The sequence below is a fragment of the Fontimonas sp. SYSU GA230001 genome, assembly GCF_040066175.1.
GTDB lineage: Bacteria > Pseudomonadota > Gammaproteobacteria > Nevskiales > Nevskiaceae > Solimonas.
In genome coordinates this window covers 1-114696 of the sequence record NZ_JBEAAM010000010.1, presented here as the reverse complement: position 1 = coordinate 114696, position 114696 = coordinate 1, and the positions used below count along the sequence as shown (strand labels likewise).

Annotated in this window: 102 protein-coding genes and 1 tRNA gene (1 of these 103 only partly in view); 61 read left to right on the top strand and 42 right to left on the bottom strand. The window is 68.4% G+C overall.

Annotated features, from left to right (window positions below):
* A protein-coding gene (locus AAG565_RS06735) for an alpha/beta hydrolase (RefSeq protein WP_348818794.1) crosses the window boundary here: on the top strand, positions 1-810 show its 3' portion. The gene continues 147 nt to the left of window position 1, outside the view; 810 of the gene's 957 nt are visible here — the last part of the coding sequence; the start codon falls outside the window, past its left edge; its stop codon occupies positions 808-810.
* On the opposite strand, the gene AAG565_RS06730 is transcribed toward AAG565_RS06735, so the two are convergent.
* The 3 genes from AAG565_RS06730 to AAG565_RS06720 are packed head-to-tail and all read right to left on the bottom strand — an operon-like array spanning position 804 to position 8781.
* Positions 804-3629, bottom strand: a complete 2826-nt coding sequence (locus AAG565_RS06730) for a DEAD/DEAH box helicase family protein (RefSeq protein WP_348818793.1) — start codon at positions 3627-3629, stop codon at positions 804-806. The two genes, AAG565_RS06735 and AAG565_RS06730, sit on opposite strands and share 7 nt — an antisense overlap.
* A complete protein-coding gene (locus AAG565_RS06725; protein WP_348818792.1) occupies positions 3626-5566 on the bottom strand; it encodes an ATP-binding protein in 1941 nt (646 codons plus the stop codon). Before AAG565_RS06725 ends, AAG565_RS06730 begins: the two co-directional genes overlap by 4 nt.
* Positions 5563-8781, bottom strand: coding sequence for a site-specific DNA-methyltransferase (locus AAG565_RS06720; protein ID WP_348818791.1), 3219 nt, complete (start codon positions 8779-8781; stop codon positions 5563-5565). The genes AAG565_RS06725 and AAG565_RS06720 overlap by 4 nt, the downstream gene beginning before the upstream one ends.
* Positions 8782-8964: 183 nt before the next feature.
* Here AAG565_RS06720 and AAG565_RS06715 point away from each other — a divergent pair, with 183 nt between their 5' ends.
* From AAG565_RS06715 to AAG565_RS06690, 6 genes are all read left to right on the top strand, one after another.
* Positions 8965-10941 (top strand): DUF3604 domain-containing protein, encoded by a 1977-nt coding sequence (locus AAG565_RS06715; RefSeq protein WP_348818790.1) that lies wholly within the window; start codon positions 8965-8967, stop codon positions 10939-10941.
* Positions 10942-10949: 8 nt separating this feature from the next.
* Positions 10950-11894, top strand: a complete 945-nt coding sequence (locus AAG565_RS06710) for a peptidylprolyl isomerase (RefSeq protein WP_348818789.1) — start codon at positions 10950-10952, stop codon at positions 11892-11894.
* A complete protein-coding gene (locus AAG565_RS06705; RefSeq protein ID WP_348818788.1) occupies positions 11891-12898 on the top strand; it encodes a HupE/UreJ family protein in 1008 nt (335 codons plus the stop codon). Before AAG565_RS06710 ends, AAG565_RS06705 begins: the two co-directional genes overlap by 4 nt.
* 42 nt (positions 12899-12940) lie before the next feature.
* Positions 12941-13759, top strand: a complete 819-nt coding sequence (locus AAG565_RS06700; protein ID WP_348818787.1) for an outer membrane lipoprotein-sorting protein — start codon at positions 12941-12943, stop codon at positions 13757-13759.
* 92 nt (positions 13760-13851) lie between these two features.
* Positions 13852-14619: an SDR family oxidoreductase gene (locus AAG565_RS06695; RefSeq protein WP_348818786.1), complete on the top strand. Its 768-nt coding sequence runs from the start codon at positions 13852-13854 to the stop codon at positions 14617-14619.
* A 107-nt stretch (positions 14620-14726) separates the two neighbouring features.
* The gene (locus AAG565_RS06690) at positions 14727-15209 is read left to right on the top strand and encodes a nuclear transport factor 2 family protein (RefSeq protein WP_348818785.1); all 483 of its coding nucleotides are present in this window, start codon (positions 14727-14729) and stop codon (positions 15207-15209) included.
* Positions 15210-15251: 42 nt separating this feature from the next.
* Here AAG565_RS06690 and AAG565_RS06685 read toward each other — a convergent pair whose 3' ends face one another.
* Positions 15252-16421 carry a helix-turn-helix transcriptional regulator gene (locus tag AAG565_RS06685; RefSeq protein WP_348818784.1) on the bottom strand — a complete coding sequence of 390 codons (1170 nt, stop codon included), beginning with the start codon at positions 16419-16421 and terminating at the stop codon, positions 15252-15254.
* Between the two features lie 390 nt (positions 16422-16811).
* Here AAG565_RS06685 and AAG565_RS06680 point away from each other — a divergent pair, with 390 nt between their 5' ends.
* The 8 genes from AAG565_RS06680 to AAG565_RS06645 all read left to right on the top strand — a co-directional run bounded on the left by AAG565_RS06680 (position 16812) and on the right by AAG565_RS06645 (position 25273).
* Positions 16812-17192 carry a steroid Delta-isomerase gene (locus AAG565_RS06680; RefSeq protein WP_348818783.1) on the top strand — a complete coding sequence of 127 codons (381 nt, stop codon included), beginning with the start codon at positions 16812-16814 and terminating at the stop codon, positions 17190-17192.
* Positions 17189-17650 (top strand): nuclear transport factor 2 family protein, encoded by a 462-nt coding sequence (locus AAG565_RS06675; RefSeq protein ID WP_348818782.1) that lies wholly within the window; start codon positions 17189-17191, stop codon positions 17648-17650. The genes AAG565_RS06680 and AAG565_RS06675 overlap by 4 nt, the downstream gene beginning before the upstream one ends.
* Before the next feature lie 164 nt (positions 17651-17814).
* Complete coding sequence (locus AAG565_RS06670) at positions 17815-19941, top strand: EAL domain-containing protein (RefSeq protein WP_348818781.1); 2127 nt, start codon at positions 17815-17817, stop codon at positions 19939-19941.
* A 74-nt stretch (positions 19942-20015) separates the two neighbouring features.
* Positions 20016-20651, top strand: a complete 636-nt coding sequence (locus tag AAG565_RS06665; RefSeq protein WP_348818780.1) for a DUF1326 domain-containing protein — start codon at positions 20016-20018, stop codon at positions 20649-20651.
* Positions 20651-21421, top strand: coding sequence for a DUF2182 domain-containing protein (locus AAG565_RS06660; RefSeq protein ID WP_348818821.1), 771 nt, complete (start codon positions 20651-20653; stop codon positions 21419-21421). Before AAG565_RS06665 ends, AAG565_RS06660 begins: the two co-directional genes overlap by 1 nt.
* A gap of 69 nt (positions 21422-21490) precedes the next feature.
* Positions 21491-22084: a TetR/AcrR family transcriptional regulator gene (locus AAG565_RS06655; RefSeq protein ID WP_348818779.1), complete on the top strand. Its 594-nt coding sequence runs from the start codon at positions 21491-21493 to the stop codon at positions 22082-22084.
* Between the two features lie 112 nt (positions 22085-22196).
* The gene (locus AAG565_RS06650; RefSeq protein WP_348818778.1) at positions 22197-24782 is read left to right on the top strand and encodes a TonB-dependent receptor; all 2586 of its coding nucleotides are present in this window, start codon (positions 22197-22199) and stop codon (positions 24780-24782) included.
* Positions 24782-25273, top strand: a complete 492-nt coding sequence (locus AAG565_RS06645) for a DUF2147 domain-containing protein (RefSeq protein WP_348818777.1) — start codon at positions 24782-24784, stop codon at positions 25271-25273. Before AAG565_RS06650 ends, AAG565_RS06645 begins: the two co-directional genes overlap by 1 nt.
* 3 nt (positions 25274-25276) lie before the next feature.
* Here the strand turns inward: AAG565_RS06645 and AAG565_RS06640 are convergent, their stop codons facing one another.
* Positions 25277-27841 (bottom strand): TonB-dependent receptor, encoded by a 2565-nt coding sequence (locus AAG565_RS06640; RefSeq protein WP_348818776.1) that lies wholly within the window; start codon positions 27839-27841, stop codon positions 25277-25279.
* A gap of 127 nt (positions 27842-27968) precedes the next feature.
* Between AAG565_RS06640 and AAG565_RS06635 the strand changes: the two genes are divergently transcribed.
* A complete protein-coding gene (locus AAG565_RS06635; RefSeq protein WP_348818775.1) occupies positions 27969-28820 on the top strand; it encodes an SDR family NAD(P)-dependent oxidoreductase in 852 nt (283 codons plus the stop codon).
* 58 nt (positions 28821-28878) lie between these two features.
* Here the strand turns inward: AAG565_RS06635 and AAG565_RS06630 are convergent, their stop codons facing one another.
* The gene (locus AAG565_RS06630) at positions 28879-29958 is read right to left on the bottom strand and encodes a Rieske 2Fe-2S domain-containing protein (protein WP_348818774.1); all 1080 of its coding nucleotides are present in this window, start codon (positions 29956-29958) and stop codon (positions 28879-28881) included.
* Between the two features lie 190 nt (positions 29959-30148).
* Here AAG565_RS06630 and AAG565_RS06625 point away from each other — a divergent pair, with 190 nt between their 5' ends.
* Positions 30149-31669 carry a cellulase family glycosylhydrolase gene (locus AAG565_RS06625; RefSeq protein WP_348818773.1) on the top strand — a complete coding sequence of 507 codons (1521 nt, stop codon included), beginning with the start codon at positions 30149-30151 and terminating at the stop codon, positions 31667-31669.
* On the opposite strand, the gene AAG565_RS06620 is transcribed toward AAG565_RS06625, so the two are convergent.
* Entirely contained in the window at positions 31641-33203 is a 1563-nt protein-coding gene (locus AAG565_RS06620) for a hypothetical protein (protein ID WP_348818772.1), read from the bottom strand. The two genes, AAG565_RS06625 and AAG565_RS06620, sit on opposite strands and share 29 nt — an antisense overlap.
* Positions 33204-33324: 121 nt before the next feature.
* On the opposite strand from AAG565_RS06620, the gene AAG565_RS06615 reads away from it, so the two are divergent.
* The 4 genes from AAG565_RS06615 to AAG565_RS06600 all read left to right on the top strand — a co-directional run bounded on the left by AAG565_RS06615 (position 33325) and on the right by AAG565_RS06600 (position 39114).
* Positions 33325-34521 carry a flavin-dependent monooxygenase gene (locus tag AAG565_RS06615; RefSeq protein WP_348818771.1) on the top strand — a complete coding sequence of 399 codons (1197 nt, stop codon included), beginning with the start codon at positions 33325-33327 and terminating at the stop codon, positions 34519-34521.
* Positions 34522-34594: 73 nt separating this feature from the next.
* On the top strand, positions 34595-36325 hold the full coding sequence (locus AAG565_RS06610) for an FAD-dependent oxidoreductase (RefSeq protein ID WP_348818770.1): 1731 nt from the start codon (positions 34595-34597) through the stop codon (positions 36323-36325).
* A gap of 10 nt (positions 36326-36335) precedes the next feature.
* Positions 36336-37277, top strand: coding sequence for a DUF1295 domain-containing protein (locus AAG565_RS06605; protein WP_348818769.1), 942 nt, complete (start codon positions 36336-36338; stop codon positions 37275-37277).
* 103 nt (positions 37278-37380) lie between these two features.
* On the top strand, positions 37381-39114 hold the full coding sequence (locus AAG565_RS06600; protein WP_348818768.1) for a thiamine pyrophosphate-binding protein: 1734 nt from the start codon (positions 37381-37383) through the stop codon (positions 39112-39114).
* A 25-nt stretch (positions 39115-39139) separates the two neighbouring features.
* Here AAG565_RS06600 and AAG565_RS06595 read toward each other — a convergent pair whose 3' ends face one another.
* The 3 genes from AAG565_RS06595 to AAG565_RS06585 form a co-directional block, all read right to left on the bottom strand.
* Positions 39140-39502, bottom strand: coding sequence for a four-helix bundle copper-binding protein (locus tag AAG565_RS06595; protein WP_348818767.1), 363 nt, complete (start codon positions 39500-39502; stop codon positions 39140-39142).
* Positions 39503-39581: 79 nt separating this feature from the next.
* Positions 39582-40112 (bottom strand): peptide deformylase, encoded by a 531-nt coding sequence (def, locus tag AAG565_RS06590; protein WP_348818820.1) that lies wholly within the window; start codon positions 40110-40112, stop codon positions 39582-39584.
* 23 nt (positions 40113-40135) lie between these two features.
* Positions 40136-40939: an SDR family oxidoreductase gene (locus AAG565_RS06585; RefSeq protein ID WP_348818766.1), complete on the bottom strand. Its 804-nt coding sequence runs from the start codon at positions 40937-40939 to the stop codon at positions 40136-40138.
* A gap of 103 nt (positions 40940-41042) precedes the next feature.
* Between AAG565_RS06585 and AAG565_RS06580 the strand changes: the two genes are divergently transcribed.
* The 11 genes from AAG565_RS06580 to AAG565_RS06530 all read left to right on the top strand — a co-directional run bounded on the left by AAG565_RS06580 (position 41043) and on the right by AAG565_RS06530 (position 51556).
* A complete protein-coding gene (locus AAG565_RS06580) occupies positions 41043-41798 on the top strand; it encodes an SDR family oxidoreductase (RefSeq protein WP_348818765.1) in 756 nt (251 codons plus the stop codon).
* Positions 41799-41948: 150 nt separating this feature from the next.
* Positions 41949-42839 (top strand): AraC family transcriptional regulator, encoded by an 891-nt coding sequence (locus tag AAG565_RS06575; protein WP_348818764.1) that lies wholly within the window; start codon positions 41949-41951, stop codon positions 42837-42839.
* A gap of 114 nt (positions 42840-42953) precedes the next feature.
* Positions 42954-43949, top strand: a complete 996-nt coding sequence (locus tag AAG565_RS06570) for an alpha/beta hydrolase (protein ID WP_348818763.1) — start codon at positions 42954-42956, stop codon at positions 43947-43949.
* Positions 43950-44001: 52 nt separating this feature from the next.
* Entirely contained in the window at positions 44002-45897 is a 1896-nt protein-coding gene (locus AAG565_RS06565; RefSeq protein ID WP_348818762.1) for a propionyl-CoA synthetase, read from the top strand.
* Between the two features lie 36 nt (positions 45898-45933).
* Positions 45934-46623, top strand: coding sequence for an SDR family oxidoreductase (locus AAG565_RS06560; RefSeq protein WP_348818761.1), 690 nt, complete (start codon positions 45934-45936; stop codon positions 46621-46623).
* A complete protein-coding gene (locus tag AAG565_RS06555; protein ID WP_348818760.1) occupies positions 46613-47047 on the top strand; it encodes a 6-carboxytetrahydropterin synthase in 435 nt (144 codons plus the stop codon). The genes AAG565_RS06560 and AAG565_RS06555 overlap by 11 nt, the downstream gene beginning before the upstream one ends.
* Positions 47044-48096 (top strand): alpha/beta fold hydrolase, encoded by a 1053-nt coding sequence (locus AAG565_RS06550; RefSeq protein WP_348818759.1) that lies wholly within the window; start codon positions 47044-47046, stop codon positions 48094-48096. The genes AAG565_RS06555 and AAG565_RS06550 overlap by 4 nt, the downstream gene beginning before the upstream one ends.
* Positions 48097-48214: 118 nt before the next feature.
* Positions 48215-49453, top strand: coding sequence for an FAD-dependent oxidoreductase (locus tag AAG565_RS06545; RefSeq protein ID WP_348818819.1), 1239 nt, complete (start codon positions 48215-48217; stop codon positions 49451-49453).
* A 52-nt stretch (positions 49454-49505) separates the two neighbouring features.
* Positions 49506-49826 (top strand): 2Fe-2S iron-sulfur cluster-binding protein, encoded by a 321-nt coding sequence (locus AAG565_RS06540; RefSeq protein ID WP_348818758.1) that lies wholly within the window; start codon positions 49506-49508, stop codon positions 49824-49826.
* Positions 49823-51103: a serine hydrolase domain-containing protein gene (locus tag AAG565_RS06535; protein WP_348818757.1), complete on the top strand. Its 1281-nt coding sequence runs from the start codon at positions 49823-49825 to the stop codon at positions 51101-51103. Before AAG565_RS06540 ends, AAG565_RS06535 begins: the two co-directional genes overlap by 4 nt.
* 48 nt (positions 51104-51151) lie before the next feature.
* Positions 51152-51556, top strand: coding sequence for a DUF3617 domain-containing protein (locus AAG565_RS06530; protein ID WP_348818756.1), 405 nt, complete (start codon positions 51152-51154; stop codon positions 51554-51556).
* Positions 51557-51601: 45 nt separating this feature from the next.
* Here the strand turns inward: AAG565_RS06530 and AAG565_RS06525 are convergent, their stop codons facing one another.
* Positions 51602-53032, bottom strand: a complete 1431-nt coding sequence (locus tag AAG565_RS06525; RefSeq protein ID WP_348818755.1) for a wax ester/triacylglycerol synthase family O-acyltransferase — start codon at positions 53030-53032, stop codon at positions 51602-51604.
* Between the two features lie 177 nt (positions 53033-53209).
* On the opposite strand from AAG565_RS06525, the gene folB reads away from it, so the two are divergent.
* A complete protein-coding gene (folB, locus tag AAG565_RS06520) occupies positions 53210-53584 on the top strand; it encodes a dihydroneopterin aldolase (protein ID WP_348818754.1) in 375 nt (124 codons plus the stop codon).
* A 52-nt stretch (positions 53585-53636) separates the two neighbouring features.
* Here folB and gmhB read toward each other — a convergent pair whose 3' ends face one another.
* Both gmhB and glyS read right to left on the bottom strand, forming a co-directional pair.
* Complete coding sequence (gene gmhB, locus AAG565_RS06515; RefSeq protein WP_348818753.1) at positions 53637-54203, bottom strand: D-glycero-beta-D-manno-heptose 1,7-bisphosphate 7-phosphatase; 567 nt, start codon at positions 54201-54203, stop codon at positions 53637-53639.
* Positions 54204-54228: 25 nt separating this feature from the next.
* On the bottom strand, positions 54229-56295 hold the full coding sequence (gene glyS / locus AAG565_RS06510) for a glycine--tRNA ligase subunit beta (protein ID WP_348818818.1): 2067 nt from the start codon (positions 56293-56295) through the stop codon (positions 54229-54231).
* Positions 56296-56481: 186 nt separating this feature from the next.
* Here glyS and AAG565_RS06505 point away from each other — a divergent pair, with 186 nt between their 5' ends.
* Positions 56482-56631, top strand: coding sequence for a hypothetical protein (locus AAG565_RS06505; protein ID WP_348818752.1), 150 nt, complete (start codon positions 56482-56484; stop codon positions 56629-56631).
* 47 nt (positions 56632-56678) lie between these two features.
* Positions 56679-58847, top strand: coding sequence for a catalase/peroxidase HPI (gene katG / locus AAG565_RS06500; protein WP_348818751.1), 2169 nt, complete (start codon positions 56679-56681; stop codon positions 58845-58847).
* Positions 58848-58905: 58 nt separating this feature from the next.
* Here the strand turns inward: katG and glyQ are convergent, their stop codons facing one another.
* Complete coding sequence (gene glyQ, locus AAG565_RS06495) at positions 58906-59814, bottom strand: glycine--tRNA ligase subunit alpha (RefSeq protein ID WP_348818750.1); 909 nt, start codon at positions 59812-59814, stop codon at positions 58906-58908.
* A 43-nt stretch (positions 59815-59857) separates the two neighbouring features.
* A complete protein-coding gene (locus AAG565_RS06490) occupies positions 59858-61228 on the bottom strand; it encodes a cation:proton antiporter (protein WP_348818749.1) in 1371 nt (456 codons plus the stop codon).
* Positions 61229-61306: 78 nt separating this feature from the next.
* Here AAG565_RS06490 and can point away from each other — a divergent pair, with 78 nt between their 5' ends.
* The 5 genes from can (at position 61307) to ntrC (ending at position 66762) form a co-directional block, all read left to right on the top strand.
* Positions 61307-61972, top strand: coding sequence for a carbonate dehydratase (gene can, locus AAG565_RS06485; RefSeq protein WP_348818748.1), 666 nt, complete (start codon positions 61307-61309; stop codon positions 61970-61972).
* A 133-nt stretch (positions 61973-62105) separates the two neighbouring features.
* A complete protein-coding gene (gene glnA, locus AAG565_RS06480) occupies positions 62106-63515 on the top strand; it encodes a glutamate--ammonia ligase (RefSeq protein WP_348818747.1) in 1410 nt (469 codons plus the stop codon).
* 79 nt (positions 63516-63594) lie between these two features.
* Positions 63595-64098 carry a DUF4124 domain-containing protein gene (locus tag AAG565_RS06475; protein WP_348818746.1) on the top strand — a complete coding sequence of 168 codons (504 nt, stop codon included), beginning with the start codon at positions 63595-63597 and terminating at the stop codon, positions 64096-64098.
* A 106-nt stretch (positions 64099-64204) separates the two neighbouring features.
* A complete protein-coding gene (glnL, locus tag AAG565_RS06470; RefSeq protein WP_348818745.1) occupies positions 64205-65275 on the top strand; it encodes a nitrogen regulation protein NR(II) in 1071 nt (356 codons plus the stop codon).
* The gene (gene ntrC / locus AAG565_RS06465; protein WP_348818744.1) at positions 65272-66762 is read left to right on the top strand and encodes a nitrogen regulation protein NR(I); all 1491 of its coding nucleotides are present in this window, start codon (positions 65272-65274) and stop codon (positions 66760-66762) included. Before glnL ends, ntrC begins: the two co-directional genes overlap by 4 nt.
* A gap of 79 nt (positions 66763-66841) precedes the next feature.
* Here the strand turns inward: ntrC and AAG565_RS06460 are convergent, their stop codons facing one another.
* On the bottom strand, positions 66842-67657 hold the full coding sequence (locus AAG565_RS06460; RefSeq protein ID WP_348818743.1) for a helix-turn-helix transcriptional regulator: 816 nt from the start codon (positions 67655-67657) through the stop codon (positions 66842-66844).
* A 108-nt stretch (positions 67658-67765) separates the two neighbouring features.
* On the opposite strand from AAG565_RS06460, the gene AAG565_RS06455 reads away from it, so the two are divergent.
* Positions 67766-68086 (top strand): DUF2834 domain-containing protein, encoded by a 321-nt coding sequence (locus AAG565_RS06455; RefSeq protein WP_348818742.1) that lies wholly within the window; start codon positions 67766-67768, stop codon positions 68084-68086.
* 44 nt (positions 68087-68130) lie between these two features.
* On the opposite strand, the gene AAG565_RS06450 is transcribed toward AAG565_RS06455, so the two are convergent.
* From AAG565_RS06450 to AAG565_RS06435, 4 genes are all read right to left on the bottom strand, one after another.
* On the bottom strand, positions 68131-68976 hold the full coding sequence (locus AAG565_RS06450; RefSeq protein WP_348818741.1) for a tetratricopeptide repeat protein: 846 nt from the start codon (positions 68974-68976) through the stop codon (positions 68131-68133).
* A 68-nt stretch (positions 68977-69044) separates the two neighbouring features.
* On the bottom strand, positions 69045-69926 hold the full coding sequence (locus AAG565_RS06445; RefSeq protein WP_348818740.1) for an MBL fold metallo-hydrolase: 882 nt from the start codon (positions 69924-69926) through the stop codon (positions 69045-69047).
* A 23-nt stretch (positions 69927-69949) separates the two neighbouring features.
* Positions 69950-70387 carry a hypothetical protein gene (locus tag AAG565_RS06440; RefSeq protein WP_348818739.1) on the bottom strand — a complete coding sequence of 146 codons (438 nt, stop codon included), beginning with the start codon at positions 70385-70387 and terminating at the stop codon, positions 69950-69952.
* A gap of 20 nt (positions 70388-70407) precedes the next feature.
* On the bottom strand, positions 70408-71688 hold the full coding sequence (locus tag AAG565_RS06435) for an FAD/NAD(P)-binding oxidoreductase (RefSeq protein ID WP_348818738.1): 1281 nt from the start codon (positions 71686-71688) through the stop codon (positions 70408-70410).
* Positions 71689-71874: 186 nt separating this feature from the next.
* Here AAG565_RS06435 and AAG565_RS06430 point away from each other — a divergent pair, with 186 nt between their 5' ends.
* From AAG565_RS06430 to AAG565_RS06405, 6 genes are read left to right on the top strand one after another with little or no spacing between them, the layout of a single operon-like run.
* Positions 71875-72225 carry a metalloregulator ArsR/SmtB family transcription factor gene (locus AAG565_RS06430; protein WP_348818737.1) on the top strand — a complete coding sequence of 117 codons (351 nt, stop codon included), beginning with the start codon at positions 71875-71877 and terminating at the stop codon, positions 72223-72225.
* Positions 72226-72252: 27 nt separating this feature from the next.
* A complete protein-coding gene (locus AAG565_RS06425; RefSeq protein ID WP_348818736.1) occupies positions 72253-72696 on the top strand; it encodes a protein tyrosine phosphatase family protein in 444 nt (147 codons plus the stop codon).
* Between the two features lie 18 nt (positions 72697-72714).
* On the top strand, positions 72715-72939 hold the full coding sequence (locus AAG565_RS06420; protein WP_348818735.1) for a DUF2892 domain-containing protein: 225 nt from the start codon (positions 72715-72717) through the stop codon (positions 72937-72939).
* Between the two features lie 2 nt (positions 72940-72941).
* Positions 72942-74009 (top strand): efflux RND transporter periplasmic adaptor subunit, encoded by a 1068-nt coding sequence (locus AAG565_RS06415; RefSeq protein ID WP_348818734.1) that lies wholly within the window; start codon positions 72942-72944, stop codon positions 74007-74009.
* A complete protein-coding gene (locus tag AAG565_RS06410; RefSeq protein WP_348818733.1) occupies positions 74006-77239 on the top strand; it encodes an efflux RND transporter permease subunit in 3234 nt (1077 codons plus the stop codon). The genes AAG565_RS06415 and AAG565_RS06410 overlap by 4 nt, the downstream gene beginning before the upstream one ends.
* Positions 77240-77275: 36 nt before the next feature.
* Positions 77276-77740: a hypothetical protein gene (locus tag AAG565_RS06405; protein ID WP_348818732.1), complete on the top strand. Its 465-nt coding sequence runs from the start codon at positions 77276-77278 to the stop codon at positions 77738-77740.
* Between the two features lie 25 nt (positions 77741-77765).
* On the opposite strand, the gene AAG565_RS06400 is transcribed toward AAG565_RS06405, so the two are convergent.
* The 4 genes from AAG565_RS06400 to AAG565_RS06385 form a co-directional block, all read right to left on the bottom strand.
* The gene (locus AAG565_RS06400; RefSeq protein ID WP_348818731.1) at positions 77766-78065 is read right to left on the bottom strand and encodes a type II toxin-antitoxin system RelE/ParE family toxin; all 300 of its coding nucleotides are present in this window, start codon (positions 78063-78065) and stop codon (positions 77766-77768) included.
* Positions 78065-78364, bottom strand: a complete 300-nt coding sequence (locus AAG565_RS06395) for a CopG family transcriptional regulator (RefSeq protein WP_348818730.1) — start codon at positions 78362-78364, stop codon at positions 78065-78067. Before AAG565_RS06395 ends, AAG565_RS06400 begins: the two co-directional genes overlap by 1 nt.
* A 150-nt stretch (positions 78365-78514) precedes the next feature.
* Entirely contained in the window at positions 78515-78739 is a 225-nt protein-coding gene (locus AAG565_RS06390; protein ID WP_348818729.1) for a DUF2798 domain-containing protein, read from the bottom strand.
* A 55-nt stretch (positions 78740-78794) separates the two neighbouring features.
* Positions 78795-79301 carry a DUF2938 domain-containing protein gene (locus AAG565_RS06385; protein ID WP_348818728.1) on the bottom strand — a complete coding sequence of 169 codons (507 nt, stop codon included), beginning with the start codon at positions 79299-79301 and terminating at the stop codon, positions 78795-78797.
* 73 nt (positions 79302-79374) lie between these two features.
* Between AAG565_RS06385 and AAG565_RS06380 the strand changes: the two genes are divergently transcribed.
* Positions 79375-79797: a helix-turn-helix domain-containing protein gene (locus AAG565_RS06380; protein ID WP_348818727.1), complete on the top strand. Its 423-nt coding sequence runs from the start codon at positions 79375-79377 to the stop codon at positions 79795-79797.
* A 45-nt stretch (positions 79798-79842) separates the two neighbouring features.
* Here the strand turns inward: AAG565_RS06380 and AAG565_RS06375 are convergent, their stop codons facing one another.
* The 4 genes from AAG565_RS06375 to pyk all read right to left on the bottom strand — a co-directional run bounded on the left by AAG565_RS06375 (position 79843) and on the right by pyk (position 84559).
* On the bottom strand, positions 79843-81846 hold the full coding sequence (locus AAG565_RS06375; RefSeq protein WP_348818726.1) for a TonB-dependent copper receptor: 2004 nt from the start codon (positions 81844-81846) through the stop codon (positions 79843-79845).
* Between the two features lie 76 nt (positions 81847-81922).
* Entirely contained in the window at positions 81923-82300 is a 378-nt protein-coding gene (locus AAG565_RS06370; RefSeq protein WP_348818725.1) for a hypothetical protein, read from the bottom strand.
* A gap of 48 nt (positions 82301-82348) precedes the next feature.
* A complete protein-coding gene (locus tag AAG565_RS06365) occupies positions 82349-83071 on the bottom strand; it encodes a glycerophosphodiester phosphodiesterase family protein (RefSeq protein WP_348818724.1) in 723 nt (240 codons plus the stop codon).
* A 51-nt stretch (positions 83072-83122) separates the two neighbouring features.
* Positions 83123-84559 carry a pyruvate kinase gene (pyk, locus tag AAG565_RS06360; RefSeq protein ID WP_348818723.1) on the bottom strand — a complete coding sequence of 479 codons (1437 nt, stop codon included), beginning with the start codon at positions 84557-84559 and terminating at the stop codon, positions 83123-83125.
* 88 nt (positions 84560-84647) lie between these two features.
* Here pyk and purT point away from each other — a divergent pair, with 88 nt between their 5' ends.
* Positions 84648-85826, top strand: a complete 1179-nt coding sequence (gene purT, locus AAG565_RS06355) for a formate-dependent phosphoribosylglycinamide formyltransferase (protein WP_348818722.1) — start codon at positions 84648-84650, stop codon at positions 85824-85826.
* Between the two features lie 139 nt (positions 85827-85965).
* Complete coding sequence (typA, locus tag AAG565_RS06350) at positions 85966-87804, top strand: translational GTPase TypA (RefSeq protein ID WP_348818721.1); 1839 nt, start codon at positions 85966-85968, stop codon at positions 87802-87804.
* A gap of 24 nt (positions 87805-87828) precedes the next feature.
* Here the strand turns inward: typA and AAG565_RS06345 are convergent, their stop codons facing one another.
* The 3 genes from AAG565_RS06345 to otsB are packed head-to-tail and all read right to left on the bottom strand — an operon-like array spanning position 87829 to position 91780.
* Positions 87829-89223, bottom strand: a complete 1395-nt coding sequence (locus AAG565_RS06345; RefSeq protein ID WP_348818720.1) for a trehalose-6-phosphate synthase — start codon at positions 89221-89223, stop codon at positions 87829-87831.
* Positions 89220-91007 carry a glycoside hydrolase family 15 protein gene (locus AAG565_RS06340; RefSeq protein ID WP_348818718.1) on the bottom strand — a complete coding sequence of 596 codons (1788 nt, stop codon included), beginning with the start codon at positions 91005-91007 and terminating at the stop codon, positions 89220-89222. The genes AAG565_RS06345 and AAG565_RS06340 overlap by 4 nt, the downstream gene beginning before the upstream one ends.
* On the bottom strand, positions 91004-91780 hold the full coding sequence (gene otsB, locus AAG565_RS06335; RefSeq protein ID WP_348818717.1) for a trehalose-phosphatase: 777 nt from the start codon (positions 91778-91780) through the stop codon (positions 91004-91006). Before otsB ends, AAG565_RS06340 begins: the two co-directional genes overlap by 4 nt.
* A gap of 141 nt (positions 91781-91921) precedes the next feature.
* Here otsB and AAG565_RS06330 point away from each other — a divergent pair, with 141 nt between their 5' ends.
* Both AAG565_RS06330 and AAG565_RS06325 read left to right on the top strand, forming a co-directional pair.
* Complete coding sequence (locus AAG565_RS06330) at positions 91922-92458, top strand: SRPBCC domain-containing protein (RefSeq protein ID WP_348818716.1); 537 nt, start codon at positions 91922-91924, stop codon at positions 92456-92458.
* 1 nt (position 92459) lies between these two features.
* The gene (locus AAG565_RS06325; protein ID WP_348818715.1) at positions 92460-93290 is read left to right on the top strand and encodes a uroporphyrinogen-III synthase; all 831 of its coding nucleotides are present in this window, start codon (positions 92460-92462) and stop codon (positions 93288-93290) included.
* A 12-nt stretch (positions 93291-93302) separates the two neighbouring features.
* On the opposite strand, the gene AAG565_RS06320 is transcribed toward AAG565_RS06325, so the two are convergent.
* From AAG565_RS06320 to AAG565_RS06300, 5 genes are all read right to left on the bottom strand, one after another.
* Positions 93303-96392: an error-prone DNA polymerase gene (locus AAG565_RS06320; protein WP_348818714.1), complete on the bottom strand. Its 3090-nt coding sequence runs from the start codon at positions 96390-96392 to the stop codon at positions 93303-93305.
* Positions 96389-97948 carry a DNA polymerase Y family protein gene (locus AAG565_RS06315; RefSeq protein WP_348818713.1) on the bottom strand — a complete coding sequence of 520 codons (1560 nt, stop codon included), beginning with the start codon at positions 97946-97948 and terminating at the stop codon, positions 96389-96391. The genes AAG565_RS06320 and AAG565_RS06315 overlap by 4 nt, the downstream gene beginning before the upstream one ends.
* A 10-nt stretch (positions 97949-97958) precedes the next feature.
* Positions 97959-98570 carry a translesion DNA synthesis-associated protein ImuA gene (gene imuA, locus AAG565_RS06310; RefSeq protein ID WP_348818712.1) on the bottom strand — a complete coding sequence of 204 codons (612 nt, stop codon included), beginning with the start codon at positions 98568-98570 and terminating at the stop codon, positions 97959-97961.
* Positions 98567-99250, bottom strand: a complete 684-nt coding sequence (gene lexA, locus AAG565_RS06305) for a transcriptional repressor LexA (RefSeq protein WP_348818711.1) — start codon at positions 99248-99250, stop codon at positions 98567-98569. The genes imuA and lexA overlap by 4 nt, the downstream gene beginning before the upstream one ends.
* A gap of 180 nt (positions 99251-99430) precedes the next feature.
* Positions 99431-99540: transfer RNA gene (locus AAG565_RS06300), tRNA-Ile, on the bottom strand.
* 191 nt (positions 99541-99731) lie between these two features.
* Here AAG565_RS06300 and AAG565_RS06295 point away from each other — a divergent pair.
* Complete coding sequence (locus AAG565_RS06295) at positions 99732-100355, top strand: pyridoxamine 5'-phosphate oxidase family protein (RefSeq protein ID WP_348818710.1); 624 nt, start codon at positions 99732-99734, stop codon at positions 100353-100355.
* Positions 100356-100445: 90 nt separating this feature from the next.
* Here the strand turns inward: AAG565_RS06295 and AAG565_RS06290 are convergent, their stop codons facing one another.
* The 4 genes from AAG565_RS06290 to AAG565_RS06275 form a co-directional block, all read right to left on the bottom strand.
* Complete coding sequence (locus AAG565_RS06290; protein WP_348818709.1) at positions 100446-100877, bottom strand: PIN domain-containing protein; 432 nt, start codon at positions 100875-100877, stop codon at positions 100446-100448.
* A 3-nt stretch (positions 100878-100880) separates the two neighbouring features.
* A complete protein-coding gene (locus tag AAG565_RS06285; protein ID WP_348818708.1) occupies positions 100881-101117 on the bottom strand; it encodes an AbrB/MazE/SpoVT family DNA-binding domain-containing protein in 237 nt (78 codons plus the stop codon).
* A gap of 53 nt (positions 101118-101170) precedes the next feature.
* On the bottom strand, positions 101171-101389 hold the full coding sequence (locus tag AAG565_RS06280; protein ID WP_348818707.1) for a hypothetical protein: 219 nt from the start codon (positions 101387-101389) through the stop codon (positions 101171-101173).
* A gap of 273 nt (positions 101390-101662) precedes the next feature.
* Entirely contained in the window at positions 101663-102682 is a 1020-nt protein-coding gene (locus AAG565_RS06275) for an AraC family transcriptional regulator (RefSeq protein ID WP_348818706.1), read from the bottom strand.
* A 98-nt stretch (positions 102683-102780) separates the two neighbouring features.
* Here AAG565_RS06275 and AAG565_RS06270 point away from each other — a divergent pair, with 98 nt between their 5' ends.
* From AAG565_RS06270 to AAG565_RS06245, 6 genes are all read left to right on the top strand, one after another.
* Positions 102781-103989, top strand: a complete 1209-nt coding sequence (locus tag AAG565_RS06270; RefSeq protein WP_348818705.1) for an acetyl-CoA C-acetyltransferase — start codon at positions 102781-102783, stop codon at positions 103987-103989.
* 69 nt (positions 103990-104058) lie between these two features.
* Positions 104059-106224 carry a 3-hydroxyacyl-CoA dehydrogenase NAD-binding domain-containing protein gene (locus tag AAG565_RS06265; RefSeq protein ID WP_348818704.1) on the top strand — a complete coding sequence of 722 codons (2166 nt, stop codon included), beginning with the start codon at positions 104059-104061 and terminating at the stop codon, positions 106222-106224.
* Entirely contained in the window at positions 106221-106919 is a 699-nt protein-coding gene (locus AAG565_RS06260) for an acetoacetate decarboxylase family protein (protein WP_348818703.1), read from the top strand. Before AAG565_RS06265 ends, AAG565_RS06260 begins: the two co-directional genes overlap by 4 nt.
* 13 nt (positions 106920-106932) lie before the next feature.
* On the top strand, positions 106933-108072 hold the full coding sequence (locus tag AAG565_RS06255) for an acyl-CoA dehydrogenase family protein (protein ID WP_348818702.1): 1140 nt from the start codon (positions 106933-106935) through the stop codon (positions 108070-108072).
* Between the two features lie 140 nt (positions 108073-108212).
* Complete coding sequence (locus AAG565_RS06250) at positions 108213-109013, top strand: enoyl-CoA hydratase-related protein (protein ID WP_348818701.1); 801 nt, start codon at positions 108213-108215, stop codon at positions 109011-109013.
* Between the two features lie 2 nt (positions 109014-109015).
* Positions 109016-110257 carry a CaiB/BaiF CoA-transferase family protein gene (locus AAG565_RS06245; protein ID WP_348818700.1) on the top strand — a complete coding sequence of 414 codons (1242 nt, stop codon included), beginning with the start codon at positions 109016-109018 and terminating at the stop codon, positions 110255-110257.
* A gap of 93 nt (positions 110258-110350) precedes the next feature.
* Here the strand turns inward: AAG565_RS06245 and AAG565_RS06240 are convergent, their stop codons facing one another.
* Positions 110351-110617, bottom strand: a complete 267-nt coding sequence (locus AAG565_RS06240) for a BrnA antitoxin family protein (RefSeq protein WP_348818817.1) — start codon at positions 110615-110617, stop codon at positions 110351-110353.
* Positions 110618-110621: 4 nt separating this feature from the next.
* On the bottom strand, positions 110622-110918 hold the full coding sequence (locus AAG565_RS06235) for a BrnT family toxin (protein WP_348818699.1): 297 nt from the start codon (positions 110916-110918) through the stop codon (positions 110622-110624).
* A 165-nt stretch (positions 110919-111083) separates the two neighbouring features.
* Between AAG565_RS06235 and AAG565_RS06230 the strand changes: the two genes are divergently transcribed.
* Together AAG565_RS06230 and AAG565_RS06225 are read left to right on the top strand one after the other, a co-directional pair.
* The gene (locus AAG565_RS06230) at positions 111084-111854 is read left to right on the top strand and encodes a type IIL restriction-modification enzyme MmeI (protein WP_348818698.1); all 771 of its coding nucleotides are present in this window, start codon (positions 111084-111086) and stop codon (positions 111852-111854) included.
* Positions 111855-111866: 12 nt separating this feature from the next.
* The gene (locus AAG565_RS06225) at positions 111867-114569 is read left to right on the top strand and encodes a DNA methyltransferase (RefSeq protein WP_348818697.1); all 2703 of its coding nucleotides are present in this window, start codon (positions 111867-111869) and stop codon (positions 114567-114569) included.
* Positions 114570-114696: the final 127 nt, after the last annotated feature.

Here is a 114696-nt window from a genome sequence, read left to right as displayed (position 1 = left end):
GTCGCCGGCCTGAACGTGCACCTGCGCGACGAAGGCCCGCGCGAAGACCCGCTGCCGATCGTGCTGCTGCACGGCACCTCGGCTTCGCTGCACACCTGGGACGGTTGGGCCGAAGGCCTCAAGGCCGAACGCCGCGTGATCCGCTTCGACTTGCCCGGCTTCGGTCTGACCGGGCCGTTCGCCGACGGCGACTACCGCGTCGAGCACTACGTGTCCTTCATCGCCGCGCTGCTCGACCGTCTGGGCGTGAAGCGCGTGATCCTGGTCGGCAATTCCTTCGGCGGCGAACTCGCCTGGGAGACGGCCCTGGCATTTCCGGAGCGCGTGGTCGCGCAGGTTCTGATCGATGCGGCGGGTTACCCCTTCGCCGCGGAATCGATGCCGATAGGGTTTCGTATCGCCCGCATGCCGCTGCTGAGTCCGCTGATGCAGCGCACCCTGCCGCGCTCGGTCATCGAGTCCAGCGTGCGCAATGTCTACGGCGATCCGTCGAAGGTCACGCCAGCGCTGGTGGATCGCTATTACGAACTGACGCTGCGCGCCGGAAACCGCGCCGCCCTGCCGCAGCGCTTCGCACAGATGCGCCCGGGTGCCAACGCCGACCGGATCCCGAAACTGACGACGCCGACGCTGATTCTGTGGGGCGGACAGGACCGGCTGATTCCTCCGGCGATGGGCCAGCGCTTCCAGCGCGAGATTGCGGGCAGCCAATTGATCGTCTTCGACGATCTCGGCCACGTGCCGCACGAGGAAGATCCACAGCGCACGCTGTCCGCCGCGCGAGGATTTCTGGTGGCCGCAGATCAGTGACCCACGTGCCGGGCGATGATGTCCTGGATCTGCGCCGGCTCGAAGGCCACATCCCAGCACCAGACGCCGAATCCGCCCTTGGCATTCACCCCGTCGACCCAGGCTTTGAGCGCATCGCGCTTGGCTTGATTCTGCGGAGAATCCTCGCCCTTGATTTCAAGGATCAAGGTCTTGCCGTTGCCGAGCCGGATCAGGAAGTCCGGCACGAAACGCCTGCGGGCACCGCCCCACAGGTAGTAGATCTGGAACCCCAGATGATCGTTCTTCGCATAGGCCGCCACCTGGCTGGCCGCGGCGGACTCCAGCACGTTGGCCGTATGCGCTTCCCAAGCGCTGTCGACGACCACATGGCTGATCTGCGACCTTGACGTGCCCTGGCAGGGCTTGGTCGTGTACCAGGTCCGCATCTGTCGCGTCGTGCCGATCGGGGATTCTTCGTCGAACACCGGCTCGATGCGCTCCAGATTCTGCTCGACGACAAAACGCAGCAAATGCTGCACGACCAGATCAATGTTCAAGGACACCAGGATGCGCTTGCGCAGCGGGTCCTGATGGAACAGCGAGGGAATCTCCAGGCGCGTAGAAGCAATGAACTGCTCGACGAGCCGGATCAGCTGGACGATCAACACTTCCGGGCGTCCGCTGAAGCGGGATGACAACACCTCGAACGCCTTGCGCGCCGCCTTGAAGGTGAGTCGCTGCAAGCGGAACTCATCCGGCAGCTTTTCCAGATCAATCGCGCTGATCTGGCTCCAGTCGGTCGCGCCGCCCAGAGCCGGCGCGATCTCCACCGCGATCGGTGTCTGTGCCGGGTCCAGCCGCAGAACCGTGACCTGGTCCCAGTCCACCACGAGCGTGGGACGCACGACCGTATCGACACGCAGCACGTTCGGCCAGCGAATCTCGCAGGCGTTGCGTTCGGGCAGCGACTCGATCTGCGTGCTCGGCTTCGGCGGGGGCGGCGGCTCGCCTTCGCCGCCCACATCCTGAAACACCGACAGCGGCACGCCGAAGACGTTGACGTACTCCGGCCGGAACAGCTCGCGGGCAACACCGTCCGGCCCCGTGACCGATTCCGTGTCGTAGCTGACGCGGCGCAGTCCGCGACCGATCACCTGCTCGCACAGCAGCTGGCTCGTGAACGCCCGCAGCCCCATGATGTGGGTGACGTTCTTGGCGTCCCAACCCTCGGACAGCATCGCCACCGAAATCACGTTCTGCAGGTCCTGCCCCGGCTGACCGCGTTTGCCGACGTTGTCGACGATCGCGCGCAGCAGCTCTTCCTTCTTAAGCGCCGTCAGGGCTTGCTTGCGATCTTCGGGGATGCGCGCCTGATCGACGATCTCACGCAGGCGGCTCTCGTAATCCTTGTCTGCTGCGGCCGACTCGCCGAGCTCGGCCTTCTCCAGCACCTTCGAGTCCACACGCAGCGTCCGCGCCGGATTGCGCAGCTCCGGCCAGTGCACATCGACGCTGCTGAAATAGCGCTCGATGCGCGCCGCGGTTTCCGTGCGGTTGCAGACCGTGAGCATCACCGGCGGCGATACGTGCCCGGCGGCCTGCCAGTCGTTCAACGTATTTCGCCAATCGGCGCCCAGCAGCGTGTAGGCCTGCTGCACCAGCGGCGGCAAGGGCTCATGCGGCTGCGCGCCACGCCGGTTCAGATCCTCTGCTACCGATGGATCGCGATAGAGGTGGTAGAGCTTGGGGCGCAGCGTGCGCGTATCCGGCACCACGCCATCGCGGACGACCACACGCGGCGTCTTCACCAGCCCCGCCTCGATGGCATCGTTGAGGCCGAAATCGGAGATCACCCAGTCGAACAGCCCCTGCTCGGTATTGGTGCGCCCCGTCGGTGCAAACGGCGTGGCCGACAGATCGAAGCAGCGCTGGATGCGCAGCTCCTTGTGGATGCGGTCCAGTCCCTCGATCCAGCGCGTGGCCTCGTCCAGATCGATGCCCTGCTCCTCGGCCACCTTCCTGCTGATCTTCACGTCGGCCGGAATGCGGTAGGCGTGATGCGCCTCGTCGTTGATCACGACCACATCCTTGTGCACGGCCAGCTTGCCGAGCACGCGCCGCACGAAGGCCTTGTCACTTTCCGCACCCTTCTTGACGACCGAGCGATCCTGTTCCTTGAGCGGCATCAAGGCATGCCAGTTCTCGATCAGGATCTCGGCCTGGTTGAGCCGCTGCCGCAGGGACTCGGACGGGCACAGCCGGAACTCGTCGTAAGTGTTCGCCGGATGGCCGGGCAACAAGACCTGCAGTCGCTCCTTCACCGTCAGTCCCGGCGCGACGATGAAGATCGCCCGCGAGAAGTCCTTGTTGCGCTTCGGGTAGGCCAGTGCGTTGAGCACCTGCCAGGTGACGATCATCGCCATCACCGTGGTCTTGCCGGCGCCAGTCGCCATCTTGTTGCACAGGCGTTCCCACGGACCACCGTTACCGTGGACGAAAATGCCCTGCTTGTGTTCGGCGGTGGCTTCCACCCACCAGATCAGCGTCTCGATCGCCTCGATCTGGCAGAAGTAAAACGGATGCTGGCGCGCGGTCGGATCGTTCCAGTGCTCCAGCAGGCTGCGCGTCACCGTCGTCACGCCCGGATACGAAGCTGCGCGCCAGGCGTCGATGCGCTCGCGGATGCGGTTCACCAGCTCCAGCGGCTCCGTGCGGCGCGTGTTGTTGCGCGTATCGAAGATCTCGTAGCCCGCCGGCCTCCGGCCCTGCATCAGCGTGAGTTGCCCACGCTCGTCCAGCCAGTGGTAGCGCGGCGCCTCGAAGGGCGAGTTGATGATGAGGGACTTGGGCGCGGTCATGTCGATGTCCCGCCCGGCGATCCGGATCGAGTTCTGTAAGCCTGATCGCGGTGTGTCCGCTTGTCGGGGTAACGCAGCTCCAGCAGTTGATCCCTGAGCATGGGGGAAACATAGCTGTCTCTGACCAGGCCTTCACTGCGATCCAGCAGGCGGGCAAGCTCGCGCAGTGTCAGGTAGCGCTGTCGACAGAGGTCGAGGATCACCCGGCGGACATCTTCTGGCGATGAACGCCCCGTTTGCCGGACGGGCGCTGCGATGGCCAACAGCTCTGGATCCGCTGCCGCGCCGATGGTGTCTGCTGTCCGCTCATCCGGCACGTCGTTACCAGGGGGGATCGGAGCCTTATCAGGGGAGACCAGGGCCTTATCAGGGGAGACCGGAGCCTTATCAGGGGAGACCGGAGCCTTATCAGGGGAGATGTCCCCTTCTGATCTCGGAAAGTACCGGGTCCATCGTCCATGCCCGTCCTGAATCAGAAATCCATCGCGGACCAGCCCCCCGAGCAGGCGGGTGATGTCGACCCGATGCAGCGTCAGCATGTTCTGCAGCCGCTGGTTGGTGATCTCCCCTTCGACCTCGGCTGCGACCAGGGCCTGGATCTCATCCGCGGACCTCTGCCGAAACGCCGGACCAAAGCGCGCACTCAGGCGATCCATGATCGCCTCCGGCAAGGTGCTGATCATCGGCAGCACGAGCGTGACGCGATCGGGGCGGAACTGCTCGATCAGACTCGGAGACTGCCAATGCTCCGCCGCCCAGCTTCGTCGAATCTTGTCGATGCCGGACCCTGCCTTGTCGCCGGCACCCAGCATCTGAAACATCAACTGCAGCGACTTGTTGCGGCATTCGCTGATGCCGCCACGCAGAAGCTGCTCGCGGGAAACCAGCAGAGTGCCGGGATTCGAGAACTCCAGCCGGTCGGAATAGCGGTCGATCACGATGCCGCCCTGTCCCGAGTAATCGGCGTGGATCAACGCATTGACCAAGGCCTCCTGCAGCGCCTCGTGCACCGGCGTTGTGGCCTTGCGATAACCGTGCTCATCGGTCCGGAACGGGGTCTTGATGCCCGGCCCGGTACTCAGCTTGGCCGTCACCAGTTGGTGAAACTGAAAGACATTGCCTTCCCAGGTGCCATCCAGCGTCAGGCGATCGGTCCAGCGGACGGCCGGATCATCCGAGTAACGCTCGCGGTAATCGAGATGGAAGCCCGACACCGCGGCCGGGTCGCGAATCGCCGACTCACGCCCGAACATCAGTAGACCGGCAAGCGTCAGCCCTTCACGGCCGCTGGACCGGTCCTGCCGCCAGCCCCCCAGACGCGACAGCAAGCCCCGATCATCCTCCGCAAGCCAGGCATGGCCCGGCCGCAGGGAGGCCATCCGATTGCGAAACTGGCGCAGGGACTCCGCATGCAGATCGTCCCAGCCGAAACCATCGAGGATGCGGCTGTCCGCGGGCTCGTCCGACTGGTCGGAAAACATCCGGCGCACCTCGACATCGCTGCACCGGTAATCGCCTTCGTAGTTCCGCCGGAAGCTGCCCGCGAACGGATCCTTGCCGACATAGACCGGTCGCTCCCGGCGCGACGCACGCGGCACGCGAATGACGATCAGCGATGTTCGCGCATCCCCAACGGGAACCACTTCCACGTCCCGCTCCGAGAGCAGATTGCGGCTCACCTTCTCTCGGTTATTCAGCAGGTTCCACAGATCGGCGCGCAGCTTCTCGGGTTGTTCGATGCCTTGAACCTCCAAGCGCCCGTCGTCCCGCTGCACCACGCCGAGCCAGATCGTGCCGCCCGCCGTGTTGGCAAAGGCGCTGTAGGTCTCCCACAGGCTGGCCGGCAACCCGCCCCGTGCCGACTTGTACTCCACGTCCGCGCCCTCGTAGTACGAGAGCTGCTCGAACAGGTCCATCTGTTGATTCACCGGGCTCATGCCAGCGGTATCACCTTCAGCGACTCGATCCCGCGATCGTCCACGATCTTCACCGCGATCTTGCGGTTCTCGCCGGCCGCGAAGGGCAGGCTCACGGTGCCGTGGAGCTTGTCGAGCAGGGCTTCGTTGAGTTCGGCCTTGATGTCGCGCTTGAGCTTGTTCCAGCCGTCCTTGGCGCCGGCCATCGGGAAGAACACCTGGCGCGGGAACAGGCTGCGTTCGTCATAGTCCGTGTCCAGCGACCACGCGGCGATCTTGCTCTTGCCGCCGGACACCAGCTCGCCCTTGGCGGTGTCGAAGTAGTCGAAGCCGTGCACCTCGACTTCGTACCGGCCGTCCTTGCGCTCGCGCACTTCGACATCCGGCTGGCCCATCAGCCAGAAGCTCTGGTTGCTGGCGCGGGCCTTCTTCAGATCGTCGGTGAGCAGGTCGGTGTTCATCTGCGCCTTGAGCGCGACGATACCCTTGGTGTTGTCGATGTCCTTGGCCGCTTCCGGATCGAAGGTGAAGGCGCAGAACACGATCATCTTCGGCCGCGGGAACAGCTCGCCGGCCTCGCGCATCGCCATCTCCACCTGGCGCTGCTCCAACGCCGCGTGCTCGGGGCCGAAGCTGACGACCACGCGTTCGCCGGTGTCCTTGAGCGTGCCGGTGCAATGCAGATGCCGCAGCGCCGGCAAGGTCTCCAGCTCGGCGAACTTCAGCATCTGCCCGTTCTTGCCGCGGATGCCGGTCTTCATCAGCTCATCGCGCCATCCATGCTGGCGCGCGGATTCGCCCGAGCGGGCAATGCTGGCATCCGCCTCCCAATGACCTGATTGCGGCTGTGCCGACTCATCCAGCGCGAGCACGGTCGGGAACGGCACCGCCTCCACCGTGAACGGGCCGGTGATGCGCAGCTTGTCGCGGCTCACCTGCGGCTGGTCGTACAGCGTCTCCTGATCCGCATGCGCGGCGATGGACTGATCCATGCGCTTCTGCATCGCCTGTCGCGCGGCATGGAAAGCCTCGAACGGCGCCTTCGCCGCTTGCGGCCAGTCCTCCGGAAAATCGAACGGGACTTCCCACTCGCGCAAACCGTCATGCCCGCGCAGGCGGGCATCCAGCCTCTTGTTCAACTCGCCCAGCGCCTGCTCGATCGCCGGATGCATGCGCGCATAAATCTCGTCGATCTCCGGGTTGTTGGCGATGGACTTGAGCGTGACATGCGGCACGGTCTTGTAGATGAAGCCGCCCTTCAGGCCCTCGTGCGGATACTTCAGCTCGTAGTAGTCGTAGCTCGCCGTCATCAACCGCTGCTTGGCCAAGGTGACCGCCACGCGCGAGGTGTCGCAGCTGATCCAGCGCCGGCCCCATTTCTCGGCGACAAAGGCGGTGGTGCCGGAACCGCAGGTCGGGTCCAGCACCAAGTCGCCGGGGTCGGTGGTCATGAGGAGGCAGCGCTCGATTATTCTCTCCGGTGTTTGCACCACATACATTAGTTCCTTTCCGATCTGCATCGATTCCCAACGGTCATCAACCGGGACCACGGGAAAATCATCCAAGTAACGCTTGAAACGGATCGTGGTCGCCGCGTCTTCGACACGGCCGCACTTTGCTAAACGCCCCAAGCCCTCGACCGTCGTTTTCCAGTGCGAGGTCGCCTTGGGACGAAACTCGCGCCCACGAAACCTGAACGTCGGGTCACCGGAAGATTGCCCGTCGGAGATCAGGCTTGTGTGCCGGAACTGTCGCCCGTCAGGCATTGGCTGCTCACCATAAAGCTCGCTGCGCGACAGCCGGCACTCTGCTCCCGACGGCAACTCGACGAAGTCGTAACGAGTGAACGACTTGTCCCCCGGCGTGCGAGGGAGGTAGAGCTGGTGATACTTCACGCACTTTTTGTCCTTCGCGTACCAGACAAGGAAATCGACAGTCGTAGCAAGCAACGTGGCTTCCTGGCTGCCCGTCTTTTGCACCTGAATCACCGAGCAGAAATTCTCCGCCCCCAATACCTCATCCAAGATCTCCCGCACATGATGCAGGTTCTCATCCGAGATCTGCACAAACACGCTCCCCGACTCGTGTAAAAGCTCCTTCGCCAGCAGCAGCCGGTCGCGCAGGTAGGTGAGGTAGGAGTGGATGCCCAGCTCCCAGGTGTCGCGGAAGGCGCGGATTTGTTCCGGTTCCTGGGTCAGGTCTTCGTCCTTGCGGTCTTTCACGTCGCGCTTGTTGACGAAGGGCTGGAAGTTGGAGCCGTACTTGATGCCGTAGGGCGGGTCGATGTAGATCATCTGCACCTGCCCGGCCATGCCCTCCTTCTGCAGCAGGGAGTTCATCACCAGCAATGAGTCGCCGCTGATGAGGCGATTGCTCCAGCCGCGGTCGTGCTTGTAGAACTCGATGGCCTCGCGCAGCGGCAGCGGCTTTTCGAACCAGGCCTGGAAGAAGTCGCCCTGGCCGGCGGCGCCGCTGGCCTTGCCTTGCTTCAACTGCTTCTGCACGGCGGACAGGATCGTCGCCGGGTCGATGCGCTCGTGGACGTGCAGCGAGACGGTATCGACCTCGAAGCTGGTGCGCTCAGCCTTGCCGGTCCAGTTCAGATAGGGGGCGGCCTGGCGCTTGAGCTGTTCGAGCGCGGCGCGCATCACTTCCTGATCGCCGCTGGCGAGTGCGTCATCGATGAGCTTCTCGATCTGGGCGCGGCCAATGTCGAATTGCAGCGCCGGGTCGATGTGCGGGTCGTAGGCCCAGGTGGTCTTCGGCTGCTCGGGATCGGTCTCCGGCGTGACGACGCCGACATCGGGGTTGTTCTTGCGCGTCTGGTCGTGCCGGTAGCTGATGACCTTGGCACCGTCCGCGGGCTTGGCCGCGGCGCGCGTCGGCTGGCCGGGCTGGCGCGGCGGCAGGCTCATCATGGTCTGCCGCTCTTTGGGCCGCTTGGCTTCCTCGGGAATCTCCTGCGCCTGCAGTTCCAGCGGCGCCGGTGCGTTCGCCGAAGATTCACTCTGGGCGCGGCGCACCGAACCGCCGCGGCCCTTGCCGCGCACCAGCGTGCCGGCATCGACCAGCGCGGCTACGGCGTTCTGCACCTCGGATTCTCCGGCCCGCTGCTTGCGGGACGCAGCGGCGGCGATCACCGCCTTGGCGAGGCTCTGGTTGCCGATGCCGCTGCCATCCTTCGGCACGGCATCGAGCACCCACTCTTGCAGTTCGGCCGCAGTCGGCTTGCTCATGATCTCCCGTGCCCCTGGCGTTTATTGACTTGTCGGCCGGTACTGTACCGAAGGCGAGACGATCGTCCCAAGGGACGAGGCCGCTGGCGTGTCCGAACGCCAGAATCGCGTCACGCCAGCCGCTGAGGGGAGCGGAACATGGGTATAGCAGGCAGGAATCGTCTCATCGCCCGGATCGCGGCGGTGGGTGTGGTGCTACTGGCCGGCTGCGGCGCCAGCCGCGCGCCGGAGTCGGTCGCTCCGCCGATCGACGCGCGCTGTCACAACGCCAATGCGCTGCGCCAGCCGTTCTTCGGCGACCTGCACGTGCACACCAAGTACTCGCTCGACGCCAACACGCAGGGCACGATCATCGGGCCGCACGACGCCTACCGTTTCGCGCTGGGCGAGCGCATCGGCATCCAGCCCTACGACGACAACGGCGAGCCGACGCGCCACACGCAGATCGCGCGGCCGCTCGACTTCGCTGCGGTCACCGATCATGCCGAGCTGTTCGGCGAGACCGAGATCTGCACGAACCCGGACTATCTCGAATACAACGCTCCGGAGTGCATCCTCTACCGCAACTTCCCGGACCAGTCCTTCATCGCCTTCAATCTCGCCGCAGTCGGCCTGCCGGAGCTGCCGCAGTTCCCGGTGCCGGCCGGCATCCCGCTGGTGTCCGATGCGCCGATCATCGGCAGCAACGGCAGCGTGCCGCGCATGGCCTATTGCGGGCCGGGCGGGCAGACCTGCCTGGAGGCGGCGAAGACGCCGTGGCAGGACGTGCAGCTCGCGGCCGAGGCGTACTACGACCGCAGCGACGACTGCCGCTTCACCACCTTCGTCGGTTACGAGTGGACCGGCGCGCCGCTGTCGAACAACCTGCACCGCAACGTCATCTTCCGCACCGGCGTCGTGCCGCCGATCCCGCCGGCCTACCAGGAGTATCCGCGCCCGGAGCTGCTGTGGCAGGCGCTCGATGCGCAGTGCCGCGCGCAGGACGGCTGCGACGTGCTGACGATTCCGCACAACTCGAACCTGTCGGCCGGCACGATGTTCGAGACCAAGGACCGCTTCGGCAACGACTACACGCAGGCCTTCGCGCAGAAGCGCCAGGATCACGAGCCGCTGGCCGAGATCTACCAGCACAAGGGCCAGTCCGAGTGCCTGGGCACCCAGGGCGCGGGCGCGCAGGACGAGCTGTGCGGCTTCGAGCTGCTGCCGTACAACAACCTCACCGGCAACCGCTTCGGCGGTGCCAACACCGGGCCGCCGATGGAGCAGGACTTCCTGCGCGAGGCGCTCAAGGAAGGTCTGCGCCAGGAGCAGCTGCTCGGCGCCAATCCATTCAAGTATGGCTTCATCGGCAGCTCGGACACGCACATCGGTACGCCCGGCAACGTCGTCGAGAGCACGTTCATGGGCCATGCCGGCGCCGGCCAGAATCCGCGCGACAGCGTGCCCGGCATGACCGACGTGATCGAGGTCAGCCCCGGCGGTCTGGCCGTGCTGTGGGCGGAGGAGAACACGCGCGATGCGCTGTTCGCGGCGATGCGCCGGCGCGAGGCCTACGCGACCAGCGGCACGCGCCCGGTGGTGCGTTTCTTCGGCGGCTGGGATCTGCCGGCGGACCAGTGCGGGCGCAACGACTTCGCCGCCGTCGGCTATGCGCGCGGCGTGCCGATGGGCGGCGATCTGTCTTCGGTGCCGTCCGCGGCCGCGCGGCCGCGCTTCGCGGTGTCCGCGCTGCGCGATCCGGGCGCGCCCGGCGAGCCGGTCGAGCCGCTGCAGCGCATCCAGATCATCAAGGGCTGGTACGTCAACGGCGAGAAGAAGGAACGGGTGTTCGAGGTCGCCGGCGATCCCGCCAATGGCGCGAGCGTCGATCTGACGACCTGCCAGACTTCGGGTTCCGGCTTCGCCAGCCTGTGCACGGTCTGGGAAGACCCCGACTTCGATCCGGCGGTGCCGGCGTTCTGGTACGCGCGCGTCGTCGAGAATCCGAGCTGCCGCTGGTCCACGCGCCAATGCCTCGCGGCCGGCATCGACTGCAGCAACCCGGACGCCGTGCCGGCCGAATGGGCCGACTGCTGCAACGCCGACTATCCGAAGACGATCCAGGAGCGTGCCTGGACCTCGCCGATCTGGTACCGGCCGGCCTCCGCACCGACCCGCTGAACATGCGCATGCTGCGCTGGCCCCTGCTGCATTTCGCGCTGATCGGCAGTGCGCTGTTCGCGCTGGATCGCCTGCGAACGGTGCCGGATACGCCGATCGAGGCCGCGCCGATCGAGCTGTCCGCCGAACGGGTCGAGGCGCTGCGCGCGGCCTGGGTGCGCGACTCGGGCCGTCTGCCCACCGAGGCCGAGCTGCGCGCCAGCATCCGCCATTATCTCGACGACGAGATCCTGCTGCGCGAGGCGCTTGCGCGCGGGCTCGACCGCAGCGATCCGGTCGTGCGCGAACGGTTGCTGCGCAACATGCGCTTCCTGTTTCCGCAGCGGCGTGCCAGCGACGACGCGCTGCTGCACGAGGCCGCGGCGCTCGGCATGAACCGCAGCGACCCGGTGGTACGCCGGCGCCTCGTGCAGGCGATGGAACGCCGCCTGGTCCGCGCCGTTCCCGTGGACCCGCAGGCGCTGGCCGCGTACCGCGAGCGCCATCCGGCGCGCTATCGTGCGCCGGCGCGCCTCAGCTTCCGCCACGTGTTCTTCAGCGACGACGGCGCGCGCGCCGATGCACGCGCGGAGCTCGAGGCGCTGCGAGCGCGCCTGCTGCGCGGCGAGGTCGATGCGGCGCGCAGCGGCGATGCCTTCCTGCTCGGTGCCGAGTTCCGCGCGTGGAGCGCGGCGCAGGTGGGTGCGCGCTTCGGACGTGACTTTGCCGATGCGCTCGTGCAGGCGCCGGAGCAGACCTGGACCGGCCCGCTGCGTTCCGCGTTCGGCTGGCATCTGGTGCAGGTGACGGCGCGCGTGGCCGAGGGCGGGGATCCGCCGCCGCAGCAGCAGGCGCAGCTGCTGCGCGCCTGGCAGGACGAGGCGCGTGCGCAGCAGCTGCGCGAGGCGCTGCAACGGCTGCGCGCGCGCTACCCGGTCGTCGGCCTGCCGGCCGCGGACGCAGGTGGCGCATGAGCGTGCGGCCGCGCATGCTCGCGTTCGCGCTGCTGCTGGCCGCAACGGCGGTGCAGGGCCATCCGCTGGCGCCGGCATTGCTGGACCTGCGCGAGTCGGCGCCCGGCGTCTATGACGTCAGCTGGCGCACGTCGGTCGTCAGCGTGCGCGGCACGCCGGTTGCGCCGCAGTGGCCGCCCGGGTGCGCTGCCGAAGTCCAGGGCGTGGCGCGGATCGACGGCGAAGATGCGCTGCTGCATCGCTGGCGTCTGTCGTGTCCGGGCGGTATCGAAGGCCGCAGACTGGCGATCGACGGACTCGCCGCCGGCGGGATCAATGCCATCCTGCGCTACGAATCGCTCGACGGCGGCGTCGCGCAGACCCTGCTCGATGCCGCGCAGCCGCAGTGGACCGTGCCGGCGGCCGGCGCGGCGAAGCCGGTGTTCGTCGAGTACCTGCGTCTGGGCTTCACCCACCTGCTCGCCGGCCCCGATCACGTGCTGCTGATCCTCGGACTGGTGGCGCTGGTGCGCAGGCCGCGTGCGCTGGTCGGCACGGTGACGGCGTTCACGCTCGGCCACAGCCTGACGCTGTCGGCCGCGGCGCTGGGATTGCTGCGCCTGCCGTCGGCGCTCGCCGAAGTGCTGATCGCGGCGACGCTGGTCGTGCTGGCGCTGCAGCTGCTGCGGCCGGGAGGCGCCGGGGCGCTGGAACGGCGGCCGTGGTGGATCGCCGCGGTCTTCGGCCTGATCCATGGCCTCGGTTTTGCAGGTGCTCTGGCGGAAGTCGGGCTGCCGCAGCGCGAGATCGCGCTGGCGCTGCTGGCCTTCAACCTGGGCATCGAGTGCGGGCAGCTGCTGCTGGTCCTGGTGTTTCTCGCCGGCATCCACGCCGCGCGGCGGTCCGTATCCGTGCCGGCCGCGGCGCCGCTGCACGGTGCGCTGGCCTATGTGATCGGCTCGCTGGCCGCATACTGGGTCATCGGCCGGGCGGCGGTGCTCGTCGCCGGCGTTGGCACGACGTGATTCGGCGCGCGATCGCCAAACAACCGTAAAAGGGGAAGGGTCATGCTGAGCAATGGGAAGAAGCGGACGATCCGTCCGGCGTTGTGGCTGGCGCTGGCGCTGGCGCTGGCGGGACCGCCGGCGGGCGCGGCGCAGACGGTCGAGAGCCTGCACGCCTGCATGCTGGCCAATGTACCGGCCAGTCTGCGCATCCAGACCGTGGAACTGGTCGCCACCGATGTCGGCGGCACGGTGCGCACGCTGCGCGGGCGGGTCTATGCGCTGCGCGAGACGCAGGGCGATCAGTCGCTGGTGCGCGCCACGCTGCGCATCGAGTCGCCGGAGTATCTGGCCGGCGCGGCTTACCTGGTGCGCCAGGGTGAGGGCGAGCGCGTGGACGGCATGTACGTGTACCTGCCGTCGGTGCGGCGGGTGCGCCGCATCAGCGGCGATTTCGCCGACGGTGCGCTGCTCGGCACCAACTTCAGCTATTACGACTTCAAGCAGATGCAGTACGCGGTCAGCGACGCGACGGCGACGGTCGCCGGAGAAGAGGACGTCGGCGGCCGCAGGACGGCGATTCTCGATTACGTGCCGGCGCCGACGTCGGGTTCGAAATACACGCGGGTGCGCAGCTGGGTCGATCAGCAGACCTGTGTCCCGATCCAGACCGAGTTTCACCAGGCCGACGGCGCGCGCAAGCGCATCACGGTTCCTGCGGCCGCGCTGCGCAAGGCGGACGGGCGCTGGTATGCCTCGGAGGTCGAGATGGTCGATCTGATCGACGGCAGCAAGACCGTGCTGCGCGTGCTGGGTCTCGACACGCAGCAGGTGCCGCCGAGCCGGTTGTTCAACCCGGCGACGTTCTATCTGGGCAACTGAGCGGTCGCCCGGCAGCCGTCGTCCCAACGGATGAGGCTGCGGCGGTGGCCACGGCGAAGAATCGGCGGCGCAGACCACGAGAGGAGAGCGGCATGATCCAGGCATCGTTCCCGGCCGGCGCGACGCTGGTGTTCGGCGGTAGCGGCGGCATCGGCCAGGAGGTCGCCAAGAGCTTCGGCCGCGCCGGCAGCGACGTCGCCATCGTCTATCGCTCCAAGCAGGCGGTCGCCGAAAAGGTCGTCGGCGAGATCGCCGGCTACGGTCGCAAGGCGACGCTGCACGCGGCCGACGTGCGCGAGCGCGCGCAGGTCGATGCCGCGGTGCAGGCAGCGGTCGCCGCGCACGGCCGCGTGCACACCGTGATCTGGGCGGCCGGCCCGGTCGTCGAGCAGGTGCCGATCGCCGAGACCAGCGAGGCGCTGTGGCGCAAGTCGATCGACATCGAAGTGCACGGCTTCTTCAACGCGGTGCAGGCGACGCTGCCGCATCTGCGCGCGAAAGGCGGCGGATCGTATGTCCATCTGGGTTCGGCCGGCCATGTCTGGTGGCCGCCCAGGGACGGCTTGTCGGTCGCGCCCAAGGCGGCCAACGAGGCGCTGATCCAGGGCATCGCCAAGGAGGAAGGCCGGCACAACATCCGCGCCAACTCGGTGTTGGTCGGCGTGATCGAGGCCGGCATGTTCCTCGAACTGCTGCGGCGCGGCGTGTTCGACGACAAGTGGACCGAGGAGACCCAGAAGCTGCTGTGCATCAAGCGCTGGGGCAAGCCCGAGGAGATCGGCAGCGCCGCGGTGTTCCTCGCCACCAACGGCTACGTCACCGGCCAGCAGATCAACGTGTCCGGCGGCTTCGGCATCTGAGCGGACAGTCATCAACAACCGTCCTGCCCGCGCAGGCGGGTATCCAGTGCTTTCGACCGCGGCTGGATTCCCGCTTCCGCGGGAATGACGAACAACGGAGCAAGGGCATGTCCTCACCTCTCGAAGACCTCGAACAGATCCGCCGGCTCAAGTACCGCTACTGCCGCTGCATCGACACCGCGAACATCGCCGAACTGCGCGAGCTGTTCACCGAGGACGCCAGCGTGCGCTACCAGGGCGGCAGCTACCTGTTCGAGGCCGAAGGCCGCGACAAGATCATCGGCGCGCTCGAATACGCCTTCCACGCCGAGGCGATCGCCCGGCACACGGTGAACCATCCGGAGATTGACCTCGTGTCGCCGACCGAGGCCAAGGGGGTGTGGTATCTCACCGACTGGTTTCTCGACCTGCGCCACAAGATCGTCACCGAGGGCAGCGCGCTGTACCGCGACACCTACGTCAAGCGCGACGGCCGGTGGCTGATCCAGCGCGCGACCTACGAGCGCATCTACGAGATCGTCACGCCGTTGACGCAGGCGCCGAACATCACCGCACACTGGCTGGCGCAGCACGGCAAGAAGCAGCCGTGATGAGGGCTCGCGGTTCGGTGTTGCCGTCCATAGCGCGGCCTCTCAGCCCAGCGTCAGCACGCTGTTCAGCAGCAGCCGCACCAGCATCGTCTGGCGCGTGACGCCGGTCTTGCAGAAGATCGAACGCAGATGCGTGCGTGCGGTGTTGCGGCGCACGTTCATCTGCTCGGCGGCTTCGTCCAGGGTCAGACCCTCGGCGAGCAGCAGCGCGAGCTGCGCTTCCATGCGCGTCAGGCCGAACAGGCGGCGCACCAGTTCCTGGGACGGCTGCGCGGCATTCGACTCCGGATCGCGCAGGAACACGACCACGGCCGGGCGCTGCTTGCTCTCGGACCAGGGGCCCAGCGGAATCGTGCGCACCAGCACGCCGAGCTTCGCGCGGCCGGACGGGCGCGACACCGACATCGCCTCGACCACGCCGGGCTCGCCATGATCGCCGCCGCTGGCCGACAGCGAATCGCTCAGGGCCGTGCGGATCATGCGCTGCAGGTCGCGGCTTTCCTGGCTGCTGTCCACGCACAGCGTGTTGCCGGACAGCCAGATGCCGTCCTTCTCGGCGAGGATGCGCCGCGCTTCCTGATTGGTTTCGAGAATCGTGCCGTCCTGCGCGATGCTGATCATGCCCAGCAGCATGCGGTTGACGGTGCCGGCGAACAGCTGGCGCTCGCATTCGAGGAAATCGAGGCGCGCGTGCAGCTGGATCGCGCGCTTCAGATGCGGCAGCAGGAAGCGGACGACGGCCTTGTCGTCGGCGGAGAACGGCTCGGCACTGTGCCCGCGCGTGATGCGCAGCCGGCACTCGATGCCCTCCTTCGTGTAGATGTCGGCGCCGAGCAGGTGGCGGATGTCGAGCGGCTTGAGGTATTCGAGATAGACCGCGCTCTGCAGCCACTGACGGCCGATCAGTTCCTCCGCGGTGACGACCTCGTCCTCCGGCAGGCGCACGAAGGGGTCCATCGCGAAGAAATGCGTTTCATAGGATTCGACGCCCTGCCGCGTGACCGGGCCGGTGTTGATCATGATCCCGGCGCTGTCGGACGACGGCGGGCGCAGCATCAGCGTGACGTGACCGGCGTGCAGGCGCTCGCGCAGCAGCTGCAGCGCCGTATGCCACGGCGGCGTTTCCGTCGGGCCGTCATAGATCGCGCTCAGCAGGCGATCGGCCTGCTCCAGGTCGAGCGCCACCGCCGCGCCCTTCGGGGCCGGACTCATAGCGGTTGTGCTGCCCATACGCCGCGCTTGCGCAAGGGAAATCTCCGTCACCCTGGCTGTGTTCGCCATGACTCTCCTCCGCGCCTGCTCCGCACGGGCGCACGTTCCAACGGTCTGCGGGCTGTCAACCCCCTCGTCGAGATGGGAACGCGACGTATCAATATGCCGCCCCTCTGCCGGCGTCAAGCCGCGAGCGCAACAAACCCACGCCGCCGGTCTCCCGGAGCGCGGTGCCTCGATCCCACTTCGGACCCGGCACGACGCCGTGCCGGGCTGAGTCGAAGCCTAGTCCGGTGCGCGGTGCGCCGTCTCCCCCATCCGGACGAGACAACCGGCACGCGCCCTGTCCGATCATCGCCGCGCGCCCCGTTCGCGCGAACCGACACCGCCATGACCGACGAAACCCGCATGAAGGCCGCGATGCAGGCCTATATCGACCACTTCAACCGCAGTGACGCCGCGGCGATCGCGGACCTCTACGCCGACGACGCGACGGTCGAGGATCCGGTCGGCAGTCCGCTGAAGAAGGGCAAGGCCGAGATCGCCGCGTTCTACAAGATGGCGGTCGCCACCGGCGCGCGCCTGGAGCTCGCCGCACCGGTCCGCGCCTCCCACGGCAACGCCGCGGCGATGGCCTTCAACGTGCGGCTGAACATGCCGGAAGGCAGGGCGCATATCCAGGTGATCGACGTGATGACCTTCAACGACGCCGGCAAGTTCACGTCGATGAAGGCCTACTGGGGCAAGTCCGACATGGTGCTGGAGAAGTGAATCCCGCGGCGCTGCAGCGCCTGGCCGACCGCATCGAGCTCCAAGAGCTGGTCGTGCGCTACGCCAATGCCATCGACCGGCGCGATTTCGACGCGCTCGATGCAGTGTTCACGCCCGATGCTTACATCGACTACCGCGCGATGGGCGGCATCGACGGGCCGTATCCGGCGGTCAAGCAATGGCTGCCGCAGGCGCTGCAGCACTTCCCGGCCTACATGCACTTCGTCGGCAACTGCGAGTTCGCGATCGATGGCGATGCGGCGACCGGGCGGATCGCCTGCTTCAACCCGATGGTGGTGCCCCGGCCGGAGGGCGGCACGGACACCATGTTCCTCGGCCTGTGGTATGTCGATGAATACCGGCGCACCGCCGGCGGCTGGCGCATCGGCCGCCGCGCCGAGGAGAAGTGCTACGACTTCAACATGCCGGCGTGGATGAAGAAGGCGCTGAAGCTGTAGGGTGGGCCCCGCCTGGCGCTGGCCGCGGGGCGCCCCGCGCCGTCCGTGGGTGATCCGGGGCATGTAGAGCATTTCTACGCGCCCTGGCCCGGCCTTCGCCTGGGCGGCGACACGGGCATATAGTGGGGCTGTTCCCGGCCGGGAATGACACGAGTGGGCGCCAGATGAGCGGTAGCGATTCCGACGGGCGGGTCGAGGCGGACGGACTGCACGCCTGGTTCGACGGGCGGTCCGGTATCGTCGCGCGACTCGCCAGCGACGGGACCGTGCTCGACTCCAATCGCGGCGATGCCGCAGCGCCGCGCGATTCACTGGCGGCGCATTTCGCGCTCGAAGCCGTCGAGCCACTGGCGCAGGTGCTGCAGCAGGTCGCGGCGGATGGCCAGCCGCGGCAGGTCGAAGCCTCCGTGCTGGGCGCGGACGGCGTGCGCCGCTGGTACTGGCTCAACATCGGCGCGGTCCGGCGCGACGGCGTCGTCATCGGTTACGGCGTGCACGGCGTGGACATCACCGCCCGCAAGCGCGAGGAGGACCGGCTGCGGCGCAGCGAGTCGATGCTGGTCGATACCCAGGGCGTGGCGCACCTGGGGGTCTGGGAATGGGACATCACCGAGCCGCATGCCGTGTGGAGCCCCGAGCTGTACCGCATCTACGGCGAGACCCCGCAGAGCTACACGCCGACCTACGAGGGCTATCTGGCCAAAGTGCATCCGGACGACCGCCAGCGGGTGATGGACGCCACCAACGAGGTCTTCCACCACCTCAAGCCCTATTCGCACGACGAGCGCATCTATCGCGCGGATGGCGAGCTGCGCTACCTGCACACCTGGGCGTTCCCGGTACTCGACGACGCCGGCAAGCTGATCCGCCTGACCGGCGTCTGCCAGGACATCACCGACCGCAAGCGCGCGGAGCTGGAGCGCGACCGCGCCAACGAGCTGGCGCTGTCGGCGCAGCGCCTCGCGCTGCACCGCGCCCAGTACGACGAGCTGACGCGCCTGCCCAACCGCAGCAAGTTCGGCGAAAGCCTGCACGAGGCGCTCGCCAACGGCGCCGCGCGCCTGCGCCGCTTCGCGCTGGTCACACTCGGCCTGGATCACTTCAGCGAGCTGAACCATGCGCTGGGGCCGCGCATCGGCGACAGCGTGCTCAGCGAGGTCGCAGAACGCCTGCGCCGCGCGCTGCCCGATCCGTCGGCGCTGCTGGCACGCACCGGCCCGGACCTGTTCAGCTGGATCGCCGAGGTCGCCGAGGGCGCCGACGGTGTCGCGCAGTTGCAGAAGCGCTGCGAGGCGCTGCGGTCGCTCGTCGGCGCGCCGCTGGAACTCGGCCAGGGCGTCGCCGTGTCCGCCAGCCTCGGCTGCGCGCTGTATCCGGACCATGCCGACAGCGCCGAGCAGCTGCTGTACGCCAGCGACACCGCGCTGCACTGGGCCAAGAAGCACGCGCGCGGCTTCCTGAAGATCTACGAATCGTCGATGCAGCAGCGCGCGAGCCGCGTGCTCGAACTCAACCGCGAACTGCATCGGGCGATGGCCAGCCAGCAGCTGCGGCTCCATTACCAGCCGATCATGACGATGACCGGCGCGCGCGTGCTCGGCGTCGAGGCGCTGGCGCGCTGGCGGCGCGACGACGGCAGCCAGATACCGCCGGATCACTTCATCCCGGTCGCCGAATCGGGCGACCTGCTGCGGCCCTTCACCGAATGGACGATCGGCACGGTCTGCGCACAGATGGCCGACTGGCTGCAGCGCGGGGTGCCCGTGCCACGGATCTCGTTCAACCTGTCGGCCGCACAGCTGCGCCTCGCCGGCATCGACCAGTACATACTCGACGAAATGCGCCGCCGCGGACTGCAGGGCAGTGCGCTGGCCATCGAGATCACCGAGGAAGCGTTACTGGACAACCTCGACGCGGCCGGTGCCCTGTTGACGCGCCTGCGGCAGGAGGGCCTCGCCGTCGCCGTGGACGATTTCGGCGTCGGCTACTCGTCACCGCACTACCTGCGTAGCCTGCCGATCAACATCCTCAAGATCGACGGATCCTTCCTGAAGGACGTGCCCGGCAATGCCGATGCCACCTCGCTGCTCAACGGCATCATCGAGATCGGCCACAGCCTGCAGATGCAGGTGGTCACCGAGTGCGTCGAGCACGCCGAGCAGGCCGCCTACCTGCGCCGTCTCGGCGGTGTCAGCGGTCAGGGTTTCTGGTTCACGCGCGCGCTGCCGGCCGACGAGCTGGAACAGTGGCTCACGCAGTGGCTGAGCAGCGCGGTGGTCGCGGTCGCCTGAGCGCACGCCGACGCTTGCAAGCCGGCCCGATCCGGCGCAGGCTTCCATTCCCATCCCTTCGCGGGAGAGCGGCCATGGCATACGTGGAATGGCGCTGGCAGGGCGTGCAGGTGTCCAACTGCAACTGCAATCTCGGCTGTCCCTGCCAGTTCAATTCGCTGCCGTCCAACGGCAACTGCCGGGCATACATGTTCGGCCAGATCGACGAGGGTCATTTCGGCGAGATCCCCTTGGACGGGTTGCGCTTCGGCGGGCTGTTCGCCTGGCCGGGGCCGATCCACCTCGGCAACGGCGAGGCGCTGCCGGTGATCGACGAGCGCGCCGACGCCGATCAGCGTGCGGCGATCCTGGCGGTGCTGACCGGCCAGGAAACCGAACCGGGGTCGCTGATCACGCAGGTGTTCAGCACGACCCTGGTCAAGGCGCATCCGACGCAGTACAAGCCGATCGAACTGCGCATCGACGAGCGGGCCGGCACCGCCAGCGTGCGCATTCCCGGCCTGCTCGAAGCCTCGGCGCAGCCGATCCGCAACCCGGTGACCGGCGCGCCGCACCGCGCGCGCCTGCGGCTTCCGGCCGGCTTCGAGTACGACGAGGCCGAGTTCGTGTCGGGCTCCGGCACTGCGCAGGGGCCGATCCCGCTCGACTTCCGCGACACGCATGCGCATATCGCGCGGATGCACTGGAGCACGCACGGCGTCGTCCGGTGATGCCGGTGCTGGAGCGGCTGCTCCTCCGCGAGCGGCCGATCGTGCTCGTCGGCCTGTGCGGCGTCATCGTCCTGTCGTGGCTGTACCTGGTGCCGGCCTCGCTCGACATGTACGGGGCCATGGACGGCCTGTCGGCGTGGATGATGCAGACGCACTGGGATGTGCGTTACTTCGTCCTCGTGTTCCTGATGTGGGCGGTGATGATGGTCGGCATGATGCTGCCCAGCGCCGCGCCGGCGATCCTGCTGTACGCGCGCGTGCAGCGCACCAGTGCGGGCGTCGAGGCACCGACGCTGCGCATCCAGGCGTTCACCGCCGGCTACCTGCTGGCCTGGACCGGCTTCAGTCTCGCGGCGACGCTGCTGCAGTACGCACTGTCGCGCGCGGCCCTGCTGTCGCCGATGTGGGAAAGCGCCAGCCCCGTGCTCGGCGCCGTGCTGCTGGTCAACGCGGGCCTGTACCAGCTCACGCCGTTCAAGCAGTCCTGTCTTTCGCGCTGCCGTTCGCCGGCCGGCTTCTTCATGCAGCACTGGCGGCCCGGCGTCCGCGGTGCGCTGCGGCTGGGCGTTCGCCACGGCCTGTACTGCGTCGGCTGCTGCTGGGCCCTGATGCTGCTGCTGTTCGTCGGCGGCGTGATGAGTCTGCTGTGGATCGGCGCGATCACGGTCTTCGTGCTGATCGAGAAGCTCGCACCGCTGGGCGTGCAGGGCGGCCGGCTCAGCGGTGCGCTGCTGGCGCTGGCGGGCATCGTCCTGCTGGCATCGGCGTGACGCGCGACGTCGTGCAGCGGCGGCGGGCTTGCGCCTAGAATCGCGCGTCCGCCCTCTCGACGCCCAGAGATGCCCGAATCCCGACGGCTGCGCGCGCGCAGCATCGCCGCCGAGCAGGCGATCCTCAAGGCGACCCTCGAAATCCTCGCCACGGGCGGATACTCCGCACTGACGATCGAGCGCGTCGCCGCCACCGCACGGGCCAGCAAGACGACGATCTATCGGCGCTGGAAGACCAAGGAGCACCTGGTGCTCGCCGTCTTCGGCCAGCTGCCGATCCCGGTGCCGGTGGCCGGGCCGAGCCTCGAAGCGGATCTGATCGCGCTGTTCGGCCAGTTTTCCAAGATCATGCGCGACTCGCCGCTGCGCGGCGTGTTGCCGATGCTGGTCGCCGAGTGCATCGACAATCCGTCGCTGTCGGCGGCGCTGGTGAAGGTCAACGACCGGCGCCGTGTGCCGGTGCGCCACGTGCTGCAGAACGCGATCCGGCGCGGCGAACTGTCCGCCGCGACCGACGTCGAGCTGGCGATCGATGTCATTCAGGGTGCGATCGCGATCCGCCAGTACTTCCTGCTCGACGAACTGACCGACGACTGGATCCGCGGACTCGTCGGGCTGCTGCTCCACGGCATCGGCCAGCGCAAGCCGGCGCGCCGCGGCTGAGCCGCTGCCGGCGCTCGTCCGTTTGCGGGATGGATGTGTACGGTACGTACCGTATCGTCAAGCAACGGGCGCGCGCGATGGTCGGCGCGCAGGGTGCACAGGGGAGAGCCGGATGTTCGACAACTGCCGCGGGTGGGCGGTGCTGTTCGCGCTGCATGCGCTCGCCGCATCGGCCCAGGACGCGCTGCCGGACGAGGGTGATGATGGCGTGCCTGCGCTGATGCAGGCCGAATCTCTGGATGTGGTTCCGGTGGAACCGCTGCGCGCGGGTGCGGAACCCGCACCGCCGCCGTCGTCGTCCGGTGCCACCACGGCGCTCGAGGAGATCGTGGTCACCGCGCAGCGGCGCGCCGCTTCGGCGCAGGACACGCCGATCTCGATGGAGGCCTTCAACAGCGACAAGCTGGCGCAGCGCGGCATCCAGGGCGTGCAGGATCTCGCCGCCAACGTGCCGAGCATGGTGATCGAGCCGCACCCGCTGTCCAACACGACGCTGCGCATCACGATCCGCGGCGTCGGCATCACCGACGCTCAGGTCACCCAGGACCCGGCGGTCGGCATCTATCTCGACGGTGTCTATCTGGCGCGGTCCGCCGGTCTTGCCCTGGATCTGGCGGATCTCGAACGCGTCGAGGTCCTGCGCGGCCCGCAGGGCACGCTGTACGGCCGCAACACCACCGGCGGTGCCGTCAACCTGGTCACGCGCCGTCCTTCCGTCGATGCCTTCGCGATGTGGCACCAACTCACCGTCGGCTCGCGCAATCAGCTCACCGGCAAGAGCGTGTTCAACCTGCCGCTCACCGACACCCTCGCCGTGAAGCTGGCCGCGCTCGGCAGCAGCCGCGACGGCTTCGTCGACAACACCGGCCCCGGCCGCGATTTCGGCGACCGTGACGAGCGCGCCTACCGTTTCGACGCGCGCTGGCTCGCCACCGACTGGCTGACCGCGGACTATTCGTACGACTACGCGGATCTGGAGTACGTCAACTACATGTTCCAGTCGATCCTGCCGTCCAACACGCCGCACGGCATGGCCGACCTGTTCAAGCCCTACGCACAGTCCGAATCCGTGTATGCCGAGCGGCGCCTCGACCGCCTCGCCTCCGGCGCGCCGATGGAGGCCTCGTCGTCGAAGATCCAGGGGCACACGCTGGTGCTCGGCGCACCGCTGCCGTCGGGGCTGGAGGCGAAGTACATCGGCGCGTTCCGCAAGCTGATCGACAACCAGTACCCCGACCTCAGCGGCGGCGGCGGTTCCACCGGCTATCGCGTGGACACCAACGCCTACGACGGTCCGGCCGGACTCATGGCCGGCGGCGGCGCGCCGACGCCGCTGGTGATCCCCACCACCTTCCAGGAGCAGTGGTCGCACGAGCTGCAGCTGTCCGGCAAGCTGTTCGACAGCGTGGACTTCATCGTCGGCGCCTATTACTTCAGAGAGGACGGCGGCGAGCACGGCGGGCCGAACCATCACATCTTCAACACCAAGCTCGATCCGTCGCAGTTCGACGCCTTGCTCGACGCGATCCCCGGCCTGCGCGATCCGCTGCGCGAACTGGCCTTTCCGGGCCTGGCCGCGTTCTGGGACTACGACATCGCGATCCAGAACTCGGCGACGGCCGTCTTCGGCCAGTTCACGTGGACGCCGGGCCTGTTCGACGAGCGCCTGCGCCTGACCATGGGCCTGCGCCAGTCCTGGGACGAGCGCGAGGCGCTGAAGAACTTCATCCAGACCCAGTACGTCGAGGGCCAGATCGCGGGCCAGGGCCTGACCGCGGTGCTGATCCCGGGCCAGGTCTATCGCACGGTGGACGACTTCGTGGACGTGTACGCCGCGCGCAAGGACCGCAACTTCTCGCCGTCGGTCAACCTGCAGTACGACCTCGCCGGCAACGCGACCACCTACCTGTCCTACGCCACGGCCTACAAGAGTGGCGGCTTCAACACGCGCGACCCGCAGGTCTCGGCGGCTTCGGGTGCCGCATCGGACGGCACCAACTACGGATTCGGCTTCGTCGAGGGCTTCAAGCCGGAGACGGTGCGTTCGCTCGAGGCCGGCATCAAGAGCGAGTGGATGCAGCGGCGGCTGCGCTTCAATGCCGCCGTGTTCGACAGCCACTACCGTGACATGCAGACCAACTTCATGGTCCCCGGCACGATCTCCGACACCAAGTCGCGCAATGCCGGCAAGGCGCGCATGCGTGGCGCCGAGATCGAAACCGCCTTCGTCGCGCTGCAGGACCTGATCCTCGCGGTGCAGTACGCGTATCTGGACGCCAAGGTCGAGGAGGTCATCGACGTCGATGGCAACAACGTCGCCAACCTGTATCCGTTCATCGCCGCGCCGCGGCATTCCTACGTGGCCTCGGCCGACTGGACCTTCCTGCGCGGCAACTGGGGCGACCTGCGCGCCTACCTGAACTACCAGTACACCGGCTGGCGCCAGGGCTTCGTCATCACCGAGGACAAGCGCGGCCTGACCGCGATCGACGGCTACGGGCTGTTCAACGCGCGCCTGACGGCCGGCAATCTCCGTGTCGGCGGGCGTGCCGCGCTCGATGTCGCGCTGTGGGGCCGCAACCTCGCCGACGAGGAATATCCGGTCACGGCCATCGACAACCTGCCGCACGCCGACCGCGCGGTGATCTGGGGCGAGCCGCGCGCCTTCGGCCTGGACCTCATCCTGCGCTATCAGTGATGGCGGCAGCGCGTCTGCTGCGTGTCGCCGCCGCGTGCGCAGCGGCGGCACTGCTCGCCCATGCCGGAGGCGCGCGCGCGGGGGACGACGCCACCGCCGCGTTCGTCGGTTACTGGAATGCCTACGAGCCGTCCGCCGGGACGACCTCGACCATCGAGCTGTACCGCGACGGCGAATTCCTGGCCGGGCGCGTCGTGCGGATCACCGGTGCGCACGGCGAGCCGCTGGATCTTCAATGCACGCGTTGTCCGCCACCCTGGCGCGGCCAGCCGCTCGCCGGCATGCGTTTCCTCTGGGGCCTGCGCAGCGCAGGGGATCGCTGGGTCGATGGCCAGGTCATCGACCTGCGCGACGGCCTGACGCAAGGCACCGTCGCCCGCGCCGAGCTCGAACGCGACGGTCCGCAGCTCCGCCTGCACGCCTACCTCGGGCTTCGTGCGCTCGGCGAGTCGCGCATCTGGACGCGCGCCAAAGCCGCGCAGGATCGGTGAAGCTCAGCGGCGGAAGCGGTAGGTCAGTTCCAGTCCGAGGCTGCGCGGCTCGCCCCAGACCACCGCGCGGTCGGACTGCGGCAGATTGTCGATCGCCATCAGCGGATAGACCTTGTCGGCGAGGTTGCGGCCCCACAGTGCGAGGTCGAGCGTGCCTTCGCTGCCCATCCGGATGCCGGCCGCGGACAGGCGCGCGTTCCACAGGCCGTAGGCGGGGATCGACGTCAGGCCGCGGCGTTCCTCGGTGATGACGTTGCCCTGGCGCTGGGCGATGTAGTTGTAGGAGCCGTAGGCACGCAGTTCGCCCCAGCCGGCGCGCAGCGCCGTCCAGTCGAGCGCGACGACGCCGGAGTGGCGTGGCGCGGACGTGAATGGATACAGGTCGGCGACGTTGTTGCCCTGCGGGTCGATGACTTCGAGCACTTCGGCATCGAGCCAGGCGTAGTCGGCACTCAGGCGCAGATCGGCGTGCAGCTGCGCCGTGGCGTCCAGCTCGAAGCCGCGCATCCGCGCCTTGCCGGCGTTGATCGTCTTGGTGTCGGAGATGGTGCCGGGGATCAGGAAGTTGATCTGCATGTCGGTGTAGTCGCTGCGGAACACGTCCGCGTTGACGCGCAGGCGCCGCCCGAGCCACTCGCTCTTGATGCCGGCCTCCCAGGACTGCACGTACTCCGGCGCGAAGCCATCGACGAAGCCGAAGCCGTAGGTGTTGCCCTGCGAGGCGCCGGAGATGTGCGGATCGCGCACGTTGAAGCCGCCGCTCTTGTACGCCTCGACGGATTTGGCGTAGAGGTTGATCGCCGGTGTCAGCTCGTAGGCAGCGACGAACGACCAGGCATCGTCGCGGAAGCTGCGTGCCGAGCGGACGTAGTCGAACTTCTCGGCGCTCGACAGCAGGCGCGCCGTGCCCTGGCCGTTGGCCTGCACTTCGACATAGGTGTCGCTGATGCGGAACTTCACCGCTTCGCGCTCGTCGCTGGAGCGACGGTAGCCGACGGTCAGGTGCAGCCGGTCCTGCAGCGCCTCGAACGGCGGCGTCCACGTCGCCTGGCCAAACAGCGCGGTCGCGCGGTTGGCGATGGTCCAGTCGAAATCGACGAAGTTGACCAGGCGCAGCTGGTCGATCTGGCTGAAGTCGATGATGCCCAGGCTGCCGAGGATCGGATCGAGTTCCGGCAGCGAGGCCGACAGCTCGTCGAGCTGGTCCGGAGAGATCGCGGTGCTGAGCTGGTGGTTGAGGCGGTGGCGGTCCTCGCGCCCGGTCTCGCGGAACGCATAGGCGCCGACGATGAACTCCACGCGGTCGTCGAACAGCCGGCCGCCGAACTGCAGCTCGTGCGAGAACTGCTCCTGCGTCACCGTCGGGATCACCAGCGGCGTCGGCCCGCCATTGGCGACGGTCGCGGCCGGTCCGGCGTAGGCGTTGCTGTCGAGGCGGTAGGTCGTCGAGCCGGCGCCGCCGCCGAGGTCCGCATACTCCTCGTCGCGCAGTTTGCGCCAGGCGCCGATGTACTTGAGCTCGAACGCGCCCAGCGGCGCGGTCAGCGTCAGTGCGTGGCCGTCGATCCTCGAACCGGATTCCTCCATCGGCGCGCCGGTGGCCAGATGGCGCAGGCGCCGCTCCGAGTACACGGTCTGCGACACCGCGTAGGGCTTGAACAGCTCGGCCTGGCCCTTGTTGGTGTTCGGCGGCAGCACCGCCTGGAACAGCGTGTTCGCGTAGCGCAGGTCGCTGTGGTCGTAGCTGTAGTCGGTGGTCAGCCAGGCCGTCGGCAGCCAGCGCGCGGACAGGCGGCCGGCGAGTTCGGAGCGGTCGCCGAAATCCTCGCCGGGGCCGGTGTTGTCGACGAAGCCGTCGCGGCGGTTGCCGAGCAGGGCCAGGCCCAGCGCCAGATCGTCGGTCACGGGCACGTTGAACGAGGCCTTGGCCCGGTAGTTCGAGCGACTGCCGCCGCCGGTCTGCGCCGACATCGAGAACGCGCCCGGATCCGGGCGCTTGGTGATCAGGTTGATCGCACCGCCGGTGGTGTTGCGGCCGTACAGCGTGCCCTGCGGGCCGCGCAGCACCTCGATGCGGTCGAGATCGGCGAGATCCAGCGCCAGGCCGACCGAGCGCGCGATATAGACGCCGTCGAGATAGACGCCGACCGCCGGGTCCTGCGTCAGCTGCGCGTCATAGACGCCGACGCCGCGGATGAACAGCCGCAGCGTCGCGTTGTGCGTGGGAAAGGGCTCGATGGTCAGCGCCGGCACCTGCGCGCTCAGGTCGTGGACGCCCTGGATGCCGCGCAGCTCGATGGTCTCGGCGTTGAAGGCTTCGATCGAGATCGGCGTGTCCTGCACGCTGGCGACGCGGCGCTCGGCGGTGACCACGATCTCTTCCAGCGCGGCCGCATCGGCAACGGCATCGGTGGTGGAAACCGCCCTCGTCGGCGGCGGCGCGGGGCGCACGGCGATGACGGGGTCCTGCGGCGCGTCGCCCGTCGCCGAACCTTCGTCCGGCTGCGCGGCCGCGATGTGGGCGGCGAGGCTCAACGCCAGCAGCAGCGGTATCCGTTCGATCCGCATCGGCACTCCCCCTCGTTGTCCTGCTCCCACGCTATCCGGCGACCGTCCGGATGCCCTCGCGCAAACGGGTGAGCCGGTGCGGCCGCCGATCGGCGAGGCTCGCCGTCCGGGAACGAGGAGCGATGGCATGCCGGCAGAGCAGAGCTTGAAAGGGCGCGTGGCGCTGGTCACCGGTGCGAGCCGCGGCATCGGCCGTGCGATCGCGCAGCGTCTCGCCGCGCATGGCGCGGCGCTGGTCGTGACCGCGTCGCCACGCTCGAAAGACGGCCTGCGTGACACCTGCGCGCGGATCGAGAAGGCCGGCGGACGCGCGGCCTGGCTGGCCGTCGATCTCGCCGACGCAGCGGCGCGCGATGCGCTGGTCGCGCGTGCCGCCGAACGCTTCGGACCGATCGACATCCTCGTCAACAACGCCGCCGGCATCGGCGCCTATGCGCCGCCGAGCCGCATCGACCGCGCCGCGCGCGTGGCGATGTTCGACCTCGACCTGCAGGCGCCGATCGACCTGATCCAGCAGGCGCTGCCGACGATGCGCGAGCGCGGCTGGGGGCGCATCCTCAACCTGAGCAGCGAGATGGCGCGCCAGCCGCCGATCCCGTATCCGGGGCCGGCCAAGCAGATCCACGCGCTGGCGCTCTACGGCTGCGCCAAGGCGGCACTGGAGCGCTACACGCTGGCGCTCGCTGCCGAGCTGCACGGCAGTGGCGTCTGCGTGAATGCGGTGATGCCGTACAAGATCGCGCACACCGAGGGCGCGGCGCAGGTCGCGCAGGCGATGTCGGCGACGCACCCGGACTGGGTAGAGCCGGTCGAGATGCTGGCGGAGGCGAGCTATCACCTGATCGCCGGCGACAGCACCGGCTGGATCGCCGTGAGCCGCGAGGTGCTACAGCGCGCGCAGTCGAAACTGCATGCGCTCGACGGCGTCACCGTGATCGGCGATGCACTGACGCGGGACCGCGATATCGCGCGGGCATGACGGAACAAACAAAAACGCCGCGAGGATCACTCGCGGCGCTGGGGCCCTTGCGATCGGCTCAGGCGGCCTTGGTCTGCGGCGCGCCCTCGAAACCCTTCGCGTGATAGATGCCATCCACGCTCTTGTGGAACTCGTCGCGCTGCGCACGCGGGTTGTAGAACTGCTTGTACCAGGCGCGCTGCTTGAGGAACGGGCCGTCGCCCTGCACGTACAGGCCCTTGAAGTTCGGGCGCTTGTGCTTCCACACCTCGAAATCCTGCGCGAACGCGGCGAGCGCGGCGTCCTGGTACATGCGCGCGGCGGCCCGGTCCTGATCGTTGGCCTGGGCGTTGGTCGCCGATTTCACCAGCAGGTTGTGCCAGACGTAGCTGACGCCGTCCTCGACCGGCGTGTGCGCGATGATGATCCACGAGTCGTACAGGCCGCTCATGCGCGTCAGCAGCAGGCTGGGGCCGTGGTAGGTCGCGGTGGTGATCAGCATCGGCCCGCCTTCGGCGATCAGCGTGCGGTGGCCGCCGCCCATGCGCTGCGTGACGGTGTGGCCGCGGAACTCGTTCTCGAAGAACTTGGTGCGCGAGCCGTGCACCGGGTCGAAATGGGCGACGTCGGTGATGTTGTCGATGATCTCCTGCGGGTGCACGTTGACCGTTCCCAGGTCGTCGTAGCTGCCGACCACCCAGGCCGGATCGTTCCACTCCGGGATCTCCGGCAGCTCGTAGTCGGGCGCGCCGCCTTCCTCGTCGTGCCAGACGAAGACCGCGCCCAGATGCTCGCGCACCGTCCATGAACGGACCTTGGCGGCCGGCGGGATCGGGCCGCTGCTGTACGGAATGTGGTTGCACTTGCCGTCCGGGCCGAAGCGCCAGGCGTGATAGGGGCAGCGGATCGAATCGCCCTCGACCGGACCGTCCTGGGCGACGTAGGACGTCGTGTTGCGGGCGAGGTGCGTGCCCATGTGCGGGCAGTAGGCGTCGAGCAGCACGACCTTGCCGGACTGCTTGCCGCGGTACAGCGCGAACTCCTGGCCGAAGAACTTCACGCCCATCGGCTTGTCGGTGACCTTGGCCGATTCCGCGACCATGAACCAGCCGCGCGGATAGGTGAATGCGCCGAGGCCGTATTCCTGGGTGGTTGCCATCGTGTTGCTCCCTCGCTGCGCGGCAGCGGTCCGGCTGCGGCAGTTGCTGAATGAATCGTGCGGCGGACGGGGTGCGCCGAGTACCGCGCCAGTTTGGAAACCGCTCCCTGGCGCTGCATCACCCGTTTGAGTGAAGTAGCGCGGCGCGCATCGGCGTGTGATGCACGCCAGAACGCGATGGGGGAGAAGCATGATTCTGCGTGCGGGATGGGTTGCGGGTCTGGCGCTCGCGCTGACCGCCTTGTCGGGATGCGGCAATGGCGGGCCGGATGGAGGCGGCGCTGCCGTCCCGCAGCAGTTGCGCCGCGATGGTCGCTGGCTGGTCGATGGGCACAACCGCGTGGTCATCACGCACGGCGTCAACGTCGTGTGGAAGACCGCGCCCTATGTGCCGCCCGACGCGGCCAAGGGTTTCCGCGCCGCGGATGCCGACTGGCTCGCCGACCACGGCTTCAACTCCGCGCGCATCGGCACGCTGTGGGTCGGCGTGTCGCCGCACGCGCCCGGCGTGATCGATACGGACTACCTCGCGCAGTGGGACCGCATCGTGCAGCTGCTCGCCAGCCGGCGTATCTGGATCCTGTTCGACTTCCACCAGGACATGCTCGGGCCGGTGTACCAGGGCGAGGGCGTGCCGGACTGGGCGGTCGAGCCGGTCGAGGGCCTGTTCACCACGCTGCTCGGACCGCCGTCGTTCGGCTTTCCGTTCAACTACTTCACGCCGCAGGTGTCGGAAGCCTTCGACAACCTGTGGGCCGAGCGCGGTCCGGTGTGGGACGGCTTCCGCGACGCCTGGATCGCGGTGGCCAGACGCTGGAAGGATCAGCCGTACTCGATGGGCTACGACCTGCTCAACGAACCCTGGGCCGGCATGGAGTACATGCAGTGCCTGCAGCCCTGGCTCGGCTGCGAGTCGCACGAGCGCGACGAGCTGCAGCCGTTCTACACGCATGCGCTGACCGGCATCCGCAGCGTCGATCCGGACAACCTGGTCTGGTTCGAGCCGCAGCCCTTGATCAGCACCGGCGCGCCGGCGCGCGGCTACGAGGCGATTCCGGGCGAGTCGCAGCTCGGCTACTCCTTCCACTACTACTGTCCGCTCAACACGCTGGCCAACGCCGCGCAGCTGGGCGTGCTCGACACCTTGCCGTTCGGGCCGCAGGACACCTGCGAGAGCTTCGGCGACACGACCTTCGCCGAGGCGCGCGCGCAGGGCGAGAAGATGCAGGCGGTCGAACTGCTGACCGAGTTCGGCGCCACCGACGAGCTGCCGGTGCTCGCCGAAGTCGCGCGCCAGGCCGACGAGAACCTGGTCGGCTGGCAGTACTGGCAGTACAAGAACTTCGACGATCCGACCACCGAGTCGCAGGACAGCGGCGCGCAGAGCCTGTTCGCCGACGACGCGGATCTCTCGACCGCCAAGCTCGACAAGCTGAAGATCCTCAGCCGCACCTACCCGCAGGCGACCGCGGGCGTTCCGCTGGCGCTGTCCTTCGACCCGGACACGGCCGAGTTCCAGTACCGCTACACGCCGCGGGCCGCGACGGCCCCGACCGAGATCTTCGTGCCGGTCGCACTGCACTACCCGAACGGCTACCAGGTCGAGGTCAGCGGCGCGACGCTGCGGTCCGCCGCGAACGCGCCGCGCCTGCTGCTGGACAACCTCACCGGTGCGACCGAGGTCAGCGTGCGGGTGACGCGCAGGCCCTGAGGGCGCGGCGCCGGCCGACTGCGAGCAGCGCGAGGAGGGCGAGCAGCGCCGGGCCGAGGCCGCCGCCGCCCCCGCCGCCGCCCGCCGACCCGCCGCCGGGCGCGCCGAGGTCGAGATCGTCGCAGCCGGCGCGGATGTCCTCGCAGACGTGGGCCTTGCCGCTGCGATCCGGAAACGCGCGCGCCGAGCGCAGGTAGAAGCTGTAGCGCGGCTGCCAGTCGCTGTCGGCGAGCAGGCGCGCATCGGCGTCGGCGTAACCGGATTCGCCCGGGTTCTTCAGCCAGCGGTCGAACCAGGCCAGCGTGTAGTGCTCGGCCATCGGATTGCCCCAGCCGCCCTCACAGGCGCCGCTCGATGTGTCCGCGCACCACGACGTCGCCGGGAAGGTCGGCAGCAGCGACCATTCGTAGTGCGAGCTGCCCTGGATGGTGAACTGGAACACCGGGACGCCGGCGTCGCGCCACGCGGCATAGGCGACCTTGTCCGACTCCGGGTCGGGCGGCTGCGTGAACGGCGCCGGTGTCAGGCCGTACTCGCTGGTCTGTCCCATCGCCGGCACGCGCGGCACGATCGTCGGCGTACCGCCGCCGTAACCGCCGCCGCTGGCGCTGGCGAGCCCGTCCCAGGCCACCGCGACCTTGACCGGATTGTGCGCGTCGATCTGTCCCGGCCAGGGATCGGCGCCGGCGGCACCGTAGCCCTGCACGACCGACACGCCGGCAGCGCCCAGCGAATGTCCGGCGATGCCCAGGCGCGCCGGGTCGATGCGCGCGATGTGCGGATTGAACGCGGTCATCGTCGTCGGGTAGGTGCCGGCGCAGGACAGGTTGTGCGGATACGGCTGCACGCTCGACGAGCGGAAGAAGTCGATCGCATCGACCAGGCCGTCCCAGAACACGGTGGGGTTGGCATTGCTGCCCTGCACGCCGGTCGGCGTCTGCTGGTCGGAGCGGCCCTGGCCGCGCGGGTCGAAGGTCATCACGACATAGCCGGCGCGCACCAGCGCCTGCGCCGCCCACCAGTACAGGGTCTCCGGTGCCTGCACCGAGCCGTTCTCGATCACCACCGCCGGCAGGCCGTTGCGGCCGTCGCGCGGCGCCCACACGCGGCCGGAGATGCGCGCGCAGCCGCGGTCGTAGAACAGCACCGGGATCACGTCCGCCTCGTTGGTGTAGAACGGCGCGCCGTCGGGGCCGGGCGCCTCGGGGTAGCGGAACGGATCGCCGGCGCACTGCTCGCGCCAGACCGTGCACAGCGGCGTGACCGGCGTGTTGCCGGACGGCGCGATCAGCCAGCTCGGGTCATCGAGCGCGCGCTGATTCCACGCGAGCGTGTTGGCGAGGTTCTGTTCCTCCCAGCGCTGCAGGAAGTCCGGATTGGCGGCCTGCTCGGCCGGCCCTTCGCCGACCCTGGCGTAGTTCGCCGCCTCGCGCTGCGTCCACTCGGCGGACGGGAAGTCCGGACCTTCGGGGATCGCCCGTGCGCCGCCGCACAGCAGTGCAGCGAGGCCGGCCAGGATCGGTGCTGCTTTCATCGGACTCTCCTCAGGATCTTCTGCGGGTTGTGCCTGCTCATCATTTCGGATGATGCCCTGCCGGGCGAATTCTGTGAAAAAGCAGGCCTGTTGCCAGCCCCGGAAGGCGAGGAGATCCGCCGTGCAGAACCCCAATCCCAAGACCGTCGCGCTCGTCAGTCCCGAGCTGCTGGTGCAGCGTGCGCGCGACATGATCCCGCGCCTCAAGGCGCGCGCCGCCCAGTGCGAGGCCGAGCGCAAGGTGCCGGACGAAACCGTTGCCGAGATGCAGGCGGCGGGCTTCTTCCGCGTGCTGCAGCCGAAGAAGTACGGCGGCTACGAGATGGACCCGCAGGTGTTCTACGACGTGCAGATGGCGCTGGCCGAGGGCTGCATGTCCACGGCGTGGATCTATGGCGTCATCGGCGTGCACAACTGGCAGATCGCGCTGTTCGACCCGCGTGCGGCGGAAGACGTCTGGGGCAAGGACACCAACGTGCGCATCGCCTCGACCTACATGCCCAAGGGCCAGGTCAAGCCGGTCGAGGGCGGCTTCCGCTTCTCGGGGCGCTGGGGCTTCTCCAGCGGCATCGATCACTGCGACTGGGTGTTCCTCGGCGGCCTGATCTTCAACGAAGGCCAGCCGCCGGAGTACCGCACCTTCCTGCTGCCGCGCTCGGACTTCGAGGTGGTCGATACCTGGCATGTGATGGGTCTCAAGGGCACCGGGTCGAAGGACATCGTCGTCAAGGACGTGTTCGTGCCCGAGTACCGCACGCACAAGGCCAGTGACGGCTTCATGGGCACCAATCCCGGCCGCGAGGTGTTCCCCTCGGACCTGTACAAGCTGCCGTTCGGCCAGATCTTCGTGCGCGCGGTCTCGACCGCGGCGATCGGCGCGCTGCAGGGCGCGCACGACACCTTCATCGAATTCGCCAGGGTGCGCGTCGGCGACATGGGCAACAAGACCTCGGAGCAGGGGCCGGCGCAGCTCGCCGCGGCCGAGACGGCCGTGGCGATCGACGAGATGAAGCTGGTGCTCAGGCGCAATTTCGAGGTGCTGCAGGACAAGATCCGCAACCGCCAGCCGCTCGACGACATCCCGCAGCGCCTGCTGTTCCGGTTCCAGGCCTCACAGGTCGTCGAGCGCTGCGCCCGCCACGCCTACCAGCTGTTCTCGGTCTGTGGCGGCCGCGGCATCTTCACCGACTTCCCGCTGTACCGCTACGTGTTCGACATCATGGCCGCACGCGGCCACTACGCGAACAACCCGGACCAGTTCGGGCGCAACTACGGCGGCGTGCTGCTCGGCAAAGACAATACGGACTTTTTTATCTGAGGCGCATGGACATCCTGTCCAAGACCGCGCCATCCCTGGCGCGGACTGTCAAAACAAGCGGAAGGCGTAGGCCATGAGTCAGGCGGGTTGGGACCAGGAATACGATGTCGTCGTCGTCGGCTCCGGCGGCGGCGGCATGACGGCGGCGCTGTGCGCGCAGGCGCAGGGCATGAGCAGCATCGTCATCGAGAAGTCCGACAAGTACGGCGGCACCAGCGCGGTGTCGGGCGGCGGCATCTGGATCCCGTGCAACGACGACATCGCGCGCACCGGCGGCAGCGACTCCTACGAGGAAGCGCTGACCTATCTCAAGCACGTGATCGGCGACGAAGTGCCGCAGGCGCGCATCGAGGCCTATCTGAAGAACGCGCCCGAGATGGTGCGCTATCTGGCGCGCACCTTCGGCATCCACTACCACAACGTGCCGAAGTACCCGGACTACTACCCGAACCGGCCGGGCGGCAAGGAAGGCTGGCGCTCGATGCAGCCGGCCGAGTTCGACGCCCGCCTGCTGGGCGACGAGTTCGGCCGTCAGCGCGAGTCCTTCAGGGGCACGCTGCTGATGGGCCGCATCGCGATGGACCAGATCGAGGCGCACACGCTGTTCTCGCGCGGTCCGGGCTGGATCCTGCTCACGCTCAAGTTGCTGCTCAAGTACTGGCTGGACTTCGGCTGGCGCCGGCGCACGCACCGCGACCGCCGGCAGGTGCTCGGTCAGGGCATGGTCGCGGCGCTGCGCTACGCGATGCTGCAGCGGAACGTTCCGCTGCAGCTCAACACCGGCCTCGAATCGCTGGTCGAGGAAGGCGGGCGTGTCGTCGGCCTCGTCGTCACGCAGAACGGGCGCAGGCTGCGCTACCGCGCGCGCCGCGGCGTGATCCTGGCCTGCGGCGGCTTCGAGTCGAACCAGCAGATGCGCGAGCAGTACCTCGCCAAGCCGACGAAGGCCGAGTGGACCGCGGCACCGCCGATCAACCACGGCGACGGCATCCGTGCCGGCAAGGCGGTCGGGGCGCAGCTCAAGCACATGGACCTGGTCTGGGGCTCGCCGACGGTGCGCAAGCCCGGTGCCGCACAGCAGATCACGCTGTTCGTCGAACGCGGCATGCCCGGCTGCGTCGCCGTCAACCGCAAGGGCCGGCGCTTCGTCAACGAGGCGGCGGCGTATCCGGATTTCCGCAACGCGATGTATGCCGACGATGCCCAGGGCAACGGCTGCATCCCGGCGTGGCTCGTGTTCGACGCGACCTTCCGTTACAAGTACCCGATGGGCATCTTCCTGCCCGGCCAGATCGAACCGGATTCCAAGCTGCCGGCGGACTGGCTCGACGAGGTCTATTTCCGCGCCGAGACGCTCGATGGCCTGGCGGCCAAGATCGGCGTCGATGCCGCCGGCCTGCAGGCGACGGTCGCGAAGATGAACGAATACGCGAGGACCGGCGTCGATGCGGAGTTCCACAAGGGCGAGACCGCGATCGACCGCTACTACAGCGATCCGAGCGTGCGGCCCAATTCCTGCCTGGGACCGATCGTCAAGCCGCCGTTCTACGCAGTGCCGATGTGGCCCGGCGAGATCGGCACCAAGGGCGGCCTCGAAACCGACGCCCGCGCCCGCGTGCTGCGCGAGGACGGCAGCGTGATCGAGGGCCTGTACGCGGTCGGCAACACCTCCGCCGCGGTCATGGGGCCGACCTACGCCGGTGCCGGTTCCACGCTGGGTCCGGCACTGACCTTCGCCTACATCGCCGCGCGCGACATCGCGGCGCAGGCGCGCGTCCCGGACGCGGTAAAGGCCGCCGCCTGAGGCGGGTCCGATGAGCAGGACGACCCTCGCGCTGCTCGCCGCACTCGCCGCGCTGCCGGTCTGGGTCTGGCACTCCGATGTCGCACCGACGCCGGTGCAGTGGGCCCTGATCCGGAATTTGAGCCTGACGATGTTGGCGATCGCGCTGCTGTGTTTCGTCGTCGGCGAGCTCAGCGGCAACGTCAGCCAGGTGGACAAGCTGTGGAGCATCACGCCGCCGCTGTACGCGTGGCTGGCGACGGCGCAGGCCGGCTACGAGCCGCGCATGGTGCTGATGTCGGTGGTCGCGACGATCTGGGGCATCCGCCTCACGTACAACTTCTCGCGCCACGGCGGCTACAGCTGGAAGTTCTGGAGCGGCAACGAGGACTACCGCTGGGCGCACGTGCGCAGGAAGCGGGGGCTCGACAACCGGCTGGTGTGGACCGCGTTCCACTTCGGCTTCATCTGCCTGTACCAGAACGCCTTGCTGCTGCTGATCGCGCTGCCGGTGGTGTTGGTGCAGGGCACCGGTGCGCCGACGCTGCTCGACGTGCTGCTGGCCGCGCTGTTCCTCGGCCTGGTCGGGCTCGAGACCCTCGCCGACCAGCAGCAGTGGAACTTCCAGACCGAGAAGAAGCGCCGTCTCAAGTCGGGCGAGCCGCTCGACGGCGACTATGCGCGCGGCTTCATCACCTCCGGCCTGTGGGCGCACTCGCGCCATCCGAACTATTTCGCGGAGCAGTCGATCTGGGTCGTGTTCTTCCTGTTCAGCGTCGCCGCGACCGGCGCGTTCAACTGGAGCGTCATCGGCTGCCTGCTGCTGATCCTGCTGTTCCAGGGCAGTTCCAAGCTCAGCGAGAGCCTGCAGGCCGACAAGTACCCGGACTACCCGGAATACCAGCGCTGCGTGCCCCGATTCATTCCGTCCCTTCGCCCCTTCGCGCCGGTGCGCAGTCAGCGCGCCACCTGAGTCTGGCGGGCGCACCGTCGCGGACATTGATCCAGGACAAGTTTCTGCCACAGAGGCTGAGCTAGTCTGGAACCTCGATTCTCTATCGAGGAGTGCCTCTGCGATGAACGGCGGAGAGATCATCGGAGGGGTCTTGCGCGCACAGGGCGTGCGCTTCCTGTACACGCTGTGCGGTGGACACATCTCGCCGATCCTGGTCGGCGCCAAGCGGGCCGGCATCCGCGTCATCGACACGCGCCACGAGGCGACCGCCGTGTTCGCCGCCGACGCGACCGCGCGCCTGACCGGCGGAGTCGGCGTCGCCGTGGTGACCGCCGGGCCGGGCGTGACCAACACGCTGACCGCGATCGTCAACGCGCGTCTCGCGCAGTCGCCGGTCGTGCTGCTCGGCGGCGCGACGGCGACGGTGCTGCGCGGACGCGGCGCGCTGCAGGACATCGACCAGCTCGCGCTGATCCGCTCGTCCGTGAAATGGGCGGGCAAGGCCAAGCGCGTGCGCGATCTCGAACCGCTGCTGCGCGGCGCGATCCACATGGCCGCCGAGGGCACGCCCGGCCCCGTGTTCCTCGAATGCCCGGTCGATCTGCTCTACGACGAGGCGCTGGTGCGGTCCTGGTATGTCGCCAAGTCCACGCCGCGGCCCGGTGCGGGGCTCGCGGAACACGCGATCGCCGCCTACCTGCGGCTGCATCTGCGCCGCCAGTTCGCGCCGGCCGCGCCGCTTTCCGAGCAGCCCGAGACGATCGACGTGCCGGTGCCGGACGCGGGTGCGGTGCGGGCCGCGGCGGCACGTCTTGCCCGGGCGCAGCGGCCGCTGCTGCTGATCGGCAGCCAGGCGATGCTCGATGTCCCGGGCGTCGGTGCGCTGCGCGCCGCCGTCGAGAAGCTCGGCGTGCCCGTCTATCTGTCCGGCATGGCGCGTGGCCTGCTGGGCGCCGACCATCCGCTGCAGTTCCGGCACAAGCGGCGCGACGCGCTACGCGCCGCCGATCTGGTGATGCTCGCCGGCGTGCCCTGCGACTTCAGGCTCGACTATGGTGCGCACATCCGTCCGCGTGCCGCGCTGATCTCCGCCAATCGCAGCCGCGACGACCTGCGCCTCAACCGCCGGCCCGACATCGGCGTGCTCGCCGATGCTTCGCTGTTCCTGCGCGAACTGGCGCAGGCCGGCCCTGCGGCGGTGCCGGATCGCGCCGCGTGGTTCGCGGAACTGCGCACACGCGACGCCGAACGCGAGGCCGAGATCTTCTCGCAAGCTGCCGCCGCGTCGGATGCGCTGAACCCGCTGGCGCTGTGCAAGCAGATCGACGGCCAGCTCGCGGACGACAGCGTGATCGTCGCCGACGGCGGTGATTTCGTCGCCACCGCGTCGTACATCCTGCGCCCGCGCGGACCGCTGGGCTGGCTCGACCCCGGCGTGTTCGGCACGCTGGGCGTCGGCGCCGGCTTCGCGCTCGCGGCGAAGCTGTGCCGGCCGCAGGCGGAAGTGTGGGCGCTGTTCGGCGATGGCGCGCTCGGCTACAGCCTGATGGAGTTCGACAGCTTCGCGCGCCACGGCATTCCGCTGGTCGCGGTGGTCGGCAACGACGCCTGCTGGTCGCAGATCGCGCGCGAGCAGGTCGAGGTGCTCAAGGACGACGTCGGCTGTCCGCTGCGTCCGACGGATTACGACCGTGCCGCCGAGGGTCTGGGCGCGCGTGGCTTCGTCATCCGCAACAGCGGCGAAACCGATGCGGTGCTGACTGCGGCGCGTCAGGCCGCGCGCGCAGGCCAGCCGGTGCTGGTCAACGCGCTGCTTGGGGCCAGCGACTTCCGCAAGGGCTCGATCTCGATGTAAGCCGCGACGCGCGATCATTGGCGGGCTAGGGCCGACCGGAACGCGCCGCAGCGTAGGCACGGCACTCGCGCGCGGCGCGGCGGCAGGCTTCGGCACAGGCGGTGAAGTGATGCTGGCGCGAGGCCTGCGCCTCGCATTCCGCGGCGCAGGCCTCGCAGGCGCTGGCGGTGATCTCGCAGACCGCGCCGGCGAACGGACTGCCGTGGGACAGCAGCGAATGCGCGGTCTTGCACAGTTGCGCGCAGTCCAGGCTCAGCACGATGCAGCGGCGCAGCGCGGCGATGTCGGTCGCGTGCAGGCAGGCGTTCGCGCAGCGGTCGCAGGCGACGGCGGCCTGCACGCAGGCTTCGATGCAACTGGCGGCGTTGGAAACGGCAGCGGTGTTCATCGGCAGGTCTCCGGGCGAAGGGCGTGACAGCATCTTGCGAGGCATGCGACAGGGACGCAATCCACGATCCGGCCGGCGTTCAGTCGTCGATCAGCTGCTGGCCCGGAAACAGCTCCTCGTTGAAGCCGAAGTGGCGCAGGTCGCGGATGCGCATCGGGTAGAGGATGCCATCGAGGTGATCGCACTCGTGCTGCACGACGCGCGCGTGGAAGCCGGACACCTCGCGCTCGACGCGCGCGCCGTGCGCGTCATAACCCGCGTAGCGCAGGTGCGTGTATCGCGGCACCAGGCCGCGCAGGCCGGGCACGCTCAGGCAGCCTTCCCAGCCATCCTCCATCTCGTCGGACAGCGGCGTCAGCACGGGATTGCACAGCACGGTGAACGGCACCGCCTCGGCCTGCGGATAGCGCGGATTGCGCTCGACGCCGAAGATCACGACGCGCAGCGGCACGCCGATCTGTGGTGCGGCGAGGCCGGCGCCATTGGCGGCCGCCATCGTCTCGCGCAGGTCCACGATCAGCGCGTGCAGTTCCGGCGTGCCGAAGGATTCGACCGGCCGCGACGGCTGCAGCAGCCGCGGATCGCCCATGCGCAGGATGTCGCGGATCATGTCGGGAATCTCCTGTGCATCGCTCACGCCGCCTTGCTGACGCGGCTGAAGATCCACTCGTAGGCGCGCGACGGCAGCAGCGCACGCAGCAGCAGCGCGACGCGCTCGACCGGTGCGATCGCCAGGTGACGCAGTTTCGGATGGGGGTGCATGACGATCTCGTGCACCCGCTCGGCGAAGCGCGCCGGCGGCAATCCCTTGCGCTCATCCTCTTCCATCCACGCGATCGACGCGGCGCAGCGCTCGGCATAGACCGAGGCCTCGGTCCAGCCGGACGCGCGGCGCCGCGCGCCGGTGAAGCCGGTGGCGAAGTTGCCCGGCTCGATCGCAGCGACACGGATGCCCAGCGGCGCGACCTCGTAACGCAGCGCCTCGGTGTAGGCGTGCAGCGCCGCCTTGCTCGCACAGTAATAGCCCTGGAACGGCACCGGCAGCTGGTTGACCAGCGAGCTGACGTTGAGGATCAGGCCGCCGCCCTGCGCGCGCATCTGCGGCAGCACGCTGCGCACGACGCGCGTTGCACCGAAGAAATTGGTCTCGAACTGCGCCTTGGCCTCGTCGGTGGCGGTGTCCTCGATCGCCCCGGCGATGCCGAAACCTGCGCAGTTGATCAGCACGTCGATGCGCGGCTCGGATGCGCGAATGCGTGCGACCGCGGCGGTGACGGAGGCCTCGTCATCGACGTCCATCGCGACCGCCGTGCACGCGGCGACCGGCGCGGCGCGGCGGCTCGCGGCGTACACCCGATGGCCGGCGCCGGCCAGCCGTTCGGCGCAGGCACGGCCCAGTCCCGACGACGCGCCGGTGATCAGAATGGTCTTGTCCATGCCGCGCAGGGTAGCGCAGCCGTCGCGCCGCTCCTACGCCGGCCGGATCAGGACGTCCGGTGCCGGCAACCGCAGACTGCACGCACACCACGAGGAGAGCGACATGTCGGACCTGAATGGAAAAGTGGCCCTGATCACCGGCGCCGGCCAGGGCGTGGGTCAGGGGATCGCGTTTGCGCTGGCCTCTGCGGGCGCCGCAGTGGCGGTCACCGGGCGCACGAAATCCAAGCTCAATGCGACGGTGCAGGAGATCGAGCGGCGCGGCGGCAAGGCGCTCGCGGTCGAGTGCAACGTCCGCGATCCGAAATCGCTCGAACGCTGCGTCAACGCCGTCGTCGGCCATTTCGGCAAGCTCAACATTCTCGTCAACAACGCGCAGGAAGTGCCGCTGGGCGCGCTGCACTCCGTGTCCGACGAGGCCTTCGCCGCCGGCTGGGAGTCCGGCCCGCTGGCCACCTTCCGCCTGATGAAGCTGTGCCACCCGCATCTCAAGGGCGACGGCTGCATCGTCAACTTCGGCTCGTCCGCCGCCAAGCGCTGGGACATGGCCGGTTATGGCGCCTACGCCGCGGTCAAGGAAGCGATCCGCCAGCTCACCCGTGCCGCTGCCTGCGAATGGGCGCGCGACGGCATCCGCACCAACGCGATCCTGCCGCTCGCCGATTCGCCGGCGATGCAGTGGTGGACGCGCGAACGCCCGCAGGAGGCCGCGGCCTTCATCGCCACCGTGCCGCAGGGCCGCGTCGGGTCCTGCGAGGACGACATCGGCCGCTTCGTCGTCTCGCTGTGCTCGGACGAGTGCCGCTACATCAACGGCCAGTCGATCGGCGTCGATGGCGGACAGGCCTATCTGGGGTGAGCGGAACGGACGGGCATAAAGACTGGAGGCAGGGCACTGTTCGCGTCCGCCCGGTCCGTCCACTCTGGTCCGCCGCGTGCTGGTGAGGCCATGTCGCACTGTGTCATGCTGCCGCCCGTTCCTCCGGTCTCGGAGCGGCCGTCCCGAGCCATGCTCGATGCCTCCGGTGAAGCGGTGTTCTCGTCGGTGCTGCGCGCCCATCCGCTGCGTGCGCGCATCAGTGCCAGCCCGAGCTACTGCGACGACTGGACCGAGCGCGAGCCGGAAACCGAGTACGGGACCTTTCACCTGATCGACAGCGGCGTGTGCTGGGTGCGCTCGCCGGTGCTGGCGGCACCGCTGCGCCTGGCCGGTGGCGACCTGGTGGTCTTCCCCTCCGGCGCCGCGCATGTGCTGAGCAGCGCGCTGGACGCACGGCGTGGACCGGAGACGCGCTTCACCAGCATGTTGTGCGGTGAATTCGACTTCGCCACCGGCAAGCGCAACGCGATCGTCGAAGCGCTGCCGCCGTGCATCGTCGTGCGCGAGCAGGAGAGTGGCCTGCAGTTCCGCCAGCTCGCACAGCTGATGCTGCACGAGGCGCGCAGCAGCTCGTTCGGCAGTGCCGCGGTGCTCGACAAGATGGCCGACACGCTGTTCGTCATGGCGGTGCGCCACCACATCGAGCACTCCACCGAGCGGCGCGGCGTGCTCGCCGCGCTGGTCGATCCTAAGCTGGCGCCCGCCCTGGAGGCGATGCACACGCGGCCCGGGTACGAGTGGACGGTGGCCGATCTCGCCGGACTGGCGCACCTGTCGCGCACCGGGTTTGCGCAGCACTTCACCAGCGTGCTCGGTCTCGGGCCGATCGAATACCTCACGCGCTGGCGCATGACCGAGGCCCGGCGCCTGCTCGCCGAGCCGCGCATGTCGGTGGCCGCCGTCGCCGATCGCCTCGGTTACCGCACGGAAGCCGCATTCCGCCGCGCCTTCAAGCGGGTGACCGGCACCGGACCCGGCCGCGTGCGCCGCGGCGCGCGCGCCGACGCGCCGGCCGGATAGCGCGACCGCCGCAAGACTCCGGGCCGGCGCCGCGCGACACCGCGCCCGCGGGCGTGCCCGCACTCGGCTGAACGGATGACGCGCGCCCGCCACGACGTTCTACACTGCCGCCCCATGAACGCCGATACCACGACCCTGCAGCGCGCCACGCCGTCCTGGGACGGTGCCGTGCCGCCGCTCAAGCCGGTCACGATCAGCCTGCGCAGCCGTATCATCGTCTGGCTGCTGAAGCGCCTGCTGCGCCCTTTCCTCGGCTGGGTCGTGCGCGGCTCGCACGTGCGCATCGCGCGCGTGCAGCTGGCGCTGGCCAGCCAGGTGTGCAAGGACAGCAGCGGGCTGGCGCAGGACTACCGCGTCGTCGGCCGCGTGCCCGGCCATGTGCTCGGCGACCTGCGCGACACGCACAAGCCGGCGATCCTGTATCTGCATGGCGGCGCGTTCCTGATGCCGGCGGTGCCGCAGACGCACGTGTGGCTGCTCGGCCGCCTGTGCCGCGAGCTGGACGCGGTCGGCTTCATGGCGGATTACCGGCTGGCGCCGGCGGCAAAGTTCCCGGCGGCGCTCGACGACTGCGAGCGCGCCTACCGCGCGCTGCTCGAACTCGGCTTCGATGCGAGGAAGATCGTCATCGCCGGCGAGTCGGCCGGCGGCAACCTGACGCTGGGCGTGCTGCAGCGCATCCGCAAGGCGGGTCTGCCGATGCCCTGCTGCGCGGTGCCGATCTCGCCGGCGACCGAATTGGGCCGCATCCATGCGCCGCCGTCGCGCGCGCTCAAGCGCAAACGCGATCCGATCCTGCCGATCGCCGCACTGGCGCGCGTGGACGAGATGTACGCCGGCGACTGGGATGCCTCCGATCCGGAGCTGTCGCCGCTGTACGCGGACCTGACCGGCTTCCCGCCGCTGTACCTGCTGGCCAGCGACAACGAGGTGTTGCTCGACGACACCGTGCTGCTGGCACGGCGCGCGCGCGAGGCGGGGCTGAAGGTCAAGCTGGACGTCTGGCCGGCGCTGCCGCACGCGTTCCCGCTGTTCGAGGCGCTGTTCCCCGAGGTGCGCGAGGCGCGCAAGGACATGGTCGCGTTCATGCGCGAGCACATCGGGCGATGAGGAATTGCTGGCCTCTGCGCGGTGCGGCAGAGGGATGTTGACGCGAGGGGAGATGGACGTGAGCCGCTATCAGGACGAATACCGCCGCGCTCTGGCGGACCCGCAGGCGTTCTGGGCCGAGCAGGCCGGGCATCTGCGCTGGCACCGGCGCTGGGACCGCGTGCTGGAGGAATCGCCGCAGCCGCATCCGCACAAGACCTTCCGCTGGTTCGCCGGCGCGCAGTTCAACACCTGCCACAACGCGCTCGACCGTCACGTCGATGGCGGTCGCGCCGAGCAGGCCGCGCTGATCTACGACAGCCCGGTGACCGGCACGGTGCGCACATACAGCTACCGCGAGCTGCGCGACGCGGTGGCGCGCTTCGCCGGCGCGCTCGTCGCGCAGGGCGTGAAGCCCGGTGAGCGCGTGATCATCTACATGCCGATGGTGCCCGAGGCGGCGATCGCGATGCTGGCCTGTGCGCGCATCGGCGCGGTGCACTCGGTGGTGTTCGGCGGTTTCGCCGCGCCGGAGCTGGCCAAGCGCATCGACGACGCCCGGCCGGTGCTGGTCGTCTCGGCGTCCTGCGGCATCGAGCCGGGCCGCATCGTCGAGTACAAGCCGCTGCTCGACCAGGCGCTGGAGCAGTCCGCGCACCGGGTCGCGCGCTGCATCATCCTGCAGCGACCGCAGTGCGCGGCGCAGCTGGTGGCCGGCCGCGATCTCGACTGGAACGATGCCGTCGCCGCAGCAAGGCCCGCCGACTGCGTGCCGGTCGTTTCGACCGACCCGCTGTACGTGCTCTACACCTCCGGCACCACCGGCAAGCCCAAGGGCGTCGTGCGTGATCACGGCGGCCATGCGGTGGCGCTGCACTACTCGATGCGCGCCGTCTACAACGTCAAGCCCGGCGAAGTGTTCTGGGCGGCGTCGGACGTCGGCTGGGTGGTGGGCCACTCGTACATCGTCTATGCGCCGCTGCTGCTCGGTTGCACGACGGTTCTCTACGAAGGCAAGCCGGTTGGCACGCCGGACGCCGGTGCGTTCTGGCGCGTGATCGGCCAGCACCGCGTGCAGACCTTCTTCACCGCGCCGACCGCCTTCCGCGCGATCAAGAAGGAAGACCCGCGCGGCGAACTGCTGCACAAGTACGACCTTTCCTGCCTGCGCACGCTGTTCCTCGCCGGCGAGCGCTCCGACCCGGACACGATCCAGTGGGCGCAGCAGATGCTCAAGGTGCCGGTGGTCGATCACTGGTGGCAGACCGAGCTCGGCTGGCCGGCGATCGCCAACTGCCAGGGGCTCTCAGCGATGCCGGTCAAGCCGGGCTCGGCGACGGTGCCGGTGCCGGGTTTCGATCTGCGCGTGCTCGACGTCGATGGCCGGCCGCAGCCGGCCGGCGAGATCGGCAATCTGGTGCTCAAGCTGCCGCTGCCGCCGGGCACGCTGACGACGATGTGGAACAACGAGGCCGGCTATCGCGAGCACTACCTGACGTGCTATCCGGGCTATTACCTCACCGGCGATGCCGGCTACATCGACGCCGACGGCTACGCCTGGATCATGTCGCGCATCGACGACATCATCAACGTCGCCGGCCATCGCCTGTCCACCGGCGCGATGGAAGAAGTCCTCGCCGGTCATCCGGACGTCGCCGAGTGCGCGGTGATCGGCATCGCCGATGCGATGAAGGGCCAGCTGCCGCTGGGCCTGGTCGTGCTCAAGGCCGGCGTCAGCCGGCCGGCTGCGGACATCCAGAAGGAACTGGTCGCGCGCGTGCGCGAACAGATCGGCGCGGTCGCCGCGTTCAAGACGGCGCTGATCGTGCCGCGCCTGCCCAAGACCCGCTCCGGCAAGGTGTTGCGCGCGACGATGCGCGCGATCGCCGACGGCCAGCCCTATACCGTGCCGGCGACCATCGACGACCCGCGCATCCTCGACGAGATCGGAGCCGTGCTGAGGCGCTGACGCCGGTGCGGCCGGTGGCCGTGCGACAATCCGCGCATGCAGACTTCCCGACGATCGGTTCTCATCACCGGTGGTGGCAGCGGCCTGGGTGCCGCGGTCGCGCGCCGGCTGGCAGACCACGGCTGGCGCGTGGCGGTGGCCGGGCGGCGTGAGGACCCGCTGCGGGCGCTCGTGGCCGAGATCGGCGCGCAGGCGCTGCCGCTGGACGTCACCGACGCGGATGCGGTCGAGGCGGCGATCCGCGGCTTCGCGCCGGACGCACTGGTGTGCAGTGCGGCGATCCTCGGCCGCGGCGCGGTCTGGGACGCGCTGACGCCGCAGCGCTTCGCCGAAGTGATGGCGATCAACGTGGGCGGAACCTTCCACGCCTGTCGCGCGGCGATGCGGCTGTGGCGCGAGCGGAATGTGCCCGGCGACATCGTCAATGTCTCGTCGCTGGGCGGGCTGCGCGGCATGCAGCGTTTCGCCGGCTTCGGCGCCTACGCGACGTCCAAGCACGCCGTCGTCGGCCTGACCGAGGCGCTGGCGCTCGAAGGCAAGCCGCACGGCATCCGTGTCAACGCCATCGCGCCGGGCACGATGCGCACCGACATGGTCGGCGCGCTGGGCCTGCTGCCGAAGACCACGCCCGAGGAGATCGCGCCGACCGTCGAGTTCCTGCTCGACCGCGAGCGCGCCGGCCCGATCACCGGAACCACCGTCGAGATTCACTGCAATGACGACTGAAGGCGCCCCGATCGTCTATCTGACGCGCCGCGAGACCTTTTGTGCCGGTCACCGGCTGTGGTCGGCCGGACTGAGCGATGCCGACAACCGCGCGCTGTTCGGTCCCTGCGCCTACGACCACGGCCACGGGCATAATTACGTGCTGGAAGTGACGCTGCGCGGACCGATCGACCCGGTCACCGGTGTCGTCGTCAATCTGACCGAGGTCCGCGATGCCACGCGCGCGCTGATCCTGGAAGACGTCGATCACCGGCACCTGAACCACGATTCGGTGCTGTGCCGTGGCATCAACCCGACGGTGGAGAATCTGGCGGTGCTGTTCTGGAATGTGCTGCACGAGCGCTTCGGCGACCTGATGTACGAGGTGCGCCTGCACGAGACCGAGAAGAACTGGGCAGTGTACCGCGGGGAGCGCGGCGCATGATCCTGCGTGTGCTCCAGGCGATCGCGGTGACGTCGCTCACGCTATTCGTGCTGGTCAGCTGCGGCCACGGACCGGGTGCGCAGAACGACTATTCTGCCGAGCCGGCGCTCGAAACGAGTGCGGACCTTCTCGAAAAGTCGCTGATCTGCACGCCGTTCGAGCACCCGGACAAGCCTGCGGTGCTGCTGGTGCACGGCACTTTCACGGCCGGCTTCGAGCAATACGACTGGACTTGGCTGCCGCTGCTGGCGCAGAACGGTTACGACGTCTGCACGGTGACCTACCCGGACCGCGGCCTCAACGACATGCAGGTGTCCGCCGAGTACGTGGTCCATGCGCTGCGCCGCATGCGCGAGGAGACAGGGCGCAAGGTCGCGCTGATCGGCCACAGCCAGGGTGTCGCGGTGCCGCGCTGGGCGCTCAAGTGGTGGCCCTCGGCGCGCGACGCCGTCGATGATTTCGTGATGCTCGCCGGCCCGAATCACGGCACCGATCAGGCGACGATGGGCGGCCTGTTCCCGTTGCTCAGTGCGGTGGGGCTGGTGCCGGAAGTGATCTACCAGTTCGCGCCGGACTCGAAGTTCATGCAGGCGACCAACGCCGGCGACGAGACGCCGGGCGACATCTCCTACACGGCGATCTACACGCAGTTCGACGAGCTGGTGCAGCCGGTGTCGCCGGTGCCGACCGCGGCGATCGACTTCGGGCTGGACAACCCGAAGGTGACCAACGTCCTGATCCAGGACATCTGCCCCGGACGCTTCGTCGATCACGTCACCATCGGTCTGACCGACCGGCTGACCTTCGACTTGATGCTCGATGCGCTGGCGCATCCGGGGCCGGCGAACGTCGAACGCGCCGGCGGCGCGGCACTGTGCGGCCGGGTGCCCATCGTGCCCGACCAGATCGTCGCCTCGGCGGCGGTGCAGAACATGATCGGCGTGCTACGGCAGGAACCGGCCAACGGCCTGGCGCAGCCGCATTTCGCCAGTGAGGAGCCGCCGCTCAAGCCCTACGCTCAGGGCGCCTTGACAGCGGGCGGGCCGTGATCGCGTAGGAGCGGATTCAGCCGCGGCAACCGCACCGGAAGGCGCTCTACACCAAACGATGGATGCTGCGGCGGACATGCGCCGCGATACTGATGCAGGTATCAGGGAGATGCGGGACATGACGGAGGCGGCGTTGCGGACGGTGATCATCGTCGGTGGCGGGCAGGCCGGCGGTGAAGCTGCTGCGGAACTGCGCAAGCTCGGGTTCGACGGCCGCGTGCTGATCGTCGGCGAAGAACCCTTCCTGCCGTACAAGCGCCCGCCGCTGTCCAAGGCCTATCTCGCCGGCGCGGTGGGCGAAGAGTCGCTGTACATGATGCAGCAGGCGAGCCTGGACAAGGCGAGGATCGAGTATCGCGGCGGTGCGCGTGTCGCGCGCATCGATCGCGTGGCCAGGCAGGTCGAACTCGCCGACGGCAGCCGCATCGGCTACGACAAGCTGGTGCTCGCCACCGGCGGCCGCGCGCGGCCGATCCCGGTGCCGGGCGCCGACCGCCCCAACGTGTTCATGCTGCGCACGATCGCCGACGTGCAGGCGATCCGCGCACGCTGCGGCGAGGGCAGGCGCGTGACCATCGTCGGCGGCGGCTTCATCGGTCTGGAAGCGGCCGCGGTACTGGTCAAGCACGGGCTCAAGGTCACCGTGCTCGAAGGTCTGCCGCGCGTGCTCGCGCGCGTGACCTGTCCCGAAGTTTCCGTCTTCTACGAGCGCGTGCACCGCGAGACCGGCGTCGATCTGCGCACCGGGGTCGCCGTCGCCGCCTTCGAGGGCGAGCCGGACGTCACGCGCGTGCGCCTGGCCGACGGCGGCCACGTCGATACCGACCTGGTCATCGTCGGCATCGGCGTGATCCCGAACGTCGAGCTGGCGCAGGACGCGGGGCTGACGGTCGATAACGGCATCGTCGTGGACGAGCACGCACGCACCGCCGATCCGGACATCTACGCGGCCGGGGACTGCACCAACCATCCGAGCGCCTTCCTCGGCCGCCGCGTGCGCCTGGAGTCGGTGCAGAACGCGATGGAGCAGGCGCGTGCCGCGGCGCGCAACCTGCTCGGCAAGACCGAGTCCTACCAGATGGTGCCGTGGTTCTGGTCCGATCAGTACGACCTCAAGCTGCAGATGGTCGGCATCTCCACCGGCTACGACCGCGTCGTGCTGCGCGGCGATCCGGCCACGCAGCGCAACTTCGCGGTGTTCTATCTGGACAAGGCCGGGCACCTGATCGCGGCCGACACGGTGACGCGGCCGCAGGACTTCATGTTCGCCAAGAAGCTCGTCGCCGCGAAAGCGGTGATCGATCCAGCGCAGCTCGCCGACGAGACCGTCGCGCTCAAGACGCTGGTGTCGTCCTGACCAGAAGAACGGCGCCGTCCGTGGCGCGGACGATCGAGACCAGCAACAGCTCATGACCAGGATCACGTTCATCGCGCCGGGCAAGGGCGAGTATCACGTCGAGGCCCAGCCCGGGCAATCGGTGATGGAGGCCGCCACCGGCAATCTGGTGCCGGGCATCATCGGCGAGTGTGGTGGGTCCTGCGCCTGCGCGACCTGCCATGTGTATGTCGATGAAGCCTGGATCGCGCGGCTGCCACCGCCCGACGAGATGGAGAAGGGCATGCTCGAGGGCGCGGTCGATCCCGGGCCGCTGAGCCGGCTGTCCTGCCAGATCCGGATCACCGACGCGCTCGACGGGCTGGTGCTGCGCATTCCCGAGGGGCAGCTATGAATCTCGCGTTGCCACGCATGCCGGTGCTCTCGTTCGGACGTCCGACGCGCGTCGTCGTGCCGCGCAAGCTCGCGGAGCACACGCGCATCGATGCCGCCGCCGAGTGCGATCCGCGCGACGTCGGCCTCGACCCGAAAGCGGTCGCGGGAATCTGGACCGCGGTCGAACGCCTGTACCGCACCGGCCTGCAGCCGGCGATCACGCTGGTGCTGCGCCGCCGTGGCCGCATCGTGCTCAAGCGCTCGATCGGCTGCCTGCGCGGCAACGGCCCCGGCGAACGCGGGCCGCTGGTGCCGCTGTCGCCGGATACGCCGATCTGCCTGTTCTCGGCGTCCAAGGCGATCAGCGCGCTGCTGATCCACAAGCTCGCCGAGCAAGGCAAGCTGCGGCTCGAAGACCTGGTCGTCGATTACATCCCGGAGTTCGGCGCGCACGGCAAGCACCGCGTGACCATCCGCCAGCTGCTGGCGCACCGCGCCGGCGTGCCGGCGCTACCGGACGACGTCGATCCGTCGCCGGAACTGCTGCGCGACTGGGATCGCTGCGTGCGCATGCTGTGTGAGGCCAAGCCGTTCGACGTGCATTTCGAGCGCCAGGCCTACCACGCGCTGACCGCCGGGTACATCGTCGGCGAACTGGTGCGCCGGGTCGGGCAGATCGATCTGCACGACGCGCTCAACGGCTGGCTGGCCAGGCCGCTGGGCTGTCGCCATCTGACCTACGGACTGCCGGAGGCCCGGCGCGACGATGCGCCGCATCACTGGATGACCGGACCGCGTCCGCTCGGCCCGCTGGCGCGGCTGGCCAAGGACATTCTCGGCGTCGAGTTCGACGTGGCGACCGCGGCGTCGAACACTGATGCCTTCCTGTCGTCGGTGGTCCCGGCCGGCAACATCTACGCCACGGCCGATGACGCCAGCCGCGTGTTCCAGATGCTGCTCGACGGCGGCGAGTTCGGCGGCGTGCGCGTGCTGCAGCCCCACACGGTCAGGGAAGCGATCCATCCGGTCGGACGCATCCAGTGGGACGCCACGCTGCATTTCCCGATCCGCTTCTCGGCCGGCTTCATGCTCGGCGAAGAACCGTTCGGACTGTTCGGACCGCACTGCGGCGAGGCGTTCGGGCATCTCGGCTTCATGACCGTCCTGTGCTGGGCCGATCCGCGGCGCGACATCTCCGTCGCCATGCTCAACACCGGCAAGTCGATCGCGCCGATGGGCCTGCTGCGCACGGTCGGCGTGATGAACGCGATCGCGCATGCGTGCAAGCCGGTCTGATACGCTGTCGCCGAGCGGCGGCCGTGCCGCCGGTACCGGAGTGCTCCGATGAAACGATGGCTTGCTTCTCTGCTGGCGCTGACCTTCGGCGCGCCCGCCCTGGCCGATACGACGCCGCAGCCGGGGCAGTGGGAATACAGCATCAAGATGGAAATGCCGGGCATGCCGTTCGCGATGCCGCCGATGTCGGTCAAGCAGTGCCTGACCGAAACCGACGCCAAGCGCGGCGCCGTGTACACGGACCAGAAGAGCGACTGCAAGGTCGAGAATCTCAAGCAGTCCGGTGGCAAGGTCAGCTACGACGTGGTGTGCACCGGCGAGCACGCCGTCAAGGGCCATTACGAATTCACGGTCACGCCGACCAGCCTCGACGGCGTCGGCACGATGGACGTGCAGGGCCAGACCATGCGCCACGTCATGTCCGGGAAGTATCTGGGGCCCTGCGGCAAGTAGCCCGCACCGCCACGCCGTGGCGGGGAGCATGGGACGCAGGACGCTTCAGGCAGTCTTGCGCGGTCGCGGCTTCTTCGCCTTGATTCTGGACGCGGGCGCACTGGCCAGCCCGACCGCCTGCTCCAGCTCGGTCAGCGCCTCGCCGGTATAGACCGCCAGCCGCTGCAGGCTCGGAATGGCGTCGCGGCAGCCGAGGAAGCCGACGGCGACCTTGTCGTTGTAGCCGACCAGCGTGATGTTCAGCGCGTAGCCGTCGAACAGGAAGGACACCGGGTACATGGCCTCCAGCTCGGCGCCCATCAGGTACAGCGGCTTCTTCGACAGCACCACGTTCGAGATCACGAAGTTGAAGAACGGCGGCAGCTTGGGCAGCAGGCCGGTCATCTGGCCCATCAGCAGCGGCGACATGCCCAGCAGCGCGAACTGCGCCTGCGCGGTCGGCGACATCGCCGACAGCTCCTGCTTGGCGCGCGCCGTGACGCGATGGATCATCTCGACACGCGCGCGCGGGTCCTTGATGTCGGTGCCGACCGGGCAGACGAAGCCGACGACGGCGTTGCCGGCCTGACCGTCGGGGCGCGACAGGCCCATCGGCACCGAGGCGAGCAGCGACTTCTCGGGCAGCGCGCCGAGTTCGACCAGATAGCGGCGGATCGCTCCGCCGCAGACCGCCATCAGCACGTCGTTGGTGCTCGCGCCGACCACCTCGCCGATGGCCTTGACGCGCTGCAGGTCGAGGATCTGCGTGCCCAGGCGGCGCTGCTGCGTGATCGGCACGTTGAACAGGCTGCGCGGCGTCGCCAGCGCGGCGCGCGTGGCGCTGTCCTCGCCCTGGCTCATTTGCACCAGGGTGCGGGTGAGATCGCCCAGCGAGCGGATCTGCCGGCCGGCCAGCGTGAAAGGCTGCTTGACGCGTTCGACCAAGCCGGGCGTCTTCTTCGCTCGCGCGGCGGTCTTGGGCTTGCTCGCCAGGACCCAGGGTCCGCTGACGTTGGGATCGTCCGGATCTTCCGACAGCCAGCTCTGCGTCATCTTCATCGCGCCCATGCCGTCGATCGCGCAGTGATGGGCCTTGAAGTAGATGGCGAAACGGTTGTTCGCCAGCCCTTCGATGACGTGCGCCTCCCACAGCGGCCGGGACAGGTCGAGCGGGTGCGAGTGCAGGCGCGCGACCAGCACGCCCAGCTCGCGCTCGCCGCCCGGATACGGCAGGGCCGAGTGACGCAGGTGATAGTCCATGTCCAGTCGGGTCTTGACCCAGGCCGGTGCGACGCGCGAGAAGCGTCCACGTGCGAGCTTGCAGTCGAAGGGTTCGGGCATGAACGGGTGCTCGCGCATGCGCTTGAGCAGGCGCTGCAGGAAGTCGCGCGGCGCCTTCTCCGGCAGCTTGAAGGTCATCAGCGCGCCGACGTGCATCGGCGTGCGCGGCGACTCCATGCGCAGGAATGCTGCGTCCAATGGACTCAGGTATTTCATGTTTTCTCCCCTCCTCGGCCTGATGGTGCAGCGGCATCTCTGCAAATACGGTGCCCGATTTCTCTGCGCCTGGCCAACTCCGGACGGAGTAGGGCGCGGCTGACATTGGGCCGCGGGTCCTTTGGCCCCATACTTTGCGCTCGCAAACGGTCAACCATGTCCCCTGGACAAGCACCGATGGACAGAATCCATATCCGCGGTCTGCACGTCGAAACCATCATCGGCGTCCACGCCTGGGAGCGGCAGCTCAAGCGTCCCCTGCTGTTCGACCTCGATCTGGGCGTGGACGCGCGCGAGGCCGCCGCGAGCGACCGCGTGCGCGATGCGGTCGATTACGCCGCGGTCGCCGAGGCCGTGACCAGGCTGGCGGAAGCCGAACAGCCAGCGCTGCTGGAGACGCTCGCCGAGCGGATCGCCCGCCGTCTGTTCAGCGAGTTCCCGATCCAGACGCTGCGCCTGGTGCTGAGCAAGCCGGGCGCGGTGGCCGGCGCGAAGTCCGTGGGCATCGAGATCGAGCGTCGCCGCGAGGACTACGCGGTCTGTGGGAGGTAGCTTGTCTTGAAAGCCGGGGCCAGGGTTGGCCCCGGCTTGCGCAGGACGCGCATTACGCCGGTAGTTGTGGCAGCGCCTGCTGCGCCGCGATCAGCGCTGCGGCGAAGGCGGCGAGATCGTCGTAGATCGCCACGCCGCGCAGGTCGGTCATGTGCTCGGCCTCGGTGCGGCGACCGTTGCCGCTGCGCACCAGCACCGGCCGCGCGCGGGCGGCGCGTGCCGCTTCGATGTCGCGCCACGAATCGCCGACCACCGGAATCAGTTCCGCACTGACATTGAGCCGGCGCGCGAGGTCCAGAATCATGCCGGGTGCCGGCTTGCGGTTGAGTGTCGGCGCATCCGGGTGATCTGGTGCGAAGGCGATGCCGTCGATGCGGCCGCCGAGCTCGGCGAGCAGCTGCTGCATGCGGTCGTTCATCGCGCAGAAGTCGTCGTAGTCGAACAGGCCCTGGCCCAGCCCCGACTGGTTGCTGGCGACGAAGACGCGGAAACCGGCCTGACACAGCTTGGCGATCGCTTCCAGGCTGCCGGGAATCGGCCGCCATTCCGCGACCGACTTGATGTAGTCGGGCGAGTCTTCGTTGATGACGCCGTCGCGGTCGAGAATCACGATCTTCATGGCGTGACTCTAGCGCGATGCCGGTTCAGCCGGGCAACTGCGACAGATCCGCCACCGAGCGGCACAGCCGGTCGAGGCGCGCGAGCAGCGCGAGGCGGTTGGCGCGGATCGCCGGGTCGTCGGCATTGACCATCACGCCGTCGAAGAAGGCATCCACCGGTTCGCGCAATGCTGCGAGGTTGACCAGGCGCGTGCGGTAATCGGCGGTGCGGGCGTTGAGCGCTTCGAGTTCGCTCAGGCGCGCCAGCAGTGTGCGCTCGGCGTCGTGCTCGAACCGCTGCGGATCGACCTCGCCGCCGGCCGCGCCGGCCTGTTTGAGGATGTTGCGGATGCGCTTGTTGGCGGCGGCGAGATTCGGCGCGGCCGGCTCGGCGACGAAGGCATGCACCGCGAGCAGCCGGCGCCGGAAGTCGAGCGGGGCGGTGATCCCCATCGCCTTGACGGCTTCGAACATCTCGGCGCTGATCTCGCGTCCGCCGATGGTCTGGCCGACGAGCCAGGCGCGCAGGCGCTCGAAGACGAAGTCGAGCAGTTCCGCGTGCAGGCTGTCACCGCGCTGGCCGGCGGGTTGCGCGGCCAGCGCGTCGTGCAGCAATGCGCCCAGGTCCAGCGGCAGCTCCGCTTCGAGGCAGATGCGCAGCACGCCCAGCGCGGCGCGGCGCAGCGCGAACGGATCCTTGCTCGCGCTCGGTTTCTGGCCGATCGCGAAGATGCCGGCGAGCGTATCGAGCTTGTCGGCGAGCGCGACGATGCGGCCTTCCGGGGTCGATGGAATCCTCGTGCCCTGCTGCGTCGGCAGGTAGTGCTCGCGCACCGCCTGCGCCACCGCAGCCGGCTCGCCCGACTTGGCCGCGTAGTAGCCGCCCATCAGGCCCTGCAGCTCGGGGAACTCGTACACCATCCTGGTGACGAGATCGTTCTTGCACAGCGCCGCGGCGCGCTCGGCCAGCCCGGCATCGACGTCCAGCCTACGCGCGATCGCCACCGCCAGCCTGCGCACGCGCGCGACCTTGTCGGCGAGGCTGCCGAGCTCCTTCTGGAAGGTCACCGTCGCCAGTCGCGCGCCGTAGGCCTCGAGCGGCTGCTTGAGATCCTGTTGCCAGAAGAACAGCGCGTCGGTCAGGCGCGGGCGCACGACGCGCTCGTTGCCGGCGATCACCTGCGATACGTCGCGCGAGACGATGTTCGACACCGTGATGAACGCGTGGGTCAGCTGCGTCATCGCCGTGTCCTTGAACACGGTGAAGTAGCGCTGGTTGGTCTCGACCGTGGCGACGATCACTTCCGGCGGCAGTTCGAGGAAGCGGGCTTCGAAACGGCCGGTGATCGCGACCGGCCATTCGACCAGCGCGGTGACTTCGTCGAGCAGGTCTTCGGTGATGCGCGCGTGGCCGTGCAGGCGCTGTGCCTCGGCCTCGATCTGGCGGCGGATCTCCGCCTTGCGGCTGTCGATGTCGGCCCAGACCATCGCCGCCTTGAGCGCGGCCTCGTAGTCACCCGGGGCGTTGAGTTCGATCGCGCCCGGTGCGTGGAAGCGATGGCCATGGCTGAGCCGGCCGGCGGTCAGGCCGAAGCGCTGCAGCGGCACCACGTCCGCACCGAACAGGCACAGCAGCCACTGCACCGGCCGCACGAAGGTCTCGTCGCCGCTGCCCCAGCGCATGCGCTTGGGCACCAGCTCGTCCATCTGCTTGAGCGTCTCTTCGAAGATCTCCGGCAGCAGCGCCGTGGTGTCTCGGCCGGGCTGGGACTTGCTGAAGTGCAGCTTGCCGTCCTTCTGGCCCAGTGCAGCGAATTCGACGCCGCAGGACTTGGCGAAGCCCAGCGCCGCCGGCGTCGGCTGGCCGTCCTTCAGGGCTGCGGTCAGCGCCGGCCCCAGGCGTTCGACCTGCTGATCCGGCTGGCGCTCCGCGACCGCGGACAGCAGCACGGCAATGCGCCGCGGCGTCGCGTAGCCGCGCACCGCGCCCAGCGTCACACCGCGCTTGTGCAGACCCTCGGCCAGACCCTTGCGCAGGGCCTCGGCCAGCGGGACCACGTAACGGGCGGGGAGGTCTTCGGTGCCCAGTTCGAGCAGCAGGTCGCGGGCCATGTCCAGGTTCACGGGTCGGCAAAAAAAGAGCGCGCAATTCTCCGGGATCGCAGGGTTTTTGGCCAATGGCGGCAACGCGCCGGCGCGTCCGGACGTTGTCAATGACTATCGACGTATAACAAACAATCAATTTCACTTATTGATCGCGGGCGCGCAGGATGCGGTCACCAACCCCCGGAGCGTCCCATGACCGACCCCCGCACACCGATCACCCCCGCCCATCTGGCCGCCCACCTGCGTAGCAGCCCGCGCTGGATCACCGGCGCACTGGTGGTCTCGCTGGCGGTTGCACAGGTCGTGCAGACGGTCGCGGGGGATCTGAACGGGCTCGGCTGAACCCCGAAGTCCGTATCCACGAGTTACCAATAGCGCAGGAGATCGAGATGCAGAACAAAGCAGCCAAACCGAGCGGCCAATGTCCGGTGATGCACGGCGGTGCCACGTCGAACGCGATGGCGAACCACGACTGGTGGCCCAAGGCCCTGAACCTGGACATCCTCCATCAGCACGACCGCAAGACTGATCCGCTGGGACCCGACTTCGACTACCGCGAGGAAGTGAAAAAACTCGACGTCGCCGCGCTGAAGAAAGACCTCACCGCGCTGATGACCGACAGCCAGGACTGGTGGCCGGCCGACTGGGGCCACTACGGCGGCCTGATGGTGCGCATGGCCTGGCACGCGGCCGGGACCTACCGCACCGCCGACGGCCGCGGCGGCGCCGGCACCGGCAACCAGCGCTTCGCGCCGATCAATTCCTGGCCCGACAACGCCAATCTCGACAAGGCGCGCCGGCTGCTGTGGCCGATCAAGAAGAAGTACGGCAACCGCATCAGCTGGGCGGATCTCATCATCCTGGCCGGCAATGTCGCCTACGAGTCGATGGGGCTGAAGACCTTCGGCTTCGGTTTCGGCCGCGCGGACATCTGGCACCCGGAGAAGGACATCTACTGGGGCTCGGAGAAGGAATGGCTGGGCAAGGACCGCTACGCCAATCCCGCCGACGAGACCTCGCTGGAGAATCCCCTGGCCGCCGTGCAGATGGGCCTGATCTACGTCAACCCGGAGGGCGTGGACGGCAAGCCCGATCCGCTCAAGACCGCGCAGGCGGTGCGCGAGACCTTCGCACGCATGGCGATGAACGACGAGGAAACCGTCGCCCTGACCGCCGGCGGCCACACCGTCGGCAAGGCGCACGGCAATGGCCGCGCCGAGAAACTCGGCCCCGCACCGGAAGGCGCGGAGATCGAAGAACAGGGGCTGGGCTGGAACAACCGCACATCCCGTGGTGTGGGCCGCGACACCGTGACCAGCGGCATCGAAGGGGCGTGGACCACGCACCCGACGCGCTGGGACAACGGCTACTTCCACCTGTTGCTGAACCACGACTGGGAACTGAAGAAGTCCCCGGCCGGCGCCTGGCAGTGGGAGCCGGTCAACATCCGGGAAGAGGACAAGCCCGTGGATGTCGAGGATCCGTCCATCCGCCACAACCCGATCATGACCGACGCCGACATGGCCGTGAAGATGGACCCGGCCTATCGCAAGATCTCCGAGCGCTTCTACAAGGACCCGGCGTATTTCTCGGAGACCTTCGCCCGCGCCTGGTTCAAGCTGACGCACCGCGACATGGGACCGAAGGCGCGCTACATCGGGCCGGAAGTGCCGCAGGAAGACCTGATCTGGCAGGACCCGGTGCCGGCCGGAAAGAAGGGCTACGACATCGCCGCGGTCAAGGCGAAGATCGCCGCCAGCGGCCTGTCCATCAGCGAGATGGTGGCCACGGCCTGGGACAGCGCGCGGACCTTCCGCCAGTCCGACTACCGCGGCGGCGCCAACGGCGCGCGCATCCGCCTCGCCCCGCAGAAGGACTGGGCCGGCAACGAGCCCGCGCGTCTGGCCAAGGTGCTCGGTGTGCTGGAACCGATTGCGCAGGCCTCCGGCGCCAGCGTCGCCGACGTGATCGTGCTGGCGGGTAACGTGGGCCTGGAACAGGCCATCAAGGCCGCCGGCTTGAGCGTGCCGGTGCCGTTTGCACCGGGCCGCGGCGATGCGCGCCAGGACCAGACCGACGTCGAGTCCTTCGCGGTGCTCGAACCGCTGGCCGACGGCTTCCGCAACTGGCAGAAGCAGGACTACGCCGTGCAACCGGAAGAACTGCTGCTCGACCGCGCGCAGCTCATGGGCCTGACCGCGCCGGAGATGACCGCGCTGGTCGGCGGCCTGCGTGTGCTCGGCACCAATCACGGCGGCACACAGCACGGCGTGTTCACCGACCGTGTCGGCACACTCACGAATGATTTCTTCGTGAACCTCACCGACATGGCCTACACCTGGAAGCCGGCCGGCCCCAACCTCTACGAAATCCGCAACCGCAAGACCGGAGCGCTCAAGTGGACGGCGACGCGCGTGGATCTGGTGTTCGGATCGAACTCGATCCTGCGCGCCTACGCCGAGGTCTATGCGCAGGACGACAGCCGCGAGAAGTTCGTCAAGGATTTCGTCGCCGCGTGGACCAAGGTCATGAACGCCGATCGGTTCGACCTGGCGTAAGCGCGGCGTCGCGGTCCTGATGCACGAAGGCCGCCGGAGCGATCCGGCGGCCTTTTCGTCATGCGGCGCGCTGTACGCTGCCGAGCATCGGAAAGCCCAGCGTCTCGCGTGCCCTGTAATACGCCTCGGCGCAGCCACGCGCCAGCGTGCGCACGCGCAGGATGTAGGCCTGGCGCTCGGTGACGCTGATCGCGCCGCGGGCGTCGAGCAGGTTGAAGGCGTGGGAGGCCTGGATGGTGCGTTCGTAGGCGGGCAGCGGCAGCGGCGTGTCGAGCGCCAGCAGGCGCTGGCACTCGGCCTCGGCGGCGTTGAAGCGTGCGAACAGCGCCGCGATGTCGGCGTGCTCGAAGTTGTAGGCGGACTGCTCGACTTCGTTCTGGTGATAGACGTCGCCGTAGGTGACGACGCGGCCGCCGGTGTCGGACCAGACCAGGTCGAACACGCTCTCCTTGCCCTGGATATACATCGCCAGGCGCTCGAGGCCGTAGGTGATCTCGCCGGCGACCGGCTTGCACTCGAGACCGCCGACCTGCTGGAAGTAGGTGAACTGCGTGACTTCCATGCCGTTGAGCCAGACCTCCCAGCCCAGGCCCCAGGCGCCCAGCGTCGGCGATTCCCAGTTGTCCTCGACGAAGCGGATGTCGTGCACCAGCGGATCGAAGCCGAGCATCTTCAGTGAATCCAGGTACAGCTGCTGGATGTCCGGCGGCGAAGGCTTCATCAGCACCTGGAACTGGTAGTAGTGCTGCAGACGGTTCGGGTTCTCGCCGTAGCGGCCGTCGGTGGGGCGGCGCGACGGCTGCACGTAGGCGGTGTTCCAGGGTTCCGGACCGATCGCGCGCAGGAAGGTCGACCAGTGGAAGGTGCCGGCGCCCATCTCCATGTCCATCGGCTGCACGATCACGCAGCCGTGCCCGGCCCAGAAGGACTGGAGCTTGAGAATCAGGTCCTGAAACGTCAGCGACATAAATGCGGCGGCAGGGTAAAGGGCCGGGAGTATAGCAATCCGACTATCCGCGCCCCCTGGCCTGCGGGCGCAGCAGGGACAGCAGCGGGCCGGTCATCAGCGTCGTCACCAGCGCCATGATCACCAGCATCGTGAACACGCGCGGCGACAGGATGCCGAGGTCGTAACCGAGGTTGAGCACGACCAGTTCCATCAGACCGCGCGTGTTCATCAGTGCGCCGATGGTCAGTGCCTCGCGCCACGGCGCGCCGGTCAGGCGCGCGGCCAGCGCGCTGCCGCCGAGCTTGCCGGCGACCGCGATCAGCACGATGGCCGCGCACAGTGCGAAATCGGCGACGCCGTCCAGCAGGCCGAGCTGCGTGCGCAGGCCGGTCAGCGCGAAGAACAGCGGCAGCAGGACGACGGTGGCGAAGCTGTGCAGGCGTTCGCGCAGGCGCTCGCGCAGCAGCGCGTCCCTGGGCATCGCCAGGCCGGCCATGAACGCGCCGAACAGCGCATGGATGCCGATCGCCTCGGTCGCCGCCGCGGCGCACATCAGCACGATCACCGCCGCGCTGATGCCCAGTGGTTCGGCGCCGCGTTCGCTGCGCACGCGCGCCAGGCGCTCGAGCAGCGGGCGCACCGCAAACCACATCGCCCAGATGAACAGCGCGCTCAGGGCGACGGTCGCGGCGGCGGTCAGCGGGTTATGCGCCTCGGCGAGCGCGACGACGAAGGCCAGCAGGCACCAGGCGCTGACGTCGTCGATCGCCGCGCAGGCAATGGCATTGCGTCCGAGGGTCGTCTGCAGCAGGCCACGCTCTTCGAGGATGCGCGCGAGCACCGGGAATGCGGTGACGCTCATCGCAATGCCCATGAACAGGGCCAGCGCATCGAAGGGCACACCGGGCGCGGTCAGTTGCGGGTAGGCGGCGAGCACCAGGCCGACGCCGAGCAGGAAGGGCACGAAGATGCTGGTGTGGCTGACGATCACCGCGCTGCGTGCCTTGTCGCGCAGGCTGCCGAAGTCGAGATCCAGGCCGACCAGGAACATGAACAGCAGCACGCCGACCTGGCTGAGCAGCGCCAGCGGCGCGAGCGACGTCGGCGGAAACAGCGCCGCGAGTGCCGACGGTGCCAGCGCCCCGAGCACCGAAGGGCCGAGCAGCAGGCCGGCGACGATCTCGCCGATCACGGCCGGCTGGCCCAGCCTGCGGAACAGCGTGCCGACCGTGCGCGCGACCAGCAGCACGACGGCGATCTGCGCCAGCAGCAGGCCCAGCGACGTGCTCGTGCCGTCGATGTGCGGCACCGCCCGCGGCACCCAGGCCGCCGGCGGGGCATGGGCGGACAGGCCGAACTGGATCAGCGCGCCGATCAGCAGCACACTGACCGCGACGGCGACGACATAGGCCAGCGCAAACGGGCGCATCATCGAAAGGGAACGGGTGGTGATCTACGGTGTCACGGCCCCGCCACGGCGGTCAACGGCTGCGTGTATATTCGCCCGGCCATGGACACCATCGATTCGCTGTTCGACCAGAACCAGGCCTGGGCGGCCGCCCGGGTCGCCCAGGATCCCGCCTATTTCGAGCGTCTCGCGCGCGGCCAGAGCCCGCAGTACCTGTGGATCGGCTGTGCCGATTCGCGCGTGCCCGCCAACGAGATCCTCGGTCTGCCGCCGGGCGAAGTGTTCGTACACCGCAACATCGCCAACGTCGTCGTCCATACCGACTTCAACTGCCTGTCGGTCATGCAGTTCGCCGTGGACGTGCTCAAGGTCCGCCACATCATGGTGGTCGGCCACTTCGGCTGTTCGGGCGTGCACGCGGCGATGCACAAGCAGCGCGTCGGCATCGCCGACAACTGGCTGATGCACATCCGCGACGTGGCCGATCGTCATCGGTCGCGGCTGGATCGCATCGCCGATGCCGGACGCCGGCACGACTGCCTGTGCGAGCTCAACGTCATCGAGCAGGTGCAGCACGTCTGCCAGACGACGGTGGTGGAGGACGCGTGGCAGCGCGGCCAGGCGCTGTCGGTGCATGGCTGGGTTTACGGGCTGCGTGACGGGCTGCTGCGGGATCTCGGCGTGTCGGCGTCCGGGCCGGCGGATGTGCTGCCGGCCCACCGGCGCGCCACCGAAAACGCGCTGGCCGCGTATTCGGCGAACGGCTAGGATAGCCGGCCCCGATTACCCGCCCACGGCCGGGGCACCCGCCCCAACTGTGGCACGCTTCGTGCTTCATTTTGGCGCACGCCACGCGGGCCATGCCCGCTGCCAACCTTCACCGTCCCACCAGGAGAGACCCATGTCGGGTAGCGATGTACTCAAGATGATCAAGGAGAAGGAGGTCAAGTTCGTCGACTTCCGCTTCTGCGACACGCGCGGCAAGGAACAACACGTCACGGTTCCGGCGCACACGGTCGATGAGGATGTTTTTGCTTCCGGCAAGATGTTCGACGGATCGTCGATCGCCGGCTGGAAGGGCATCAACGAGTCCGACATGATCCTGATGCCGGAGCCGGCCACCGCCTTCATCGATCCGTTCTTCGAGGACAGCACCCTGGTGCTGAGCTGCGACGTGATCGAGCCCTCGACCGGCGAAGGCTACTCGCGCGACCCGCGCTCGCTGGCCAAGCGCGCCGAGGCCTATCTGAAGTCCACCGGCATCGCCGACCAGGCCTTCTTCGGTCCGGAGAACGAGTTTTTCATCTTCGACAGCGTGCGCTGGGATGCCAGCATGAAGGGCAGCTTCGTCGAGATCGACGCCGAGAACGCGGCGTGGAACTCGGGCCGCGCCTACGAGCACGGCAACATCGGTCACCGGCCGGGCGTCAAGGGCGGCTACTTCCCGGTGCCGCCGGTCGATGCGCTGCAGGACATCCGTTCGGCGATGTGCGCGACGCTGGAGTCGATCGGCATGCCGGTCGAAGTGCACCATCACGAAGTCGCCACCGCCGGCCAGTGCGAGATCGGCGTCAAGTTCGGCAACCTGGTCAAGAAGGCGGACGAAGTCCTCAAGCTCAAGTACGTCGTGCAGAACGTCGCCCACCAGTACGGCAAGACGGCGACCTTCATGCCCAAGCCGATCGTCGGTGACAACGGTTCCGGCATGCACGTGCACCAGTCGCTGTCGCTGGGCGGCAAGAATCTGTTCTCGGGCGACAAGTACGGCGGCCTGTCCGAGCTCGCGCTGTACTACATCGGCGGCATCCTCAAGCACGCCAAGGCGATCAACGCCTTCACCAACCCGGGCACCAACAGCTACAAGCGCCTGGTGCCGGGCTTCGAGGCGCCGGTCATGCTCGCCTACTCGGCGCGCAACCGCTCGGCCTCGATCCGCATCCCGTACGTGGCCAATCCCAAGGCGCGCCGCATTGAAGTGCGCTTCCCGGATTCCAGCGCCAACCCGTACTTCGCGTTCGCCGCGATGATGATGGCGGGCCTGGACGGCATCCAGAACAAGATCCATCCGGGCGATCCCTCGGACAAGGATCTGTACCACCTGCCGCCGGAAGAGGACAAGAAGATCCCGCGCGTCTGCCACAGCCTCGACATGGCGCTGGAGCATCTCGACAAGAACCGCGAGTTCCTGACCCGCGGTGGCGTGTTCACCGACGACTTGATCGATGCCTACATCGAACTGAAGATGCAGGAGGTCACGCGCTTCCGCATGACCACGCATCCGATCGAGTTCGACATGTATTACTCGCTCTGAAGTGCGATGTGCTGGAAGAAACCCCGCCACGGCGGGGTTTCTTTTTGGGTGCGAGGGGTTTCTTGTCTATGCTGTCGGCATGAGGTGGTGCTTACTGGCCGTGCTGCTCGTCGCATCCGCCGCCGTGCCGGCGGCGGACGAGATCTATCGCGAGGTCGGCCCCGACGGCACGGTCCGCTATACCGACCGGCCGCCGCACCCGCGCGCCAGGCCCGTCCTGCTGCCGCCGCTGTCCGGTGTGACGCCCGGCCCGGCGCGGCGCGCGTTCTACTCCGCCGAGGCGCTGCGTGCGGCAGCGCGTTTCGCCGTCAGCGTGGAGTCGCCGACGCCGGGCCAGGTCCTGCGCGCCGGGGTCGATCGTCTCGTGGCCGCGGCGAACGTGATGCCGGGCCTGGTGGCGGGCTTCCGCCTGATCTACCTGCTCGACGGTCGCGCGATCACCGAAGCGGCCATCGACGCGCTGAGCCTGCCGCTGCCGGATCCCGGTGTCGGCGAGCACCGGCTGGTCGTCGTCGTCGTCGATCCGGCCGGGCGCGAGGTGGCCCGCTCACCGGAGACGGTTTTTGCCGTAATGGCCCCATAACAGGGCATTGCACCCAAAAGGTGCGCACCAGGATGGTGCGCGTTGGTCGGAGCTGCGCTAGCCTAGTGCCGGGCCAAGCTGGCCTGCATCTTGCGTCGGCGACCCCATGAAACTGGTCTCCAGAAGCCGGGTGACCGCCGAGGAGGTTCTGGACGGGCTGACCACGGCGGTGATCGCCGTGGACGAGCACCTGCGCGTGGCGACCCTGAACTCGGCCTGTGAGAGCCTGTTCGGGATCTCCCGGCGCATGGCGCTGGGCGTGAACCTGGCCGACGCGATCCCCCATTTCAAGACGTTCGAGGCGCGGCTGAACGACGCGCTGCGCACCGTCACCGGCTTCATCGAGCGCGAGATCGAACTGCTGCGTCACGACGGCAGCGGGGTCACGGTGGACTGGACCGTCACCCCGTTCATCGCCGGCGGCAAGAAGCCCGGCCTGCTGATGGAGCTGCTCGCAGTGGACCGTCATCTGCGCATCTCGCGCGACGAGCAGCTGATGGCCCATTTCGACGCCAGCCGCGAACTGATCCGTGGGCTCGCGCACGAGATCAAGAATCCGCTCGGCGGCATCCGCGGCGCCGCGCAGCTGCTGGAGCGCGAGTACCCGGACGATGGTCACCGCGAATACACGCGCGTGATCATCAAGGAAGCGGACCGGCTGCAGAACCTGGTCAACCGCATGCTCGGTCCCAACCGCCTGCCGCAGAAGGCGCGCCTCAACGTGCACGAGGTGCTGGAGCACGTCCGGCGCCTGGTGCAGGCGGAGGCCCCGCCCGAAGTCACCGTGCTGCGCGACTACGATCCGAGCATCCCGGAGCTGTACGGTGACCGCGAACAGCTGATCCAGGCCACGCTCAACATCCTGCGCAACGCGCTGCAGGCGCTCGCCGGGCACGGCACGATCGTGCTGCGCACGCGCACGCGGCGCCAGTTCACGATCGGCGCGGTGCGCCACAAGCTCGTCGCGCAGATCGACGTCGAGGACGACGGCCCCGGCATCGCGCCGGCGATGATCGAGAAGATCTTCTATCCGATGGTGACGACGCGGGCGGAAGGCACCGGACTTGGCCTGCCGATTGCACAGTATCTGGTGCACAGCCACGGCGGTCTGATCGAATGCCGCAGCCGGCCCGGCTGCACCCTCTTCACCGTGTACCTTCCGCTGGACACCGAATGAGCGCGCTCAACGTATGGATCGTGGACGACGACGAGTCGATCCGCTGGGTGCTGCAGAAATCGCTGACGCGCGAGGGCATGAAGGTCACGAGCTTCCCCGGTGCCGCCGAACTGCTCGACGCGATCGCCGACGATGCGCCCGACGTGCTGATCAGCGACATCCGCATGCCCGGCGTCGATGGCCTGACGCTGATGCAGCGCGTGCGCGCGGCGCGTCCGGAGCTGCCGGTCATCATCATGACCGCGCACTCGGATCTCGACGCAGCGGTGGCGGCGTACAAGGGCGGCGCCTTCGAATACCTGCCCAAGCCGTTCGACGTGGACGGCGTCGCCGAGCTGGTGCGCCGCGCCGCGAAGAAGCGCGAGGTCGCCGACGAACCGACGCCCGAGCACGGCACGACGATGATCGGCGAGGCGCCGGCGATGCAGGAGGTGTTCCGCGCGATCGGACGCCTGTCGCAGTCCAACATCACCGTACTGATCACCGGCGAGTCCGGCACCGGCAAGGAGCTCGTTGCGCGCGCGCTGCATGTCAACAGCCCGCGCGCGAACAAGCCGTTCATCGCCATCAACACCGCGGCGATTCCCAAGGACCTGCTCGAAAGCGAGTTCTTCGGCCACGAGCGCGGTTCGTTCACCGGCGCGGCGACGCAGCGCAAGGGCCGCTTCGAACAGGCCGACGGTGGCACGCTGTTCCTCGACGAGATCGGCGACATGCCGGCCGACCTGCAGACGCGCCTGCTGCGCGTGCTGCAGAACGGCGAGTTCTACCGTGTCGGCGGCGTCGCGCCGATCAAGGTCGATGTGCGCGTCATCGCCGCGACCCACCAGGATCTCGAACAGCTGGTGCGCGAAGGCCGCTTCCGCGAGGACCTCTATCACCGCCTCAACGTCATCCGCATCCGCATTCCGTCCTTGCGCGAACGCCCGGAGGACATCGCGCAGCTGGCGCGTCACTTCCTCGCGCGCGCCGCCGAGGAACTGAAGACGGACGCCAAGCGGCTGCTGCCGGACGTGCTGCAGCGCTTCCGCCAGTACGACTGGCCCGGCAACGTGCGCCAGCTCGAAAACGTCTGCCGCTGGCTGACCGTCATGGCACCGGGACTCGACGTGCACCTGCAGGACCTGCCGCCGGAGCTGAGCGGCGGCGAAACCCCGCGCCGGGAGCCGATGCCGGTCATGACCGAGCCGCGGGCCGCACCGGCGGCGCCGCCCACGGCCGAGCCGCAGGCAGTGCACACCGCGCCCGCGACGGGCGAACCACGCTGGCACGAGCAGCTGCAGCGCTGGGCCGCCGCCGAGCTGGCGGCGGGACACAGCGCGATCCTCGATGTTGCCGTGCCGCTGTTCGAGCGCACCATGATCGAGGCCGCGCTCGCCGCCACGCACGGCCAGCGCCAGGAAGCCGCCAAGCGCCTCGGCTGGGGCCGTAACACGCTGACGCGCAAGATCAAGGAACTCGGCATGGGCGAGGGCGAGCCGGATTGAGGCGAACGTCCCGCGGACGGTTGCCGCACTGCGCGGCCGGCCAGGGATGGCGTCACGGCTCCGGCTGCGCCGGGCGCGATCAACCGGCCAGCATCCTCAGCAGCCTTGCACTGGCCTCGTCCGCCGGAAAGAAACTCTCGACGCGCAGATCGTCGGCGGTGACGTCCTGCGGTGTGCCGAAGGTCGTCATCATCGAGAACAGCCGCAGGTCGATGTCGCCGACGCGGAAATGCGTCGGCAGCACTGGCAGGTGGCTCGCTTCCAGATCGATGTGGCGCAGCTTCGACGGCAGGCCGGGATAGCGCAGCACCTCGTCGAGCACGTCCTGCACGTCCGGATGCTCCAGCGCCTCGCGCGCGGTGCGCGCCAGAAACGGCGGCGCGATCTCGTTCAGGTTGACGATCAGCGGGCGCAGTCCGTCGGCGTGGAAAGTCATCTTCATGATGTTGCGCGGACCGTCGCCACAGACTTTGCGCCAGCGCTCCTGCGGATCGCCAGTCATCGCCAGCACCCGCTCCATCGCCGCGTTGGCCATCACCAGATTCCACGCGCGATCGACGACCACGGCCGGGTAGGGCTCGTGGTGGCGCAGCAGCAGGTCGAGCGCCGCCTGCACTGGCTGCATGTCGGCGGCTTCGAGGCGGCGCTGCGGATAGAGTCCGGCGAAGCCGGCGCTGTGCAGCAGGCGGTTGCGTTCGCGCAACGGCAGATCCAGCGCCTGCGCCAGTTGCACGACCATCTCGCGGCTCGGCCGTGCACGGCCGGATTCAAGGAAGCTCAGGTGCCGCTGCGAGACGTCCGCGTGCAGTGCGAGATCGAGCTGCGACAGGCGCCGTGCGCGCCGGCAGTCGCGCAGCAGGTCGCCGAAGGCGGCGTGGTCCGATCGGATCGGCATGGGCCGATTCTGGCATGGCCGGTCCGCGCCGCGATTACCCGCCGGGTAATTGAGCCCTCCCGGTCGCCGGCGCAAGGTGGCGGCGCCTTTCCACCGCTGGAGACCACCGTGAACCGTACCGTCGTCCTCGTCCTGCTCGGCCTCGTCACCTTCGACTTCGCGGCCCTGAGCCTCTACGCCATGGCCGAACACGGCTACTGGGGATTGTTCGCCCACCAGCTCGGCAGCAGCGCCGGCTGGCAGGTGCTGGCGGACCTCGTCATCGTCTGCACGCTGGCGATGGCGTGGATGTTCGCCGATGCGCGCCGCAACGGACGAAATCCATGGGCATACATCGCGCTGACCGTCCTCGCCGGGTCGTTCGGCCCGCTGCTGTATCTGCTCGTCGGCGAGCTGCGGCGTCCGACGCATCGTGCGGTGCTGGCATAGGCAGCCGCGCGGATTGCCGTTTGGTGTGCGCGGCGCCCGGGTTCCTAGAGCACGTCGTACAGGCGCATGCGGTACTCGCGCGTGCGCTCGTCGGCGGAGCCGAGCCAGGCGAACAGATCGACCAGGCGCTTACGTGCGGCGTCGTCCTCGAACTTGCGGTCGGCGCGCACGGCGGCGATCAGGCTGTCCATGGCCTCGTCCACCGCGCCGCGGCCGAGGTGCTGCGCGGCCGCCAGATAAGGCGCGCGCGCCGGTGACTCGGGCAGCGCTGTCTTGGGCACGGTGTGTGCGAAGTCGAGCACGCGCCGCATCGCCTGCGCATCGTCGTATTCCTTCGCATCGGCCGGGATCCGTGCGAGCCACGCCTGCGCGGTGCGCGGCTCCTCGAGCAGCAGCAGGCGCGCGAGCCGCAGCCAGACGCCGGCCGGTGCGTCCGGATCGCGGGCCGCATGCAGCAGCAGTGCGCGCGCATCGGCCGTGTGGCCCTCGGCGAGCAGTGCATCGACGTCGGACAGGATGTCGGTGGGCGGCGGCGGCAGCGCGCGTTCGAGGAACTGCTCGATCGCGGACTGCGGCAACGCGCCGGTGAACTCGTCGGCGATGCGGCCATCGACGATGAGCTTGACGTTGGGGATGCCGCGCACGCCCGCGCGCTGCGCCCAGTCCTGATGCACGTCGGTGTTGACCTTGGCGAGCACGACGCGGCCGGCGAACTTGCGCACCGCCGCCTCGATCGCGGGTGCCAGCGCCTTGCACGGGCCGCACCACGGCGCCCAGAAATCGACCAGCACCGGGATTTCGCGCGAGCGTTCCAGGACTTCGCGCGGGAAATCCTGCACGTCGAAGATCGATTCCGAGGATCCGGATGCGGGTGGCTTATCGATGTTCATGGGCGTCCGTGTGCACCAACGGGAGGGCGCACATTCCAGCATGAAACGCGGACACGATCACGGCCGCTTCAGCCGTGTTCGCGGCACGGCAGCTGATTGAGGGGGATGCGCAGGTAACGGCGGCCGTTGGCCGCGGGCTCCGGCAGATGGCCGGCGCGGATGTTGACCTGGAGGGATGGCAGGATCAGCTGCGGGGCCGGTAGAGTGCGGTCACGCGCGCGTCGCGCCTTGACGTAATCGTCCTCGGCGATGCCGTCACGCAGCATCACGTTGCCGCTGCGTTCGGCGGCGACGGTGGTCTCCCACATCGGCTTGCGGCCGTGGGGCGGGTAGTCGTGGCACATGAACAGCCGGGTCGTCGGCGGCAGATCGTAGATGCGACGGATCGAGCGGTACAGCGTCCGCGCGTCGCCGCCGGGGAAGTCCGCACGCGCGGTGCCGTAGTCGGGCATGAAGACCGTGTCGCCGACGAAGGCGGCGTCGCCGATCAGGTAGGTCACGCAGGCCGGCGTGTGTCCGGGCGTGTGCAGCACGCGGCCGTCGAGCGTGCCGATACGGAAACTGTCGTTGTCGGCGAACAGGCGGTCGAACTGCGAGCCGTCGGTGGCGAAGGTATCGCCCAGATCGAACAGCGGACCGAAGCTCTTCTGCACGTCGCGGATGTGTTCGCCGATCGCCACCTTTCCGCCCAGATGCTGCCGCAGGTACTGCGCGGCCGACAGATGGTCGGCGTGCGCGTGGGTCTCCAGGATCCATTCCACGCGCAGTCCCTCGCGTGTGACGTGGCTGCAGATCGCGTCGGCCGAGTGGTGGGCGATGTGCGCCGCCTTCGGTTCGTAGTCGAGCACGGGATCGATGATCGCGCAGGCGTCGCCGGACGGATCGCGCACGACATAGCTGACGGTGAACGTCGCGGGATCGTAGAAGGCGGTGACGAGAGGCTGGCTCATGGGCGAGTGCCGGCGCCGGGCGATCAGTTGCCGCTCTGCGGCGGACTCTGCCCAGCGCCGGGCCCCGCGCCGGGCCCCGCGCCCTGCCCCGCGTTCTTGCCGGGTCCCTGGCCCTTGCCGCCCCCTGGCCCCTTGCCGCCGCGCATCGGCGGCTGGTCGGGGAGAGTGATGCCGCGCTCGCGCGCACGCTCGACCATCTGTCGATGGTGTTCCGCGCGGATGCTCGCGCGCTCCGCCGGCGTGGCTGCCTGCATGCGGGCGCGGTGCGCGGCGATCTCGTCCGGTGTCATCAGCGGATAGCCGTAGATCGGCGTGCCGGTGCCGTCGTCGTCACTGGGCATGTGCAGGCGCTGCTGTTCGCGCTGCTGGAATCCCTGGCCGCCGCCACCCTGTGCGGTAGCGACCAGCGGCACGCCGGCGGCGAGCAGGACGGTCAGCAGAAAGCTGCGAGGAAGAATCAAGGGGGGTCTCCGTGTTCGATTCAGTGCTTGCCGGTCAGGCGCACGATGCCCAGCGCCTTGAGGATGTACTTCTCGTAGAACGGCTCGGTGTTGCCGCTCTTCATCTTGCTGATGAAGTACTTCTCGAAGGCGATCTTGCCCCAGTGCACCCACTTGCCCTTCTTCGCCCAGGTCAGGTTGCGCGGCGGGATCTGCGGCAGCGCGACGAAGGCGACGCCGGTGTCGCCCATGTCGGCGAGACACAGCGCATTCCAGGTGGCCTTGGCAGTGGCCGGCTTCTTCTCGATGTCCGCCTTGATGTTCTCGACGATGGCCGTGACCATCGACTCGATCATGTAGCCGGTCTTGGGCGCACCGGTCGGCACCGGCGTGGCCTCGACCGGCGGGATCGCGACGCAGACGCCGGCCGAGAAGATGTTGGGGAACTTCGGGTTGCGCTGGTGCTCGTCGATCAGCACGAAGCCGCGCGGGTTGCACATCTCCTTGTTCGCGGCGACCGCATCGACGCCCTTGAACGCGGGGATCACCATGCTGTACGCGAACTTGAGTTCGTGCGTCTCGGTCGCCTGGCCCTTGGCGTCGTGCTCGGCGACCTTCATCACGCCGGCCTGCACTTCGAGGATCTTGGCGTTGGTGATCCACTTGATGTGGCGCTGGCGCAGCTCGGATTCGAGCAGGCCCTTGGAGTCGCCGACGCCGCCCAGGCCCATGTGCCCGATATAGGGTTCGCTGGTGACGAAGCTCATCGGCACCTTGTCGCGGATCTTGCGCTTGCGCAGGTCGGCATCGACGATCAGCGCGAACTCGTAGGCAGGGCCGAAGCAGCTCGCGCCCTGCGCAGCACCGATGACGATCGGGCCGGGCTTCTCCAGAAACTTCTGATAGGCCGCCCAGGCGTCGAGGGCGTGCGGCGTCGTGCACACCGACTGCGTATGGCCGCCGTGCGGCCCGAGGCCCGGGATCTCGTCGAACGCCAGCTTGGGGCCGGTGGTGATGACGAGATAGTCGTAGGGGATCGTCTGGCCGTCGGCCAGCGTCAGGCGGTTCGATGTCGGGTCGAGCTGCGTGACCGCCTGCGCGATGAAGTCGATGCCGCGCCGCCGCAGCGGCTCCGCTAGCGGCACGACGATCTGCTCGGGCGTGCGCCAGCCGACCGCGACCCACGGGTTCGACGGGGTGAACTGGAAGTGATCCTGGCTGCTGACGACGGTGACCTTGTGGCTGCGGTCCAGCGCCTTGCGCAAGTCATAAGCGGCGGGTACGCCGCCGATGCCGGCGCCCATGATGACGACGTGTGCCATGTTGTCCTGACTCCTGTGTCGATCTTCGAACCGACCCCGGCGATTTTGCCGATGCAGCATCGCGCCGCGGGGGCCGGGCTGCGCTGACCCAGGTCAATGGTGCATCCGAGCGAGCGGTGCACGCTTGCCCTTGCCTGCGCCTGCTATTATATTAGCGATATCTAATTTAGAGGTCAATGAATTGTGATGGCGCACGCGAAGCAACGGAACAGCGCCCGGACGGCGTCCGGCGGCTTCGACCCGGCCGAGATGGTCGAGCATGCCGGCGAGGCGGCGCAGCTGCTCAAGGCGCTGGCCAACGAACACCGCCTGATGATCCTGTGTGCGTTGAGTGCCGGCGAGCTGTCGGTCGGCGCGCTCAACGCGCGCGTGCCGCTGTCGCAGTCTGCGCTGTCGCAGCACCTCGCGGTCCTGCGCGAGGACGGCCTGGTGACGACGCGCCGCGAGGCGCAGACCATCTACTACGCGGCGGCCGAGGGTGCCGCGCTCGAAATCATCCGCGTGCTGCACCGGCGCTACTGCTGCGGCACGCACTGAGTCCTTCATTCACATCCGGAGCACGACATGACTGGCAAGATCTGGCTCGACATCCCCAACTTCTGCACGCCCGGCGAAGGCCTGTGCACCGGCGGCCGGCCGCGGCAGGCCGACCTGCAGGAGGCCAAGCAGAAGGGCGTGCGGCGCGTCATCAACCTCTGTCCGCCCGCCGAGGACCCCGGCTATGACGAGGCGGCCTTCGTGCGCCAGCTTGGCATGGAGTACGTGAACATCCCGATCGCCGGGCCGGGCGACCTGACACGCGCCAACGCACAGCGTCTGGCCGACGCGCTCGCCGGCGGTGATGGCGGCATCCTCGTGCACTGCGCCAGCGGTAACCGCGTCGGCGCGCTGTTCGCGCTCAAGGCGCATTACATCGACGGCGTGCCGGTCGAACAGGCGATCGCCGACGGCCGCGCACACGGACTCAAGGCGATGGAAATGACGGTACGCCAGATTCTCGCCAGCTGACAATCATCAGAGGACCTCATGACCACCAACATCGACAAGCTCGTCTTCCGCATCGCCGGGCTCTTCGTGCTGCTGTCGCTGGCGCTCGCGCAGCTGCACAGCCCGCACTGGCTGTGGTTCACCGCCTTCGTCGGCGCGAACATGCTGCAGGCCTCGTTCACCGGCTTCTGCCCGCTGGCGAAGATCTTGGCGAGGCTCGGGGCGCCCAGCGGCGCGGCATTCTGCGCGGCGCGCAAGGTCTGACCATGCGCTTGTGCATCGCATCCTTCGCCCTGCTGTCTCTGGTGCTGGCCGCCTGCGGCAGCGAAGCGCCCGCGCCCGGCGCCGCGGTCGCCGGGGCTGCGGTCGAGACGCTGACCGTCACGCCGCAGAAGGTGCCGGACGAGGTGCAGTTCGACGCCGCGCTCGAAGCCGTGTATCAGTCCACGATCGCCGCGCAGACCAATGCGCGCGTCGAGGAACTGCCGTTCGACGTCGGCGATTACGTCGAGAAGGGGCAGGTCGTCGTGCGCTTTCGCGCCACCGAGCAGCAGGCGCGCGCGGCGACCGCGCAGGCGGCGGTGCGCGCCGCGGAGGCGCGGCTGGTCGATGCGCAGGCCGAGTACAACCGCGTCAAGGATCTCGCCGAGCGCGACGTCCTGTCGAAGGCGGCGCTCGACAAGGCCACCGCCGCGCTCAAGTCGGCGCAGGCGCAGCTCGAAGCGGCGCGCGCGACGGCGCGCGAAGCCGGCGAGCAGGCCGACTACACGGTCGTGCGCGCACCCTATTCGGGCATCGTCGTCGCGCGTCACATCGAAGTCGGCGAGACGGCGACGGTCGGCAAGCCGCTGATGACCGGGCTGTCGCTGGAGCACCTGCGCGCGATCGTCGAGGTGCCGCAGCAGGCCATCGGCGCGGTGCACGCACGCAAGCAGGCACGGGTGATCCTGCCGGACGGCAGCAGCGTCGAGGCCACGCAGCTGCGCATCCCGCCGGCAGCCGATGCGCAGACGCACACCTTCCGTGTGCTGGTGACACTGCCGCAGGGCAAATACGGCGCGCCGCAGACCATCTTTCCCGGAACGCTCGTGAAAGTGGGTTTCGTCCGCGACGAGCGCGAGGCCTTGCTGGTGCCGGCGCAGGCGGTCGTGCGGCGCAGCGAGCTGACCGCCGTGTATGTCGTCGATGAGCACAATCGTCCCGCGCTGCGCTATGTCTCGCTGGGCGCGCCGACGGCCGACGGCCGCTACCCGGTGCTGTCCGGACTGACTGCCGGCGAGCGCATCGCGCTCGATCCGGTCGCCGCCGCACAAAGCCTCAGGGCCGGCGCATGAGCGAACGGACAGACGAAGGCGCGCTCGGCGTCTCGGGCCGCATCGCGCGCCAGTTCCTGACCACCGAGATCACGCCGCTGCTGGCCCTGGTCGGGGTGCTGCTCGGCCTGTTCGCGGTGCTGGTGACACCGCGCGAGGAAGAACCGCAGATCGACGTCACCTTCGCCAACGTCTTCATCCCGTTTCCCGGCGCATCGGCCCGGGAGGTCGAGACACTGGTGTCGTCGCGCGCCGAGCAGATCCTGTCGGAGATCGAAGGCGTCGAGCACATCTACTCGGCCTCGCGTCCGGGCATGAGCGTGCTCACCGTGCAGTTCAAGGTCGGCCAGCCGCGGCAGGCGGCGATCGTGCGCCTCTACAACGCGCTGTACTCGAACCAGGACTGGCTGCCCGCCAACCTCGGTGTCGGCGCGCCCTTGATCAAGCCGAAGGGGATCGACGACGTGCCGATCGTCGCCCTGACCCTGTGGAGCGAGGACCCCACGCTCGCCGCGCACGAACTGACCCGCGTGGCCCACGCGCTCGAAACCGATCTGCAGCGCGTGCCGGGCACGCGCGACATCGAGACGCTCGGTGCGCCCGACCGCGTCGTGCACGTGCTGCTCGATCCGTACCGGCTCGCCGGCTACGAGCTCGACATCGGCGACCTGGCGCGCTCGCTCGGCGCCGCCAACGACTCGCGCGACGCCGGCCGCGTGACCGCGGACAACCGCGACATCCTCGTCCAGGCCGGCGCCTTCCTGTCGCGCCCGCAGGAAGTCGCCGATCTCGTCGTCGGGATGCGCGACGGCAGCCCGGTCTATCTGCGCGACGTCGCCGACATCCGCATCGGCCCGGATCAGCCGGAGCGCTACGTGCGCATGGGCGTCGCGCCAGCGGGCGCGGCCGCCGGTGTCGGCGCCGCCGGCCAGTATCCGGCGGTGACGATCGCGATCTCCAAGAAGCCGGGCACCAACGCGGTCGAGGTCGCCGACCAGATCGTCGCGCGCGTCGCTGCGCTGCGCGGCGTGACGATCCCGGAGGCCGTGCAGGTCACGGTGACGCGCAACTACGGCGTCACCGCCAACGACAAGGCGCAGACGCTGATCAAGAAGCTGATCTTCGCGACCGCCGCGGTCGTGCTGCTGGTGCTGTTCGCGCTCGGCTGGCGCGGCGCCTTCGTCGTCGGCGCGGCGGTGATCGTGACGCTGCTGATCACGCTGTTCGCGTCCTGGGCCTGGGGCTTCACGCTCAACCGTGTCTCGCTGTTCGCGCTGATCTTCTCGATCGGCATCCTCGTTGATGATGCGATCGTCGTCGTCGAGAACATCCACCGCCACATGCAGATGGGCGGCAAGAGCCTGACCGAGGCGATTCCCGCCGCGGTGGACGAGGTCGGCGGACCGACGATCCTGGCGACCTTCACGGTGATCGCCGCGCTGCTGCCGATGGCCTTCGTCTCCGGCCTGATGGGGCCGTACATGGCGCCGATCCCGATCAACGCCAGCATGGGCATGGTGATCTCGCTCGCGGTCGCGTTCGTGTTCACGCCCTGGCTGTACCGCCGTGTGTTCCTCAAGCACGCGCACGCGCATGACGGCGACCACGCCGGCGAGGACACGGACGACTGGCTGCACCGGCTGTTCCGCACGCGCATGTCGCCGTTCCTCAACCGCGAGCAGGGGCGCGGCAGGCGCGTGCGGCTGCTGCTGACCATCCTGGCGCTGATCGCCGCGTCGATGGGGCTGGCCGTGGTCCAGCTCGTCGTGCTCAAGATGCTGCCGTTCGACAACAAGTCGGAATTCCAGGTCGTCGTCGATATGCCCGAGGGCACGACGCTGGAGCAGACCCAGGCGGTGCTGGACGCGCTCGGCCGCGAACTCGACGCGGTGCCGGAAGTGCTGCACTGGCAGAGCTACGCCGGTGCCGCCAGCCCGATCAACTTCAACGGCCTCGTGCGCCAGTACTACCTGCGCAGTGAACCGTATCAGGGCGACATCCAGGTGACGCTGCTCGACAAGCACGCGCGCAAGCGCAAGTCGCACGAGATCGCATCCGCGCTGCGGGCGCCGCTGCAGGCGATCGGCAGGCGCTTCGACGCGAACGTCAAGGTCGTCGAGGTGCCGCCGGGACCGCCGGTGATCGCGCCGCTGGTCGCCGAGATCTACGGTCTCGACCACGCGCGCCAGGCCGAGGTCGCGCGCCGGGTGCGCGCGGTGTTCGAGGCGACGCCGGACATCGTCGATGTCGATGACACGCTGGAAGCGCCGCAGGACAAGTGGATCGTCGCCGTCGATCGTTCGCGCGCGGCCAAGCTCGGTGTCGCGCAGACCGCGGTCGCCGAGACGCTCGCGGCGGTGCTGCGCGGCGCCGACGTGTCCTACCTGCACGACGACAGCAGCCGCTATCCGGTGCCGGTGCGCCTGGAACTGACCGCCGGCGACAAGGCCAGCCTCGACACGCTGCGCAACCTGCGCGTGCGCGCCGCGTCCGGCCGCATGGTGCCGATCTCGGAGATCGCGAGCTTCATCCCGGCCACGCGCGAGACGACGATCTACCACAAGGATCTGCTGCCGGTGGTGATGGTCACCGGCGACATGGCCGGCCGTCTCGACTCGCCGCTGTATGGCATGGCGGCGATCGCATCGAAGCTGGCGGAAACGCCGATCGAGGGGCGCCCGCTCGACACCTACCTGACGCGCCAGCCGGAGCTGCCGGTGAACTGGAGTCTGAAGTGGGACGGCGAGTGGCAGATCACCTACGAGACCTTCCGCGACATGGGCGCGGCCTACGCGGTGGGCCTGGTGCTGATCTACCTGCTGGTGGTCGCTCAGTTCCGCTCGTACTCCGTGCCGCTGATCATCATGGCGCCGATCCCGCTGACGATGATCGGCATCATGCCGGGTCACGCACTGCTCGGTCAGCAGTTCACCGCGACCTCGATGATCGGCATGATTGCGCTCGCCGGCATCATCGTGCGCAACTCGATCCTGCTGGTCGATTTCATCCAGCAGGAAATCGCGCAGGGCCGCCCACTGCAGGACGCGGTGATCCGCGCCGGCGCGATCCGCGCGCGGCCGATCGTGCTGACCGGGCTGGCGGCGATGCTCGGCGCGCTGTTCATCCTCGATGATCCGATCTTCGGCGGCCTCGCGATCTCGCTGATCTTCGGCATCTTCGTGTCGACGCTGCTGACGCTGTTCGTGATCCCGGTCGTGTATTACGCGTATCGCTACAAGACAGTGAGCTGACGGTGCGCAGGGCGGCAATGCCGGGAGATGTTCGCCATGATGACCAGACCTATCCTGCCGGCAGCCTTGAGTTCGGTGATCACTGGCCACGTTGCGCCGCCGGTCTCGGCGGCAACGCTCCGGGAGGTGCTGGAGCAGCACGGCATTCCGTTGGAACTCGCACGGCCCGAGGATCTACCGCTTCGCGTCACCAGCGGTTTAGGCGACCGACTGCCGGAGACTCATGTCATCGCGGAGTACGTCGATCTCAGAACGACCTGGTCCAACGATGTCGATCAGAGGGAGGAAGACATCGTCAACGTCTATCGAAACCTCCACTCGTCGGAACGCATGGAGTTCCGCGAGCTTCCGTTCGAAGAATTTTCCAAGCGTTTCGGCCCGAAGCTGACGGTTCCGACGCAAGCGATGCTGCGCGCCGTGTTGAAAGACTGCGTGCCGACACAGAGGGCCGCGCGCGCCCGAAGTCGGGCGGGCGTCGCAGTTGGACGCCACCCGGTCTGACACACGAGAACAGGTAATGGTGCAGTCAGGAGCGCGCCGGGTAGCCCGCTTCTTTCTGGCTGCGGATCGCGGTAACAAACACGATATCCAGCAGGGCATCGTAGAAGTACAGCGCGACATAGCCGTGCGCGCCTTTGCCGATGATCAGTTCCCGCTTTGCATTGTCGATGGGTCTGCCGATCAGCGGGTTGTCGGCCAGGATGTCGATCGCACGGACAAGCTCGGCGATCCGCGCGGGCGGATCGCTGGCTTCGGTGGAGAGCAGGTGAGACAGGATTCGTTCGAAGTCGCCCGCCGTTTCCGGGGCGAGAACGATCTTCGACATCAGAGGTCCGCGATCTTGCGGCCGGCCGGCGGCCTGACCTTACGTCCGTTGGCGCGGGCCTCCAGATACCGTTTCATCTCGGACCAGTCGAGTCCGCGTCCCGAAGCCGCCATCCGCCGCATGCGGAGATCGGCGTCGGCGTGAAGCGTCTGCTGCAGCTCAGTACTTCGCGCCTTCTCCTCGATCGCCGCAAGCATGAAGTTGTGCGGACTCGTGCCCTCGGCTTCTGCCAGCTTGCGCACCTTGGCATGGAGGTCCGGCCTGATGCGCAGCGAGGTGGTCTTGATTGCGGTGCTCATGGGTCGGAGTGTAGCACTGTTGTGCTACAGGCGCCTGACTCGTGCGCCTGCGCAGGACATGCGGCGCCATCGGGGCGTGGCCGGCGAACATCCGATAGCGCGCCATTGCCGGGCGCGCGCCGCTTTCTGCAAGCCGGTTGGTGCCCTCCCTCAGACGGTGACCCTGGCTACGAAGCGACGCACCCAGGGGGCGATGATCGTGACCGTGGGAAACGCGACCGGCCAGGTTGTCGCGCAGCTACGCACCCAGCGCGTCAGGAAATCCTGATCGATGCCCTGGTTGATCGCGAGGACAAAGGCGGAGACGATGCCCACCATGATGGCGGACAGCACGGCGCCGAACAGGATCGGTGCATAACGGGCGGGAATCTTCATGGTGACCTCATGACGTGGGTGGGTTGAAGGGACACTGCGGGGGATGCGAATCGCATCACCAGAGGGACTGCAGCAGGCGTGACAGCCAGCCGGCGACATACAGGCCGAGCGCGAAACAGCCGTGGTTGACCGGGCTGCGCACGCGCGCGGCGGCGGGATTGGGCGTCCGGCTCGCGGCAATGCCGGCGCCCATGCCGGGCTGCATCAGCAGAAACGGCGCCGCCAGCGTGCCGAACCCCACGATCAGCGCCGGGCCGAGCGCCGGTCGGCGTGTCCATTCGAGGCCCCAGATGCCGAGCAGCAGTGCGGCGAAGGTGATGCCGACCAGGTAATGTGCGGTCCAGCCGATCAGGCGCTCACCCCGCACGGCCGCCGCCGCAGCCATCGAGTCGTGGCGAAAGCGGCCTGCACGCATGTGCGCGATCCAGCGGCCGACCAGCGCGTAGTTCGGCGGTGGAACGCCGCCGAACCGATGGAGCGCTGCAGAACAAAGATCCATGACCGCTGTCGCGATCGTTCCGATCAGCATAGAGCCTGCGACGTAGTCCGTGAATGCACTCATTTCGAGCTCCTGTGCTTGCGGGTTGGAAGCGAGGAGTGCAAGGTGCCACTTCAAGTCAACTTGAGGTCAAGTGATGCAGGACTTGGATATCGCACAGGTCTCGCGCCAATCCGGCGTGCCGGCCTCGACCCTGCGGTTTTACGAGGAGAAGGGCCTGATCGCGTCGCACGGGCGGCATGGACTGCGCCGGCAGTATTCCGCCAGCGTGCTGGAGCGTCTGTCGCTGATTGCACTGGGCCGAGCGGCGGGATTCTCTCTGGACGAGATCGGGCTCATGTTCGCCGAGGGTGGGCGGCCGCGGATCGACCGGCAGCTTCTCGCGGACAAGGCCGAGGAACTGGACAGAACCATTCGCAGGATGATCGCCATGCGCAATGGCTTGCGGCATGCCGCGGTCTGCCCGGCGCCGAGCCACAGCGAATGTCCGACTTTCCAACGCCTGTTGCGCGCTGCGTCGTCGGGACGAATGGGAACGCCGCCGAAGACGGGCCGGTGATGCGCGTTCGCAAGGAACGCCCATCACCGGCGAAGTGCTCCTCGCTCAGGTCGCGAACTGCCAGCCCAGTCTCAGCCAGGCCTGGCGTCCCGGCTCGTTGACGCGCGTCAGCACCGGATAGCCCGGCACCGCGCCGGCGGAGCGGCTCAGGTGTTCGGCGTAGGCGCGATCCAACAGGTTATCGACGCCGAGAATGACGCTCAGGCCTTCGAGACCACGCCAGCCGGCGTGCAGCGCGAGCGTGCCGTAGCCCGGTGTCGTGCCGACGTCCTGGCCGACGATGTTGCCGTAGCCGATCTGCACGCGGTCCTGCCGGTCGGCGACACGCCAGACCGCGCCGGCGGCCCACGCGCTGCGCTGCCAGTCGAGCGTGAGCCGGCCTTCGAGCGGCGGTGTCTGCGCCAGCGCGGTGCCGTCGCTGCGGTTCTCGCCGTGCACCCAGGACAGCGCGGTACCGACGCGCCAGTCGGCGCCGAGCGCGCGGCTCAGTTCCGCCTCGCCGCCCCAGCGGCGTGCATCGATGTTGCGCGCGGTGCGGTCGCTGCGCGTGAGGATGTAGTCGTCGATCCGGCTGTAGAACAGCGCAAGGCTGCCGCGCCAGTGCCCGGCCTCGCGCAGGACACCCAGGTCGATCTCGCTGTTGCGTTCCGGCTGCAGATCGAAGGCGTTGTAGCTGATGCGTTCCCAGTAGTCGGCCGGGCGCTGCGCGTGACCGATGCCGGCGTAGGCCGTGTAGGGGCCGCGGTCGGCCTCGACGCGGGCAAAGCCGCTGAACAGGTCGTCACGATGTGTGTCGCCGGCGAAATCGCCGCTGGTCAGGCGGTTGTCGGCGACGTAGTGGTCATAGCGCAGCCCGCCGACCAGGCGCCGGTCGCTCGCATACGTCCAGGTCGATTCCGCGAACAGGCCGCTGATCCGCGCGTCCATGTCCGGCGTGCGTGGCAGCGACCGGTAGTCCGGTTCGCCCATCATCGACATCGCGCTGCGCACGCGGTGCGCATCGGCGCGATGGTCGGCACCGACCGTGACGGCCAGCGACGGGCTGGGTGCCAGATCGATGCTGGCGCGCAGGCCCCAGGTCTCGCGGTCCGGGTTGGACACCATCGCCATCGTGCCCGGTGCGCGCGTGCGCAGGCTGTAGTTGTCCATGACGTGATCGACGGCATTGCGATAGACCTCGGCCTCTGCCTGTTCGGCGTGCGCGAACGGCTGCGCGATCGCGTAACGCAGGAACAGGCCGTCGCGTTCGAACATCACGCCGTCCATCGCACGGTCGGCGTAGGCGGCTTCGCCATCGGAACGTTCGGCGCCGAGCGTCAGTCGCTGGTCGGCAGTCGGCGTCCAGTTGGCGCTGGTGCGGATGTTCCAGCGCCGGTACGCGCTGTGCACGTCCTGGCCGTCGCCGTCCGCGTAGTCGCCCATCTGCGCGTGACTGCCGTCGATGCGCAGGCCGCCGGTCTGGTTCTGCCAACGCGCACTGCCGGCCGTGTCGTTGCGGCCGAAGCTGCCGGCGACACCGCTGAAGCGGACCGCGCTGCCGGTCTGAGGGGCGTCGTGCTCGAAGCGCACGACGCCGGCGAGGTTGCCGTTGCCGTGGCGCACGGTCTGCGGACCCTTGACGATTACCACTTCGTCGAAGGTCTCGGGATACAGATAGGCGGTCGGCGGGTCCATGCGCATGCCGCAACCGCCGTACAACTCCTGGCCGTCGCTGAGGATCGTCAGGCGCGAGCCTGCGAGTCCGCGCAGCACCAGGTCGCCATCGGTGCCGCCCTTGCGGATTAGATTGAAACCCGGGATGTTGCGCAGGAAGCTGGCGCCGTCGGCAGCCGGCAGCGGTTGCTGCGGGATCGTCGGGTCGAGGCGGATCGTCAGCGGCGCGCGCGTCTCCGGCGCGGTGACGACGATCGGGTCGAGTCGCTGCGGTTCGGGACCGCCGTCCGCGGTGGCTTCGGTCGAGGGCGCCGGCTCGGCAGCCGGTTCGGCATGCGCCGCGATCGCGGCAAGGAGACAGGCGAGCGCGAACCCGCCGGGGAAGACATGACGCATGGGATGACTCCGGCGCCGGACGCGGTACGCGGTCCGGCGCGCTCGAAAAATGGGAGAAGTGACGCGAACGCGGGAGTCAGCGCGTCGCGGGTGGGCCGCGGCTGGGCGGCAGCAGGACACCGCGCACCGGCACGTCGGCCGGCGCCGTCGGCGGGCGCGGGACACTGGCCACCGGGATGACCGGCAGCCTAGCCGCTGCCGGAGGGGGCACCGCGACGCTGCAGCCCAGCGCGCATTGCGTGCACTCCGGCTGTGCGGCGCGGTCGAGACGGTCCAGCGGCAGGCGCAGTTCCGGCGGCAGCTGCCGCAGCAGCGCAGCGGACCGGCCGGTACTGCCATCGCCGCAGAACGTGCCGCTGCCCATGCGGGCGTGCAGCGTGCCCAGCCACAGCTGCGCCAGCGCCGCCCACAGGGCGAGCAGGGACAGCAGCCGGCGGGTGCGCAGGTTGTGCATCGGCGCGCGATTATCGCCGATACTCCGGGGAGTTCCTACTGATGCGGATCAGCTCGCCGCCAGCGCGCGGTCCGGGAAGTCGGAGAACACGCCATCCACGCCGAGTTCATAGAGCAGGCGCAGTGCGGCCGGGTCGTTGACGGTATAGACGTTGAGCTGTCGGCCGCGGGCATGCGCGTCGGCGACCAGACGCGCATCAACGAACTCGGCGGAGATGTTGAGCGACTGCGCGCCGAGCTCGGCGGTCAGCCCGGCCCAATCCAGCGGCACGCCACAGTACAGCACGCCCAGCGGCACCTCCGGCAGCAGCTGCTTGAACTCCCACAGCTCCGGCAGGTGGAAGGAGGACACCTGCAGCCGCTCCGGCGCCCAGCCGTCGGCGAGGTACTCGCGCAGGCAGGCGGCGACCGCGGCGGCGCAGCCGTCCCAGGACTTGAGTTCGATGTTGACGCTCACACGCTGCTCGATCAGGTCCAGCGCCTCCGGCAGCGTCGGGATGTGCTCGCCGCGGCCGGCATCGAGCCGGCGCAGCGCCGCGGCCGAGTGGGCGCGCAGCAGGCCGCGGCCGTTGGTCGTGCGATCGAGCGTCAGGTCGTGCATCAGCCACAGCTCGCCGGCGTGGTGCTGGATGTCGATCTCGATCCAGTGCGCGCCCAGACGGATCGCCGTGTCGATCGACAGCAGCGTGTTTTCGGGCGCATGGCCGGCGGCGCCGCGGTGGCCGATCACGGTGAACGGCTTTCTTGCGGTGTTTGCGGCTGGCGTGCTCATGGCGGCTCCGGGGCGATCCGACGCTGCCAGATTACTCCGGATCGCGCCGCCTTACGCCGGTTCCGTCACCTGCAGGATCTTCATCGCGTTGGTGCCGCCGGAACCGGTACCGTCCCCCTTGGTCAGCAGCACGCGATCGCCGGCCGCGAGCGAGCCGCGGTCGCGCAGCGTCACGATCGCCAGCTCGGCATCGTTGGCCCCGACGTGGTTGGCGCGCCCGAACGGCACCGGCGAGACGCCGCGGCACAGGGCCATGCGCCGACGTGTCTTTTCATGCGGCGTCAGCGCGTAGATCGGGATCTGCGTGTCGGTGCGCGACATCATCAGCGCAGTCGCGCCGGATTCGGTCAGCGCGACGATCGCACGCGCGTGCATCTGCTGCGCGGTCCAGGCCGTGGCCATCGCGATCGCCTCGTCGGTGCGCTGGAAGTGCGTGGCGATGCGGCGCACGTCGCGCTGCGGCAGGTTCTGCATGCTCGATTCGGCGCCGATGCAGACGCGCGCCATCGCCTGCACGACCTTCACCGGATACTTGCCGGACGCGGTCTCGGCCGACAGCATCACCGCATCGGTGCCGTCCATCACCGCATTGGCGACGTCGAGCACCTCGGCGCGGGTCGGGATCGGACTGGTGATCATCGACTCCATCATCTGCGTCGCGGTGATCGCCATTTTGTTCTGCTCGCGCGCCTCGGCGATGATGCGCTTCTGCCAGCCCGGCAGCTCGGCGTCGCCGATCTCCACGCCCAGATCACCGCGCGCGACCATCACCACGTCGCTGGCGGCGATCAGCTCGCGCAGCACCGGCAGCGCCTCGGCGCGCTCGATCTTGGCGACCAGTGCGGCGTCGCTGCCGGCGTCGCGCACCAGAGTACGCGCCAGCTCCATGTCGGCCGCCGCGCGCGGGAACGACACGGCGATGAAGTCCACCTCCAGCGCCGCGGCGGTGCGGATGTCGGCGCGGTCCTTGTCGGTCAGCGCCGCGGCGGACAGGCCGCCGCCCTGCTTGTTGATGCCCTTGCGGTTCGACAGCATGCCGCCGACCAGTACGGTGCAGATCACGCGCGTGTCCTCGACCGCATCGACGCGCATCGCGATGGCGCCGTCGTTGAGCAGCAGCGTGTCGCCGGGCTCGACGTCGCGCGGCAGGTTCTCGTAGGCGCAGCCGACGACGGTCTCGTCGCCGGCGTTGGTGCCCAGCGCGGTGTCGAGCGTGAAGCGCGCGCCTTCCTGCAGTTCGATCGAGCCCATGGCGAAGGATTCGATGCGGATCTTCGGACCCTGCAGGTCGGCGAGGATGCCGACATCGACGCCCAGTTCGGCCGCGGCGGCGCGCACCATCTGCGCGCGCCGCGCGTGATCCTCGGCCTTGCCATGGGAGAAGTTCAGGCGCACGACATCGACGCCGGCAGCGAGCATGGCCTTGAGAATGCGGGGGTCGTCGGTGGCGGGGCCTAGGGTGGCGAGGATCTTGGTGCGGCGTTGCATGGGCTTCTCTCTTATAGAATCAGTTTAATCCGCGCCGGAGACCGTTGCGGCTGTGGAATCCCTCACTTCTGGGTCCAGAGGAAGCAAAATGAAGACCATCGGCACGCCCCTGAACGCCGGCGCCACGCGCCTGCTGCTGCTCGGCAGCGGCGAGCTGGGCAAGGAAGTGGTCATCGAGGCGCAGCGCCTGGGTATCGAGTGCATCGCCGTGGATCGCTATGCGCATGCGCCGGCGATGCAGGTCGCGCACCGTTCGCATGTGATCGCGATGCTGGACGGCGCCGAGCTGCGCCGCGTCGTCGAGCTGGAGAAGCCTCACCTGATCGTCCCCGAGATCGAGGCGATCCACACACCGACGCTGCTCGAACTGGAGCAGGAGGGCTACACCGTCATCCCGACCGCGCGCGCCGCGCGGCTGACGATGGACCGCGAGGGCATCCGCCGGCTCGCTGCCGAGGAACTGGGTCTGCCGACCTCGCGCTACCGCTTCGCCGGCAGTCTGGATGAGTACCGCGAGGCGGTGCGCACGATCGGCCTGCCCTGCGTGGTCAAACCGGTCATGTCCTCATCCGGCAAGGGGCAGTCCACGGTCAGGACCGAAGCCGACATCCAGAAGGCCTGGGACTATGCGCAGTCGGGCGGGCGCGCCGGCGCCGGCCGGGTGATCGTCGAGGGCTTCGTCGATTTCGACTACGAGATCACGCTGCTGACGGTGCGCCACGGAGGCGGGACATCCTTCTGCGCGCCGATCGGGCATCTGCAGATCGACGGCGACTACCGCGAATCCTGGCAGCCGCAGCCGATGCGCGCAGCCGCGCTGCGCGAGGCCGAGGACATCGCGCGCAGGGTGACCGACGCACTCGGCGGGCGCGGCCTCTTCGGGGTCGAGCTTTTTGTCAAAGGCGACAAGGCCATATTCTCCGAAGTCTCGCCGCGGCCGCACGACACCGGCCTGGTGACGCTGATCTCGCAGGATCTGTCCGAGTTCGCGCTGCACGTGCGCGCGATCCTGGGCCTGCCGATCCCGGCCATCCGCCAGCACGGCCCGGCGGCCTCCTGCGCGATCCTGCTCGAAGGCGACCGCAAGGCGCCCGAGTACGCCGGTGTCGCCGAGGCGCTGGCGGAGCCGGATACGGCGTTGCGCCTGTTCGGCAAGCCGGAGATCGCCGGCAAGCGGCGCATGGGCGTGGCGCTGGCGCTGGACGAGTCGATCGACGCGGCGCGCGCCAGGGCGCGGCGCGCGGCGGCGGCCGTGCGCGTGCAGTGACGGGCCTGAAAATGCGCTGAAACAGGGGTTCGCGTACAATCCGCGCCCTTTTGCACGTCCTGTGCAAGCCGTCGCCGTCCCTGGCGACGACTGTCAAGCGGGGCAGCGAAGCTGCCCCGCACTCGTTTGTGGTAGCGCTATGAGCATCCAGAATCTTCGCAACATCGCCATCATCGCTCACGTCGATCATGGCAAGACCACCCTCGTGGACAAGCTGCTGCGCCAGTCGCAGACACTCGATGCGCGCGAGCAGCTCGGCGAGCGCATCATGGACTCCAACGATCTGGAGCGCGAGCGCGGCATCACGATCCTGGCGAAGAACACCGCGATCCGCTGGACCGACCAGCGCAGCGGCACGGAATACCGCATCAACATCGTCGATACGCCCGGACACGCCGACTTCGGCGGCGAGGTCGAGCGCGTGCTGTCGATGGTCGATTCGGTGCTGCTGCTGGTCGATTCGGTCGATGGCCCGATGCCGCAGACGCGCTTCGTCACGCAGAAGGCCTTCAACATGGGCCTCAAGCCGATCGTCGTGCTCAACAAGATCGACCGTCCCGGCGCGCGGCCGGACTGGGTCGTCGATCAGGTGTTCGAACTGTTCGACCGCCTCGGCGCGACCGACGAGCAGCTCGACTTCCCGTTCATCTACGCTTCGGGTCTGAACGGCTACGCCGGCCACTCGGCAGACGTGCGCGAAGGCGACATGACGCCGCTGTTCCAGACCATCGTCGACAAGGTGCCGGCGCCGGATGTGGACACCGAAGGCCCATTCCAGATGCAGATCACCTCGCTGGCGTATTCGAGCTATGTCGGCGTGATCGGCACCGGCCGCATCAAGCGCGGCCGCATCAAGACCAACACACCGGTGTCGGTCGTCAGCCGGGACGGCTCGGTGCGTCAGGGTCGGGTGTTGCAGGTGCTCGGTTTCATGGGCCTGGACAAGATCGAAGTGCCGGAGGCCCAGGCCGGCGACATCGTCGCGATCACCGGCATCGAGGAGCTGGGCATCTCGGAGACGGTCTGCGACGCCAAGGTGCCGGAAGGCCTGCCTTCGCTGCAGGTGGACGAGCCGACGATGAGCATGATCTTCGAGGTCAACAAGTCGCCGTTCGCCGGCAAGGAAGGCAAGTTCGTCACCTCGCGCCAGATCGGCGACCGTCTGCAGCGCGAGCTGCGCACCAATGTCGCGCTGCGCGTCGAGCCGGGCGAGTCCCCGGACCAGTTCCGTGTCTCCGGCCGCGGCCTGCTGCACCTGGGCATCCTGCTGGAGAACATGCGCCGCGAGGGCTACGAAGTCGCCGTCGCACGCCCGCAGGTGATCCTCAAGGAGATCGACGGCGAGATCTGCGAGCCCTATGAAACCCTGGTGGCCGATGTCGAGGAGCAGCACCAGGGCGGCGTGATCCAGGGTCTCGCCGAGCGCGGCGGGCAGATGAAGAACATGGTGCCGGACGGCAAGGGCCGGGTGCGCCTGGAGTACATCGTGCCGTCGCGTGGCCTGATCGGCTTCCAGACCCAGTTCATGACGATGACCTCGGGCACCGGGCTGCTGTTCCACAACTTCGACCACTTCGGGCCGAAGACGGAGGCCAGCGATATCGGCCAGCGCCACAACGGCGTGATGATCTCCAACGATCAGGGCAAGGTGCCGGCCTATGCGCTGTTCAACCTGCAGGAGCGCGGCAAGATGATCGCCTCGCCCGGCGACGAGGTCTATGAGGGTCAGATCGTCGGCATCCACTCGCGCGACAACGACCTCGTCGTCAATGTCCTGCGCGAGAAGAAACTGACCAACATCCGCGCCGCCGGCAGCGACGAGAACGTGATCCTCACGCCGCCGGTGCGGTTCTCGCTGGAACAGGCGCTGGAATTCATCAATGACGACGAGCTCGTCGAATTGACGCCGGAGTCGATCCGCATCCGCAAGAAGTTCCTCAAGGAACACGAGCGCAAGCGCGCCGATCGGGCGGACTGAGGATCTGTGCGCCTGCGGGTGCCGTCAGCGCGCCCGGCGCTTCCCTGAGCGCGTGGCCCGCGCGCCGCGCAGATCGCGCAGGAAATCCGCGCGCCATTTCGCGGCGTCCTGCTCGACCAGCACCGACATCATGCGCGCATGGCGGTCGCGACGCTGCGCGCGTGGCATCGACAGCGCTGTCTCCAGCGCATCGGCCACTTCGCCGCAGTCGTAGGGATTGACCAGCAAGGCAGCATCGAGCTGGGTGGCGGCACCGGCGAACCGCGACAGCACGAGGACGCCGGGATCTTCCGGATCCTGCGCGGCAACGAATTCCTTGGCCACCAGATTCATGCCGTCGCGCAACGGCGTGACCAGACCGATACGACTGGCTCGATACAAACCCGCCAAGGTTCGGCGCGGGAGGGGGCGGTTCAGGTAGCGCACCGGCGTCCAGTCGAACTGCGCGAAGCGTCCATTGACCTGGGCCGCGGCGGATTCGAGCGCGTGGCGGAAATCGTCGTAGGCCTTCAGCTGGTGGCGGGAGAGCGGCGCGATCTGGAGGAACTCCACTCGGCTGCGGGTGTGCGGGTGACGATCGAACAGCGCCTCGACTGCATGAACGCGCCGCAACAGCCCCTTGCTGTAGTCGAGGCGGTCCACCCCGATGATCTGGGCGCGCCCGTGCAACGCATCCCGCATGCGCCGGAACTCGCGGGCGCCGGCGGGCGAGGTCGAGAGCGCATGGAACTGACGCGCGTCGATGCCGATGGGGTAGGCGCCGGCCTGCACGCTCTGCCCGTGGGCTTCAACGGTGTGATCGCTGATCCAGCCTCCATTGTGGGCAATACAGTGCTGGAACTGCAGCCGGTCGTGCTGGGTCTGGAAGCCGACGAGGTCATAGTCGAGCATCCAGTGCAGCAGGGCTTCGTGTTCCGGCAACGCATCCAGCAGATCCGGTGGCGGGAATGGAATATGCAGGAAGAACCCGATCCGCTGGCGCACGCCGAGAGCGCGCAGCTCGTGAGCCAGCGGAATCAGGTGATAGTCGTGGACCCAGATGAGATCGTCGGGACGCAGCAAGGGCGCCAGCGCCTGTGCAAAGCGGCGGTTGACCTGGCGGTAGGCGTCGAAATGCGTGCGTTCAAACTGGATCAGGTCGGGGCGGAAATGGCAGATCGGCCAGAGGCAGCCGTTGGCGTAGCCGGAGTAGTAACCCTGGAACTCGTCGACCGGCAGATTGAGCGTCGCCAGCGTGAAGCCGTCCTCCGCAACGACTTCGGGCTTGCGCGTGCCGCTGCGCGCGGTCTTGCCGCTGAAGCCGAACCACAGGCCGCCGCTGTCACGCAGCGCTTCGATCAGCGCGACCGCGAGACCGCCGGTGCTGGCCGCCTCGCGTGTCGACCCCACGCGATTCGACACCACGACGAGGCGACTCACACTACGTCCTCCCAGCGCCCGGACAAGCGCATCGCCGCGTTGATGATGCCGACCATCGAATAGGTCTGCGGGAAATTCCCCCAGAGCTCGTTGTTGCGCGGATCCACATCCTCGGACAGCAAGCCGAGCGGATTGCGGCAGGCCAGCATGCCCTCGAACAGTTCGCGCGCCTCCTGTTGCCGGCCCAGCCGTGCCAGCGCGTCGATGTACCAGAAGGTGCAGATGTTGAAGGCGGTGGTCGGTTCGCCGAAGTCGTCGGCGGCGGCGTAGCGGAACAGGTGTGTGCCGCGGCGCAGGCGACGCTCGATCTGCGCGACGGTGCCGGCAAAGCGCGGGTCGCGGGCCGGCAGGAAGCCGATTTCGGCCATCAGTAGCAGGCCGGCCTCGACATCCTCGCCCTCGAAGCAGTCGACGAAGCTGCCGAGCCTCGGATTCCACGCCCGGCATTCGATCGCATTGCGGATCTCGGTGCTGCGCGCCAGCCAATCCGCGGCCTCCTGCTCGCGTCCAAGATGGCGGGCGATCCGCGCCAGCCGGTCGCAGGCGCCCCAGCACATCAACGCTGAGGATGTGTGGACGCGGGCCCGCGTGCGCAGCTCCCACATGCCGGCATCAGGTGTGGCGTAGACCTTGTGCGCCTGCAGCCCGAGGCGCTGCAGGCGCTCGAACTCGACCGCACTGCTGGGGCGCAACAGCCGGTGATCGAAGAACGACTGCGCCGCCGCGAGGATCACGTTGCCATAGACATCGTGCTGGAAGTGCTCGTGCGCCTGGTTGCCGATGCGCACCGGCCCTTGACCGCGGTAGCCGGCCAGGCTCGTCAGCTCGCGCTCCAGCAACTGCTTCTCCAGCGCAATGCCGTAGACCGGCTGCAGATGGCCGTCGGCGGAATCGCTGACGACGTTGGCGATGTAGCCCAGATACAGCTCCATCGTCTCGACTTCGGCCATCGAGTTCAGTGCCCGCACGACGAACAGCGCATCGCGCAGCCAGCAGTAGCGGTAGTCCCAGTTTCGCGACGTGGCCGCAGCTTCCGGAATGCTCGTCGTCAGCGCGGCGACGATCGCACCCGTTTCCTCGAACGTGCAGAGCTTGAGGGTGATCGCCGCGCGGATCACGGCATCCTGCCACTCCAGCGGCAAGGCCAGACGCCGGGTCCAGTCGCGCCACCAGGATTCGGTCTCCTCGTCGAAACGACGCGCGACATGATCGACCGCTTCGAGCAGCGTCTCGTCGGGTCCGAGAATCAGGTTGGTTCGGCGCTCGATCAGGAAGGGCGTCTCCGACAAGATGTAGCTGGCGGGCGCATCGGTGGTCAGACGCAGCGTGCGTTCGGGCCCGACGTAGCGCAGATGATTGCTGCCGCGGGTGATAGTCGGCGCGGTCTGGCCATAGTCGAAGCTCGGCCGGATGCGGACGCGGATCCGGGGGCTGCCCGCCAGCGGCAGGATGCTGCGCACGATCATCTGCGGCCGGAAGCTGCGGCCGTGCATCAGAAAGCGCGGACAGAAATCCCGGACTTCCACCGCGCTGCCATCGGCTGCGAACAGGCGCGTCACCAGCATCGCGGTGTTGGGAACGTAACGCTGTTCGCTGTGCGTGTAGCCATCGAGTTCGATCGACCAGAATCCGCGGGCGGCTTCGCCGTGGTCCGTATCCACCAGCGCATGAAAGACCGGATCGCCGTCGAAACGCGGCAGGCAGCACCAGACCAGGCGTGCCTGCGGATCGATCATTGCCGCGATGGCGCAGTTGCCGATGACGCCCAGATTGAGATGACTCATGCACGCTCCCGGTCGGGTTCATTCAAGTGCTGGACGCAGGCCTCGATCCAGTGGTGGACGGCATCGACATCGGCGCAGCGGTAGCGCGCACGGGTCTCACAGTCGCCGACCTTGATGCCGAAGCCGCCGCTGGCCTGCACCGCGGCAAAGCCATCCTCGTCGGTGACGTCATCGCCGACGAATACCGGCCGTCGACCCTGAAACGGCGGCGCCGACGCGAGCGCGAGAATCGCCCGGCCCTTGTCGATGCCCGGTGCGCGCGCCTCGACGACCATTTTTCCGGCGATCGTGACGAGGCCATGCGTCGTGGCCAGCGCTCTCATCGCCGCGGTGCATTCCCGTGCGCGTTCCGGCGCGCTGCGAAAATGCAGGGCGACCGATGCGCCCTTGTTTTCGACGAGCAGTCGGGAGTCCGCGCCGAATCGGTCCAGCAGCGATCTGGCGACCACCGGAACCTCCGGCGAACGGTGTTCCACGCTGTCCCCGGTCGGCGTGCGTCGCAGTTCGGCGCCGTGCAGCCCCGCACCCACCAGGCGCAGCGGCGCGAGCCAGGTGTCGATGTCATCGAGTCGTCGGCCGGTGACGATGGCGACGGCGCCATCGAGATGTGTGCGCAGCGCGTCGATCAGCGCAGGCAGTTGGCGTGCGATGGTCACGGCGTCGGGATGCGGCGCGATGTCGGTCAGCGTGCCGTCAAAGTCCAGGTACAGAGCGTCGCGCGCCGACAGAAGCGGCGGCACCACGCCCGCGCTGGCGTCATGCGTCTTGGCCATGCGTGTGGGCGGGGAACAGGGTCAGACCAGACTGTAGACTCATGCGACGGATGCATCCACCCGCGCGGTGGCAACAGCATCCTTATGCGACGATCCGCGTGTCGGCAATCTCACCATTCACGGAACAGCAGGATGCCCCACATGATCCCCGTCAGGTATGTGTCAATCGTTACCGCACTGCTGTTGTCGCTCGCCGGCCCGTCCGGCCACGCCAAGGTGATCGACAGCAGCGTTTCCGGTTTCACCATTGAGAACAGCTATGTCGTCGAGGTCGATGTCGATTCGGCGTGGAAGGCGCTGGTCAACGATGTGGACCGCTGGTGGCCGCGCGACCACACCTGGTTCGGTAGCGAATCGACGCTGAGCATCGAGCCCAGGGCAGGCGGCTGCTTCTGCGAGATCGCCGGCGCGCGTCAGGTGCAGCACATGACCGTGGCCTTCGCCGATCCGGGCCGTCTGCTGCGCATGGTCGGAGGCCTCGGGCCGATGCAGGGCATGGGACTGCATGGTGCGCTGGACTGGAGTTTCGAGAAGGTCGAAGGCGGCACGCGCCTGAGCCTGCGCTACACGGTCGGCGGCTACAGTCCGACCGACCTGCGCGAGTTCGCGCCGGTGGTCGACCAGGTGCAGAACCTGCAGCTCGGCGGTCTCGCCAAGTGGCTGGAGCCGGCGCGCTGACATGGACGAACCGAATCTGCAGGGAAGGCGTATCGCGGTTCCGGAAACGCGTGAGCTCGACGTATTCGCGTCGATGCTGGAAAAGCGTGGCGCCGAGGTGTTGCGCTGCCCGCTGGTGGCGATTCGCGACGCGCCCGACCCGGCGCCGGTGCTGGCCTGGATCCGCGCGTTCAACGCCGGTTCCTGCGACGACCTGATCCTGCTGACCGGCGAGGGTCTGCGGCGTCTGGTCGCCTGCATCGAGCGCCATGCGCCCGAGCTGCGCGCGCCCTTCGTCGCGAGCCTGGGCGCGGTGCGCATCATCGCGCGCGGCCCCAAGCCGGGACGTGCGCTGCGCGAGCTGGGGCTCAAGGCGACGCTGACCGCGGTCGAACCGACCACGCGCGGCGTGATCGAGACGCTGCTCGATCTCGATCTGAAGGGACGCAGGGTCGGTGTGCAGCTGTATGGCACCGAGCCCAACGCGCCGCTGCAGCATGCGCTGCAGGCGGCCGGCGCGACGGTGCTGACGGTCGCGCCTTATGTCTATGCCGACGCCGCCGACACGCAGCGCGTGCTCGACCTGATCGACAGGCTCGCCGCCGGCGCGCTCGATGCGATCGCCTTCACCAGCATGGCCCAGGTCGAGCGCCTGTTCCGCGTCGCCCGCGACGCCGCGCGCGAGGATGCGCTCAAATCCGGCCTGGAGCGCACGCGCGTCGCTGCGGTCGGCCCGGTGGTGTCCGATGCGCTGGCGGCGCATGGTATCGCCGTGCAGGCGATGCCGGAGAACGACTACTTCATGAAGCCGCTGATGCGCGCGCTGGCCGACGCCTTCGACACCAGCCCGTAGCGACCGGCGCGTTCAGCGGAAATCCCGCGACAAGGCGGGCAGCTCGCCGACCCAGTGCGAGCGATCGAAGAAACGCTCGGCGAGCACGTGCGTCACGTTCTGCTGGCGCTGCAGCCGGCCCTGCGCGATCAGGAATTGGCCGCCGACCACCGCTGCGCGCTGCGCCTCGATCAGCGGCGGCTTGACGATCAGGTTGACGATGCCGGTGTCGTCCTCCAGCGTCATGAACATCACGCCGTTCGCGGAACCGGGCCGCTGGCGGAACATGACGATGCCGGCGACGCGCAGCGGCGCACCGTCGGCGATCCCTGCCAGATCGGCGTTGGCGGTCACGCGCGCCTGGTGCAGGCGCGGTCGCAGCAGTGCGACCGGATGGCGGCGCAGCGTCAGCCCGGTGCTGCGGTAGTCGGCGAGGATGTCCTCGCCTTCGCTTGGCGCGGCCAGTTGCACGGCGTCGTCGGGCACGCGTGCAGCGCCGAGCACGCCGTCCAGCCTTTCCAGGCCGCGTGTCTGCCAGCGCGCGGCGTAGCGATGACCGGTCAGCGCGGCCAGCGCGTCGGCCGAGGCCAGCAGGTCCAGATCGCGCCGTGTCAGCCGCGCGCGGCGCGCGAGATCGTCAACGTCCGCAGGCGGCTGCGCCGGGCGCGCCTGCGCGATGCGCAGCGCCGCCGCGGGAGTGAAGCCGGACACCAGGCGCAGGCCGAGCCGGAGCGCGGGCCTGCCGTCGTCGCCGCGCTCCAGCGTGCAATCCCAGTCGCTGTGCAGGACGTCGATCGGTCGCACCGCGACGCGCATGCGCCGCGCCTCGGCGACCAGCATCGATGGCGGATAGAAACCCATCGGCTGCGCATTGATCAGCGCGCAGAAGAATGCCGCCGGGTAGTGGCATTTCAGGTACGCCGAGGCATAGGCCAGCAGCGCGAAGCTCGCCGCATGGCTCTCGGGAAATCCGTAGGAGCCGAAGCCGAGGATCTGCCGGTAGATGCGGTCGGCGAACTCGGCCGTGTAGCCGTTCTTCGCCATGCCGTCCTTGAGTCGGCGTTCCCACTTCTCCAAACCGCCGCTGCGCTTCCACGCTGCCATCGAGCGGCGCAGCTGGTCGGCCTCGCCGGGCGTGAAGCCGGCGGCGACCACGGCGATGCGCATCACCTGTTCCTGGAAGATCGGCACGCCGTGGGTGCGTTCGAGCACCTTGCGCAGCGCTTCGCTGGCATACGTGATCGGAGCGCTGGACAGGCGCGCGTCCAGATAGGGATGCACCATGCCGCCCTGGATCGGCCCGGGGCGCACGATCGCGACCTGCACGGTGAGATCGTAGAGATTCGCCGGCTTGAGCCGCGGCAGCATCGACATCTGCGCGCGCGACTCGATCTGGAACACGCCGACGGTCTCGGCGCGCCGGATCATCGCGTAGGTGGCGGCATCGTCCGGCGGGATCGTGCGCAGTGCGAGCGCCGTGCCATCGTACGCGCGCAGCAGCTCGAAGCTGCGGCGCAGCGCGGACAGCATGCCCAGCGCGAGCACATCGACCTTGAGCAGGCCCAGCGCTTCCAGATCGTCCTTGTCCCACTGGATGATCGTGCGCTCCGGCATCGCCGCGTTCTCGACCGGCACCAGCTCGTGCAGCGGCGCATCCGAGATCACGAAGCCGCCGACGTGCTGTGACAGATGACGCGGAAAGCCGATCAAGCTGCGCGCGAGCCGCAGCCACACGCGGATCTGCGGCGCATCCGGATCGACGCCGGCGGCGCGCAGGCGCTCGGGCAGGTCGTCGGGCTCGTCCCACCAGGCCAGCGAGCGGGTGACGCGATCGACGACCTCGGCGCCGATGTCGAGTGCGCGGCCGACGTCGCGCAGCGCCGAGCGCGGCTGGTAGCGGATCACCGTCGCGGCGAGCGCCGCACGCTCGCGGCCGTACTTTTCATAGACGTACTGGATCACCTCCTCGCGGCGCTCGTGCTCGAAATCGACGTCGATGTCCGGCGGCTCGTCGCGTTCGATCGAGACGAAGCGCTCGAACAGCAGATCGGTGAAGCCGGGCGAGACTTCGGTGATGCCCAGCGTGTAGCAGACCGCCGAGTTCGCGGCGCTGCCGCGGCCCTGGCAGAGGATGCCGCGTCTCTTGGCGAACTGGACGATGTCATGGACCGTCAGGAAGAACGCTTCGTAGTGCTTCTGCGCGATCAGCGCGAGTTCCTTCTCGATGATCGCGTGAACGTCCGGCGGACAGCCGGCGGGCCAGCGGTCGGGGATGTGGCGCTCGACGAGTGTGCGCAGCCAGCTCGCCGGGGTGTGGCCGGGTTCGACGATCTCCTTCGGGTATTCGTACCTCAGCTCGCCGAGCCGGAACGTGCAGCGCTCGGCCACCGCCAGCGTCTCGCGCAGCAACTCCGGCGGATACAGTGTGGCCAGGTCGTCGAGGGGACGGAGATGGCGTTCGCCGTTGGCGAACAACCGATGGCCGCAGCGCTGCACCGGCAGGTGGTGGCGCAGCGCGGTCAGCACGTCCTGCAGCACGCGGCGTTCGCGCCGGTGCATGTGTACGTCGCCGGCGGCCACCAGCGGCACGCCGAAGCGGCGGGAATGATCGCGCAGCCGCTGCAGCTTCGCGGCGTCGTTGCCGTCGCGGTGCAGTTCGACCGCGATCCACAGGCGCTGCGGGTAACGTTCGCGCAGCCAGACCAGTTCCTCGATGTCGCCGGGCCCGCGCGGAATCCACAGCGCGCAGGTGTCGGCAGTGCCGTCGGCGAAATCGCTGCGGTCGAGGCGATATTCGCCCTTGGTGGCGTTGCGGCGCCCGCGCGTGATCGCCGCGCAGAGGCCGGCATAGCCACGCTGCGTCTGCGCGAGCAGCACGACCTTCGGGCCATCGGCCAGCGTGAACTCGCTGCCGGTCAGCAGTGGCCAGTGCGTTGCTCCGAGTTCGCGGGCCTGCTGCCAGGCGCGCACGACGCCGGCCATCGAGCATTCGTCGGTGATGGCCAGCCCGCTGTAGCCGAGCGCGAGCGCGTGCTCGACCAGTTCCCCGGGCATCGACGCGCCGCGCTGGAAGCTGAAGGCCGACAGCGCGTGCAGCTCGACGTATTCCGGGTGCTTCGTCACGCCCACCAGCCATGCAGATACCAGCGATTGCTGGCGTGATCGCGGAACACCCAGGCGCACGCGTTCTGCCACTCGATCGTGTGGTAGTCGCGTCGCGCATCGGCGCCGTCCCACCAGCCGCTCTCGATGCGTTCGGGCTCGCCGATGCCGGTGGGGACGATCGGCAGCGGCTGCGGCTGTGGCAGCAGCCACAGGGGGCGAGGGATCGTACTTGGCGACCATGTGTCGCCCCGATCCCGAGCGCCCGGCCATGGATGGCCGGGCCGGGGGCTGGAGAGGGCATTGCCGTCGGGCCAGGGATGGCCAGGATGCGCCCGCAGGATGGGCTGAGCGGAGCGATGGCCCGCGTGGCGGCTGCGCGGGTGCTCGGCCCGTCCCGAGCAAACGTCGTGACGTGCGCAGGCCCGCTCCGGCCGGTGGTCTTCGACTGCGGTCGGTGTCCACAGGGCGCTTTCGCCCAGGCGCGCGAGCAGGCGTTCGACGGTTTCGTTCCACTGCAGCTGCCGCTGGACGTCGCCGTCGAACAGCTCGGCCTGGCCGCTGGCGACCGGACCGAGATCGTCGGCGCGCAGCAGCAGCGCGCGCACCGGCGCGGACAGCGGCGCGCGGTTCAGGCGTTCGCGCAGCGCATCGAAGATGCGGTTGCCGTCGCGATGTGCCGACAGGAAGCGCAGGGTGAAGGCGCTGCGCCGGCGCCGTCCATGTTCGCAGCACAGTTCGAGGCTGCGCAGCCCGGTGTCGCGGGCGCGCAGCCAGGCTTGCAGCTCCATGCTGATGCGCCGCAGCGGGAACAGCAGGCCTTCGAGCTGCTCGACTTCGCCGGCCAGATCGAAGCGCCGGCGAAACTGCGGTGGTGGCGTGAGCCCGCGCACCGGATCGGGTGCGAGGCCGCGCAGGCGGTCGAGTTCGAGCAGGGCTTCGGCGCCGAAGCGGCGCGCGAAGCCGGCGCGCGGCAGCGCGAACAGGTCGCCGAGACGGCGCAGGCCGACGCCGTGCAGCGCATCGAGCTGTGCCTGTGGCCACGCAAGCAGGGATACCGGCAGCTGCTCCAGCCGCGCTCGAAGGTCTTCGGATGCAAGCACCGGTTCGGCGATGCCCGCGCAGGCCAGCAGCGCCGCGGCGGTGCGCGTCGGTGCGATGCCCAACTGCGCGGATTGCTGCAGCCCGGCGAGGTCGGCACGGAGGCGTGCACACAGGGACTCGATGCCGCCGAACAGGCGCAGGCTCGCGCCGATCTCGATCCAGACGCAGGCCCGTGGTGCGCGTCCCGGTTCCGGCAGTTCACGAATCTCGGTGGCGACCGGACTGCCATAGCGATACAGGCCCTGCGCGAGCGCGCGCAGCGCAGCGCGCTCGGCTGCCGGCTTGCGCGGATGCGCGCGCAGCGCGGGGCAGCGCGCCAGGGCATCGCCGAGCGCGAGGCCGACCGGCAGGCCGGCGCCCGCAGTGATCAGCCAGCGCCGGGCGCCGCGGCTGTCGGTGACGGCATCGAGCGGATCGTGGAGCCCCTGGGCCTCCGCGGGCAGTTGCGGCAGATGCAGGCACAGCCAGAGCATGGCCGCATGCTCATTGCCCGAGCGCGTAGCGTCCCGGCGGGCGGGCGCCACGGCACTTCAGCACGTCGATCTGCGTCGCGCCGGCATGGCGCGCGATGCGCAGACGCAGCGCGGCGACCGAGTGCTCGCGTTCTGCCGCCGGCGGCCGGAACAGCAGGGCCACGCCGCCGCCGCGTTCGGCGGCGAGCTGCAGCCGGCGCAGCGCCGTCGTGGCGATCGACGCGCACCACAGCAGGACCGCGCCGGCGCCGGCATGCAACAGCTGCTCGCCCGCCCACAGCCGCTCGGCATCGCTGGCGGGTTCGACCACGAGCAGCTGCGGCAGGTGCACGCCGGCCGCGGCCAGGGCCGGGGCATGCGGACGGCAGGGCGGTGCGACGAACGCAGCGTGATGTCCGGCGCCGGTCAGGCGTGCCAGCAGCGGCAGCACCAGGGTCAGCTCGCCGACGCCCGGATGCGGGTGCAGGATTTCGCTGAGTGCGCCCAGCGGCCAGCCGCCGCCGGGCAGCACGGCGTCGAGCGCGGCGTGGCCGGTCGCTTCCGCGCGCAGCGCTGCCGCGGCCGACCCCCGCCACAGGCGCGGGTCGGACGGGACGGCGAGGGTGGCCGCGCCGGGGTTCACGCCGCCGCCGAATCCTGCGGCGCGCGGATCGGCGCCGGTGACGGGCCGCCGAAGCCGCCGGTGCGCAGCAGGCCGACGGCGCGGCCTTCGATGACCAGTTCCTGGCGCGTCAGGTCGATGCGGATCGGCGCGAAATCCGGGTTCGCCGGCAGCAGGCGCACCACATCGCCCTTGCGCTCGAAGCGCTTGACGGTGACGTCCTCGCCCAGGCGCGCGACGACGATCTCGCCGTTCTGCGCGGTCTGGATGCGCTGCACCGCGAGCAGGTCGCCCGGCAGGATGCCGGCGTCGCGCATCGACCAGCCCTGCACGCGCAGCAGGAAATCCGGCTGTGGATGGAACAGATTGCGGTCGAGCTTGTAGTACGCCTCGATGCACTCCTGCGCCAGGATCGGGCTGCCTGCGGCGACGCGGCCGATCAGCGGCAGTCCGTCCGCATCATTCGCGGGTTCGCCTGCTTCGGGCGGGTGGCCGAGCACGCGGATGCCGCGCGAGGCGCCGGGCAGCAGCTCGATCGCCTGCTTGCGCGCCAGTGCGCGCAGGTGGTCTTCGGCCGCGGTCAGCGAGCGGAAACCGAAGGCCGCGACGATCTCGGCGCGCGTCGGCGGCAGACCCCGATCGCTGATGTGGCGGCGGATGAAGTCGAGAATCTCGGCTTGGCGGGGGGTCAGCGGGTCCAAGGCAGGCTCCGGAGGACTGTATATGCATACAGTTATCCAGACCCCGGCGAGCTGTCAATACAGGGTGCTGTCTCATTTGAAATGGTTCTATGAGAACAGCCTGCCGTCAGATCGACGAGCTGCGTCACGTCACGGACACGATCGCGGGGGCGCATGCGCCCGGTCTTTTCGTTTCTGGGGTGGTGCCCGGAGCGGGACTCGAACCCGCAACCTGTCGCTGATCTGGCGAAGCAGTCCCGGGGGACTGATCGGCTTATAAGGCCGCTGCTCTACCGTTGAGCTATCCGGGCGTGAGCGTGCACGCCTGCGGATATCAAGAAGCCGTTGGTGAAGATGAGCATGGCGACGAGCTTCACACGCCGGGCCGGTGGGAGACAAGGGGCGCCGCCTTCCCGTAAACCTCCCCTGATGTCGGACACCCTGCGGACCGGCCGGGTGCTACTGTCGGCAATGCCTTCCTGTGGATCACGAGGAGTCAGTCATGCAGGACGATCCGGATCGCGGGCCGATGTATCACGACGGGATGCGGCAGTTGCAGGATGCGCGCGACACGCGCAGGCTCGCGGACCGTCTGGCGCAGGTCACCCTGCGCAGCGCGTTCACCGACGAAGACCGCGCCTTCATCGAACGATGCGCGATGTTCTTCATCGCCACGGCGGACGACCACGGCCGTCCCGACTGTTCCTACAAGGGCGGCCTGCCCGGCTTCGTGCGCGTGCTCGACGAACGCACGCTGTGCATCCCGGACTACGACGGCAACGGCATGTATCGCAGCTGGGGCAACGTGCTCGTGAATGCCCATGTCGGCCTGCTGTTCATCGACTTCGAGCGCCAGAAGCGGTTGCGCGTGAACGGTGTGGCCCGGATCAGCCGGGATGATCCGCTGCTGCCGCAGTGCCCGGGCGCGGTGTTCATGGTCCGCGTCACTGCCGAGCGCATCTTCCCGAACTGCCCGCGCTACATCCACAAGATGCAGCTCGTCGAACACTCCGAATACGCGCCGCGCTCCGACTACACGCCGCCGGTGCCGGCGTGGAAAGGCTTTACCGAGTTCCGCGACGCCCTGCCGGCACGCGATCGGCCGGAAGATGGGGAAGGACGGTAATGCCACCGATGCTCGGCGGCGGGAGCTGCTCCTGGCCGTGACCGCTGACAGTCTGAAGCGGCCATCCCCCATGAAATTCTCTGGTGGTTCTCATCGCGGGATTGCACCCGCGACAATCGAATAGCTGACCGCAAGCGACTTGTAGGTGCTTTCGGCGCGCTTGTCACGCGTGAGCAGTTCAACGGAATGATCGCGAGCTGCCAGTGCCACGATGGCATCGTAGATCGCCCCGCCGCCGATGCCTTGCGCGGCGCAGAGCGAGTGCGCCCGCAGGATGGTCTCCGGTTCTGGAACGAGCACCACAGGAAAGTTCTCGTCAATCAAGCGCACGGCGTCGGCCAGTTCAACGCGTGCGTCGCCGGGGAGGCGAGTGAGAACGGAGTACGTCTCGACGAGAGCGTGATGTGGCAGCGCCAGCCGCTTTCCTGCAAGTGCGGCAAGAACCGGTGCGTGGGCGTCGTGCGAGTCGATCAGGAGGGCGACGGCGACGCTGGCATCGACGGCAAAGTCGATTCCAGTCATGCGCTATCGCCGCGACTCATCAACCAGCCTGAAAACGTCGGCGTCCGAGACGCGCGTCTTCGATTTTGCAACGAGGCGGCCCTGCTGCTTTTCAAGACGCGCCGTGCGGGCACCTGGCACGACCTGGAGGCCGCGCCCGTAGAGGGACACATCGACCGTGGCGCCGGGCTTCAGTCCCAGAGCATCGCGAAGCGGCTTGGGTACGACGATCCGGCCTACGGAATCAATCTTGGTCTCCAAAGGGAATAAGCTACCAACGGATTCCCAGGCCGGGCAATCGTCCGCCTCTGTCACTAAGCGGGGGTCATCGTGCTGCCCTCGTCTGCGTGCACCCTCGTCGGCAGACGGCAGACCTGAACGGGGAGCCCGTTGAACGCCGCCACGCCCGTTGTGGGCGGCAGGATCAGGTGCGCGTGCTTGGTGGTCTCGTTGAGGTAGCAGTCGATCGAAACCATGAACTCCAGGCCAGCCAGCGCCCTTTCCAGCGCCGGGCCGTTGGGCGTGGACAGCACCGGGTTGCCGGCAAGGGTGACGAAGGCCTTACATCGCCTCGCACAGGTGGCAGGTGCGGTAATGGTTCTGTGTCGTCGCGCTCATCGGCTTCTCCCCGGTCAGCCCGGAGGATGATAGACCGCTGGGGGTCACCCGATACGTTTCACTGCGCGAACTTCCGCGGGTGGACGGGCGTGCCTCGCGCAGCGCCGCCGGATCACCGCGCGATCATCGAGTACCCGAAGACGCTGTGACGTTCTCCCGCTCCCCTTCATGCGTGGCGGAGAGTGGGGCTATCGGAGTTGACGCCGCGACTCGCGGTACGCCGTCGGCGACTGGCCTTTCCAGCGCTTGAACGCGGCGATGAAGGCGGCAGGTTCGGTGTAGCCCAGGCGCGCGGCGATCTCGGCGAGCTTCATGTGGCCGGCGGTCAGCATTTCCTCGGCGAGGGTCTGACGCACTTCGTCGAGCAGCGCGCGGAACGACGTGTTCTCTTCGTCGAGGCGCCGGCGCAGGCTGCGCACCGAGACATGCAGCTCGGCTGCGACATCGTCGAGCGAGGGCATGTCCGCCGGATTGCGCAGCAGGCGGTCGCGGATCTGGCCCGATATGCCGGAGCGCACCTGGCGTTTCGCCAGCAGCTGCCGGCACTGCTCCTCGCACAGCCGTGCCATCGTCGGATTGGCCTGCGGCAGCGGCGCGTCGAGATCCTTCGCGGGCAGCAGCACGGCATTGAGCGGTGCGTCGAACGTCGGACGCACGCCGCAGAGCTTGTCGAGCCGCCACGCATAGCTCGGTCGCGGAAAGCGGAATTGCGCGGCCTTGGCCGGGAAACCGCCGGGGCGCATTTCCCAGGCGGCGTTGGCCCAGGCGGCGAAGTCGCGCTCGACCAGGAACTGGCGCAGATCGTCGGGCAGCTCGGAGTCGTCGAGCACGATCAGCAGGTCCTCGCCGCGACGTTCGAGGCGATAGCGACCGAAGGCGTAGCTCAGATCGAGGTAGCGCACCGCGAGCTCGGCGGCGCTGCGGAAGGTCGGGCTGCTGAGCAGCGTGTAGCCCCAGATGCCGTAGCTCGACAGGTGGTAGCGCAAGCCGGCGTCGAGACCCAGCCCCGGCATGTGGCCGAGCGCGGCGACGAGGTTGCGGATCAGCTGCAATTCCTGCGCGCCGGTGATCTCCGCGGCCGGATCGCCCAATTGCGCCGCATCGATGCCGGTGCCGTGCAGGCAGGCGTCGAGACCCAGGCCGCGTTCGGCCGCGAGGCGGGTGAGCAGGTGGGCGCTGACGATGGAGCGGCGGACGTCGGGTCGCATATGGCCGAAAATATTAACTCGATGGCCGGCAGCCGTATGGGTTTCGCCGGCCGGTCCCGGCAGGATGCGATCTCCGTTCCGCATCCCTTGAGACTGTCATGGCCGACGCCTTCATCTACGACCACGTGCGCACGCCGCGCGGCAGGGGCCGCGCCGACGGCGCGCTGCACGAGATCACGCCCTTGCAGCTGGGCACGCAGGTGCTGCAGGCGCTGCGCGACCGCAACCGGCTCGACACCGCGCTGGTCGATGACGTCGTCATGGGCATCGTCTCGCCGGTCGGCGAGCAGGGTGCGGTGCTGCCGCGCTCGATGGCGCTCAACGCGGGCTACGCCGAGACCGTGTCCGGCGTGCAGGTCAACCGCTTCTGCGGCTCGGGCCTGGAGGCGGTGAGCCTGGCCACCGCGCGCGTGATGTCCGGCATGGCGCCGGCGATGATCGCCGGCGGCGTCGAGTCGATGTCGCGCGTCGCGATGGGTTCCGATGGCGGCGCGTGGCCGACCGATCCGTCCTTTGCGCCGAAGGTGCATTTCGTGCCGCAGGGCATCAGCGCCGACCTGATCGCGACGCTCGACGGCTACTCGCGCGAGGACGTCGATGCCTTCGCGGTCGAGTCGCAGCGCCGCGCCGCGCAGGCCTGGGCCGAAGGCCGTTTCGAGAAATCCATCCTGCCGGTGCGCGACGTCATCGGCCAGGTGGTGCTCGACCGCGACGAGCACATCCGCCCCGGCACCACGCTCGCGGATCTCGGCAAGCTCAAGCCCGCGTTCGAGCAGATCGGCCAGATGGGCGGCTTCGACGCCGTCGCGATCCAGCGCTACCCCCAGGTCGAGACCATCCATCACGTGCACACCGGCGGCAACTCTTCCGGCATCGTCGATGGCGCCTGCGGCATGTTGATCGGCAGCAAGGCGTTCGGCGAGCAAACGGGCCTGAAAGCCCGCGCGCGCATCCGCAGCTTCGCGGCGATCGGGTCCGAGCCCTGCATCATGCTGACCGGCCCGGCGGCGGTGTCGCACAAGGCGCTCCGGCTCGCCGGCATGGGCGTGAAGGACATCGACCTGTGGGAGATCAACGAGGCCTTCGCCTCGGTGGCGCTGCGCTTCATGCGCGCCATGGGCATTCCGCACGAGCGCGTCAACGTCAACGGCGGCGCCATCGCGATGGGGCATCCGCTCGGCGCCACCGGTGCGATCATTCTCGGCACCGCGCTCGACGAGCTGGAGCGCAGCGGCAAATCCACCGCGCTGGTGACCCTGTGCGTGGGCGCCGGCATGGGCAACGCGGCGATCATCGAGCGCGTGTGACGTGTGCCGACCGCATAACTGGATGCCCGCCTGCGCGGGCATGACGGATCACTTTTCGAGAACGATCACATGGCCACTACACTGAAATTCGATATCGACCGCGACGGCATCGCCGTCCTCAGCATCGACGTGCCAGAGCGGCCGATGAACGTGCTGACGCCGGAACTGACCGCAGAGCTGAAGGCTGCCGTCGAGCGCATCGCCGCCGACGCGGACATCAGGGGCGCGATCCTCACGTCAGGCAAGCCGGGCGCCTTCATCGCCGGCGCCGATCTCAAGGATCTGGTCACCGCCTTCGACCAGGGCATCGACGCCGTCGAAGGCGCGAAGTCCTCCCAGGAGCTGTCGGCGCTGTTCCGCCGCATGGAAACCTGCGGCAAGCCCTTCGCCGCGGCGATCAACGGCCTTGCGCTCGGCGGCGGCCTCGAACTGTGCCTGGCCTGTCACCACCGCGTGCTCAGCGACGATCCCAAGGCCGTCGTCGGCCTGCCGGAAGTGCAGGTCGGCCTGCTGCCGGGCGCCGGCGGCACGCAGCGTCTGCCGCGCCTGATCGGCATTCCCAACGCGCTGCCGCTGCTGCTGCAGGGCAAGCACGTCAAGCCGGCGGAGGCGCTCAAGCTCGGCATCGTGCATGCGCTCGCGCCGGCCGCCGAGGTGCTCGCCAAGGCGCGCGAATGGCTGCTGGCGACGCCGTCCGCCGAACAACCTTGGGACAGAAAGAACTTCCGCATTCCGGGCGGCGCCGGCCCGATGGCGGCGCACGCGAACCAGACCTTCGTTGCCGGCAATGCGCTGACTTCAGCGAACACCAATGGCAACTATCCGGCACCGCACGCGATCCTGTCCTGCGTGTTCGAAGGGACACAGGTGCCGATCGACACCGGCCTGCGCATCGAGTCCAAGTACTTCGGCAGACTGCTGTCGGGCGCCGTCGCGCGCAACCTGATCCGCACGATGTTCATCAACAAGGGCGCGGCCGACAAGCTGGCCAACCGTCCCAAGGGCATCGCCAAGTCCAAGGTCACCAAGCTCGGCGTGCTCGGCGCCGGCATGATGGGCGCGGGCGTCGCCCACGTCAGCGCCCAGGCCGGCATCGAGGTCGTGCTGCTCGACTCGACGCAGGAACTCGCCGACAAGGGCAAGGCCGGCATCGCTGCGATGCAGAACAAGGAGCTCGCCAAGGGCAGGACCACGCAGGACAAGGTCGATGCGGTCCTCGGCCGCATCAAGACCACCGCGAACTACGCGGACCTCGAAGGCTGCGACCTGATCGTCGAGGCGGTGTTCGAGAAGCGCGAGATCAAGGCTGACGTGACCGCGAAGGCCGAGGCGGTGATTCCCGAGAGCGCCACGTTCGGCTCCAACACCTCGACGCTGCCGATCACCGGCCTCGCGCAGGCCTCGAAGCGGCCGAAGCAGTTCATCGGCATCCACTTCTTCTCGCCGGTCGAGAAGATGCCGCTGGTCGAGCTGATTCTCGGCGAGCAGACCAGCCAGGAGACGCTGGCCAAGGCGCTCGATTACGTCGCCCAGATCAAGAAGACGCCGATCGTCGTGCGCGACTTCCCGGGTTTCTACACCAGCCGCGTGTTCGGCACCTTCTGCTCGGAAGGCCAGAAGATGCTGCTCGACGGCATCGAGCCGGCGCTGATCGAGAACGGCGCGAAGCTCGCCGGCTTCCCGGTCGGTCCGCTCGCGGTGTCCGATGAAGTCACCATGTTCCTGCAGCAGAGTATCTACAAACAGCAGGACGCCGACGGTCTGCCGGAGAAGTACCGCGGCACGCTCGGCCGGCCGGTGGTGGACAAGATGGTCGACGAACTCAAGCGTCCGGGCCGCCGCTTCGGTGCCGGCTTCTACGACTACCCGGATGGCCAGCCCAAGAAGCTGTGGGCCGGGCTGAAGGAGGCCTTCCCGACCCGACCGCAGCAGCCCGATGTCGCCGAGATCAAGTCGCGCTTCCTGACGATCATGGCGCTGGAGACCGCGCGCTGCTTCGAGGAAGGCGTGATCGCCAATCCGATCGACGCCGACATCGGTTCGATCCTGGGTATCGGCTATCCGGCGTGGACCGGCGGCACGCTGTCCTACATCGACACGCTGGGCATCCGGGCCTTCGTCGCCGAATGCCAGCGCCTCGCTGCGACCTGGGGTCCGCGCTTCGCGCCCTCGGACTGGCTGGCCGCGCGCGCGAAGTCCGGCGAGCGCTTCTACCCGTCGGCGCAGGCGGCATGACCATGCGCGAGCCCTCGGTCATCGATGCCCCCGCACCCTGGCGGCTGCAGGGCCGGGGCTATGTGAGCCTGCTGCGCTGCCCGGCCGACCTGCTCGACGGACACAGCTTCGTGCCGGAGTCGCTGCGCGGCAAGCGCAGCCGGGCGCCCTACGCGCTGATGATGTTCGTCGATTACGCAAGCTCGCCGGTGGGTCCGTACCACGAACTGCTGTTCATCCCCGGCAGTTTCGCGTTCGAGGACGGTCGCCGGCACCTGTCGATCAGCCGCATCTTCGTCTCGACGCTGGACAGCGTCGTCAACGGCCAGCGCAACTGGGGCATTCCCAAGGATGTCGCGCAGTTCGAGGTGCGCTACGGCGATCACGGCCTCGATCGCGTCCGTGTCAGCCGCAACGGCACGTGCTTCGCCGAACTCGCCTACACGTCCTGGCCGTTGTCACTGCCGGTGGCCACCGCATTGCTGCCGGCGAGCTGGCACACGCTGGCGCAGCACGATCGCGGACAGACCTTCATCTACCGTCCGAGCGCGCGCGGCTGGATGCGGCCGGCGCGCCTGGTCGAGCGTCGCTTCGATGCGTTCGAATTCCCGGACGTCGCCAGTGCCGACGTGCTGGCCACGGTCAAGCTCACGCATTTCGACATGACCTTCCCCGCCTCGCAGATCCTGCCGCACGCGAGCGCTCGAGGCACCTGACCGGGAGCCCCCCATGCAACGCAAGCCGCTCGAACCCGAGATGGAGCTGTTCCGCGACTCGGCGCGCAGGTTCTTCCAGACCGAGATCCGCCCGCATTCGGAACGCTGGCGCGAGGCCGGCATCGTCGATCGCGAGGCCTATCTGAAAGCCGGCGCGGCCGGCTATCTGTGCATGTGGGCCGACGAGACCCATGGCGGTCTCGGCCTCAAGGATTTCCGCTACGAGCAGATCCTGATCGAGGAGAACGCTTTCCACGGCGATTCGGGCTACTTCATCACGCTGCACAGCCGCCTGGTCGCGCCGTACTTCGAGCACTTCGGCACGCCCGAACAGAAACAGCGCTTCCTGCCCGGTTTCATCCGCGGCGAGAAGATCCTCGCCATCGCGATGACCGAGCCGGACGCCGGGTCCGACCTCGCCGGCATGAAGTCGCGCGCCGAGGACAAGGGTGACCACTTCCTGCTCAACGGCTCCAAGACCTACATCTCCAACGGCATCCTCGCCGACGTCGTCATCGTCGCGGCCAAGACGCATCCCGACAATCCGCATGGCGTCACGCTGTTCATCGTCGAACGCGGCATGGCAGGTTTCGAGCGCGGCCGCAACCTGAAGAAGATGGGCATGAAGTCGCAGGACACCGCCGAACTGTTCTTCCGTGACGTGAAGATCCCGAAGGCCAACGTGCTCGGCCAGGTGCACGCCGGCTTCTACCATCTGATGAAGGGCCTGGCCGAAGAGCGCCTGATCGGTGCCTGCGGCAACATCGCCGCCGCGCGCGTGGCGATGGAGCACACCAAGAACTTCGTGCGCAACCGCAAGGTGTTCGGCAAGCCGCTGAGCAAGATGCAGAACACGCGCTTCAAGCTGGCCGCGCTGGACGCCGAGATCGAGATCGCGCAGACCTTCGTCGATCGCTGCGTCGAGGTGCACAACGAAGGCAAGCTGTCGTCCGAGGACGCGGCGCGCGCCAAGCTCTACACCAGCGAGCTCAATGGCCGTGTCGTCGATGAGGGCGTGCAGCTGCACGGCGGCGCCGGCTACATGGACGAATATCCGATCTGCCGTCTGTACCAGGACGAGCGCATTCACCGTATCCTCGGCGGCACCTCGGAGATCATGAAGGAGATCATCGCCCGCTCGATTCTCGACTGAGGCGCGGCAAGCGGAACGTCATGCCCGCGACGGCGGGCATCCAGGAACAGGCACGTTGGGCACGCCGCGCTGGATTCCCGCTTTCGCGGGAATGACACGAATGGAAGTCTTGGTTCACGTATCAGGGCCAGCGAACGCACATGGACTACACAGGCATTCTTTACGGCGTCGAAGCGCGCGTCGCGCTGATCCGCCTGAACCGGCCGCAGGCGCTCAATGCGCTGACGCCGGATCTGCTGAACGAGCTGCGCGATGCGCTCGACCGGGCCGAAGCGGACGCCGAGGTCGGCGCCGTCGTGCTCACCGGCGAGGGGCGCGGCTTCTCGTCCGGCGCGGACCTGGTGGCCAACGCCGCCAGGCCGCCGATCGGGCCGGACGGCAAACTCGACCTCGGCCTAGCGCTGGAGACCACCTACAACCCGCTGATCGAACGCATCCGCAGCCTGCGCAAGCCGGTGATCGCCGCGGTCAACGGCATGGCGGCCGGCGCCGCCGCCAACATCGCGCTGCTCTGCGACCTGACCATCGCGGCGCGCAGCGCCTACTTCCTGCAGGCCTTCGTCAACATCGGGCTGATCCCGGATGCCGGCGGTACCTGGATCCTGCCGCGCCTGGTCGGGTCGCAACGCGCGATGGGTCTGAGTCTGCTCGGCGAGCGCCTGCCGGCGGAGAAGGCACTGCAGTGGGGGATGATCTGGGACGTCGTCGATGACGATCAGCTCGTGCCGGCCGCGCTGGCGCTGGCGCGCAGGCTCGCCGAGGGTCCGGGCGTGGCGATCGAGCGCATCAAGCGCGCGATCATCCAGTCCGCCGGCAACGACCTGACGGCGCAGCTGGCCCTGGAGCGCGAACTGCAGCGCGACTGCGGGCGCACGCAGGACTTCATGGAAGGCGTGATGGCGTTCACGCAGAAACGCAAAGCCCACTTCAAGGGACGCTGACCGTGACCAAGACCCATCCGCTGCCGGCCAATCCCCTGCTCAAGGGCGTGCGCGTGCTCGACCTGTCGCGCCTGCTGCCGGGGCCGTTCTGCACGCTGTACCTCGCACAGATGGGCGCCGAGATCATCAAGATCGAGGAACCCGACGGCGGCGACTATGCGCGCGGCACGCCGGAGCTGTTCAGCCTCGTCAATCGCGGCAAGAAGTCGGTGACGCTGGACCTGCGCGCCGACGCCGATCGCGCGCGCTTCCTCGAGCTGGTGAAGACCGCCGACGTCGTCCTCGAATCCTTCCGTCCCGGCGTGATGGCGCGCTTCGGCTGCGACTACGACAGCCTGAAGAAGCTCAACCCGAAGCTGGTGTACGCCGCGCTGTCCGGCTATGGCCAGACCGGCCCGTACCGCGACTGGGCCGGCCACGACATGAACTACCTGGCGATCGCCGGCGTCGCCGACCAGATCGGCCGCGCCCACAGCGCGCCGGCGCAGTCCAACGTGCAGATCGCCGATCTCGCCGGCGGCGCGCTGACCTGCGCCGTGGGCATCCTCGCCGCCGTGATCGGCGCGCGCGCGTCCGGGCAGGGCACGATGGTCGACGTGTCGATGACCGATGGCTCGCTGGCGCTGCAGGTGCTGGCGCTGTCCACGCTGCGCGGCGAAGGCCAGCCGCCGAAGCGCGGCGCCGATCTGCTCACCGGCGCGCTGCCCAACTACACCTTCTACCGCTGTCGCGACGGCCGATACCTCGCCGTCGGCGCGCTGGAGCCGAAGTTCTTCCTCAAGCTGCTCGGCGTGCTCAAGGAGCAGATCCCGGCGCCGCTGCAGCGCGGACTCGACCGCGCCCTCGCCGGTCTGACCGGCAAGAGCAAGAAATCCACCGGCGGTGCTGAAAAGCCGAAGAACGAGGCCGGTCAGTTCGACAAGCTCAACAAGCTGTTCGGCAGTCCGCGCCAGGCGCGGATGAAAACCGCGCCGATCCGCTGGGCGCTGCAGGCGATCTTCCTGACGCGCACGCGCGACGACTGGGCGGCGCTGCTGGAGTCGCGCGACTGCTGCGTGACGCCGATCCTGTCCATCGACGAGTCGCTGAAGAACGAACACATCCGCGCGCGCGGCATGATCGAGGACGACAACGGCAAGCCGGCGTTCGCGTTCCCGGTGCGTTTCAGCGACGCGCTCGAACCCGCGCATCCGGCACCGAGTCTGGGCGCGGACAACGATGCCGTGCTGGGATTGAAGCGCTGAGATCCGGCGGGGAGCGGCTTCGGCCGCGATGAGCGAGTGCTGCGTCGCGCCCGAGACGCTCCGAGAGATCCCGGCCGGTCGCCTTCGTGGGGCTCAGATTGCCTTGTTCAGGGCCTGGACCATGCGCGTCTGCCAGCCCGGACCCGTCGCCTTCCAGCGTGAGATCGTGCTTTCCGGAATGCGCAGAGAAACCGCGCGCTTCGGTTCGCCCTCCACAGGACGTCCGCGCTTGCGCTCGATACGCTCGACCAGCTCGCCGATCTTGCGGTTCATGGTGCGGGCTTCCGTGTCGGCGTTCGCTTTGCGGCGTACTCGCGTCCAGTCACTGCGACTTTCGCCGCGCGCACGGGCAGCCTTCATTTCCTCACTGTTTGCCGAGACCATCTTTTTCGAGCCAGGCATGGTAGATCTCTCGTTCCTTTCGATTGGCCGGGCGGAAACTCACGATGCGGCAGCGGTTCTTTCCCGGCACGAAGGCCACTGACAACACGGCCAGCACCTCGAAGACGTACGCAAACGCCAGCTTGCGCGCCTCGCCTTTACGAGGGCTGTCGACGATCAGGACATAAGGGCTTTCCAGCACCAGGTCGGCGTCGGTGAAGTCGAGGCCGTGCTGGCTGAGATTGGCGAGCCGCTTGGATCTGTCCCACTCGTACTCCATTGAGTCATTCTAATTATGTATATACAAAAGTAAAGCAATGGGCCGAGGCATTCCGTTCCGTGCAGGACTCTCGCTGTATCGGGCAGGAAAGCGACTACACGGCACATCCGGCCATCGGTTAGCCTTGCCCGAAACACTGATAACGGGCCGGGGAGGCTTGAGGGGATGGACAGCGGAATCGAGGCGGCGGAAGGCTTCATCGCCCGCTGGACGGGGGTCACGGCGTCCGAACTGGCCACCTCGCAGAGCTTCCTGATCGATCTCTGCGAGCTGCTCGGCGTCGAGCGCCCGCACCCGACTCCCGAACAGGACTACATGTTCGAGCGGCCGATCAGCTTTGCGCACGCGGACGGCAGCAGCAGCGCCGGGCGCATCGATCTCTACCGCCGCGGCGCCTTCGTCCTCGAATCCAAGAAGCTGCGCAAGATCGCCGCCGGCAAGGGTCTGGACGACGCCATGCTGCGCGCGCACAGCCAGGCGCAGAACTACGCCCGCGCGCTGCCCGTTGCCGAGGGCCGGCCGCCGTTCCTGCTCGTCGTCGATGTCGGCAACCGCATCGAGATCTATGCCGAGTTCTCGTGTTCCGGCGCCACCTACACGCCGTTCCCCGACCCGCGCAGCCACAAGATCGCGCTCGCCGATCTGCGCAAGCCGGAGATTCGCGAGCGCCTGCGTCGCATCTGGCTGGATCCGAACTCGCTGGACCCGAGCCGCGAGTCGGCGCGCGTCACGCGCGAGATCGCCGCCCAGCTCGCCGAACTCGCGCGCAGCCTCGAAGCCAGCGGTCACGGTGCGGAGGCGGTCGCGCAGTTCCTGATGCGCTGCCTGTTCACGATGTTCGCGGAGGACGTCAAGCTGCTGCCGTCCGACAGCTTCCGCGACCTGCTGAGCAAGTACGCCGAGCAGCCGGACACCGCCATGCGCATGCTCGCGTAGCTCTGGCACGACATGGACCACGGCGGCTTCTCCGCCGCCATCGCCGCCGACGTGCTGCGCTTCAACGGCAAGCTGTTCAAGCATCCGGACACGCTGCCGCTGAACCGCGAACAGCTGGATCTGCTGATCCGCGCCGCGAAAGCCGACTGGAAACACGTGGAGCCGGCGATCTTCGGCACCCTGCTGGAGCGTGCGCTCACGCCCACCGAACGCCACAAGCTCGGCGCGCACTACACACCACGCGCCTATGTCGAGCGGCTGGTGCTGCCGACGGTCATCGAGCCGCTGCGCGAGGAATGGAGCGACGCGCAGGCCGCCGCGTTGACCCTGGCCGCCGAGAACAGGCGCGACGAGGCCATCGCCGAGCTGCGCCGCTACCATTATCGGCTCTGCACCGTGCGCGTGCTCGATCCAGCCTGTGGTTCCGGCAACTTTTTGTACGTGACGCTGGAACACCTCAAACGCCTCGAAGGCGAAGTGCTCAACGCGCTCGACGACATGGGCTGGCGCCAGACCGGGCTCGCGCTCGACCAGGAACGCGCCGACAGCACCAGCGCCGAGACGGTCGATCCGCACAACCTGCTCGGCATCGAGATCAACCCGCGCGCGGCGGCCATCGCGGAAGTCGTGCTGTGGATCGGCTATCTGCAATGGCATTTCCGCACCCGCGGCGACGTGCAGCCGCCGGTCCCGGTGATCCGCGACTTCCGCAACATCGACAACCGCGACGCCGTGCTCGCCTACGACCGGGTGGAGTTCGTCACCGACGAACGCGGCGTGCCGGTCACGCGCTGGGACGGACGCACGATGAAAGTCTCGCCCGTCACCGGCGAGGATATTCCCGACGACAGCGCGCGCGTGCCGCTGGAGCGTTACGTCAACCCACGCAAGGCGGAGTGGCCGGCGGCGGATTTCGTCGTCGGCAATCCGCCGTTCATCGGCAACAAGCGCATGCGCACGGCGCTGGGCGACGGCTACGTCGAAGCGCTGCGGCAGACTTGGGACGACGTGCCGGAGTCCGCGGATTTCGTCATGTACTGGTGGCATCACGCCGCGCAACTCACGGCTGCGGGGCGTGTGCAACGATTCGGCCTGATCACCACCAATTCGATTCGCCAGACCTTTAACCGCCGGGTGATCGAAGCGGCGCTGGGCGATGCACAGCATCCGCTGGCGCTGGTGTTCGCCATTCCCGATCACCCCTGGGTGGACACCGCGGACGGTGCGGCGGTGCGCATCGCGATGACGGTCGCGCAGCCGGGTTCGGCGCCGGCCGTCCTGCGCGAAGTGACCGATGAGCGCGAGCAGACCGACGGCGAGGTCGCGGTGAGCCTGCGCGAGAAGCGCGGGCGGATGTTTGCGGACCTGCAGATCGGCGCCGACGTCGCCGGCGCCGCGCCGCTGCGCGCCAATGGCCTCGTCAGCAACCGCGGCGTCATCCCGCACGGCGAGCACATGGTGATCGACGAGGCGCGGGCGCGCCTGCTAGGCCTGGGCACGGTGCCGGGACTGGAGCGGCATCTGCGCGCCTACCGCAACGGCCGCGATCTCACCCAGACGCCGCGCGGCGTGCGCGTGATCGACCTGTACGGACTGAGCGCCGAACAGGTGCGCGAGCGGTTTCCGGCGGTGTATCAGTGGCTGCTGGAACGCGTGAAGCCGGAGCGGGACGAGAACAAGGACCGCGACTTGCGAGAGAAATGGTGGCTGCATAGAAGGAACAACGAAGATCTGCGCCGATCACTCAAGGACCTTGCGAGATTCATCGCCACCGTCCAGACCGCCAAGCACCGCTTCTTCACCTTCCTCGACGCGGACATCCTGCCGGACGACAAGCTCATCGCCATCGCGTCCGACGACGCCGGCGTGCTCGGCGTGCTGTCCGCGCAGGTACACGGGATCTGGGCGCTGGCGGCGGGTGCGACGCTGGAGGACCGGCCGGTTTACAACAAGTCCACCTGCTTCGAGTGCTTTCCGTTCCCCGCCGCAACCGCCGGGCAAGCCGACCGCATCCGCGCACTCGCCGAACAGCTCGACGCGCACCGCAAACGCCAGCAGGCCGCGCATCCCGAGCTGACGCTGACCGGGATGTACAACGTGCTGGAGAAACTGCGCAGCGGCGAGCCGCTGAGCGCGAAGGAGCGGGTGATCCACGAGCAGGGGCTGGTGTCCGTGCTGCGCCAGTTGCACGACGAGCTCGACGCGGCGGTGCTGGAGGCCTACGGCTGGTCGGACCTTCTGCCGTTGCTGAGGGTGGCGCATGGCGTTGACGCGCCGCAGGAAAACCAGACGCGCGACGCGGCCAGGCGCGCGTTCGACGAGGCGGTGCTCGAACGACTGGTCGCGCTCAACGCCGAGCGCGCGGCCGAGGAGGCGCGCGGGCGGGTGCGCTGGCTGCGGCCGGCGTTCCAGAATCCGCAGGAAAAAGCGGTACCGCAACAGGCCGAGCTGGACACCGACGGCGAAACCGAGACGGAAGCCGTCACGCCGGTCGCGGCGCTCAAGGCGCAGCCGTGGCCGAAGGACGCGGTGGCGCAGGTGCGTGCGGTCGCCGACGTCCTGTCCGCCAGCGTCGCGCCGCTCTCGGCCGACGACATCGCCGCGCGCTTCACCGGCCGCGGCCCGTGGAAGAAGCGCCTGCCGCAACTGCTCGACATGCTCGTCGCCCTCGGTCGTGCGCAGGAACAGAACGGCAGGTATCTCGCGGGCCGGTGAGTCGGTGCGACAGCTGAGTGATCGCGGGAGTCCTTTCCAATCCAGAGATGAGCCTGAAGGGTGGGTCTGAGTGAGGGGCTGTCAGGCGGCGGGACGCTGGGCTTTGCTGATGGAAAGGAACAACTGA

Coding starts and splice junctions, on each gene's coding strand:
- AAG565_RS06420 (WP_348818735.1), top strand. CDS start 72,715: ATGACCACCAACATCGACAAGCTCGTCTTCCGCATCGCCGGGCTCTTC.
- glnA (WP_348818747.1), top strand. CDS start 62,106: ATGTCGGGTAGCGATGTACTCAAGATGATCAAGGAGAAGGAGGTCAAG.
- AAG565_RS06695 (WP_348818786.1), top strand. CDS start 13,852: ATGATCCAGGCATCGTTCCCGGCCGGCGCGACGCTGGTGTTCGGCGGT.
- AAG565_RS06460 (WP_348818743.1), bottom strand. CDS start 67,657: ATGCCGATCCGATCGGACCACGCCGCCTTCGGCGACCTGCTGCGCGAC.
- ntrC (WP_348818744.1), top strand. CDS start 65,272: ATGAGCGCGCTCAACGTATGGATCGTGGACGACGACGAGTCGATCCGC.
- AAG565_RS06340 (WP_348818718.1), bottom strand. CDS start 91,007: ATGAGTCATCTCAATCTGGGCGTCATCGGCAACTGCGCCATCGCGGCA.
- AAG565_RS06670 (WP_348818781.1), top strand. CDS start 17,815: ATGAGCGGTAGCGATTCCGACGGGCGGGTCGAGGCGGACGGACTGCAC.
- glnL (WP_348818745.1), top strand. CDS start 64,205: ATGAAACTGGTCTCCAGAAGCCGGGTGACCGCCGAGGAGGTTCTGGAC.
- AAG565_RS06700 (WP_348818787.1), top strand. CDS start 12,941: ATGCTGAGCAATGGGAAGAAGCGGACGATCCGTCCGGCGTTGTGGCTG.
- AAG565_RS06425 (WP_348818736.1), top strand. CDS start 72,253: ATGACTGGCAAGATCTGGCTCGACATCCCCAACTTCTGCACGCCCGGC.
- AAG565_RS06725 (WP_348818792.1), bottom strand. CDS start 5,566: ATGAGCCCGGTGAATCAACAGATGGACCTGTTCGAGCAGCTCTCGTAC.
- AAG565_RS06720 (WP_348818791.1), bottom strand. CDS start 8,781: ATGAGCAAGCCGACTGCGGCCGAACTGCAAGAGTGGGTGCTCGATGCC.
- def (WP_348818820.1), bottom strand. CDS start 40,112: ATGATCCGCGACATCCTGCGCATGGGCGATCCGCGGCTGCTGCAGCCG.
- AAG565_RS06390 (WP_348818729.1), bottom strand. CDS start 78,739: ATGAAGATTCCCGCCCGTTATGCACCGATCCTGTTCGGCGCCGTGCTG.
- AAG565_RS06230 (WP_348818698.1), top strand. CDS start 111,084: ATGGACAGCGGAATCGAGGCGGCGGAAGGCTTCATCGCCCGCTGGACG.
- AAG565_RS06630 (WP_348818774.1), bottom strand. CDS start 29,958: ATGGCAACCACCCAGGAATACGGCCTCGGCGCATTCACCTATCCGCGC.
- AAG565_RS06580 (WP_348818765.1), top strand. CDS start 41,043: ATGTCGGACCTGAATGGAAAAGTGGCCCTGATCACCGGCGCCGGCCAG.
- katG (WP_348818751.1), top strand. CDS start 56,679: ATGCAGAACAAAGCAGCCAAACCGAGCGGCCAATGTCCGGTGATGCAC.
- AAG565_RS06710 (WP_348818789.1), top strand. CDS start 10,950: ATGCTGCGCTGGCCCCTGCTGCATTTCGCGCTGATCGGCAGTGCGCTG.
- AAG565_RS06505 (WP_348818752.1), top strand. CDS start 56,482: ATGACCGACCCCCGCACACCGATCACCCCCGCCCATCTGGCCGCCCAC.
- glyS (WP_348818818.1), bottom strand. CDS start 56,295: ATGGCCCGCGACCTGCTGCTCGAACTGGGCACCGAAGACCTCCCCGCC.
- AAG565_RS06650 (WP_348818778.1), top strand. CDS start 22,197: ATGTTCGACAACTGCCGCGGGTGGGCGGTGCTGTTCGCGCTGCATGCG.
- AAG565_RS06705 (WP_348818788.1), top strand. CDS start 11,891: ATGAGCGTGCGGCCGCGCATGCTCGCGTTCGCGCTGCTGCTGGCCGCA.
- typA (WP_348818721.1), top strand. CDS start 85,966: ATGAGCATCCAGAATCTTCGCAACATCGCCATCATCGCTCACGTCGAT.
- AAG565_RS06380 (WP_348818727.1), top strand. CDS start 79,375: ATGCAGGACTTGGATATCGCACAGGTCTCGCGCCAATCCGGCGTGCCG.
- AAG565_RS06535 (WP_348818757.1), top strand. CDS start 49,823: ATGAATCTCGCGTTGCCACGCATGCCGGTGCTCTCGTTCGGACGTCCG.
- AAG565_RS06405 (WP_348818732.1), top strand. CDS start 77,276: ATGATGACCAGACCTATCCTGCCGGCAGCCTTGAGTTCGGTGATCACT.
- AAG565_RS06655 (WP_348818779.1), top strand. CDS start 21,491: ATGCCCGAATCCCGACGGCTGCGCGCGCGCAGCATCGCCGCCGAGCAG.
- AAG565_RS06540 (WP_348818758.1), top strand. CDS start 49,506: ATGACCAGGATCACGTTCATCGCGCCGGGCAAGGGCGAGTATCACGTC.
- AAG565_RS06595 (WP_348818767.1), bottom strand. CDS start 39,502: ATGAACACCGCTGCCGTTTCCAACGCCGCCAGTTGCATCGAAGCCTGC.
- AAG565_RS06605 (WP_348818769.1), top strand. CDS start 36,336: ATGAGCAGGACGACCCTCGCGCTGCTCGCCGCACTCGCCGCGCTGCCG.
- pyk (WP_348818723.1), bottom strand. CDS start 84,559: ATGCAACGCCGCACCAAGATCCTCGCCACCCTAGGCCCCGCCACCGAC.
- AAG565_RS06565 (WP_348818762.1), top strand. CDS start 44,002: ATGGACGTGAGCCGCTATCAGGACGAATACCGCCGCGCTCTGGCGGAC.
- AAG565_RS06475 (WP_348818746.1), top strand. CDS start 63,595: ATGAGGTGGTGCTTACTGGCCGTGCTGCTCGTCGCATCCGCCGCCGTG.
- AAG565_RS06555 (WP_348818760.1), top strand. CDS start 46,613: ATGACGACTGAAGGCGCCCCGATCGTCTATCTGACGCGCCGCGAGACC.
- AAG565_RS06570 (WP_348818763.1), top strand. CDS start 42,954: ATGAACGCCGATACCACGACCCTGCAGCGCGCCACGCCGTCCTGGGAC.
- AAG565_RS06325 (WP_348818715.1), top strand. CDS start 92,460: ATGGACGAACCGAATCTGCAGGGAAGGCGTATCGCGGTTCCGGAAACG.
- purT (WP_348818722.1), top strand. CDS start 84,648: ATGAAGACCATCGGCACGCCCCTGAACGCCGGCGCCACGCGCCTGCTG.
- AAG565_RS06270 (WP_348818705.1), top strand. CDS start 102,781: ATGGCCGACGCCTTCATCTACGACCACGTGCGCACGCCGCGCGGCAGG.
- AAG565_RS06635 (WP_348818775.1), top strand. CDS start 27,969: ATGCCGGCAGAGCAGAGCTTGAAAGGGCGCGTGGCGCTGGTCACCGGT.
- AAG565_RS06385 (WP_348818728.1), bottom strand. CDS start 79,301: ATGAGTGCATTCACGGACTACGTCGCAGGCTCTATGCTGATCGGAACG.
- AAG565_RS06600 (WP_348818768.1), top strand. CDS start 37,381: ATGAACGGCGGAGAGATCATCGGAGGGGTCTTGCGCGCACAGGGCGTG.
- AAG565_RS06685 (WP_348818784.1), bottom strand. CDS start 16,421: ATGAGTCCGGCCCCGAAGGGCGCGGCGGTGGCGCTCGACCTGGAGCAG.
- AAG565_RS06330 (WP_348818716.1), top strand. CDS start 91,922: ATGATCCCCGTCAGGTATGTGTCAATCGTTACCGCACTGCTGTTGTCG.
- AAG565_RS06645 (WP_348818777.1), top strand. CDS start 24,782: ATGGCGGCAGCGCGTCTGCTGCGTGTCGCCGCCGCGTGCGCAGCGGCG.
- AAG565_RS06640 (WP_348818776.1), bottom strand. CDS start 27,841: ATGCGGATCGAACGGATACCGCTGCTGCTGGCGTTGAGCCTCGCCGCC.
- AAG565_RS06560 (WP_348818761.1), top strand. CDS start 45,934: ATGCAGACTTCCCGACGATCGGTTCTCATCACCGGTGGTGGCAGCGGC.
- AAG565_RS06525 (WP_348818755.1), bottom strand. CDS start 53,032: ATGAAATACCTGAGTCCATTGGACGCAGCATTCCTGCGCATGGAGTCG.
- AAG565_RS06410 (WP_348818733.1), top strand. CDS start 74,006: ATGAGCGAACGGACAGACGAAGGCGCGCTCGGCGTCTCGGGCCGCATC.
- AAG565_RS06315 (WP_348818713.1), bottom strand. CDS start 97,948: ATGCTCTGGCTGTGCCTGCATCTGCCGCAACTGCCCGCGGAGGCCCAG.
- AAG565_RS06610 (WP_348818770.1), top strand. CDS start 34,595: ATGAGTCAGGCGGGTTGGGACCAGGAATACGATGTCGTCGTCGTCGGC.
- AAG565_RS06680 (WP_348818783.1), top strand. CDS start 16,812: ATGACCGACGAAACCCGCATGAAGGCCGCGATGCAGGCCTATATCGAC.
- AAG565_RS06445 (WP_348818740.1), bottom strand. CDS start 69,926: ATGAGCCAGCCTCTCGTCACCGCCTTCTACGATCCCGCGACGTTCACC.
- AAG565_RS06625 (WP_348818773.1), top strand. CDS start 30,149: ATGATTCTGCGTGCGGGATGGGTTGCGGGTCTGGCGCTCGCGCTGACC.
- AAG565_RS06265 (WP_348818704.1), top strand. CDS start 104,059: ATGGCCACTACACTGAAATTCGATATCGACCGCGACGGCATCGCCGTC.
- glyQ (WP_348818750.1), bottom strand. CDS start 59,814: ATGTCGCTGACGTTTCAGGACCTGATTCTCAAGCTCCAGTCCTTCTGG.
- AAG565_RS06275 (WP_348818706.1), bottom strand. CDS start 102,682: ATGCGACCCGACGTCCGCCGCTCCATCGTCAGCGCCCACCTGCTCACC.
- AAG565_RS06365 (WP_348818724.1), bottom strand. CDS start 83,071: ATGAGCACGCCAGCCGCAAACACCGCAAGAAAGCCGTTCACCGTGATC.
- AAG565_RS06290 (WP_348818709.1), bottom strand. CDS start 100,877: ATGACTGGAATCGACTTTGCCGTCGATGCCAGCGTCGCCGTCGCCCTC.
- AAG565_RS06435 (WP_348818738.1), bottom strand. CDS start 71,688: ATGGCACACGTCGTCATCATGGGCGCCGGCATCGGCGGCGTACCCGCC.
- AAG565_RS06660 (WP_348818821.1), top strand. CDS start 20,651: ATGCCGGTGCTGGAGCGGCTGCTCCTCCGCGAGCGGCCGATCGTGCTC.
- AAG565_RS06665 (WP_348818780.1), top strand. CDS start 20,016: ATGGCATACGTGGAATGGCGCTGGCAGGGCGTGCAGGTGTCCAACTGC.
- AAG565_RS06250 (WP_348818701.1), top strand. CDS start 108,213: ATGGACTACACAGGCATTCTTTACGGCGTCGAAGCGCGCGTCGCGCTG.
- AAG565_RS06225 (WP_348818697.1), top strand. CDS start 111,867: ATGGACCACGGCGGCTTCTCCGCCGCCATCGCCGCCGACGTGCTGCGC.
- AAG565_RS06375 (WP_348818726.1), bottom strand. CDS start 81,846: ATGCGTCATGTCTTCCCCGGCGGGTTCGCGCTCGCCTGTCTCCTTGCC.
- AAG565_RS06575 (WP_348818764.1), top strand. CDS start 41,949: ATGCTCGATGCCTCCGGTGAAGCGGTGTTCTCGTCGGTGCTGCGCGCC.
- AAG565_RS06395 (WP_348818730.1), bottom strand. CDS start 78,364: ATGAGCACCGCAATCAAGACCACCTCGCTGCGCATCAGGCCGGACCTC.
- AAG565_RS06450 (WP_348818741.1), bottom strand. CDS start 68,976: ATGAACATCGATAAGCCACCCGCATCCGGATCCTCGGAATCGATCTTC.
- AAG565_RS06430 (WP_348818737.1), top strand. CDS start 71,875: ATGGCGCACGCGAAGCAACGGAACAGCGCCCGGACGGCGTCCGGCGGC.
- AAG565_RS06550 (WP_348818759.1), top strand. CDS start 47,044: ATGATCCTGCGTGTGCTCCAGGCGATCGCGGTGACGTCGCTCACGCTA.
- AAG565_RS06620 (WP_348818772.1), bottom strand. CDS start 33,203: ATGAAAGCAGCACCGATCCTGGCCGGCCTCGCTGCACTGCTGTGCGGC.
- AAG565_RS06400 (WP_348818731.1), bottom strand. CDS start 78,065: ATGTCGAAGATCGTTCTCGCCCCGGAAACGGCGGGCGACTTCGAACGA.
- AAG565_RS06240 (WP_348818817.1), bottom strand. CDS start 110,617: ATGAAGGCTGCCCGTGCGCGCGGCGAAAGTCGCAGTGACTGGACGCGA.
- AAG565_RS06730 (WP_348818793.1), bottom strand. CDS start 3,629: ATGACCGCGCCCAAGTCCCTCATCATCAACTCGCCCTTCGAGGCGCCG.
- AAG565_RS06585 (WP_348818766.1), bottom strand. CDS start 40,939: ATGGACAAGACCATTCTGATCACCGGCGCGTCGTCGGGACTGGGCCGT.
- AAG565_RS06490 (WP_348818749.1), bottom strand. CDS start 61,228: ATGATGCGCCCGTTTGCGCTGGCCTATGTCGTCGCCGTCGCGGTCAGT.
- AAG565_RS06255 (WP_348818702.1), top strand. CDS start 106,933: ATGCAACGCAAGCCGCTCGAACCCGAGATGGAGCTGTTCCGCGACTCG.
- AAG565_RS06690 (WP_348818785.1), top strand. CDS start 14,727: ATGTCCTCACCTCTCGAAGACCTCGAACAGATCCGCCGGCTCAAGTAC.
- AAG565_RS06370 (WP_348818725.1), bottom strand. CDS start 82,300: ATGCACAACCTGCGCACCCGCCGGCTGCTGTCCCTGCTCGCCCTGTGG.
- AAG565_RS06235 (WP_348818699.1), bottom strand. CDS start 110,918: ATGGAGTACGAGTGGGACAGATCCAAGCGGCTCGCCAATCTCAGCCAG.
- can (WP_348818748.1), top strand. CDS start 61,307: ATGGACACCATCGATTCGCTGTTCGACCAGAACCAGGCCTGGGCGGCC.
- otsB (WP_348818717.1), bottom strand. CDS start 91,780: ATGGCCAAGACGCATGACGCCAGCGCGGGCGTGGTGCCGCCGCTTCTG.
- AAG565_RS06415 (WP_348818734.1), top strand. CDS start 72,942: ATGCGCTTGTGCATCGCATCCTTCGCCCTGCTGTCTCTGGTGCTGGCC.
- gmhB (WP_348818753.1), bottom strand. CDS start 54,203: ATGAAGATCGTGATTCTCGACCGCGACGGCGTCATCAACGAAGACTCG.
- AAG565_RS06295 (WP_348818710.1), top strand. CDS start 99,732: ATGCAGGACGATCCGGATCGCGGGCCGATGTATCACGACGGGATGCGG.
- AAG565_RS06260 (WP_348818703.1), top strand. CDS start 106,221: ATGACCATGCGCGAGCCCTCGGTCATCGATGCCCCCGCACCCTGGCGG.
- AAG565_RS06530 (WP_348818756.1), top strand. CDS start 51,152: ATGAAACGATGGCTTGCTTCTCTGCTGGCGCTGACCTTCGGCGCGCCC.
- folB (WP_348818754.1), top strand. CDS start 53,210: ATGGACAGAATCCATATCCGCGGTCTGCACGTCGAAACCATCATCGGC.
- AAG565_RS06545 (WP_348818819.1), top strand. CDS start 48,215: ATGACGGAGGCGGCGTTGCGGACGGTGATCATCGTCGGTGGCGGGCAG.